Origin of the sequence: Microbulbifer donghaiensis (assembly GCF_900129095.1) — a bacterium.
Classification (GTDB): domain Bacteria; phylum Pseudomonadota; class Gammaproteobacteria; order Pseudomonadales; family Cellvibrionaceae; genus Microbulbifer; species Microbulbifer donghaiensis.
Map to the genome: position 1 here is coordinate 1,440,556 of NZ_FQVA01000001.1, position 115,343 is coordinate 1,555,898.

The 115,343-nt window shown below is 61.0% G+C and carries 106 protein-coding genes, 2 tRNA genes and 1 riboswitch (2 of these 109 only partly in view); of the genes, 41 read left to right on the forward strand and 67 right to left on the reverse strand.

Going from position 1 to position 115,343, the window contains the following annotated elements:
• Both BUC36_RS06090 and BUC36_RS06095 read right to left on the reverse strand, forming a co-directional pair.
• Window positions 1-30, reverse strand: the 5' portion of a protein-coding gene (locus BUC36_RS06090; RefSeq protein WP_073272741.1) for a DUF4212 domain-containing protein. Its footprint begins 288 nt before the window's first position; 30 of the gene's 318 nt are visible here — the first part of the coding sequence; its start codon is at window positions 28-30; its stop codon lies off the left edge, out of view.
• Between the two features lie 77 nt (window positions 31-107).
• A complete protein-coding gene (locus BUC36_RS06095; RefSeq protein WP_200797193.1) occupies window positions 108-1,424 on the reverse strand; it encodes a DcaP family trimeric outer membrane transporter in 1,317 nt (438 codons plus the stop codon).
• 219 nt (window positions 1,425-1,643) lie between these two features.
• Here BUC36_RS06095 and acs point away from each other — a divergent pair, with 219 nt between their 5' ends.
• Entirely contained in the window at window positions 1,644-3,602 is a 1,959-nt protein-coding gene (gene acs / locus BUC36_RS06100; RefSeq protein ID WP_073274607.1) for an acetate--CoA ligase, read from the forward strand.
• Window positions 3,603-4,026: 424 nt separating this feature from the next.
• A complete protein-coding gene (locus BUC36_RS06105; protein ID WP_073272743.1) occupies window positions 4,027-4,731 on the forward strand; it encodes a response regulator in 705 nt (234 codons plus the stop codon).
• A 233-nt stretch (window positions 4,732-4,964) separates the two neighbouring features.
• Here the strand turns inward: BUC36_RS06105 and BUC36_RS06110 are convergent, their stop codons facing one another.
• Both BUC36_RS06110 and BUC36_RS06115 read right to left on the reverse strand, forming a co-directional pair.
• On the reverse strand, window positions 4,965-8,480 hold the full coding sequence (locus BUC36_RS06110) for a hybrid sensor histidine kinase/response regulator (RefSeq protein ID WP_073272746.1): 3,516 nt from the start codon (window positions 8,478-8,480) through the stop codon (window positions 4,965-4,967).
• A 70-nt stretch (window positions 8,481-8,550) separates the two neighbouring features.
• Window positions 8,551-9,003, reverse strand: a complete 453-nt coding sequence (locus BUC36_RS06115; RefSeq protein WP_073272748.1) for a MarR family winged helix-turn-helix transcriptional regulator — start codon at window positions 9,001-9,003, stop codon at window positions 8,551-8,553.
• Between the two features lie 148 nt (window positions 9,004-9,151).
• On the opposite strand from BUC36_RS06115, the gene BUC36_RS06120 reads away from it, so the two are divergent.
• The 5 genes from BUC36_RS06120 (at window position 9,152) to BUC36_RS06140 (ending at window position 11,502) form a co-directional block, all read left to right on the forward strand.
• Window positions 9,152-9,796, forward strand: coding sequence for a class I SAM-dependent methyltransferase (locus BUC36_RS06120; RefSeq protein ID WP_073272750.1), 645 nt, complete (start codon window positions 9,152-9,154; stop codon window positions 9,794-9,796).
• Window positions 9,797-9,798: 2 nt separating this feature from the next.
• Window positions 9,799-10,188, forward strand: a complete 390-nt coding sequence (locus tag BUC36_RS06125) for a hypothetical protein (protein ID WP_073272752.1) — start codon at window positions 9,799-9,801, stop codon at window positions 10,186-10,188.
• A gap of 74 nt (window positions 10,189-10,262) precedes the next feature.
• Complete coding sequence (locus tag BUC36_RS06130; protein WP_159435990.1) at window positions 10,263-10,706, forward strand: GNAT family N-acetyltransferase; 444 nt, start codon at window positions 10,263-10,265, stop codon at window positions 10,704-10,706.
• A gap of 47 nt (window positions 10,707-10,753) precedes the next feature.
• Window positions 10,754-11,047, forward strand: a complete 294-nt coding sequence (locus BUC36_RS06135) for a DUF1540 domain-containing protein (protein WP_200797194.1) — start codon at window positions 10,754-10,756, stop codon at window positions 11,045-11,047.
• 161 nt (window positions 11,048-11,208) lie between these two features.
• Window positions 11,209-11,502 carry a DUF1540 domain-containing protein gene (locus BUC36_RS06140; RefSeq protein WP_143186892.1) on the forward strand — a complete coding sequence of 98 codons (294 nt, stop codon included), beginning with the start codon at window positions 11,209-11,211 and terminating at the stop codon, window positions 11,500-11,502.
• Window positions 11,503-11,578: 76 nt separating this feature from the next.
• Here BUC36_RS06140 and BUC36_RS06145 read toward each other — a convergent pair whose 3' ends face one another.
• The 14 genes from BUC36_RS06145 to BUC36_RS06210 all read right to left on the reverse strand — a co-directional run bounded on the left by BUC36_RS06145 (window position 11,579) and on the right by BUC36_RS06210 (window position 25,923).
• Window positions 11,579-13,276 carry an AMP-binding protein gene (locus BUC36_RS06145; RefSeq protein WP_084535646.1) on the reverse strand — a complete coding sequence of 566 codons (1,698 nt, stop codon included), beginning with the start codon at window positions 13,274-13,276 and terminating at the stop codon, window positions 11,579-11,581.
• A gap of 292 nt (window positions 13,277-13,568) precedes the next feature.
• The gene (gene lipA, locus BUC36_RS06150; RefSeq protein ID WP_073272759.1) at window positions 13,569-14,567 is read right to left on the reverse strand and encodes a lipoyl synthase; all 999 of its coding nucleotides are present in this window, start codon (window positions 14,565-14,567) and stop codon (window positions 13,569-13,571) included.
• Window positions 14,560-15,276, reverse strand: coding sequence for a lipoyl(octanoyl) transferase LipB (gene lipB, locus BUC36_RS06155; protein ID WP_073272763.1), 717 nt, complete (start codon window positions 15,274-15,276; stop codon window positions 14,560-14,562). Before lipB ends, lipA begins: the two co-directional genes overlap by 8 nt.
• A complete protein-coding gene (locus tag BUC36_RS06160; protein ID WP_073272766.1) occupies window positions 15,276-15,557 on the reverse strand; it encodes an HP0495 family protein in 282 nt (93 codons plus the stop codon). The genes lipB and BUC36_RS06160 overlap by 1 nt, the downstream gene beginning before the upstream one ends.
• A 255-nt stretch (window positions 15,558-15,812) precedes the next feature.
• Window positions 15,813-16,958, reverse strand: a complete 1,146-nt coding sequence (locus BUC36_RS06165; protein WP_143186894.1) for a D-alanyl-D-alanine carboxypeptidase family protein — start codon at window positions 16,956-16,958, stop codon at window positions 15,813-15,815.
• 108 nt (window positions 16,959-17,066) lie between these two features.
• Complete coding sequence (locus BUC36_RS06170; protein WP_327049687.1) at window positions 17,067-17,909, reverse strand: septal ring lytic transglycosylase RlpA family protein; 843 nt, start codon at window positions 17,907-17,909, stop codon at window positions 17,067-17,069.
• Between the two features lie 187 nt (window positions 17,910-18,096).
• Window positions 18,097-19,086 (reverse strand): lytic murein transglycosylase B, encoded by a 990-nt coding sequence (gene mltB, locus BUC36_RS06175; RefSeq protein ID WP_234994901.1) that lies wholly within the window; start codon window positions 19,084-19,086, stop codon window positions 18,097-18,099.
• 66 nt (window positions 19,087-19,152) lie between these two features.
• Window positions 19,153-20,298 carry a rod shape-determining protein RodA gene (gene rodA / locus BUC36_RS06180; protein ID WP_073272774.1) on the reverse strand — a complete coding sequence of 382 codons (1,146 nt, stop codon included), beginning with the start codon at window positions 20,296-20,298 and terminating at the stop codon, window positions 19,153-19,155.
• Window positions 20,291-22,183: a penicillin-binding protein 2 gene (mrdA, locus tag BUC36_RS06185; protein WP_073272776.1), complete on the reverse strand. Its 1,893-nt coding sequence runs from the start codon at window positions 22,181-22,183 to the stop codon at window positions 20,291-20,293. The genes rodA and mrdA overlap by 8 nt, the downstream gene beginning before the upstream one ends.
• 129 nt (window positions 22,184-22,312) lie before the next feature.
• Window positions 22,313-22,789, reverse strand: a complete 477-nt coding sequence (rlmH, locus tag BUC36_RS06190) for a 23S rRNA (pseudouridine(1915)-N(3))-methyltransferase RlmH (protein ID WP_073272778.1) — start codon at window positions 22,787-22,789, stop codon at window positions 22,313-22,315.
• A gap of 49 nt (window positions 22,790-22,838) precedes the next feature.
• On the reverse strand, window positions 22,839-23,201 hold the full coding sequence (gene rsfS, locus BUC36_RS06195; protein ID WP_073272780.1) for a ribosome silencing factor: 363 nt from the start codon (window positions 23,199-23,201) through the stop codon (window positions 22,839-22,841).
• 9 nt (window positions 23,202-23,210) lie between these two features.
• Window positions 23,211-23,894, reverse strand: a complete 684-nt coding sequence (nadD, locus tag BUC36_RS06200; protein ID WP_073272782.1) for a nicotinate-nucleotide adenylyltransferase — start codon at window positions 23,892-23,894, stop codon at window positions 23,211-23,213.
• Between the two features lie 97 nt (window positions 23,895-23,991).
• Entirely contained in the window at window positions 23,992-25,281 is a 1,290-nt protein-coding gene (locus tag BUC36_RS06205) for a glutamate-5-semialdehyde dehydrogenase (RefSeq protein WP_073272784.1), read from the reverse strand.
• 66 nt (window positions 25,282-25,347) lie between these two features.
• A complete protein-coding gene (locus tag BUC36_RS06210) occupies window positions 25,348-25,923 on the reverse strand; it encodes an LON peptidase substrate-binding domain-containing protein (RefSeq protein ID WP_073272786.1) in 576 nt (191 codons plus the stop codon).
• Window positions 25,924-26,055: 132 nt separating this feature from the next.
• Here BUC36_RS06210 and ypfJ point away from each other — a divergent pair, with 132 nt between their 5' ends.
• The 4 genes from ypfJ to BUC36_RS06230 all read left to right on the forward strand — a co-directional run bounded on the left by ypfJ (window position 26,056) and on the right by BUC36_RS06230 (window position 32,228).
• A complete protein-coding gene (gene ypfJ, locus BUC36_RS06215; protein WP_073272788.1) occupies window positions 26,056-26,976 on the forward strand; it encodes a KPN_02809 family neutral zinc metallopeptidase in 921 nt (306 codons plus the stop codon).
• Window positions 26,977-27,039: 63 nt separating this feature from the next.
• Window positions 27,040-27,321: a peptidylprolyl isomerase gene (locus BUC36_RS06220; RefSeq protein WP_073272791.1), complete on the forward strand. Its 282-nt coding sequence runs from the start codon at window positions 27,040-27,042 to the stop codon at window positions 27,319-27,321.
• Window positions 27,322-27,436: 115 nt separating this feature from the next.
• Entirely contained in the window at window positions 27,437-29,221 is a 1,785-nt protein-coding gene (locus BUC36_RS06225; protein ID WP_073272793.1) for a collagenase, read from the forward strand.
• Window positions 29,222-29,387: 166 nt separating this feature from the next.
• A complete protein-coding gene (locus BUC36_RS06230; RefSeq protein WP_073272795.1) occupies window positions 29,388-32,228 on the forward strand; it encodes a TonB-dependent receptor plug domain-containing protein in 2,841 nt (946 codons plus the stop codon).
• Window positions 32,229-32,361: 133 nt separating this feature from the next.
• Here the strand turns inward: BUC36_RS06230 and BUC36_RS06235 are convergent, their stop codons facing one another.
• From BUC36_RS06235 to mpl, 4 genes are all read right to left on the reverse strand, one after another.
• Window positions 32,362-34,944 (reverse strand): efflux RND transporter permease subunit, encoded by a 2,583-nt coding sequence (locus BUC36_RS06235; protein ID WP_073272797.1) that lies wholly within the window; start codon window positions 34,942-34,944, stop codon window positions 32,362-32,364.
• A gap of 115 nt (window positions 34,945-35,059) precedes the next feature.
• A complete protein-coding gene (locus BUC36_RS06240; RefSeq protein WP_073272799.1) occupies window positions 35,060-35,335 on the reverse strand; it encodes an Rdx family protein in 276 nt (91 codons plus the stop codon).
• Window positions 35,336-35,360: 25 nt separating this feature from the next.
• Entirely contained in the window at window positions 35,361-35,942 is a 582-nt protein-coding gene (locus BUC36_RS06245) for a flavin prenyltransferase UbiX (RefSeq protein ID WP_234994954.1), read from the reverse strand.
• Between the two features lie 59 nt (window positions 35,943-36,001).
• Window positions 36,002-37,390: a UDP-N-acetylmuramate:L-alanyl-gamma-D-glutamyl-meso-diaminopimelate ligase gene (mpl, locus tag BUC36_RS06250; protein WP_073272803.1), complete on the reverse strand. Its 1,389-nt coding sequence runs from the start codon at window positions 37,388-37,390 to the stop codon at window positions 36,002-36,004.
• 361 nt (window positions 37,391-37,751) lie between these two features.
• Between mpl and BUC36_RS06255 the strand changes: the two genes are divergently transcribed.
• Together BUC36_RS06255 and BUC36_RS06260 are read left to right on the forward strand one after the other, a co-directional pair.
• Window positions 37,752-39,014: a 6-phosphofructokinase gene (locus BUC36_RS06255; protein WP_073274615.1), complete on the forward strand. Its 1,263-nt coding sequence runs from the start codon at window positions 37,752-37,754 to the stop codon at window positions 39,012-39,014.
• A gap of 181 nt (window positions 39,015-39,195) precedes the next feature.
• The gene (locus BUC36_RS06260; RefSeq protein ID WP_073272805.1) at window positions 39,196-40,671 is read left to right on the forward strand and encodes a M20 family peptidase; all 1,476 of its coding nucleotides are present in this window, start codon (window positions 39,196-39,198) and stop codon (window positions 40,669-40,671) included.
• A gap of 147 nt (window positions 40,672-40,818) precedes the next feature.
• On the opposite strand, the gene BUC36_RS06265 is transcribed toward BUC36_RS06260, so the two are convergent.
• The 6 genes from BUC36_RS06265 to BUC36_RS06290 form a co-directional block, all read right to left on the reverse strand.
• Window positions 40,819-41,178 carry a VOC family protein gene (locus BUC36_RS06265; protein WP_073272807.1) on the reverse strand — a complete coding sequence of 120 codons (360 nt, stop codon included), beginning with the start codon at window positions 41,176-41,178 and terminating at the stop codon, window positions 40,819-40,821.
• Window positions 41,179-41,344: 166 nt separating this feature from the next.
• The gene (locus BUC36_RS06270) at window positions 41,345-41,737 is read right to left on the reverse strand and encodes a hypothetical protein (RefSeq protein ID WP_234994902.1); all 393 of its coding nucleotides are present in this window, start codon (window positions 41,735-41,737) and stop codon (window positions 41,345-41,347) included.
• Between the two features lie 18 nt (window positions 41,738-41,755).
• On the reverse strand, window positions 41,756-42,349 hold the full coding sequence (msrA, locus tag BUC36_RS06275; RefSeq protein WP_073272809.1) for a peptide-methionine (S)-S-oxide reductase MsrA: 594 nt from the start codon (window positions 42,347-42,349) through the stop codon (window positions 41,756-41,758).
• A 57-nt stretch (window positions 42,350-42,406) separates the two neighbouring features.
• A complete protein-coding gene (locus BUC36_RS06280; protein ID WP_234994903.1) occupies window positions 42,407-43,561 on the reverse strand; it encodes an iron-containing alcohol dehydrogenase in 1,155 nt (384 codons plus the stop codon).
• Window positions 43,562-43,578: 17 nt separating this feature from the next.
• Window positions 43,579-44,967 carry an aldehyde dehydrogenase family protein gene (locus tag BUC36_RS06285; protein WP_073272813.1) on the reverse strand — a complete coding sequence of 463 codons (1,389 nt, stop codon included), beginning with the start codon at window positions 44,965-44,967 and terminating at the stop codon, window positions 43,579-43,581.
• Window positions 44,968-45,035: 68 nt separating this feature from the next.
• The gene (locus tag BUC36_RS06290) at window positions 45,036-46,409 is read right to left on the reverse strand and encodes a glutamine synthetase family protein (RefSeq protein ID WP_084535648.1); all 1,374 of its coding nucleotides are present in this window, start codon (window positions 46,407-46,409) and stop codon (window positions 45,036-45,038) included.
• A 203-nt stretch (window positions 46,410-46,612) separates the two neighbouring features.
• Between BUC36_RS06290 and ppa the strand changes: the two genes are divergently transcribed.
• A complete protein-coding gene (ppa, locus tag BUC36_RS06295) occupies window positions 46,613-47,149 on the forward strand; it encodes an inorganic diphosphatase (protein ID WP_073272815.1) in 537 nt (178 codons plus the stop codon).
• Between the two features lie 115 nt (window positions 47,150-47,264).
• Here ppa and BUC36_RS06300 read toward each other — a convergent pair whose 3' ends face one another.
• From BUC36_RS06300 to BUC36_RS06310, 3 genes are read right to left on the reverse strand one after another with little or no spacing between them, the layout of a single operon-like run.
• Window positions 47,265-47,756, reverse strand: a complete 492-nt coding sequence (locus tag BUC36_RS06300; protein WP_073272817.1) for a hypothetical protein — start codon at window positions 47,754-47,756, stop codon at window positions 47,265-47,267.
• Window positions 47,757-47,772: 16 nt separating this feature from the next.
• Window positions 47,773-48,531: a serine O-acetyltransferase gene (gene cysE / locus BUC36_RS06305; RefSeq protein WP_073274621.1), complete on the reverse strand. Its 759-nt coding sequence runs from the start codon at window positions 48,529-48,531 to the stop codon at window positions 47,773-47,775.
• A 53-nt stretch (window positions 48,532-48,584) separates the two neighbouring features.
• The gene (locus BUC36_RS06310; RefSeq protein WP_234994904.1) at window positions 48,585-49,295 is read right to left on the reverse strand and encodes a M15 family metallopeptidase; all 711 of its coding nucleotides are present in this window, start codon (window positions 49,293-49,295) and stop codon (window positions 48,585-48,587) included.
• 253 nt (window positions 49,296-49,548) lie between these two features.
• Between BUC36_RS06310 and BUC36_RS06315 the strand changes: the two genes are divergently transcribed.
• The 4 genes from BUC36_RS06315 to BUC36_RS06330 all read left to right on the forward strand — a co-directional run bounded on the left by BUC36_RS06315 (window position 49,549) and on the right by BUC36_RS06330 (window position 52,494).
• The gene (locus tag BUC36_RS06315; RefSeq protein WP_073272819.1) at window positions 49,549-49,833 is read left to right on the forward strand and encodes a TfoX/Sxy family protein; all 285 of its coding nucleotides are present in this window, start codon (window positions 49,549-49,551) and stop codon (window positions 49,831-49,833) included.
• A 104-nt stretch (window positions 49,834-49,937) separates the two neighbouring features.
• Window positions 49,938-50,822: a protease HtpX gene (gene htpX, locus BUC36_RS06320; protein WP_073272821.1), complete on the forward strand. Its 885-nt coding sequence runs from the start codon at window positions 49,938-49,940 to the stop codon at window positions 50,820-50,822.
• Between the two features lie 254 nt (window positions 50,823-51,076).
• The gene (locus tag BUC36_RS06325) at window positions 51,077-52,132 is read left to right on the forward strand and encodes a S1C family serine protease (RefSeq protein ID WP_073272823.1); all 1,056 of its coding nucleotides are present in this window, start codon (window positions 51,077-51,079) and stop codon (window positions 52,130-52,132) included.
• A gap of 17 nt (window positions 52,133-52,149) precedes the next feature.
• Complete coding sequence (locus BUC36_RS06330; protein WP_073272825.1) at window positions 52,150-52,494, forward strand: Rieske (2Fe-2S) protein; 345 nt, start codon at window positions 52,150-52,152, stop codon at window positions 52,492-52,494.
• 54 nt (window positions 52,495-52,548) lie between these two features.
• Here the strand turns inward: BUC36_RS06330 and sfsA are convergent, their stop codons facing one another.
• Complete coding sequence (sfsA, locus tag BUC36_RS06335; RefSeq protein ID WP_073272827.1) at window positions 52,549-53,247, reverse strand: DNA/RNA nuclease SfsA; 699 nt, start codon at window positions 53,245-53,247, stop codon at window positions 52,549-52,551.
• Window positions 53,248-53,801: 554 nt separating this feature from the next.
• Here sfsA and dksA point away from each other — a divergent pair.
• From dksA to BUC36_RS06380, 10 genes are all read left to right on the forward strand, one after another.
• A complete protein-coding gene (gene dksA / locus BUC36_RS06340; RefSeq protein ID WP_073272829.1) occupies window positions 53,802-54,239 on the forward strand; it encodes an RNA polymerase-binding protein DksA in 438 nt (145 codons plus the stop codon).
• A gap of 78 nt (window positions 54,240-54,317) precedes the next feature.
• Complete coding sequence (gene gluQRS / locus BUC36_RS06345) at window positions 54,318-55,190, forward strand: tRNA glutamyl-Q(34) synthetase GluQRS (RefSeq protein WP_073272831.1); 873 nt, start codon at window positions 54,318-54,320, stop codon at window positions 55,188-55,190.
• 187 nt (window positions 55,191-55,377) lie between these two features.
• Window positions 55,378-55,554 (forward strand): hypothetical protein, encoded by a 177-nt coding sequence (locus BUC36_RS19030; RefSeq protein ID WP_200797195.1) that lies wholly within the window; start codon window positions 55,378-55,380, stop codon window positions 55,552-55,554.
• The gene (locus BUC36_RS06350) at window positions 55,544-58,504 is read left to right on the forward strand and encodes an ATP-binding protein (RefSeq protein WP_073272833.1); all 2,961 of its coding nucleotides are present in this window, start codon (window positions 55,544-55,546) and stop codon (window positions 58,502-58,504) included. Before BUC36_RS19030 ends, BUC36_RS06350 begins: the two co-directional genes overlap by 11 nt.
• A 130-nt stretch (window positions 58,505-58,634) precedes the next feature.
• A complete protein-coding gene (locus tag BUC36_RS06355) occupies window positions 58,635-60,026 on the forward strand; it encodes a sigma-54-dependent transcriptional regulator (protein ID WP_073272836.1) in 1,392 nt (463 codons plus the stop codon).
• A 1,003-nt stretch (window positions 60,027-61,029) separates the two neighbouring features.
• Window positions 61,030-62,388, forward strand: a complete 1,359-nt coding sequence (gene pcnB, locus BUC36_RS06360; RefSeq protein WP_073272838.1) for a polynucleotide adenylyltransferase PcnB — start codon at window positions 61,030-61,032, stop codon at window positions 62,386-62,388.
• A 3-nt stretch (window positions 62,389-62,391) separates the two neighbouring features.
• Window positions 62,392-62,868, forward strand: coding sequence for a 2-amino-4-hydroxy-6-hydroxymethyldihydropteridine diphosphokinase (gene folK, locus BUC36_RS06365; RefSeq protein ID WP_073272841.1), 477 nt, complete (start codon window positions 62,392-62,394; stop codon window positions 62,866-62,868).
• 103 nt (window positions 62,869-62,971) lie between these two features.
• Window positions 62,972-63,658 (forward strand): deoxynucleoside kinase, encoded by a 687-nt coding sequence (locus BUC36_RS06370; RefSeq protein WP_073272843.1) that lies wholly within the window; start codon window positions 62,972-62,974, stop codon window positions 63,656-63,658.
• Between the two features lie 5 nt (window positions 63,659-63,663).
• A complete protein-coding gene (panB, locus tag BUC36_RS06375) occupies window positions 63,664-64,476 on the forward strand; it encodes a 3-methyl-2-oxobutanoate hydroxymethyltransferase (RefSeq protein ID WP_073272845.1) in 813 nt (270 codons plus the stop codon).
• Between the two features lie 6 nt (window positions 64,477-64,482).
• Window positions 64,483-65,274: an acyl-CoA thioesterase gene (locus BUC36_RS06380; RefSeq protein WP_073272847.1), complete on the forward strand. Its 792-nt coding sequence runs from the start codon at window positions 64,483-64,485 to the stop codon at window positions 65,272-65,274.
• Window positions 65,275-65,295: 21 nt separating this feature from the next.
• Here BUC36_RS06380 and BUC36_RS06385 read toward each other — a convergent pair whose 3' ends face one another.
• The 15 genes from BUC36_RS06385 to BUC36_RS06455 form a co-directional block, all read right to left on the reverse strand.
• Window positions 65,296-65,742, reverse strand: a complete 447-nt coding sequence (locus tag BUC36_RS06385; RefSeq protein ID WP_073272848.1) for a YqhA family protein — start codon at window positions 65,740-65,742, stop codon at window positions 65,296-65,298.
• 103 nt (window positions 65,743-65,845) lie between these two features.
• On the reverse strand, window positions 65,846-66,310 hold the full coding sequence (locus BUC36_RS06390) for a DUF3291 domain-containing protein (RefSeq protein ID WP_073272850.1): 465 nt from the start codon (window positions 66,308-66,310) through the stop codon (window positions 65,846-65,848).
• A gap of 10 nt (window positions 66,311-66,320) precedes the next feature.
• Window positions 66,321-67,325 carry a zinc transporter ZntB gene (zntB, locus tag BUC36_RS06395; RefSeq protein ID WP_073272854.1) on the reverse strand — a complete coding sequence of 335 codons (1,005 nt, stop codon included), beginning with the start codon at window positions 67,323-67,325 and terminating at the stop codon, window positions 66,321-66,323.
• An 18-nt stretch (window positions 67,326-67,343) separates the two neighbouring features.
• Complete coding sequence (locus tag BUC36_RS06400) at window positions 67,344-68,216, reverse strand: D-hexose-6-phosphate mutarotase (RefSeq protein WP_159435991.1); 873 nt, start codon at window positions 68,214-68,216, stop codon at window positions 67,344-67,346.
• 29 nt (window positions 68,217-68,245) lie between these two features.
• The gene (locus BUC36_RS06405) at window positions 68,246-68,659 is read right to left on the reverse strand and encodes a GFA family protein (RefSeq protein WP_073272856.1); all 414 of its coding nucleotides are present in this window, start codon (window positions 68,657-68,659) and stop codon (window positions 68,246-68,248) included.
• A complete protein-coding gene (locus BUC36_RS06410; protein WP_073272858.1) occupies window positions 68,652-69,302 on the reverse strand; it encodes a hypothetical protein in 651 nt (216 codons plus the stop codon). Before BUC36_RS06410 ends, BUC36_RS06405 begins: the two co-directional genes overlap by 8 nt.
• A 134-nt stretch (window positions 69,303-69,436) precedes the next feature.
• Window positions 69,437-71,563: a polyribonucleotide nucleotidyltransferase gene (gene pnp / locus BUC36_RS06415; RefSeq protein WP_073272860.1), complete on the reverse strand. Its 2,127-nt coding sequence runs from the start codon at window positions 71,561-71,563 to the stop codon at window positions 69,437-69,439.
• A gap of 530 nt (window positions 71,564-72,093) precedes the next feature.
• Window positions 72,094-72,363, reverse strand: a complete 270-nt coding sequence (gene rpsO, locus BUC36_RS06420; protein ID WP_020412406.1) for a 30S ribosomal protein S15 — start codon at window positions 72,361-72,363, stop codon at window positions 72,094-72,096.
• Window positions 72,364-72,605: 242 nt separating this feature from the next.
• Window positions 72,606-73,547 carry a tRNA pseudouridine(55) synthase TruB gene (gene truB / locus BUC36_RS06425; protein WP_073272862.1) on the reverse strand — a complete coding sequence of 314 codons (942 nt, stop codon included), beginning with the start codon at window positions 73,545-73,547 and terminating at the stop codon, window positions 72,606-72,608.
• Between the two features lie 3 nt (window positions 73,548-73,550).
• Complete coding sequence (gene rbfA / locus BUC36_RS06430; protein ID WP_073272866.1) at window positions 73,551-73,940, reverse strand: 30S ribosome-binding factor RbfA; 390 nt, start codon at window positions 73,938-73,940, stop codon at window positions 73,551-73,553.
• A 98-nt stretch (window positions 73,941-74,038) separates the two neighbouring features.
• On the reverse strand, window positions 74,039-76,777 hold the full coding sequence (gene infB / locus BUC36_RS06435; RefSeq protein ID WP_073272868.1) for a translation initiation factor IF-2: 2,739 nt from the start codon (window positions 76,775-76,777) through the stop codon (window positions 74,039-74,041).
• 58 nt (window positions 76,778-76,835) lie between these two features.
• Window positions 76,836-78,338, reverse strand: coding sequence for a transcription termination factor NusA (gene nusA, locus BUC36_RS06440; RefSeq protein WP_073272870.1), 1,503 nt, complete (start codon window positions 78,336-78,338; stop codon window positions 76,836-76,838).
• Between the two features lie 56 nt (window positions 78,339-78,394).
• Entirely contained in the window at window positions 78,395-78,859 is a 465-nt protein-coding gene (gene rimP, locus BUC36_RS06445) for a ribosome maturation factor RimP (protein WP_073272872.1), read from the reverse strand.
• A gap of 323 nt (window positions 78,860-79,182) precedes the next feature.
• Window positions 79,183-79,259 (reverse strand) — tRNA-Met (locus BUC36_RS06450).
• 11 nt (window positions 79,260-79,270) lie between these two features.
• Window positions 79,271-79,347: transfer RNA gene (locus BUC36_RS06455), tRNA-Met, on the reverse strand.
• A gap of 362 nt (window positions 79,348-79,709) precedes the next feature.
• Between BUC36_RS06455 and BUC36_RS06460 the strand changes: the two genes are divergently transcribed.
• Together BUC36_RS06460 and BUC36_RS06465 are read left to right on the forward strand one after the other, a co-directional pair.
• Entirely contained in the window at window positions 79,710-81,806 is a 2,097-nt protein-coding gene (locus BUC36_RS06460; protein ID WP_073272874.1) for a TonB-dependent receptor, read from the forward strand.
• Between the two features lie 81 nt (window positions 81,807-81,887).
• On the forward strand, window positions 81,888-83,039 hold the full coding sequence (locus tag BUC36_RS06465; RefSeq protein WP_073272878.1) for a PepSY-associated TM helix domain-containing protein: 1,152 nt from the start codon (window positions 81,888-81,890) through the stop codon (window positions 83,037-83,039).
• Window positions 83,040-83,209: 170 nt separating this feature from the next.
• On the opposite strand, the gene BUC36_RS06470 is transcribed toward BUC36_RS06465, so the two are convergent.
• The 12 genes from BUC36_RS06470 to BUC36_RS06525 all read right to left on the reverse strand — a co-directional run bounded on the left by BUC36_RS06470 (window position 83,210) and on the right by BUC36_RS06525 (window position 94,506).
• Complete coding sequence (locus BUC36_RS06470; protein ID WP_073272880.1) at window positions 83,210-84,868, reverse strand: phosphoethanolamine transferase; 1,659 nt, start codon at window positions 84,866-84,868, stop codon at window positions 83,210-83,212.
• A gap of 632 nt (window positions 84,869-85,500) precedes the next feature.
• Window positions 85,501-86,622 carry an ATP-binding cassette domain-containing protein gene (locus tag BUC36_RS06475; protein ID WP_073272882.1) on the reverse strand — a complete coding sequence of 374 codons (1,122 nt, stop codon included), beginning with the start codon at window positions 86,620-86,622 and terminating at the stop codon, window positions 85,501-85,503.
• Window positions 86,622-87,341: a molybdate ABC transporter permease subunit gene (modB, locus tag BUC36_RS06480; RefSeq protein ID WP_327049682.1), complete on the reverse strand. Its 720-nt coding sequence runs from the start codon at window positions 87,339-87,341 to the stop codon at window positions 86,622-86,624. Before modB ends, BUC36_RS06475 begins: the two co-directional genes overlap by 1 nt.
• Complete coding sequence (gene modA / locus BUC36_RS06485) at window positions 87,338-88,090, reverse strand: molybdate ABC transporter substrate-binding protein (RefSeq protein ID WP_073272884.1); 753 nt, start codon at window positions 88,088-88,090, stop codon at window positions 87,338-87,340. Before modA ends, modB begins: the two co-directional genes overlap by 4 nt.
• The gene (moaE, locus tag BUC36_RS06490; protein ID WP_073272886.1) at window positions 88,081-88,533 is read right to left on the reverse strand and encodes a molybdopterin synthase catalytic subunit MoaE; all 453 of its coding nucleotides are present in this window, start codon (window positions 88,531-88,533) and stop codon (window positions 88,081-88,083) included. Before moaE ends, modA begins: the two co-directional genes overlap by 10 nt.
• A 6-nt stretch (window positions 88,534-88,539) precedes the next feature.
• Window positions 88,540-88,785 carry a MoaD/ThiS family protein gene (locus BUC36_RS06495; protein ID WP_073272889.1) on the reverse strand — a complete coding sequence of 82 codons (246 nt, stop codon included), beginning with the start codon at window positions 88,783-88,785 and terminating at the stop codon, window positions 88,540-88,542.
• Window positions 88,778-89,269: a cyclic pyranopterin monophosphate synthase MoaC gene (gene moaC, locus BUC36_RS06500; RefSeq protein WP_073272892.1), complete on the reverse strand. Its 492-nt coding sequence runs from the start codon at window positions 89,267-89,269 to the stop codon at window positions 88,778-88,780. Before moaC ends, BUC36_RS06495 begins: the two co-directional genes overlap by 8 nt.
• A gap of 4 nt (window positions 89,270-89,273) precedes the next feature.
• On the reverse strand, window positions 89,274-89,816 hold the full coding sequence (moaB, locus tag BUC36_RS06505) for a molybdenum cofactor biosynthesis protein B (RefSeq protein WP_073272894.1): 543 nt from the start codon (window positions 89,814-89,816) through the stop codon (window positions 89,274-89,276).
• 15 nt (window positions 89,817-89,831) lie between these two features.
• On the reverse strand, window positions 89,832-90,407 hold the full coding sequence (mobA, locus tag BUC36_RS06510) for a molybdenum cofactor guanylyltransferase (RefSeq protein ID WP_084535657.1): 576 nt from the start codon (window positions 90,405-90,407) through the stop codon (window positions 89,832-89,834).
• Window positions 90,408-90,410: 3 nt separating this feature from the next.
• Window positions 90,411-91,388 (reverse strand): GTP 3',8-cyclase MoaA, encoded by a 978-nt coding sequence (moaA, locus tag BUC36_RS06515; RefSeq protein ID WP_073272896.1) that lies wholly within the window; start codon window positions 91,386-91,388, stop codon window positions 90,411-90,413.
• Window positions 91,377-91,521: riboswitch (molybdenum cofactor riboswitch) on the reverse strand. Its footprint overlaps the gene before it by 12 nt.
• Before the next feature lie 80 nt (window positions 91,522-91,601).
• On the reverse strand, window positions 91,602-92,813 hold the full coding sequence (locus tag BUC36_RS06520; protein ID WP_073272898.1) for an alginate export family protein: 1,212 nt from the start codon (window positions 92,811-92,813) through the stop codon (window positions 91,602-91,604).
• A gap of 421 nt (window positions 92,814-93,234) precedes the next feature.
• The gene (locus tag BUC36_RS06525) at window positions 93,235-94,506 is read right to left on the reverse strand and encodes an MFS transporter (protein WP_073272900.1); all 1,272 of its coding nucleotides are present in this window, start codon (window positions 94,504-94,506) and stop codon (window positions 93,235-93,237) included.
• A 336-nt stretch (window positions 94,507-94,842) separates the two neighbouring features.
• Here BUC36_RS06525 and BUC36_RS06530 point away from each other — a divergent pair, with 336 nt between their 5' ends.
• From BUC36_RS06530 to BUC36_RS06540, 3 genes are all read left to right on the forward strand, one after another.
• Window positions 94,843-96,318 (forward strand): NarK family nitrate/nitrite MFS transporter, encoded by a 1,476-nt coding sequence (locus BUC36_RS06530; protein WP_073272903.1) that lies wholly within the window; start codon window positions 94,843-94,845, stop codon window positions 96,316-96,318.
• Between the two features lie 180 nt (window positions 96,319-96,498).
• On the forward strand, window positions 96,499-98,292 hold the full coding sequence (locus BUC36_RS06535) for a bifunctional protein-serine/threonine kinase/phosphatase (protein WP_234994905.1): 1,794 nt from the start codon (window positions 96,499-96,501) through the stop codon (window positions 98,290-98,292).
• 70 nt (window positions 98,293-98,362) lie between these two features.
• Window positions 98,363-99,232 (forward strand): universal stress protein, encoded by an 870-nt coding sequence (locus BUC36_RS06540; RefSeq protein WP_073272905.1) that lies wholly within the window; start codon window positions 98,363-98,365, stop codon window positions 99,230-99,232.
• 179 nt (window positions 99,233-99,411) lie between these two features.
• On the opposite strand, the gene BUC36_RS06545 is transcribed toward BUC36_RS06540, so the two are convergent.
• Genes BUC36_RS06545 through BUC36_RS06555 form a run of 3 tightly spaced genes read right to left on the reverse strand, consistent with a single transcriptional unit; the run spans window position 99,412 to window position 103,886 of the window.
• On the reverse strand, window positions 99,412-101,070 hold the full coding sequence (locus BUC36_RS06545) for an acetolactate synthase large subunit (RefSeq protein WP_073272907.1): 1,659 nt from the start codon (window positions 101,068-101,070) through the stop codon (window positions 99,412-99,414).
• A 39-nt stretch (window positions 101,071-101,109) separates the two neighbouring features.
• The gene (locus BUC36_RS06550; RefSeq protein ID WP_200797196.1) at window positions 101,110-102,267 is read right to left on the reverse strand and encodes an L-lactate dehydrogenase; all 1,158 of its coding nucleotides are present in this window, start codon (window positions 102,265-102,267) and stop codon (window positions 101,110-101,112) included.
• The gene (locus tag BUC36_RS06555) at window positions 102,264-103,886 is read right to left on the reverse strand and encodes an FAD-dependent oxidoreductase (RefSeq protein WP_073272909.1); all 1,623 of its coding nucleotides are present in this window, start codon (window positions 103,884-103,886) and stop codon (window positions 102,264-102,266) included. Before BUC36_RS06555 ends, BUC36_RS06550 begins: the two co-directional genes overlap by 4 nt.
• 217 nt (window positions 103,887-104,103) lie before the next feature.
• Between BUC36_RS06555 and BUC36_RS06560 the strand changes: the two genes are divergently transcribed.
• The 8 genes from BUC36_RS06560 to BUC36_RS18750 all read left to right on the forward strand — a co-directional run bounded on the left by BUC36_RS06560 (window position 104,104) and on the right by BUC36_RS18750 (window position 110,987).
• Window positions 104,104-105,090 (forward strand): AraC family transcriptional regulator, encoded by a 987-nt coding sequence (locus tag BUC36_RS06560; RefSeq protein WP_200797197.1) that lies wholly within the window; start codon window positions 104,104-104,106, stop codon window positions 105,088-105,090.
• A gap of 404 nt (window positions 105,091-105,494) precedes the next feature.
• On the forward strand, window positions 105,495-107,627 hold the full coding sequence (locus tag BUC36_RS06565; protein ID WP_073272914.1) for a ribonucleoside triphosphate reductase: 2,133 nt from the start codon (window positions 105,495-105,497) through the stop codon (window positions 107,625-107,627).
• Window positions 107,617-107,787 carry an anaerobic ribonucleoside-triphosphate reductase gene (gene nrdD, locus BUC36_RS18740; RefSeq protein WP_073272916.1) on the forward strand — a complete coding sequence of 57 codons (171 nt, stop codon included), beginning with the start codon at window positions 107,617-107,619 and terminating at the stop codon, window positions 107,785-107,787. Before BUC36_RS06565 ends, nrdD begins: the two co-directional genes overlap by 11 nt.
• Window positions 107,788-107,850: 63 nt before the next feature.
• Window positions 107,851-108,468, forward strand: coding sequence for an anaerobic ribonucleoside-triphosphate reductase activating protein (locus tag BUC36_RS06575; protein WP_073272918.1), 618 nt, complete (start codon window positions 107,851-107,853; stop codon window positions 108,466-108,468).
• A 191-nt stretch (window positions 108,469-108,659) separates the two neighbouring features.
• On the forward strand, window positions 108,660-108,968 hold the full coding sequence (locus BUC36_RS06580) for a hypothetical protein (protein WP_073272920.1): 309 nt from the start codon (window positions 108,660-108,662) through the stop codon (window positions 108,966-108,968).
• A gap of 104 nt (window positions 108,969-109,072) precedes the next feature.
• Window positions 109,073-109,396, forward strand: a complete 324-nt coding sequence (locus BUC36_RS18745) for a hypothetical protein (protein ID WP_143186897.1) — start codon at window positions 109,073-109,075, stop codon at window positions 109,394-109,396.
• 56 nt (window positions 109,397-109,452) lie between these two features.
• Entirely contained in the window at window positions 109,453-109,764 is a 312-nt protein-coding gene (locus tag BUC36_RS06585) for a hypothetical protein (protein ID WP_143186898.1), read from the forward strand.
• A 440-nt stretch (window positions 109,765-110,204) separates the two neighbouring features.
• Complete coding sequence (locus tag BUC36_RS18750) at window positions 110,205-110,987, forward strand: AbiU2 domain-containing protein (protein WP_073272927.1); 783 nt, start codon at window positions 110,205-110,207, stop codon at window positions 110,985-110,987.
• 140 nt (window positions 110,988-111,127) lie between these two features.
• Here BUC36_RS18750 and BUC36_RS06600 read toward each other — a convergent pair whose 3' ends face one another.
• The 5 genes from BUC36_RS06600 to ubiM form a co-directional block, all read right to left on the reverse strand.
• Window positions 111,128-112,018, reverse strand: a complete 891-nt coding sequence (locus BUC36_RS06600) for a U32 family peptidase (protein ID WP_073272929.1) — start codon at window positions 112,016-112,018, stop codon at window positions 111,128-111,130.
• A 10-nt stretch (window positions 112,019-112,028) separates the two neighbouring features.
• Window positions 112,029-113,024 carry a ubiquinone anaerobic biosynthesis protein UbiU gene (gene ubiU / locus BUC36_RS06605; RefSeq protein WP_073272931.1) on the reverse strand — a complete coding sequence of 332 codons (996 nt, stop codon included), beginning with the start codon at window positions 113,022-113,024 and terminating at the stop codon, window positions 112,029-112,031.
• 26 nt (window positions 113,025-113,050) lie between these two features.
• Window positions 113,051-113,536: a ubiquinone anaerobic biosynthesis accessory factor UbiT gene (gene ubiT / locus BUC36_RS06610; protein WP_073272933.1), complete on the reverse strand. Its 486-nt coding sequence runs from the start codon at window positions 113,534-113,536 to the stop codon at window positions 113,051-113,053.
• Window positions 113,537-113,768: 232 nt separating this feature from the next.
• Window positions 113,769-114,152, reverse strand: coding sequence for a putative zinc-binding protein (locus BUC36_RS06615; RefSeq protein ID WP_073272937.1), 384 nt, complete (start codon window positions 114,150-114,152; stop codon window positions 113,769-113,771).
• A 47-nt stretch (window positions 114,153-114,199) separates the two neighbouring features.
• Window positions 114,200-115,343, reverse strand: the 3' portion of a protein-coding gene (ubiM, locus tag BUC36_RS06620) for a 5-demethoxyubiquinol-8 5-hydroxylase UbiM (RefSeq protein WP_073272939.1). Its footprint extends 14 nt past the window's final position; the window shows 1,144 of its 1,158 coding nt (coding positions 15-1,158); its start codon lies off the right edge, out of view — the gene reads right to left on this strand; the stop codon is at window positions 114,200-114,202.

Sequence of the window (115,343 nt, forward strand, 5' to 3'; positions counted from 1 at the left end):
GTCCGCGTGTTGTTCGCTTTCGAAACTCATCTTTCTATCTCCCAAGAAAATTATTAAGAGTTATTATCGATTTATCTGGAGCGCCCAGACGGGCACTCCGGGAGTCGCTAGAACACATACTTTACCGAAAACTGCAGGCGCTGCAGCTCTCCCTCATCATCGGTCAAAGTACCAGTGGTATTTTCAATCTCCTTACTGGCGATAATATATTCGCCACCCAGTGTCATTTTCGGAATCGGCGAATAGAGCAAATTCAGGTGCATGCTCTGGTAAGCCGAAGCGGTAGTATCGGAGACGCTGTCCGGGTTATCCGCTTTGGAAGCAGACAGCACCAGGTTGCTGCGCCACTCATCGCTCCAGAAATGGCGCAGGGCGACAAAGCCCCCACTCTGCTCGATCAGCTCGATATCACCATCCGCCTCGATAATGCCGGCGCGATAGCCGTTGAGGCCCATATAGCGACCGAGCGCGTTGCCGGAGCTCAGCATAAAGCGAATATCGTCGCGTCCCAGCTGGTACTTGCCGGACACACTGATCGCATAACCGCGTGCCGATTCATTATCGGCGCCACTGTCGTAGGACAGCTCGCGGCTCATGGAAGCCACCGAGTAGCTGAAGTCGCCGGCACTGTTGTTGTAGCGCAGCACCAGGTCCGGCGTACTGCTGTCGTCGTAGGGATTTTCAGTGCCGTTGTATAGCGTGGTAGCCGGGTTCTCCGCGGCCAGTTGCAGGCTGCCGCCGCCGACCTTGCGCGTGTAGCGCAGCTGCGGCTGGCGCTCGAAAATGGTGCCCACCGGGCCGACGAAGTCCATGCCCTCCGGCAGCGCGCCGACATTGAAGAAAGTGGACCAGGTCTGGCCCGCCAGCAGGCTGTTGCGATCGTCCATCTGCCAGTCGACATAGGCGTGGCGCAGGCGCTGGGCATAGGAGTTGCTGATGCGCTCGTCGCCCTGGCCGCTGGCCATCGCATCGATTTCCAGGTGGGTATTGACCTGCCCGCCCGCCACCGCGGTGTGGCTCTTGATAAACAGGCGCGAAGACTTGGCGTGAGAGTGGAACTTGGTATCGCCGCCCTCGCCGCCGATCGGGATGGTCGACGGCACCAGGAAGTCCTCGCCGATGCCGGCGGTCGCGGCGTTGCCATCGGAATAGTCACTGAACACGCTGTCCAGCTTCATAAAGCCACCGATCTCGATCTGCGTGCCCTGCGGTTGCTGCGGCGGCTCCGGGTTGTCCACCACAGCGCGGCGCTGCTGCGCCGCCTCGGCGGCCAACTTGTCCACCTGCGCCTGCAGCTCCTCGATGCGCAGCTGCAGCTCCTCGGTATCGGTTTGCGCCACCCCGGATAGCGGCACCAGGCTGGTCATCATCACCGAAAACAGGCCCGCGGCGGTGCGGGCGGATTTTATTCTTGTAAGCGACATAAGCTCCCTCCGAGCGCTAATTGTCGAAATACTGCTTTGCCGCTGACGATAAAAGCCTGTTGGAGGCGAGTTGGGTATTAACCATTGGTCTAAATTCGCCGCTCTTTCGACCAATGTCTAAGTCCCCATTTCTTCTATTTCGACTTTTGTCTAATACGCGCAGCCGCGGTGGGGTAGCAGAATGCAATTAACAAGAATGGCAAGATGATGAGGCCCACCGTGTCTGAGCAACCCCTCTACCCAGTACCGCAGCACTACGCCGACAAGTCCCTGCTGAACGAAGCGGACTATTTCGAGCTGTACAACCGATCCATCACGGACAACGAGGGCTTCTGGCGCGAACAGGGCCAGCGGCTCGACTGGATCAAGCCCTATACCCAGGTCAAGGACGTCTCCTTCGCCAGGGACGACCTGCATATCCGCTGGTACGCAGACGGCAGCCTCAACGTCGCCGCCAACTGTCTCGACCGCCACCTGGCCGAGCACGCTGACAGCACCGCCATCCTGTGGGTCGGCGACGAGCCGGGGGTGTCGCGGGAGATCAGCTACCGCGAGCTGCACGCCGACGTGTGCCGCTTCGCCAACGGCCTCAAGTCGCTCGGCGTGCAGAAGGGCGATGTGGTCACCATCTACATGCCGATGATTCCGGAAGCGGCGGTGGCCATGCTGGCCTGTGCGCGCATCGGCGCCGTGCACTCGGTAGTATTCGCCGGCTTCTCGCCGGAAGCCCTGGCCGGGCGCATGGATGACGGCAAATCGCGTCTGCTGATCACCGCCAATGCCGGCGTGCGCGGTGGCCGCTCGGTGGTACTGAAAGAGAACGTCGACAAGGCGGTCGAGCTGTGCCGCGAAACCTCCGTGGACAAGGTGGTCGTGGTGAATTACACCAGCGATAAGGTCGCCTGGCACCCGGAGCGCGACTGCGACTACGGCGAACTGGTGGCACAGCAGAGCGACGACTGCCCCGCAGAGGAAATGAACGCGGAGGATCCGCTGTTTATCCTGTATACCTCCGGCTCCACCGGCAAACCCAAGGGGGTGCTGCACACCAGCGGCGGCTATCTGACCTACGCCTCCCTGACCCACGAATACGTGTTCGATTACCGTCGCGGCGAGCGCTACTGGTGCGCCGCCGATATCGGCTGGATCACCGGTCACTCGTATATCCTCTACGGCCCGCTGGCCAATGGCGCCACCACCGTGATGTACGAGGGCGTGCCGAATTACCCCGACGTGACCCGCGTGGCGCAGATCATCGACGAGCATCAGATCGAGATTCTGTACATCGCGCCGACTGCGATTCGCGCGCTGATGGCCGAGGGCGACAAGCCTGTGGCGGGGGCCGATCTGTCCAGCCTGCGCCTGCTCGGCACCGTCGGCGAGCCGATCAATCCCGAGGCGTGGAAGTGGTATCACCGCACCTTCGGCCGCGGCCGCTGCCCCATTGTCGACACCTGGTGGCAGACCGAAACCGGCGCCGCCATGCTGACGCCGCTGCCCGGTGCCACCGCGCTCAAACCCGGCTCCGCCACCCGCCCCTTCTTCGGCGTGCAGCCGGCGCTGGTGGACAATGACGGCAACATTATCGAAGGCGCCGCGGAGGGCAACCTGGTGCTGCTGGACAGCTGGCCGGGACAGATGCGCACCGTATTCGGCGATCACCAGCGCTTTATCGACACCTACTTCAGCACCTTCGACGGTATGTACTTCACCGGCGACGGTGCGCGCCGCGACGCCGACGGCTACTACTGGATCACCGGGCGCGTGGACGACGTGCTCAATGTATCCGGCCACCGCATGGGCACCGCCGAACTGGAGAGTGCGCTGGTCGCCCACGAGGCCGTAGCCGAGGCCGCGGTGGTGGGTTATCCCCACGACATCAAGGGCCAGGGCATCTACGTCTACGTGACCCTGAACAGCGGACTGGAACCCAGCGAGGAGATGCGCCAGCAACTGCGCAGCTGGCTGCGCAGCGAAATTGGCCCGATCGCCACGCCGGACGTTATCCAGTGGGCACCCGGCCTGCCCAAGACCCGTTCCGGCAAGATCATGCGTCGCATCCTGCGCAAGATCGCCGCCGACGAGTGCGACCAGCTGGGCGATATCTCCACCCTGGCGGACCCGTCAGTAGTGCGGCAACTGATCGACAATCACGCCGAGCTGGCACAGACGGCGTAGGGACAGGCAACACCCCAGAGGAAGTCCCCCGGGCGATGACCAATTGCCAAGGTCTACGGAGCTATTCGCCTGGCTCGATCCAGGGCTCTGCTGCCGGTAGCTGTCCGGGAAATATTTGCCGATCAGGCTTTTTCCCGGGCAGCTACCGGCAGCAGGGCCGACCGGAGCCATTTACCGAGAGGCGTGCGGGGCCGGCACTGGTGGAGAAGATATCCTCGGCCAAGTGCCGCTAGCGGAATAGAGCGAGCGGAAAAGCGGCACCCCCACCCGGGAAATGCCGCTTTGCCGTATTCGATAGCGAGAAACAATAAGAACAGCTCACAGTATCGGCGTACACTGATAAAAATATAATGTGTGTACGCACTCACTCTCGCCGGCAGATCAGCGCGCGGCGGGAACCATTGATGATGAGGGAGCGATAACCATGCACGCCAATTCCAATAATGCGGTGCACAAGTTCATTATCGCCGATGACCACCCGCTGTTTCGCAGCGCCTTGCGCCAGTCCATCACCCAGGCATTCCCGGATGCCGAGTTGTACGAGGCGGAGGACATGGAAAGCCTGCAGCGCTGCGTGGCCCGACACGGCGATTGCGACCTGCTGTTACTGGATCTGCATATGCCCGGTGCGCGGGGGTTTAGCGGCCTGATCTTTCTCAGCGGCCAGTACCCGGAGCTGCCGGTGATGGTGGTTTCCGCGAACGAAAAACCGGAAGTCATGTGCCGCGCGATCGACTACGGCGCCTGCGGCTTCCTGCCCAAATCGGCACCGGTGGAAACGATCACCACAGCCCTGCAGCAGGCGCTGGCCGGCGAAATCTGGCTGCCACAGGGCGTGGCGGAACAGTGTGCTGCGGAGTCCTCCGACCTGGTGGTGGCCGATGTGGTCGCCTCGCTGACACCACAGCAATTCCGCGTCGCCACAATGCTCGCCGAAGGCCTGCTGAACAAGCAGATCGCCTATGAAATGAATGTCACCGAGGCGACGGTCAAGGCACACCTGACGGCGCTGTTCCGCAAGCTGGACGTCAACTCGCGCACCCAGGCGGTGCTGGCGCTAGGCAGCCTGGACGTCGAACCGCCCGGACAGTTCACGCCACCACCGAAACACGCGCCGGCGCACGCCTGATTTGCCGGGGCGAACCTGGTGTTCGCCGGTTTTTCTTACAGAGCCGCACACTCGGAATCGAAGGCAAAGTGCTGGGGACTGTATTTCGAAACCGTCTGCGCCAGGGACGGCGCAGACGGAGCTACATGGACGTATTTATGCGTTTTCGAAATACAGTCCCCAGTGCATTGCCGCCACCGGGCCACGCCAGAACACCACTCGCCTTCCGATCTGTCTACAGAGCGAAAACGCCCCTACGATTCCACGGCCACTGCAGTCCGCCGCGCCAACCGCCGCACCAGATTGCGCAGCGCCGCGGGTTTGACCGGTTTGGACAGATAGAAACAGCCGCGCGCGGCGGCCGCATCGCGCACCTGCTCGGAAATATCCGCGCTGATCAGGATGCCCGGCAGGGGCTGCCCCCAGCGTTGATTCAATCCGTCCAGCGCGGCGATACCCGTCTCATTGCAGTCGAGGTGGTAATCGACGATCACCAGTTGCGGTGGCTGTTCGCTGGGCCAGGTGGCCAGCGCCTCGCGCAGTGACCGCGCCGCGGTTACCCGACACCCCCAGCCGCTCAGCAGGCTCTGCATACCCCGCAGAATCGATTCCTCGTTGTCGATACACAGCACCCGGATTCCCGACAGATCCGCACCTGCGACCTGGGGCTGTGGCCGGGGACGTTCGCTCCCGACCGGCACACCCAGGGGTATGCGGATAGAGAACATGGCACCGCGCCCCGGTGACGACCGCACCGCGATCGGGTGCTGCAACAGATCAGCACTGCGCTTGGCAATCGCAAGCCCCAGCCCCAGACCCTTGTCGGACGGACGCTCCATCGACGTCAGCCGCACGAACTCGTCGAAAATCTGCGCCTGTGCCTCGGGCGCGATGCCGGGACCGGTATCCCAGACCTGGATCTCCAGCTCCTTGCCAAATTCCCCGCCGCGCCGCCGTGCGCCAAGAAGCACCTTGCCGCGGCTGGTGTAGTGCAATGCGTTACTGAGGAAATTCTGCAGGATGCGGCGCAGCAGGTGACGGTCGCTGTGCACCCAGAGGCTGCTGGGCCGATAGCGCAATTGCAGGCCGCGGCTGGCCGCAATCGCCTGGAATTCCACCGTCAGCCCGTCGAGCAGTTCGCCCACCGGGAAGTGTTCGCGCCGCGGTGTCAGGTTGCCGCCGTCCAGCCGGCTGATCTCACGCAGCGCCCCGATCAGGTGTTCGGCGGTATTCAGCGCACTGTCGATATGGCCGATATCCTCCAGGGTTTCCTCCCAGTCGCTGCGCGCCGCCTTCTGCTGTGCCGAGGCGATAAACAGGCGCGCGGCATTGATCGGCTGTAGCAGGTCGTGACTGGTGTGGGCGAGGAAGCGGGTCTTGGCCGCGTGCAGTTCGCGCATCTGCCCCTCCACCTCGGCGCGGCGGCGGTTCTCTGCCTGCAATGCCTCATTGCTCTGCCGCAGTTCCGCCGTGCGCTGCTCCACCCGCTCCTCCAGGGTGCGCTGGTTTTCCTCCAGCGCGTCCACCGCCGCGCGGTAGTCGCTGATATCGGTAAAGGTGGTGACAAAGCCGCCGCCGGGCATCGGCGTGCCGCGCACCTCGACAATGCTGCCATTCGGCAGCCGGCGCTCGAAGCGGTGCGCGCTGCCGTGGCGCAGCAGCTCCAAGCGCCGCTGGACTTCGGCCTCCAGGTCGGCGTTGTCGCCGTAGAGACCGCGCTCGGCATTGTGGCGGTACAGCTTTTCCACCGGGCAGCCGATATAGAGCAGCCGTTGCGGGTAATCGAACAACTCGATGTAGTGCTGGTTCCAGGCCACCAGGCGCAGGTCCGCGTCCACTACACTGATGCCCTGGCTGATGGTCTCCACCGTGGTCTGCAACAGCTCCTGGGAGAAACGCAGCTTCTGCGAAGTGCCGTCCACCAGCCGCGCGATATCCTCCAGCTGAAACGGCCGGTTGACCCGCAACAGGTCCATGACCTGATGGGCAGTGGCCGAGCCGATAATGCCGGCGAGAATGCTTTCCGCCTCCTGCACGGCGAAGCGCGGTGCCGCGTCGTCGGCCAGCAGGCGCTGCTGGCTGCGCCGCTCGAATCCGTTCCAGATCTGCTCCGATCGTTTGCGCCCGACAAACGGCTGCATCAGGCTCTTCAGCTGGCCGACCTGAATCGAGGTCAGCTCCAGGTCGACAGCGGTATCCAGGTCCGACAGTTCGACAAAGGCGTGCGCCTGGCGGCGATCGCGCTCCCGGGTACGACACAGCAAGGACGCGGACACAAACAACAACATATTGACCAACAGGCTCCAGAAGACCCCGTGGCTGAGCGGATCCAGCCCGCCGAGACCGAACAGCTGCTCCGGCCGCAGCCAGGAAAGCCCGAACAATCCCTCGGCGAGCACCGCATGCTGCGGATAGACCGCCGGCAGCACCAGACAGTAGAACCAGAGACCGTAGCCGGCCACCAGCCCGGCGAGCACACCGAGGCGGTGGGCGCGGCGCCAGTAGAGAGCGCCGACCAGCGCCGGTGCCAGCTGCGCGGCGGCAGCGAAGGACAGCAGGCCGATGGATGCCAGCGGTGCCACCCCGGTAATCGCCTTGTGCATGCCCCAGCTCAGCATTAACAACAGCAGGATGCTGAGGCGGCGAATCAGGCGCAGGTGGTTGCCCAGCGAAGCCGCCGACAACGGTGTAAAGCGGCTCAGGAACAGCCACAGCGGCGCCACCAGTTCATTGGAGATCATCACCGCCAGTGTTACCGCAGCGACAATCACCATCCCGGTGGCTGCAGAGAAACCACCGATATAGGCGAGCAGAGTCAGGGCGTCGCTGCCACTGGCCATCGGCAGTGTCAGTACCAGGCTGTCCGGGTCCAGCAGCCCCTGGGCCAGCAGCGGCTGCCCGGCCAGGGCGATGGGCAAAATCAGCAGCGAGAAGAGCCCCAGATACAAAGGCAGCAACCAGCGCGCGGTGCGCAGGTCGCGCTGATCCTGGAATTCCACCACCGCCATATGGAACTGCCGCGGCAGGCAGATGATGGCCGCCGTGGCCAGCAGGGTCTGGGTCAGGAAATTGGCGTCGGGGATCAGCGGATCCAGGCGGAGTTCAGCGACGGCGTAGCGCTCGCCGCCGACCAGCAGCCACGCAGCCAGCGCCGCCACGGCGGCAAAGGCCAGCAGTTTGACCACCGATTCCAGCGCAATGGCGGCCACCACGCCGCGGTTGCGCTCGCGCCCCTCCAGGTGGCGGGTCCCGAACAGCATCGCAAACACGCCCATCAGCAGCGCCGTGGCGAAGGCGGTATCGAGACTGATAATGCCGCCGGATTCCGGCCCCGGGCCGATGGCATCCCAGGCCATTGTGACCGCCCGCAGCTGCAACGCGATATACGGCAGGCTGCCGACGATCGCCAGCAGCGTCACCAGCGCCGACAGCCCCTGGCTCTTGCCGTAGCGGGAGCCGATAAAGTCGGCGATGGAGGTGACTTTCTGCCGCTCGCTGACCAGCATCAACTTGCGCAGGAATGCGCTGCCGAACAGGAACAGTAGCATGGGCCCGAGATAGATCGGCAGGTAGCTCCAGGTGCTGTTAACCGCCTGGCCGACAGCGCCGAAGAAGGTCCAGGAACTGCAGTAGACCGCCAGGGTCAGCGCGTAGATCAGCGGGCGGTAGCGCAGCAGCCACTGCTTGCGGTGCTCGGCACGCCAGGCCACCGCGAACAGCAGGGCCACGTACACCAGGGCAAAAAACAGCAGGTAGGGCTTACCGATCATCGAGTCACTCCGCGCATTGGTTGACGCGTAAGTATTCTTTATACCCGACAGGAGCCTTCTCAGCTATTAGCTATTGGTCGGCACAGACCTTGTCCAGTATCTGCTCCAGAGTGCGGTACTCGTCCGGTTCAAGCCGCTCTGCGATGGAGCTTGCTAGCGTTGAATAGACGGATTCCCGCGTGCGCAGAAACAGCTCCCTACCCCGTTCGGTCAGCAGGATATGCTGCGCCCTGGCATCGAAGCGGCAGGTAACCCGCTCGATTAGCCCACGCTTCTCGAGCTTGTTGACCATCACACTGGCGGACGACTTCTGTACCTGCATTTCCGCGGCCAGGGCCGACAAGTGGCTACTATCGTCGTGTTCCGCGCTATCTGGATCCGAGCCTTTCTCGGCGAGATAGACACACAGCAGATAATCGAATTCATTGCTGCTCAGGACTTCGTACCTGTCGTCGCCATCCGCACGATTCCAGGCCTGGGACAGGACTCGTTGTAGACTCATCAGGGATCTGTCCAGGCTCATTAGGAAAGGTACTCCGACTATCTAGTTAGAAAGGCTAACGAGTATAGAGCCAAGCCCTTGTGGGTCAATGTCTCGCCAACAAACTAGTTTGACAAACTAACTATTTGAACATAAAGTTAGAAACACTAACTAAGTGCTGGAGACTGTTATGAGTAAGCCCGACTTAAAACACAGCAGCTGCAAAAACGGGATCTGGGACAGAAAGACGGCCGACTGGTATGTGGCGCGCTGGGGCAAACAGCCGCTTCACCGCGCAGTCCCCGAGCTGTGCCAACTTGCGAGCACCGAGCGGGTGTTGGATATCGGCTGTGGCAGCGGCACAGTGGTGCGCGAAATCGCCGCACGACTGTCCACTGGCGAGGTGCTCGGCGTAGATCCAACGCCGCGTATGATCGAGTTAGCCCTGGAGATTAGCGACGGTCATGAATTATCAGTGCCAGTCCGCTTTATCGAGGCCTCCGCAGAGCGGCTGCCCTGCCCCGACCAGAGCTGTGACTTGGTACTGGCAATCAACTCCCTGCACCACTGGGAGGATGTGGAAGCCGGCTTGGCTGAGGTACGGCGGGTGTTGAAACCAAATGGCCGCTTCGTCCTTATCGACGACCTGTGGGAAGAAATCCAGCGGCATAGCGGCCATCACCACTCGGAGGCACAGCAGGAAAGTCACTCGCACTGGATATCGCCAGAAACCATCGCCGAAAGCCTGACGACCGCCGGTTTCTCCTCCACCTCGTGCGAATACCGCGCGCCGGAGATCGCCGTCTCCACCATTACCGCACAACCAAGGAGGTAAGCATGAACATCACACTTGCGCTGATGGGCCTGTCGACCTATATCCTGATCTGGGAAAAGCTGCCGTACTGGGGCAACTGGTTTAACCGCATAGTCGCAGCCCTGCCCGCCCCTCTCGCCTACTTGTACCAGGCCTGGCGCTGCCCTTTCTGCTTCGGTTTCTGGATTGCACTGGCACTGCACGCAGTTACCGGCATCTGGTCAGTGGAAGCACTCGCGAGCATGCCCACTTATGCCGGCGGCGCCGGCCCGGCCGTGGCCTGGTTTCTGGATGCACTGGCGACGGCGACACTAATCCTGTTTGGCAAGTTGTGCTTCGACGCTATCGGCGGCCCGGCTATCCGCGGCTACCAGATGACGATGCAATTTCGCCAAGGCAGCACTGGGGAGTGATTTATCCGATGGCGCAAAACCAGTGGTCAATTCGCAAAGCGGCGTTATCGGACGCTGAGGGCCTGAAAAACTGCATGCTGAGGGCTTACTCCATCTACCGACACAGACTCCACGGCAGGCGACTGCCGCCGATGGATGCCGATTACCGGGAAGAGATCGCCTCATTCCCAACCTGGGTAGCGGAAATAGACGACGAAATTGTTGGCGGAATCACCCTGGTTGCCGAGCGAGGGTATCTGACCCTGGCCAATATAGCGGTGAGCCCCGAGCACCAGAACATCGGCCTGGGAAAAGGCCTGCTGGCATTTGCCGAAGCGGAAGCAAAGCGACGCGGCTTTTCGCAGATGCGTCTGGCAACCCACCGCTTGCTCAGTGAGAACGTCGCCTTTTACCAGCACTTGGGCTGGACAGAATGCGGACGCGATGCCGACAGGATCTATATGCAGAAAGCCATTCCGGTGTCAGACCACACCAGTCAGCAAGACGGCGACACCTCGATTGACAAGTCTGCGAGCTGAACTAGGCTCGAACGTAAAAGATCCCCACCACCCGAGAGAACTCCACCATGATCATCGCGACCGATATGCCGGAAGTCGCCAAATGCATTGTCAGTCAATGTGCCTACAATGCCGATGACTCCTGCCACGCACGCGCCATTACCATCGGCGAGGGCGCGGCTCCGGACTGCGACACTTTCTTCGACAATGCCAAACACACCAAGAGCAGCCGCACGGCCGGTGTGGGCGCCTGCAAGATAGAGGACTGCACCCACAACCAGGACTTCGAGTGCAATGCCGACAGTATTCAGGTTGGATCCGGTGGTGGCTCGGTGAATTGCCAGACCTATACCAAGCACTGAGTCGCGCAGTCTTTCCCTGAATCCGCCCCCTGGTGGGCAACTGATTCCACAGAACCATGCGGAGCCGGTATTTCCGGCTCTCGCACTGGCGGCGCCTCAATTGACAAGCGACTTTGCTGAACTAGTCTCCTAGAAGCCGGAAGTTTTTTGCGAGGTCCGCGATGATTATTGCCACCGACATGCCGGAAGTCGCCGAGTGCACCGTCTCCAAGTGCGCCTACAACACCGACAACAGTTGCCACGCCCGCGCCATCACCATTGGCGACGGTGACAACCCCGGTTGCGACACCTACTTCGCCAATTCCACCCACACCCGCAGCCATCGCTCCGCCGGCGTCGGCGCCTGCAAGGTCGAGGCCTGCGATTTCAATGACGACTTCGAATGCTCGGCCGACAGCATTCAAGTCGGCAGGCAGGGCAAGGGCGTGAAGTGCCAGACCTGCACCTGTCACTAGCGCTGGTCAAGAATTGACGACGGGGCGAACACCGGTTCGCCCACAGAGGCACTGGCATCGAGCCGTATAAATCCGCTCAGGTGCTGGCGACCGCTGCCCAATTCACTTCACCCCGCTCCCAGAAAACACCGGTCTGTTGCTGGTAGCGTTCTACCCACGGCCGGTAGCGAGCCTCCACCAGCTTGCGCTTGATCTTCAGGGTCGGTGTAGCCAGGTCGTTCTGCGGCGTCCAGTCGTGACTGGTGATAAACATCGCGCGCAGCCGCTCATGGGGCGGCAGCTCGGCGTTAACGGTTGCGAGTGCCCGCTCCAGTTCGGCGGCTACGCTTTCCGGTTCCAGACTGCGGGCCATCTCCGACAGGTTCGCCAGCATGACCGGCTGATCCATGCCGTGGCCCAGCACACAGACCTGTCCGAGCAACGCCACTTCGCCGAATTTATTTTCCAGCGCTGCCGGCTGCACAAACTTGCCCTTGCTGGTCTTGAAGGTATCGGACAGGCGCCCGGTGACATGCAGGAGGCCGTCGTCGTCGATAAAGCCGGCATCTCCGGTGTGATAAAAGCCATCGCGAAGCACTTCCGCGGTTTTTTCCGGCTCCAGGTAATACCCTTTCATTAGCGCCTCGCTCTTGAAAAGGATCTCGCCCTGCGCGGAGATTTTTACCTGGCAATCCCAGAACGGCTTGCCCACTGTACCGGGCACCGGTGTGTCGCCCATATGGGTGTTGCAACCGTAGATAAAATTTTCCGTCATGCCGTAGCCGTCCGCCACCATCATGCCCATGCGGTGATACCACTTCTGCAGGTCCACGGAAATTGGCGACGCGCCGGTAACCAGCATGCGTGCCTGATCCAGCCCCAGTCCCTGTGCCACCTTGCGTTTGAACCAGCGATTGACCCCGGGAATTCGCTGCAGTGTGCGCTGCAGCGAAGGCGAGATCTTCGCGTCTATGCCCTCTTTGAACTTGGCCCACAAGCGCGGCACCGAGAAAAACATCGTCGGGCGGGCGCGCTGGAGGTCGTCGAGAAATGTCTCCAACGACTCGGGGAAATACACCGGTGTACCGGAATACAAGCTGTGAAACTCAACGACGATGCGTTCGGCCGCGTGAGCCAGCGGCAGGTAGGAAAAGAAACGATCCGTTTCGTCGTAACCGTAACCGCGGACCATATTCGGCACGGCAAAGGTGATTGCCGACCAGGTATGCATGACGCCCTTCGGGTTACCGGTGGTACCCGAGGTGTACATGATGGTGAACACCTTCTCCAGGTCGTAGAGCGGTGATTCTGCCATTGGGGAATACTCGCCGACGATCTGCTCGAGAGTGTAGTCACACTCGATTTCGCAGCGCTGGATAGCGATAGTCGGCAGGGTCGCCGCCACTTCGCGTAGCGCATCGTTGTCATCGCTGGCACCGCAGAACAGCAGCTTGCTCTCAGAATGTTCGAGCACATACTGCATCGACGCCGCGGATTGGCCGGTGTAAAGCGGCACACTCACCATGCCGGCGAGCATGATGGCGTAGTCGACGATAATCCAGTCGGCACAGTTCTTGGCGTGAATGGCAATGCGGTCGCCCGGCTCACAGCGGCTGCACAGAAAACTGGCGATACGCCGCACCCGGTCCATCACTTCGCCCCAGCTGTACTCGCGCCATTCGCGCTGCACCATCTGACGCAGATAGATGGATTCGGCGCAATCGCGCTCGCGCATATAGAGGATTTCCAGGGGTTGCTTGCCCCTGACGCGCTCGTATTTCTGCTCTGGAGTCATCACCGCACCTCTTCTTATGAAGTTGTTGTCGTGCTTTCCCTGACCGCTGCCCGGATCCGGACGGACACAATCCCGCGGATCATCGACCATTTATACCCAATAAAGCAGTGGCTGAGAAATAGCGGCGTAATGGAAGAAGTGGCCGTCCGCGAGTCCGCGGGCTAGACGCGCTGAAGCAAAGCACCGGCAAAGCGCAAGCCGGCCATTAAATTGAATGGAATATAGAGGTGATACTTAAGGGAAAGGAGAGGCTGAGCCCGGTATCGCGCGATACCGGACTCGCGGCGCGATGTCAGCTGACCTTCTCGCCGTGGGCCTGTTTGTCGGCGTGGTAGGAGGAGCGCACCAGCGGGCCGCAGGCGGCGTGCTTGAAGCCGATCTGCTCGGCGTAGCGGCGGTACTCTTCGAACTCATCCGGGTGCACGTAGCGCTGCACCGGCAGGTGCTCCTTGCTCGGCTGCAGGTACTGGCCGATGGTGAGCATATCGATATCGTGCGCACGCATATCGTCCATGACGGCGAAGATCTCTTCCTTCTCCTCGCCGAGCCCCACCATCAGACCCGACTTGGTCAGCACGTCCGGACGGCGCTTCTTGTATTCCTGCAGCAGTTTCAGCGACCACTTGTAATTGGCGCCGGGGCGCGACTCGCGGTACAGGCGCGGCACCGTCTCCAGGTTATGGTTGAACACGTCCGGTGCCTCGGCCTCGAGGATATCGAGCGCCACGTCCATGCGGCCGCGGAAGTCCGGCGTCAGAATCTCTACCTGCAAATTCGGCGACAGTTCGCGCGACCGCTTGATGCAGTCGGCGAAATGCTGGGCGCCGCCGTCGCGCAGGTCGTCGCGATCGACCGAGGTGATCACCACATAGCGCAAACCCATCGCGGCGATGGCTTCGGCCAGGTGTTGCGGTTCCTGCGGATCGAGCGGGTTCGGTTTGCCGTGGCCCACGTCGCAGAAGGGGCAGCGGCGAGTGCAGATCTCGCCCATGATCATGAAAGTGGCGGTGCCGCCGCTGAAGCACTCGCCCAGGTTCGGGCAACTGGCCTCTTCGCAGACAGTGGCCAGTTTCTGCGAACGCAGGATGCTCTTGATACGGTCCACCTCCTTGGAGGCCGGCACCTTGACACGGATCCAGTCCGGCTTGCGCAGTACCTGGTCGCTGGCGATGACCTTGACCGGGATGCGCTCCACTTTTTCGCCGTCGCGAAGTTTTTCGCCCTGCTGCAGGCGGCGGGTGCGTTTTACCGGTACCAGATCGGGCTTGTCCTGAGTGGGATTGTCAGCCATTAGTCGTTTCCTGCTCCTCTTTGCCCTGCACGGGGCCGCGCAAGCGCGCAAATTCGTGTTCATCCAGCGGCTGCCAATTCGCCTCGGGCAGCCTGAGTGTGCGCAGCAATTCGCGCACGAAGATTTCCGCAACTTCATTCCAGTCCGACACTGGCTGTATCAGCTCGGCCATCTGCACCATCTGCATGCCCGCGTAGCCACAGGGGTTGATGCGCAGGAACGGCGCCAGGTCCATATCGATATTGATAGCGATACCGTGAAAGCTGCAGCCGCGGCGTACCCGCAGGCCGATGGAGGCGATCTTGTTGCCGGCGCGCGGGCCCTCGGTCAGATAGACGCCGGGGGCGTCGGCGCGGGGCGCCGCGGCGATGCCGAACGCCTGCAGCATGGCGACGGTGGCACTCTCCAGCGCCGTCACCAGATCGCGGACCCCGACCTTGGAGCGGCGCAGGTCCAGGAGCGGGTAGACCACCAGCTGCCCGGGGCCGTGGTAGGTGACCTGGCCGCCGCGGTCCACCTGTACCACCGGGATGTCACCGGTATTCAGCAGGTGCTCCGCTTTGCCCGCCTGCCCCTGGGTAAACACCGGCTCGTGCTCCACGCACCAGATCTCATCCGCGCTGTTTTCGTCGCGGGTATCGGTGTAGTAGGACATGGCACGCCATACGGACTCATAGTCTCGGCGACCCAGATTTCTCACCAAGGTCATCAAAGCACCATATGCACCGACGGGTGCTCTTTGAGTTCTTCGAACAGGGCCTTCAACTGCTCCTCGCCGGTGGCGACGATAAAGAAGGTCATCGAGGTGAAATTTCCGCTCTTGCTGTCGCGCAGGGTAATACGCTCTTCGTCGAGACCCGGAGCGTGGCGGCGCATCACCTCGAGTACGAACTCGTGGGTCGCGTCATCGGCGTCGCGGACAACCTTGACCATATAGTCTTCACAGGGAAACTCGATCTTGGGGGGCTGCTGATTGGGATCTTGGCTCATACCACTCTCCAGGGCCGCACAGACAGAAATGGGAGAAACCTTGGGCGCGACCGGGCGGCGATTATACAGCGGTGAGTGAATAGTGGACAGGGAGGGGGATGCGGAATGCGGAATAGTGTCCACGTGCCGCAGGGGTGTCGACCACAACCAATACCCTAGTCACCTCAGAGATTGGCCGCGGCTGCAGGCGGCTGCGGCGGCACTATGTCAGGCCGCGCATTCCGCATTCATCATTCATCATTCATCATTCCGCATTCAACTGAAGAAGCCCATAACGAAGCGCTTGATCGCATCCCACAGGCGCTTGAAGAAACCGGCCTCCTCGACATCCTCGGCGACGACGGCCTTGACGTCAGCGACGGTCTCACCGTCCAGGGTCACGACCACTTTGCCGACCGGCTGCCCCTTCTCCAACGGCGCCTCAAGTTCGCCATCGATGATCAGGTCCGCCTTGATGCTCTCTTCACCGCCGCGCGGGATGGTAACGAACACATCCTTCTCCACGGCGATGCCCACTTCCGGCTTCTTGCCGCCCCAGACACGCTCGGTCTGCAGCACGTCATTTTTGCCATAGACTTTGTGGGTCTGGTAGTAGCGGAAACCGTAGGCCAGCAGTTTCTGCGTCTCGCCGGCGCGTTTCTCATCACTATCGGTACCGACAACCACGGCAATCAGGCGCATGCCACGCTTCACCGCCGAGGCCACCAGGCAATAGCCGGCCTCTTCGGTGTGACCGGTCTTGATACCGTCCACGGCCGGATCGCGCCACAGCAGGCGGTTGCGGTTGGGCTGGTTGATACCGGCCCAGCTGAAATACTTTTCCGAGTAGATGCTGTAATGATGCGGGTGGTCGGCAATCAGCGCTCGGGCGAGGACGCCCAGGTCGCGGGCGGTGGTCAGGTGCCCATCGGCCGGCCAGCCAGTGGCGTTGACGAAATGGGTATCCTGCATACCCAGCAGTTCCGCCTGCTGGTTCATTACTTCGGCAAACACCTCTTCGCTGCCGGATACGTGTTCGGCGAGCGCGATACTGGCGTCGTTGCCGGACTGGATAATGACACCGCGCAGCAGGTCGATCACCGGCACCATATCGCCGACCTTGACGAACATTTTCGAGCCACCCTTGCGCCAGGCCTTCTCGGAAATGCGCACCTTGTCCTGTTCTTTGACGCTGCCCTTCTCGATTTCCTCGGACACTATGTAAGCCGTCATCATCTTGGTGAGACTGGCGGGGGGAATCTTCTTGTCCGCATTCTGCTCTACCAGCACCTGACCGGTGTGCGCGTCCAGCAGCAGATAGGCTGTGGCTGCCAGCTGCGGCGGTGCGGGAATCAGTGACTGGGCCTGGGCCAGGCCGGCACAGAGCAACAGGAAAGAGCAGGCAATTAGGCGATTGATCATGGGTGAGTGTCTCATTATTCCTCGTGTTCGTTGATTTCTGGTCATTTGGGTCATGCCGGCCCCCCTCCCTACGGGCGCTATTTGATTGTGCGAAAAGGCCTAATACCTTCAGTCGTAAACAACCTGCGGCTGTCCCAAGCGGTTTTGCTCCACCGTATCGCGCGCCGCTACCAGTGCGCGCTGCTGCGCCAGCGGCCCGATGCGCACGCGATACAGCCTTCTGCCATCGCGTTCGACCGGACTGACCGATACAGGATAGTCGACCACGGCGGACACCCGCACGCGCATGCTGTCGGCCTGATTGGCACTGCTATAGGCGCCCACCTGCAGATAGGTGTTGTCCGGCAATTTGAAACTGGCGTCCCGGGCCAGGCTCTCACGGGCGGAGACATCCTTCTCTACGGCAAGGGTTTGCCCTGCTGTCGGCAGCGAATTCGGGTCCAGCGCCTGCACTTCCACTCGGGCCACACCCTTGTTCACATAGCCCAGTTTCTGTGCCGCGGTGTAGCTCAAATCGATGATGCGGCCCGGAACAAACGGACCGCGATCGTTGACCCTTACTATCACGCTGCGGCCATTCTCCAGATTGGTGACTTTGGCGTAACTGGGCAGCGGCAATGTCTTGTGGGCCGCCGACATGGCGTACATATTGTAGACCTCGCCGTTGGCGGTGCGGCGGCCGTGAAACTTGGTCCCGTACCAGGACGCGTGCCCCTGCTCCTTGTAGCCCTTGACGTCATTCCGCACTTTATAGGTGACGCCGTTCACTTTATAGGGGGATTTATTGCCGGCAGTGCCGATAGGTTCGCGTACCGGAGTCGGTTCAGGCGTTGCCATCATGTCCACCGGTACGGGGGGGCCACTGTCCTTGACCGAATCGAAGTCGGGTTTGGGTGTGGGTTTGGTCGGTTGCCCGCTACAGGCCGCCAGTAGCAGAGCGGCCAATGCCACTCCGAGTCGCGCTTTGCACTGAAACATAATCCCCCCGGCGTGCGGCTAAAAAATGCCGCCCCCAAGCCGTTGTTATTTGTAACTGCTTATTAATTGAATCGATTGCGTTGGATTATCGATAACGTATTAGGTTCCACAAGTCTGTGGAACCCTTCCGTTTTTCTATTTCTTGCCCGCTATGCGCGGATCAGGACCTGCCCCCGCGCGCCTTGACGATCTCTTGTGCCAGGTCGTAGGCCGCCATGGCGTAAAGACGACTGCGATTGTAACGGGTAATCACGGAAAAGTTGTTGAGCCCGATCCAATACTGCTTGCCGTGCTCGGTTTCCAGCGAAAATACACTGGCCGCGAGGTCCGGCGCCACTTGCGCAGTAGTGGTGAACCCCTTTTCCGCAAGCTGGCCGACAGTCCAGTTGGCATCCAGGGAATCGTTGACGATGGTCATGTCCGCATTGGGACGCGCGTTGGCAAGCACTACCACCGGCTCCAGCGGCAACCAACCATGGCGGGCAAAATAATTGGCCACGCTGCCGATGGCATCTTCGGTATCGGTCCAGATATCCACATGGCCGTCGCCATTAAAATCCACCGCGTAGGCGCGGTAGCTGGACGGCATAAACTGGCCAAAACCCATGGCGCCGGCATAGGAACCCTTCAGTTCGATAGGGTTCATACCCTGATCGCGGGTTAGCAGCAGGAAGTTTTCCAGTTCCTTGGTAAAAAACGCAGAGCGGCGCGGATAGTTAAATGCCAGTGTGGCGAGCGCATCGAGAACACGGTAGCCGCCCATGTTACCGCCGTAGCGGGTTTCGATACCGATGATGGCGACGATCATCTCCGCCGGCACGCCATATTTCTTCTCGGCCTCGGTCAGCGCCTTGGCATTCTTGTCCCAGAAATCGACACCGCCGGCGATGCTCTGCGGTGTCAGGAAAATCTTGCGGTACTCGTACCAGGGTTTGGCCTTTTCCGCGGGGCGCTTGATCGCCTTGAGAATGGAATCCTTGCGCTTGGCCTCGCGCATCAGCCCGTTGAGTTGGTCGCGGTCGAAGTCGTGCTTTTCCACCATGTATTCGACAAACGCCTGCGCATCGGGATTGTCGCCATGGCCGGGCTCCTGGGCGCAGGCAGCGAGCACCAGCCCCATCCCTGCCAATAATCCTGTGGTCCACTTCAAAACAACCGCTCCTATTCTCATAGTGCCTCTCTACATCCAAGTTTCTTATTTTTCAGGCACTAGGCTTTAAAAGGTTACCCGGCGCCGCTCCGTTCCTATAGCCATCAGGATACCGAAACCCGCCATCAAGGTAATGAGCGAGGTTCCGCCGTAGCTCACCATCGGCAGTGGGACGCCCACCACCGGCAGCAGTCCAGTGACCATACCGATATTTACAAACACATAGACAAAGAAAGTGAGCGTAATACTCCCCGCCAATAGGCGACCGAATACGTGCTGGGCCATAAAACTAATATAGATGCCGCGTGCAATGATCAATACATACAGTAATAACAGCAACAGCGCACCCCGCATGCCCCACTCTTCCGACAGCACGGCGATGATAAAGTCCGTGTGGCTTTCCGGCAAAAAATCCAGCTGCGACTGGGTGCCCTGCATATAGCCCTTGCCGTACAGACCGCCGGAACCGATCGCCGCTTTCGACTGGAAAATGTTCCAGCCGGCACCGAGCCGGTCCGCATCCGGATCCAGCAACGTCAGGATTCGCTGGCGCTGGTAGTCGCGCAGCCCCCACTGCCAGATTGGCCAGGCGGAAACCACCAGCGCCATGGCTGCGGCACCAATCATGTTCCAGCTGAGACCGGCGAGATAGAGTGCAAACAGGCCGGAGGCGGCAATCAGGATGGAGGTGCCGAGATCCGGTTGGCGCACGATCAGTGCGGCCGGCACGACCACGATGGCCAGTGCGCCCAGCACGGTGATGAATGACGGCGGCAAATTACGCTTGTGCAGAAAGGCAGCCACGGACATCGGCACGGCCAGTTTCATCACTTCCGAGGGCTGAAAGCGAAAGCCGCCCACCTCCAGCCAGCGCTGCGCCCCTTTGGCGCCCACACCGATAAACAGCACCGCCACCAGCAGCGCACAGCCCCCGACATAAGCCCAGGGCGACCAGCGCCGATACACGTCCAGCGGTATCTGCGCGACGAAAAACATGCCGACAAACGCCAGCACCATAAAAACTGCCTGTCGCTTCACATAGTGAACATCACCGCCGGCAGCGCTATAGAGCACGCCCAGCCCCACTGCCGCCAGTACCAGCAGCAGCACCAGCAGCGGCACATCGATATGCCAGCGGCGCGACAGGCTCACGGGACGGCTGAGGCTGCTGTGGGAGTCCGGCAGCCTGTGCATGTAGTCGCGGCTAGCCATGCTCCACCTCCGCGCCAATATCTTCGCTGTGCGCCGTTTCTTCCTCTTCCAACGGTCGCGACATCCAATCGAAAAACACTTCTCGCGCCACCGGCGCCGCCACCTTGCCGCCGCCCTCACCATTTTCAACCAGCACGGCCACGGCTATCTGCGGGTCGTCCACCGGCGCAAAGGCAACAAACAGCGCGTGATCCCGGTGGCGCTCCTTCAATGCCTCCGAATCGTATTGCTCGCCCTGGGCAATACCTACCACCTGGGCGGTGCCCGATTTGCCGGCCACACGGAAATCCAAATCGGCACCGGCCTTTTTGCCGGTACCCTTGGCGCTGTAAACCACTGACTCCATCCCCTCGAACACCAGGTCCCAATGCTCGGGTTTGGCTTCCACATGGTGCAGGACTTCCGGCGGCTGCTCGACGTTGTCCACCGCCATCACCACCTGCGGCCTGTAGTGGGTGCCCCGGTTAGCAATGGTCGCGGTCATCACCGCCAGCTGCAGCGGCGTCGCCAGTACGAAGCCCTGCCCCAGTACCGCGTTCAGACTGTCGCCGGGGAACCAGGGCATTCCGCGGGCTCCGCGCTTCCAGTCGCGGGACGGAAACAATCCCGGCCGCTCTACCGGCAGATCGATGCCGGTTTTGGTGCCGAGGCCAAAACGGCTGGCGATTTCGTGCATGCCGTCGATATTCCAGCGCGCCGCCATATCGTAGAAATACACATCGCAGCTCTCGGTCAGGGCCTGAATCAGATCGACATGCGTGCCGTGGCCCCACCGTTTCCAGTCGCGGTACTGACGCGTATCGTTGGGCAGGCGGTAGAAACCCGGATCCTTCACCTTGTACTGGGCGTCGATGACACCGTCGGCAAGCCCGCCGAGCCCCATCATCGGTTTCAGCGTGGAGCCCGGCGGATACTGTCCCTGCAGGGCGCGGTTGAACAGCGGCACGTCGAGGGAATCGCTCAGCGCACGGTAGTCGTTGAAACTGATGCCGGTAACAAACAGGTTGGGATCGAAGGATGGTTTGCTGACGAATGCGAGCACACCGCCGGTTTTCACGTCGATGGCGACAACGGCGCCGCGCCGATCGCCGAGGGCTGCCGATGCCGCGCGCTGCAGGCGCGCGTCCAGGTTGAGGGTCAGTTCGGCACCAGGTTTGGGATCGTGGCGTTCGAGCACCCGCAGCACGCGGCCGCGGGCATTGGTCTCGACATTCTCATAACCCACCTCGCCCAGCAGCAGGTCCTCGTAAGAGCGCTCCAGGCCCGCCTTACCGATACTCTGGGTGCCGCGATAGCGGCGCACGTCTTCCTCGGTAAAAGTTCCCAGATCGCGCTCGCTGATACGGCCCACATAGCCGACGCTGTGGGCGAACAGATCCGTCAACGGGTAATAGCGCACCAGCTCCGCCTCTACCGACACACCGGACAGGCGGAATTCATTCACGCTGATACGGGCAATTTCCTCTTCGCTGAGACGGAATCGCAGCGGTACCGGCTCGAACGGCCGCCGCCGCTGCATACGCTGCCGAAACTTTTCCACATCGGTATCGTCGAGGCGGATCAGCCGGCCAATCAACTCGAGGGTGGCGTCCAGGTCCGCAACCCGCTCGCGCACGATCGCCAGGTTGAAACTCGGCCGGTTATCCGCCAACAGCACGCCATTGCGGTCGTAGATTAGGCCGCGGGTCGGTGCGACCGGGCGCACCTGGATACGGTTCTGGTCCGACTGGGTGCGGTAATCGTCGTAGTTGACCACCTGCAGGTTGTAGAAACGCACCACCAGGACCCCCAGCAGCAGCGCCACGGCGGCGAGCGCCACCAGCATACGGTTGCGAAACAGCCGCTGCTCAGTGTGTGGATCCTTTAAATGGAGGTCATAGGACATCGGGGATGTGTATGGCTAGCTCAGTGGATGGCGCAAGAATTGTCTAATTTGCGTACATTATCACAAGTGGCCACCGGTGAGTGGTTTGTGGTTGGCAATTCACAGGTACAACTGGCCGCAAACCGCGCCTTACTTGTGGTACGGGTGCCCGGCAAGCAGCGTCCAGGCACGGTAGATCTGCTCCGCCAGCAGCACCCGCACCAGTGGGTGCGGCAGGGTCAGCGGCGACAGCGACCAGCGCTGCCGGGCGCGACTCAGGCTGTCGGCGGACAGACCGTCCGGTCCACCGATCAGCAGGCTGACATTCTCGCCGAGCATCTGCCAGTTCTGCAGCTGCTGGGACAGCTGCTCGGTGCTCCAGGGCTTGCCCTTCACGTCCAGCGCGACCACGTGGTCCCGGGGCCCCAGGGCCGCCAGCATGGCCTCCCCCTCCTTCTGGCGCGCCTTTTCGATGAGCGCCGGGGAGCTCTTTTGACCGCGCTGGCCCAGGGGAATCTCTACCATTTCCAGCGCGATTTCCCGCGGCAGCCGCTTGGCGTACTCGGCGTAGCCTTCCTGTACCCAACCCGGCATCCTGCCGCCGGCAGCCACTATTCGTATTTTCATCGGCGAATCTTCATCGGCGGCGTTTCACTACAGCAGGGTCAGCGCAGAATCAGTCCCGGTGCGGATCGCTGCCGTCGGCCCCTTCGCGGGTGTTCGGCGTCATCGACCAGAGCTTCTCCAGGTCGTAGAAGCTGCGCACATCGGCCAGCATGACATGCACCACCAGGTCACCGTAGTCCACCAGCACCCAATCGCCCTGGTCCATGCCCTCTACACCGATGGGGCGCACACCGGCCTTCTTGCCTTCCTCCACCACATTGTCGGCGAGGGATTTGACCTGACGACTGGAAGTACCGGTGCAGATCACCAGGCTGTCCATCACATCGGAGAGTTCGGATACATCCAGGGACACGATGTCCTTGCCCTTGAGGTCTTCCAGCGCCGCCACGGCGATATCTTTGATTTTCGTCATAACACCTTTTTACTGGCCGCCTGTCGCGGCTGTTCGATAAAGTTGATTGTCTTCTATGTATTGCAGTACCGCCGCCGGCAACAGGAAGCGCGGGGACTGACCGCTGCCGATCAGGTAGCGGATATGGGTGGAGGAAATCGGCAACAGCGTCTGCTCCCGCACCACCAGGCGCCCGCACGGCTGCGCGTGCAGGTCCGCAATGCCGCCGGCGTGTTTTTCCAGCAGCGCCGCCACTGCCCCGTGGCTCCCATCGACATCCTGCCGTGGCAACTTCCAGCCGGGGCGAATCACCACTACCAGATGCGCCAACTGCAGCAATCGCTCCCAGCGGTGCCAACTCGGCAGTGTCAGCAGGGAGTCCAGCCCCATACAGAAGCTGATCGAAACCTCTTCGCCCAGCTCCGCCCGCAACTCTTCCAGGGTATCCACCGTATAGGTAGGTCCCGGGCGGTTGAGTTCGCGTTCGTCGAGCTGCAGTTCGTCGCAGCCGTCCAGTGCCAGTGCCAGCATCTGCCGCCGCTGTTCGGCCGACACGCCCGGCGTCTGCCGATGGCGCGGCTGGTGGCTTGGCACCAGTCGCATTTCGTCAACCTTCAGCGCCTGGCTCAGTTCAAGCGCCATGCGCAGGTGGCCGAAATGCACCGGGTCGAAGGTGCCGCCAAACAGCGCAATGGTGTACCGATTGCTGCTCATAGCTCAGAGTTTTTGCCGCAGGCGATTGTTGAAGGTGCCCGAGGCCCCCGAATCGCCTGCAGGGCAGGCTCCCACAGAATGTAGTTCCCCTGGCCATTCACTGGCGAATGTGCCCATCTCCGAGCACTATCCACTTCTGCGACGTCAGCCCCTCCAGACCCACCGGGCCGCGGGCGTGGATCTTGTCGGTGCTAATTCCGATTTCCGCGCCCAGGCCGTACTCGAAACCATCCGCAAAGCGGGTCGATGCATTCACCATCACCGAACTGGCATCCACTTCGGCCAGGAAACGCCGCGCGCGGCTGTAGTCCCCGGTGACGATGGACTCGGTATGGCCGGAACCGTACCGGGCAATATGGTCCAAAGCGTCGTCCATATCCGCCACCACGCGGATCGACAGGATCGGCGCCAGGTATTCCTCACTCCAGTCGCTGTCGCTGGCGACATGGCAGTCCGGCAGAATCTTCCGCGTCTGCTCGCAGCCGCGCAGCTCGACGTCCTTCTCGCGGTAGGCCGCAGCCAGCCGCGGCAGAATATCAGCCGCCACCGCCTCCGCCACCAGCAGGCTCTCCATCGCATTGCAGACCCCGTAGCGATGAGTCTTCGCGTTCAGCGCGATATTGAAGGCCTTGTCGAGGTCGGCGCGATCATCGATATACACGTGGCAGACGCCGTGCAGGTGCTTGATCACCGGCACCCGCGCCTCGCGGCTGACCCGCTCGATCAGCCCGGTACCGCCACGCGGCACTATCACGTCCACATATTCCGGCATGCTGATCAGTGCCCCCACCGCCGCGCGATCGGTCGTGTCCACCACCTGTACCGCGGTTTCCGGCAGGCCCTCTTCCTTCAAGCCGGCGGCGATGCAGGCGGCGATGGCGCCGTTGGAATGCAGTGCTTCGCTGCCGCCGCGCAAAATGGTCGCATTGCCGGATTTCAGGCACAGGCTGGCGGCGTCGATCGTTACATTGGGGCGCGACTCATAAATGATGCCGATCACCCCCAGGGGAACGCGCATCTTGCCGACCTGAATGCCACTGGGGCGGTATTTGAGATCCTCAATTTCACCCACCGGATCCGGCAGCTCGGCGATCTGGTGCAAGCCCTCGATCATGCCGTCGATACGCTCGTCGTTGAGCTCCAGTCGGTCGAGCAGCGCCGCGTCCAGGCCATTGTCGCGCCCGGCCTGCATATCCCGGGCATTGGCCGCGACCACCTCGTCGCGCCGGGCATCCAGCTGTGCGGCAATCGCCTTGAGGGCGCTATTCTTGGTCGCGGTATCGGCGCGGGCCATCAGCCGGGCCGCCGCACGCGCAGCGTGCCCCATTTCCTCGAGTTTCTCGCGGGTGGCTTGTTGGTCGGCGGAATCGGCGACTGAGCTGTTCACTGTGGCTCTCCGTGCGGTGTTCGATCGGCCGCGCAGTATACGCCAAATTCACGGCGATTCAGATGCTTACTCCTGCGCCCAGCGGTCGAGGCTCGCGGCGATATCGGCCAGACGCACCAGCGGATCCTCGATGGCGAGCAGCTCCACTCGCACCTTGTCGTCCAGCGGCAGCAGCTGGGCCAGCTGCCACGACAGTGCGTCGGCGGAGTCAACCGGGTCAAACTTGAGGGAGAGCATCGAGGCGTGCTGCTTCAACTCCTCGAGTACGGCCAGCAGGCCGTCGCACTCGGCCGGTATCGGCTGCGGCTCCTCTTCGGGCAGCCACTCCACTTCGCCGAGCAGCAGGCCATCCTCGGCGCGGTTGGTGCTGACGATGCGAAAGCGGCGCTGACCGGACACCAGCACGTGCAGCAGCCCCTCTTCCCCCTGACTCCAGTCGACGATTTTCACGTAGACCCCGAGCGGCCACACGGAGGCGCGCCCCACCTCACCACCCGAGCGGATCAGCACCACACCGAAACCCGAATCGGTTTTCAGGGTTTCACTGACCAGGTGCAGGTAGCGCTGTTCGAAGATGCGCAATGGCAGGGTCACACCGGGATACAGCGCCACGTTGAGTGGGAACAGGGGAATCTGTGGCAAAACTTGCCCTCGGTTATCGTCGCTTGTTCTTTTAAAGATACCATCTGTGCCTGGTGCTTCGAGCGGCCACAAAAAAGAATTTTATGCCAACTCGTCTAGACTCATTGGAAAGAACGTCTTGGAGTAGTCCCCATGCGTTGGCGCAAGGGTCGCAGAAGTAGCAATGTTGAAGACCGTCGTGGAGAGTCGACTCCCGGCATGGGAGGCGGTGCGGGCGGGCTCGGCAACCTGCTGGCGCTGGCGCCGCTGCTGCTGCGCAGCAAGACCGGCTGGGTAATCCTGGGGTTGCTGGCCGCATTTTATTTCTTTGGCGGCGACCGCCTGTTCGACAGCGCGCCGCGGGAGACGCAACCGCCGGCCCTTGGGCCAGACCAGCAGGGGCAGACCGGTACGCAGGCGGCACCCGGCGATGAAGTCGCCGACTTTGTGTCGGTGGTGCTGGCGGACACAGAGGACACCTGGGGCAAGCTGTTCCAGACCGCCGGCTCCCAGTATGTTCCCCCCAAACTCGTCCTGTACGACGACGCCGTCCGTTCCGCCTGCGGCCTCAACACCGCCGCGGTAGGTCCCTTCTACTGCCCCGGCGATAACCGGGTATATCTGGATCTCAGCTTTCTCGGCGACCTGAGGCAACTCGGCGCGCCGGGAGACTTCGCCTTCGCCTATGTGATCGCCCACGAAATCGGTCACCACGTGCAGAACCTGCTCGGCACATCGCAGAAAGTTCAGCAGGCGCGTATGCAGTCCGACGAGGTAACGGCCAATCGCCTGTCGGTGATGCTGGAGCTGCAGGCGGACTGCTTCGCCGGCGTCTGGGCTTTCTATGCACACCGTGACCGGCAGATGCTCGAACCCGGGGATATCGAGGAGGGCCTGGCCGCAGCCGCCGCCGTGGGCGACGACCGTCTGCAACGGCGCTCGGGGCGCGCGGTGTCCCCGGATGCCTTTACCCACGGCAGCGCCGAACAGCGGGTTTACTGGTTCAAGCGCGGTTTTACGACCGGCGACGTCAACCAGTGCAACACCTTTGCCGCTCTCGCCGGGCGGCAGTGAGTGGCAGTCGCCGCCCGCAGGCACTAAGCTGCTGCGCGTGAATTCAATTTATGGAGAATCCTCATGCCGAAAGCCACAGCGCGCCACATACTGGTCGACAGCGAAGAGAAATGTCTGGACCTGAAGAAGCAACTGGAAAGCGGCGCCGACTTCGGCGCACTCGCCCAGCAGCACTCCAATTGCCCGTCCGGCCGCTCCGGCGGCGACCTCGGGCAGTTCAGCCAGGGGCAGATGGTGCCGGAGTTCGACAAGGTGGTCTTTTCCGGTGAATTGAACAAGGTGCACGGCCCGATCAAGACCCAGTTCGGCTACCACCTGTTGGAGATCACCAGCCGCAGCGACTGATCGCCCACTTCGCCCACGCAAAAAAGCCGCGTACCGCCGCGGCTTTTTTGTTGCCTCCCGCGCTTCCGATTATTTATGCTATTGCATGCAAAATAAATAAAATCGGGAGACCGCCATGTATGGATACCGCCAACTTACGCTGCTTTCTACACATATTTGCCTCGCCCTGGCCCTCGTCGCCCTGAGCGCCTGCGCGCAGAAATCGGACCGCAGTCCCGAAATCACGGCACTATTGAACCCACAAAGTGATTTCTGGCAGGCGGGCCAGCTCCACAGCCCGGCGCATTTCCGCGCCGCGGTGAGCGAATTGAACAGGCTGCTGGCAGATCCCGGAGCCGAGCCACAGGCGCTGGACCGCCTGCTGTATTACCTGCGCGCCTACAGCTACTTTGGCCCGCTGGAGCCGCTGGACGATCTGCACTGGCTGGCCCTGGATCGCGCAATGCAGGAACTCTCCGCACATCCGGCATTCAGCGCCCACGGTGATTTCGCCGCGCGGCTGCAAGAGCACTTTGCGGTGACGCTGTACCGCTATTACGATCGCGACGTGCTGGCCGGCCGGGTGGCCGCGCACCTGCCAACAGTCGCCGCGATTCTGCAACGCTACCGTTCCGGCGATTTGAGTCGCGCAGAACAGTTCAGCCTGTGGGAGAACTTTCGCGCACTCGGCTTTCTCGCTTACAACGCCAAAAGCCTGCCGGCAATAAAACATGCACTGACCGAAGAATTTCCGCTGACAGCAGCCCTGCTCGCTTTTGTGCGCAGCGAAAATGCCGATCGATTCGGTGACGCCTGGCCGCTGCGCCACAGTCTGTGGGTACTGGGCAACCTGCATGCGTTGCTGGAGCAGGAGAAAGCCGGGCAACTGGACGAACAAGTCTGGGCGACCCTGTCGCGAGACCTGCACCGTCTCGACGATATTGCGCGTCGCGAGCTGTTTACCACGCCCTATCTGGTGAGTTCATACCGGGGCAAGAGCGCCTGTGACGAAAATTTCCCCGAGCGCTGCGTCTTCCCCGAAGAACATGCGGCACTGCCAATTACCCACAGCTGTTCCGCTTCGCTGATCATTCGCGCCAACAGCATCAGCGACACGGAACTGGAACAGACCTGCCGGCAACTGCTTTCCCGCGAGGACAGTTTCCACCGCCAACTGGCCAGCGATCGCAAGCCGGTGGCGGACGACCACAATCGCGCGCTGGAAGTGGTGGTGTTCGATAACTACAGCCAGTACAACCGCTATGGCCAGTTGCTGTTCGATATCCGCACCGACAACGGCGGCATGTTCCTGGAGGGCGAACCGGACCAGGAGGAAAACCAGGCGCGCTTTATCGCCTTCGAGACATTCTGGAAAGAGCCCGAATTCGGTATCTGGAATCTACAGCACGAATACGTGCACTACCTGGACGGCCGCTTCAACAAGTACGGCGCTTTTGGCCACTTCCCCAGCCATCTCGTCTGGTGGTCCGAGGGCCTCGCCAACTACATTGCCCACGGCGACGACTACGATGGCGCCGCCCGCGATCTGGCCGGCAGCCGCCCGTCAACATGGCCGACCTTGGGCGAAATCTTCACCACCGAATACGCCGACGGTACCGCGCGCGTCTATTCCTGGAGTTACCTGGCGATTCGATTCCTGCAGGAGAGCGATACCACCGCCCTGCCCCGCCTGGCCGCGCAACTGCGCACAGACAACTTCGAAGGCTACCGCCAGACACTGGATCACATGGCCGCGGATCTGCAGCCGCAGTTCCATCAATGGTTGCAGCACCAGTCGGAGCAGCTGGCCAGCGATGAACAGACAGAACAGCTGCCGCGACAGCTGTATCGCTACCTGTACCGCGACTATCTGCAGCCGGTAAACCTGGCACTCGACGAACAGCACCGGCACCGGGGCTGATTCATCGGGCAGCGCGGCACCGCCGCGCTGTCGCTTCTTTCATCGTATTCATACCCACCCCACCGCCGCCCCAGGAATTGCTTATTGCACACAAAGTAAAACAACGCTAACCTCGATTTTGCTTCTGCACACAAAAATAATATTCACCTTCAAAGAGGAAAGTGTCATGCAACCAAGTAGGAAGCTTCTGGCCCTGGCGATAGCCGCCGCCGTGACCCAGTCAGCGCTCGCAGATACCGCACAGGAAACTGACGATGCCGCGCTGGAAGAAGTGGTGGTGACCGGCTCGCGTATTCAGCGCTCCACATTCGAAACACCTTCGCCGACTTCCGTGATCGATTCGGAATCGATCAAGATGAGCGGCGAGCTGAACCTGAACGAAGTGCTGTCCACCATGCCGCAGTTCGGCGAGGGCTTCGATTCCACCAGTGGCAGCTACTCTTTCGGCAACTCCGGCCTGAACGCGCTGAACCTGCGCGACCTCGGTGTCGAGCGCACACTGGCGCTGGTCAACGGCCACCGGCCGGTGCAGATCACCGCCGACGACAACACCATGATCAGTGAGATCGGGATGATCCCGAGCGAGCTGGTCGAGCGGGTCGAGGTGCTGACTGGCGGCGCATCGGCCGTATACGGCGCGGACGCCGTTGCCGGCGTGGTGAACTTTATTCTGAAGGACGACTACGAGGGCATTTCCCTGCGCAGCCAGTTCGGCGACTCCGAAGCCGGCGGCGGTGCCAACAAGGCCATCACCCTGACCCTCGGTGAAAACTTTGCCGACGGCCGCGGCAACTTCGCCGCGTCAATCGATTACTTCGAAGAAGACCCGCTCTATTTCCGCGACCGCAAGGATTCCGCCGGCCGCGTGCGCTATGTCACCAACCCGGAAAACACCGGGCCGGACGATGGCATTCCGGATCAGGTGATCGTCAGGGGCGTCACCTACCCGGATTTCAATATCGTCGGCAGCACCTTCGGCGTATGGAACGGCGATGTCGGCGGGCTCGACTGGTACCAGCTGGAAGGGGATGACGCGAACCTGCGTACGCCCGCGGCCAGTGTCGCCGACGGCTGGAAAGCCATCGATGGCTCCGGCCACGATCCCAATGCCTACAACATGGCCCGCGGGCCCTATGAGCGCCTGAACGGCTACAGCCGCGTGCACTTCGATCTCACCGACAGCACCCGACTGAGCGCGGACCTGATGTTTTCCAAGACAGAGTCCTACGACGAAATCGATCCGGATTTCATCTGGGGCGAATGGACTACCGTGGAAAGCCTGCAGGCGGCCGGTATGACGGTGCCGGATTCCGTTCTGGGTGTACTCGACAGCTACGGCGACAACTGGCTGAACATACCCTACACCTTCGACGAGGCCGGGCCCCGCTGGCATACCAATGAGCGCGAATACCTGGCCGCCAGTGTCAGCCTGCAGGGAGAATTCGGTAACGGCTGGAACTGGGACACTTACCTGACCAGTGGTTACACCAAGGCGGATCTGGTGCAGGGTGCCAAGCTTCGCTACGACCGCCTCAACATCGACTTTGCCAATGGCAACTTCGAAACCATTGGTCCCTGTGAGGCGGCGGGCAACTGTCCGGAGTTTTCGTTCTTCGAGCCGGCCTCCCAGGAACTGATCGACTATGTGATGACAAGCCATACCACCACCACGGATGTCGAGCAGCACGGCCTCTACGCCAATGTCAGCGGCGATCTGTTCAAACTGCCCGCTGGCGACGTGATGTTCAGTGCCGGTGCCGAGGCCCGCTACGAAAGCCTCGATTACCAGCCATCAGAACTCTGGCAGTCCGGCCTGCTGAGCTCCCAGCAGACGTCCATCGACGATGAGGGCCGCAGCATCAAGGAAGTTTACGGCGAGCTGCTGGTGCCACTGCTGGCGGACGTGCCGCTGGTCAAGAAGCTGGAATTGGAAACCGCAGTGCGCGGTGCCGAGTACTCCACCGAATCCGCCAATTTCACCAGTTGGAAGGCGGGCCTGAACTGGGCGCTCAACGACAGCTTCCGTATCCGCAGTGTCTACTCCAAGGCGGTGCGCGCGCCGCAACTCGGCGAGATGTTCCTCGGCACCAGCGTCGGCTATGCGGGCCTGACAGACCCCTGTGACGTTGACCAGATCGACGGCGGTCCGGCCGACGGGCGGCGCAAGGCCAACTGTCAGGCACTGGGTATCGAAGACGGCTGGGACTCCAACCTGAAGGGGCGTCGCGGCCAGGTAATTTCCGAAGGCAACGAGGACCTCAATGAAGAAGAGGCGACCACGCTGACACTCGGCTTCGTCTTCACGCCCGGTTTTGTCGATGGGCTGAACATGTCCGTCGATTACTACGATATCGACCTGACCGACATGATTGTGCGCTTCGGAGCCAACTCCAATCTCTCCTACTGTGTGGATCTGGAGAGTATCAACAACGATTTCTGTGCTCAGGTACAGCGAGCCGCGGACGGTGATGTGCTGTCGGTGCGCGACACCTATGTCAATGCCGACGGCTCCCGCCGCCGCGGCGTGGACCTGGAGGCCGACTATCTGTTCAGCCTCGCCGATACCATCGGGGTGCCCGGGGACCTGCGCCTGAACCTGATCGCCACCCGCCAGCTGGAAAGCTCCTACACCTCACTGAACATCGTCACCGGCCAGGAGGAGACCACCGACTACGCCGGCAACTACAGCACGCCGGAGTGGAAGGGGGATTTCACCACCACCTACAGCCTCGATGACCTGACGGTGCGCCTGGCCACCAAGTACACCCAGGGCGGGCCCATCTCACTGAACGGCAATCCGGAGCGTTTCGAGGACCCGGAAACCCCGGACTCCCTCTATTTCAATCTGTGGACCGGTTATCGCTTCACCGAAAGTACCGAGGGCTACCTGGGTATCAACAACCTCACCGACGAGCGCTGGACCGACCACCCCTACACGTCCTACGGCTCTGCCAACTACTCACTGCTCGGCCGCTACCTGTACGCGGGCGTGACAGTGAACTTCTAACCCTCCGCTCTCCACTTTGTGCGCCGCATCCGCGGCGCTTTTTTATTTCGGGAGGCAACCGCCGGAAACAAAAAAGCCGGATGCCCTGCGGGCACCCGGCTATTAAAATTGCTTTGTTACTAGGCGGCGCAGATTAGGAGCTAACCAGGCCCTCCCCGACCGCCAGCGGCTTTCCCGGCGACTTGTCCCGCGGCTCGGGCGCCGGCAGCGGCTTGAACAGCAGCAGCAACAGCGGCAACAGGGTCAGCGAACCGAGCAGCGCCGCAGTCATGGCCAGCGCAGTGAGCAGACCGAAGTAGATGGACGGCACAAACTTGGACAGCGCCAGAATCGAGAAACCGGCGATGATGGTAATCGCGGTGTAGAACATGGCACGACCAATCGTCGCGTGGCTGCGATGCATGGTCGCCAGGTAGTCGCCGTCCTTCGCAAATTCATCGCGGAAGCGATACAGATAGTGAATCGCGTGATCCACACCAATACCGACGGTGATCGCCGCAATGGTGATCGTCATCATGTCCAGCGGAATCCCGGCCAGTCCCATGCCACCGAGCACCACACAGGCCGCGAGCATATTCGGGATCAGCGCAATGATCGCGAGCGACATGGAGCGGAACAGAACCAGGAACATCAGCAGGATGCCGACAAATACTGCCCCGAGAGTCAGGATCTGCGATTTGAACAGGCTCTGCAGCATATTGTTGTAGAGCACCAGCAGTCCCGTCTGGTGAACATTGTCCGGCGCTATGCCCATCTCGTCGTGCGCGTAATTGTAAATACGCTGGATCAGTTCATCGCGGCGCAGGTTCGGATCGGTCTCCATGGCGCGCAGCGTAATACGTGCCTGGCTGTGCTCGACCGACAGGTAGGGATCCACCAGTACATCGGTGATCTCCTGCGGCAGGCTGGTGCGCGCCACGGCCAGCTCGAAATCATTCAACGGACCGCCGTTCAGATCCCGCGCAACTTTGTAGAAAGTCGCCAGGGACTGCACCTTGCCGATTTCCGGCTGCTGCTCCAGATAGTCGTGCAGCTGCTCGATCTTCGCCAGACCGCCCACGGTAAACCAGTAGCTCTGCTCCGCGGTATCGTCGGCACCGCCGAACGGATCGTCACTGGCAAACGGATCCTCCTCGGCGAACTCCTCGTCGCCACCCACGGCAAAAGGATCTTCCTCCCCTTCGAAAGCAGCCTCTTCCTCGGCAGGTTTGTCGAGGATGATATCGAGTGTCACGGTGCCGCCGAGCCGGCGATCGATGACCAGCATGCCCTGGTAAATTTCGGTGGAGTCATCGAAGTAGTCGATAAAGCGGTTTTCCACCTTCAATTGCGAAATGCCGACGGCACTGGCAACGGCGGCCACCAGGGAAACACCCAGCACCACACCGCGGTGCCTCTCGGCAAAGCGCGAGAACAGCAGCGTAAACGCGTGGGAATTATCCTCGCTCATTCCGCCGGTGCGCTTCGGTAATACCATCAGCAGGGCCGGGATCATCAGGAAGGACAGCACCAGTGCCAGGGCCACGCCCATGGTCATCATCCAGCCGAAATCGATCACCGGGCGGATACCGCTCACCACCAGCGAAGCGAAGGCGACGATGGTAGTCAGCGCCGTATACAGGCACGGCTTGGCCATAAAGCGTACCGCGGCCAGCGCCAGCTGTTCGCGATCCCACTCCGGGTGCTGCGCGGCATACTCGCGGTAACGCACCGCCAGGTGAATCGTGATTGCCAGGGTAATGATCAGCAGCAGCGCAACAAAGTTGGCGGAGATCACCGTCAGGCGCCAGTCGAGCCAGCTGAGCAGCCCCAGCATCATCACCGCGGTTGTCACGCAGGTCGCCAGCGGCAGTAACACCCAGCGCACCTGGCGGAAGATGATCAGCAGCGTGGCGATGATAAACAGCAGGATACCCGTACCGAACACCACCAGGTCGCTCTGAATAAAGGAGATCATATCCGCGGTGATCATGGATACACCGCCGAGGAACAGTTCTGCCTCGCCCTTGTAACCGGCGAGGATTTCCCGCACTTCCTCCACCCGCGCGCGCGACTCATGCTCCTGCGCTGTGCGGTGCTCGAGGTAAACCTGACTCACTTCTTCCAGCCGCGCAGATTCCGCTTCCGTCAGCCCCTCGCCGTTGCGCTTGCGACGCAGAGCATCGCGCTCGCGCACCAACTCGATACCGCGGCTGTCCAGCTTCAGGTTTACCAGTAGCGCCGTGGTCTGGCCGTCGGGGCTCAGGATCAACTCGCGATAGATTGGACTGGACAGATACTCCTGGCGCGCCAGCTTTCTGTCAGTACCCGGGGTGGACAGGGTGCGGATGCCGTCGTTGATATCCGTGATCGACAGTTTGGGACTGTACAGCAGCGGCACATCGAGAATGCTCTGCACGCTGGTCACGCCGCCCACTTGCGCCAGGTCATCGCGCAGGCGGCCCAGGGTATCTAGGGATGCATCGGTGAAGAGATCGCCGTCCCGATAGCGGTAGGTCACCACCAGGAAATCACCGCTCGCATAGCGCTCGGAGATTTCGCGGAAGTAATCGATGGACTTGTCCGCTTCCAGCGTGAGAGAGTCCGCCGAGGCATCCAGCTTGAACCGCGGCAACCCCAGCGCTGCCGCCAGCACCAACAGGAGAACGAACAGCAGTACGGTTTTCGGTCGCCGGATTACCAGGTTTTCGTAACAGGTCTTGAAAGCTGACAGCATAAATCTTCGCTTAAATTATGAATATAGTTGGCGGCCTGCCGACAAAATTTTGTTCGCACAGACCGCAGGGAGACCAACAAAAAGTTCTCCCTTTTCTCGATTTCTAAAAAAGTTTTTACGGTGCGTCGATATGACCCAAATCGCGCTCGGGGAATAACAGATCCCGCACCCGCCTTTTAAGTTCCTTGGGCCCCGGAAATCCGCCGTCGCGCTTGCGCTCCCAGATCAGGTTTTCACCCACGGCTATTGCAAATACGCCGCCGCTACCCGGCTTCAGTGCCACCTGCTCCAGGTCGTCGGCAAAGGTGTACAGCAGCTCCTGGGCCATCCAGGTGGCCCGCAGCATCCAGTTGCACTGTACACAGTAGTGAATGGTGATCGTCGGCTTCACGGCTGCTTAACTTCCCTTGATTGGACTACTCGCCCCAGTTGGGCAGCAGTTCCTGCTCCACACCCAGCTGATCCAGCAGCCGCGCCACCACGAAGTCCACCAGATCCTGCAGCGACTGCGGCCTCTGATAAAAACCGGGGCTGGCGGGCAGAATCATTGCGCCCATGCGAGTCAGCTTGAGCATATTTTCCAAATGAATTTCCGAGTAGGGGGCCTCCCGCGGAACCAGGATCAGCTGGCGGCGCTCCTTCAGGGCCACATCCGCAGCGCGCTCGATCAGGTTATTGGAGGCCCCACAGGCAATCGCCGACAGGGTGCCGCCACTGGCCGGGCAGATCACCATGCTGGCCGGAGCCCCGGTGCCCGACGCCACCGGCGAGAACCAGTCGCGCTTGCCGAACACTTTCAGCTGCCCCGCTGCCGCACCGAAGCGATCATCGAGGAAGCGCTGCAGCTCGTCCTCGTCGCCCTCGGGCAGCTGGCAGTCGGTCTCGGTATCGATCACCACCCGCGCCGCATCGGACAGCAGCAGCCACACCCGCACATTGGCGGCGAGCAGGCACTGCAGCAGCCGCAGGCCGTACTGGGCGCCGGACGCGCCGGTCATCGCCAGGGTGACGGTCTTGTCGAATTCAGGTTGGCCCAAAGCAGATCCCCTGTGGCTGGTCAGGACGAGCGACCGTACTTCTGTTCCAGCGCACCGATCAGGCGCTGGTGAATACCGCCGAAGCCGCCGTTACTCATGACGACGATATGCGTGCCCGGCTCGGCCAGGTTGACCGCGGATTCTACGCCAGCCTCGATATTGTCAAAAATCTTCGCCGGTACGGTGGAGTGGTGCACCACGTCCCCCAGCGACCAGTTCATCCCCTCGGGCTGATACCAGAGCACCAGATCGGCGCCGGAGCAGGACTGCGCCAGCTTCTGCTGGTGGATACCCATACGCATGGTATTGGAGCGCGGTTCAATCAGGGCGATGATCTTGTCATCGCCCACTTTCGCGCGCAGTCCATTCAAAGTGGATTCGATCGCCGTCGGGTGGTGGGCGAAGTCGTCGTAGACGCGGATACCGGCCACCTCACCCAGGCATTCCATACGGCGCTTGACGCCCTCGAAGCTGCCCAGCGCCTGCGCCGCCAGCTTCGGCTCCACGCCTACGTGACGCGCCGCGGCCATGGCGGCGAGACCGTTGCGCACATTGTGCAGACCGGTCAGGTCCCACTCCACGCGGGCCACCTCCGCATCGCGGAAATTGACCGCAAAACTGCCGCCGTCCGCGGCGATATCCACCGCACACCAGTCGCCCAGGCGCACGCCCTCTTCCGCCTCGGTGGCGAAGCGCTGCACCTCACTCCAGCAGCCCAGCTGCAGCACTTCCTCTACCGTGTCATCGGCAGATGCCACGATCAGGCCGTTGCCGGGCACGGTGCGCACCAGATGGTGGAACTGGCGCTGGATCGCCGCCAGGTCGTCGAAGATATCCGCGTGATCGAACTCCAGATTGTTGATGATCAGCGTGCGCGGGCGGTAGTGGACGAACTTGGAACGCTTATCGAAGAAGGCGGTGTCGTATTCGTCCGCCTCCACCACAAAGAAGGGGCTCTCACCGAGGCGTGCGGATACGCCGAAGTTACTCGGCACGCCGCCGATCAGGAAGCCCGGCTGCATATCCGCCTTTTCCAGGATCCAGGCCAGCATGCTCGACGTGGTGGTCTTGCCGTGGGTACCGGACACCGCCAGCACCCAGCGCCCGCCGAGGAAGTGATCACACAGCCACTGGGCACCGGACGTATAGGGCAGGCCCTTCTCCAGTACCGCCTCTACCGCCGGGTTACCGCGGGACAGGGCATTGCCAATGATCACCAGATCCGGCGCCGGTTCCAGCTGGGCGGGGTCGTAGCCCTCGGTAAGCTGAATGCCCGCCTGCTGCAGCTGCGTACTCATGGGCGGGTAGACGTTGGCGTCGCTGCCGGTCACTTTATGCCCTTCGGCTACGGCCAGTTGTGCCAGACTGCCCATGAAGGTGCCGCAGATACCGAGAATATGGATATGCATGGCGGAAATTTGTACTCCTGCTGGTTGCCGCGCAAGCTTAACACGGCGAATCGCGGCAGTAATTGCCAAATACCCCAGTTTCAATGCAATTTCATCGCCATTCCATTAGACTCCGCCCCCGAATTTGCCAGCCTCAACCCCCGAGCGGTAGTAGGACCTACCGCCATTGGCCGGCGGCCAATGCGAGCGCCACAACTGCCAGCAAGTCCGCGGAGTTGCGGAGTCCATCCTTGGACTCCGCCCTGCGGGGCAGCGTAAAGCTGCCCAAAATCGTTCCTACGATTTTGTGCGCCAGTGGTTGGAGCGCGAAGGTTTAAGGGGGCAGGACGCCCCCGTAAACCGTAGAGTAAACAGGATGACCATGTCGAAAAAGAACGCCTTTTATGCTCAATCTGGCGGTGTAACTGCCGTGATCAATGCTTCCGCCTGCGGAGTTATCGAAGCCGCGCGCGAGTATCAGGACCATATTGGCAATGTCTACGCGGGGCTGAACGGCATCCTCGGTGCGCTGCACGAAGAACTGATCGATGTGAGCCAGGAGAGTGTCGACACCATCTCTGCCCTGCGCCATACCCCGTCCGGCGCCTTTGGCTCCTGCCGCTATAAGCTGAAAAGCCTGGAGCAGAACCAGGCCGAGTACGAGCGCCTGATCGAGGTGTTCAAGGCCCACGATATCGGCTACTTCTTCTATAACGGCGGCGGCGACTCCGCCGACACCTGCCTGAAGGTATCCCAGCTGTCCGAGACCATGGGCTACCCGATCCAGGCCATCCATATCCCCAAGACCGTCGACAACGACCTGCCGCTGACCGACAACTGCCCGGGTTTTGGCTCCGTGGCCAAGTACGTGGCTGTGTCCACCAAGGAAGCGGCGATGGACGTGGCCTCCATGTGTGCCACCTCCACCAAGGTCTTCATCCTCGAGGTAATGGGCCGCCACGCCGGCTGGATCGCCGCCGCCGGCGCCCTGGCGCAGGAAGAGGAAGGCGACGCGCCCCATATCATCCTGTTCCCTGAAGTGGCCTTCGACAAAGAGAAGTTCCTGGCCAAGGTGCAGAAGACCGTCGAGGAGAAGGGCTTCTGCGTGATCGTCGCCTCCGAGGGCGCCCAGTACGCCGACGGCACCTTCCTCGCCGACGCCGGCACCACCGACGCCTTCGGCCACAAGCAGCTCGGCGGTGTAGCGCCGACCCTGGCCACCATGGTCAAGGACGAGCTGGGCCTGAAATACCACTGGGCCCTGGCCGACTACCTGCAGCGCGCCGCGCGCCATATCGCCTCCGCCACCGACGTGGCCCAGGCCTACGCTGTCGGCCGCGCCGCGGTGGAGATGGCCGTCGCCGGCAAGAACGCCATCATGCCGGCCATCGTCCGCGACGCCGGCCCCGAATACGGCTGGTCCATCGGCGAGGCGCCGCTGGCCGAAGTGGCCAATGTGGAAAAAATGATGCCCAAGGAGTACATCAGCGAGGACGGCTTCGGCATCACCCAGGCCGGCCGCGACTATCTGTTGCCGCTGATCCAGGGCGAAGACTACCCGCCCTACAAGAACGGCGTACCGCAACACGCGAAGCTGAAGAAACAGCTGGTGGAAAAGAAGTTGGATAAAGGCTTCAAGGTGTAAGCCACTGTTCACACCGTATCCCGAAAGCCCTGGCGCTCACGCCGGGGCTTTTTTGTTTGTGCAAGCGGCGAGACCGATTGATCTGAATGGCCACTAAAGTCCGGCCGCCCTGCCAATGCGGTGGGCGCGATGTTATCGATAAGATAGCCATCTGGAAGTGCTACCGACTACGGAAATAACAATGAAAAAACTCCTGCTGGGAATTGCCACCACGTTCCTGTTGCTCGCGGCGCTGCTGCTGGTGCGAACTGCCACCTACACCGCCCCGCCACTTGCCGAGGTGGCGATACAGAAACGCACTATCGACGGCCGGCCAATCGCGCAACACCTGTCGGAGGCCATTCAATTCCGCACCGTTTCCTCCCAGCTGCCAGAGCCACAGACTCAATCACAGTTCGAAGCCTTTATCGGCTGGCTGGCAAAAACCTACCCCGAAGTGCACAGCGCCATGGCGCCCGCACGGCTGGGCATTGACCCGGAACACCGCTACACACTGCTGTTCACCTGGCCGGGCAAGCGCGCAGACCTGGCACCGATACTGCTCTCCGCCCACTACGATGTGGTGCCGGTGATTCCCGGCACCGAGCGCGATTGGCAGCACCCCCCTTACGAGGGCGCGATAGACGACACCCATATCTGGGGCCGCGGCGCCCTAGACGATAAAAGCGCGGCCATCGCGCTGATGGAAGCCACCACCCTGCTGCTGGCCCAGGGCTTCCAGCCGGAGCGCACCGTCTACCTGAGTCTGACCAGCGACGAAGAGACCGGCGGCGACAGTGGCACCGCGGCCGTGGTGGAGAAACTCAAACAGGACGGCGTGCAGCTGGCCTGGAGCCTGGACGAGGGCTCCTTTCTGCTGCGCGGATTTATTCCCGGTGTCGATGCAACCGTGGCCAGTATCAATGTTGCCGAGAAGGGATATATGACCGTCGACCTGGTGGCGCGCGGCCAGGGTGGCCACTCGTCGATGCCGCCGCAGGAAACCGCTGTCGACATACTCGCGAAGGCACTGACCAACTTGCGACAGTCGCCACTGCCCAGTGGACTCGAGGGACTCAGTGGTGACATGTTCGATTCCATAGCGCCGTACATGCCGTTCGGCAAAAAGATGCTGTTTGCCAATCGCTGGCTGTTCGGCAGCCTGATCGATTCGGCCCTGAGCACGCAACCGGGCACTGCCGCCATGTTGCACACCACCATCGCACCGACCATGCTCTCCGGCAGCGTAAAGGACAATGTCTTGCCCATCGAAGCCGTAGCCACAATCAACCTGCGCGTGCACCCGCGGGACAGTATCGAGGGAATCGTCAAACACCTTAATGCGGCCATCGACGACGAGCGGGTGGAAGTGAAGGTGCGCCGCGCCGATACCGCCTCGCGCGTCTCCAGCACAGAATCTGTGGGTTTCAATAACATCGCCGAGGCGGCGCAACAAACCTACGGCCCGCTGGTGATCGCCCCGGGACTGACCGTCGCCGGCACCGACAGCCGCCGCTACGAGACCGTCGCCGACGACAGCTACCGCTTCAACCCGATGGTGGTCACCAAAGAGGACACCCACGGCTTTCACGGTACCAACGAGCGCATCAGTATCGAGAATATGGTCCACGCGACCAACTTTTACAGCCTGCTGATCGAAAAAAGCAGTCGAGAATAAGACGCTATCAGACCCGGTATCTGCGGCTGTGCCCATGAAGAGAGAAAGACTAAGCCCGCGATCTTCCGGCAACCAGCTTCACTGCAAACCGATGCTTTAAACGGAAGACCCGGGCTCTGCTACTGCGGCTAAATGCCAACCGGCTTTTCAGGCGTCGATATCTGACCAGACGGCAAACTCATTGCCGCTGGGCTCGGTAAAATGGAAGCGCCGGCCGCCGGGGAAAGAAAAAATCGGCTTGATCACGGCTCCACCAGCCTCCTCCACCTTCTGCTGCGTCTCTTCCAGATCGGCACTGTAGAACACCACCAGGGCGGCCCCCTGCTCCGTTGTCGAGCAGGTATCGGCCTGAAAAAAGCCTCCATCCAGTCCCTGGCCAGAAAAGGCGGTGTACTCGGGGCCGTAGTCGACAAATACCCAGCCAAAAGCCTTCTCGAAAAAACCTTTGGTATTACTGAGATTCTTCGAGGGGAATTCGACGTAATTGATTTTTTCGTGTTCGTTCATTCCGAAATTATTCCTTTGATTAGCCCGGCAATAAACATTTCCGGGATAACGGGGCAAAAGGGTGTATCAGCACCGGCCTTCGAATTACAAGCACATCCACGCAACTGCATCAGCGTTTCGCGCGCGATGATTAAACAGATCAGCACTGACTTATTTGATCACTGGATTAATCGTTGCCTGATGCGCTGGGCCTTAACTGCGTCTGCACGACACGAAAGGTGCCGTTGGCCACCGCAAAGGGTTCGCCGTCGGCGACTATCACGGCGCGGTCCGTCGCATTCTCAAAATCCAGCATCGCATAAAGTACCACTCCGCGAAGCCCCCGGTAGACCTCCGGACGGTAAATTACGATCGCCATCCGCGAATCGAGGCGTTTATAGGAATAGAGGGCTTCGCCGACCCGTTTACCGCCGGCCGTTACATAGCATTCGCGCTCGGTTTCGTAGGAGACGATATGGGTGGAGAGTTCGGAGAAATCACCGCTCTCCGAGTGATGGACACCGGTCCACTCGAGACTCAGTCCCGCCAGGCTGTCGAAGGCATTGCCCATTGCAATCATCCCTGTTTGCGCTCGATATCATTCGGCCGAGGCTCTACCCCAAACTTCTTCGAGACGCTGGTCGCGCCCGCAGCGATAACGGTAGTACTTGTAGCGCACCGGATTGCGCTGGTAGTAGTCCTGGTGATAGCGCTCGGCGGGATAAAAAATACTGGCCGGTTTAATCTGCGTCACGACTTTCTTGCCCAGCTTCGCAGCCACCTGCTTTTTACTGGCCTCGGCGAGTTTCTTTTCTTCCTCGGTGCCGTAGAAAATTTCGCTGCGATACTGGTCACCGCGATCGCAGAACTGGCCGCCCTTATCGACAGGATCCACGTTGCGCCAGAAGACATCCAGCAGCTTCGCGTAACTGACCTTGTCGGCATCGTAGGTGACCTGCACCACTTCCGCGTGCCCGGTACCACCGGCGGAAACCTGCTCGTAACTTGGATTTTTTACATGGCCGCCGCTGTAGCCGGATGTGGTCTGCAGCACACCATCGAGCTGGTCGAACGGCGGTTCCATACACCAGAAGCAGCCGCCGGCGAAGATGGCGGTGCGGATATTCTTCGACTCTTCGGCGCTGCCCGCAACAGCGACCAGCAGTAACAAGACGGCGATCAGTCCACGCACAATCGACTCCTCAAAATTTCAGGCTCTGTCACTTTGTCGGCAGAGCGAGCCGATATCTTACAGTGCCAAGCTGCCTTCGCACGCCCGCACAAAGAGTTCCCGGTAGCCCGCCGCGTCGAAGGATAGCGGGTTGGTGCCGGCAGAGGGATCCACCTCCGCCATAGCGCCGACCTTTTCAGCCTGTGCGGTATCTATGCCAATTTCCCCCAGCGTATGGGGAATACCGATCTGTTCGCGCAGTGCCAATACCCAGTTCAATACGTTATCGAAACCCGCACCGGGCAGATCCAGGTAGCGCGCCAGCCGCGCCATCGGCTGTTCGACGGCCGCGCGATTGGCCTGCAGTACGTAGGGCATCAATATCGCATTGAGCAGTCCGTGGTGCGCATCGTAGAGTGCACCGAGCGGATGGGCCAGCGCGTGCATGGCGCCGAGACCGCGCTGGAAGGCCGTCGCCCCCATGCACGAGGCCACCAGCATCTGCTGGCGCGCGTCCAGATCCGTGCCATCGCTCACTGCACGCGGTAAAAACTCCTTTACCAGCCGAATGCCTTCCAGCGCGATACCCTCGGCCATCGGGTGGAACAGCGGTGAGCAGAAGGCCTCCAGGTTGTGGGACAGCGCATCCATGCCGGTGGCCGCGGTGATTTTCTGCGGCAGCTCCAGCGTCAACTCCGGATCCAGTATCACAATCGCCGGCAGCATGCGCGGATGGAAAATAATGCGTTTTATCTGCGCTTCTTCATCGGTAATCACCGATGAGCGACCCACCTCCGAGCCGGTGCCCGCGGTGGTGGGCACGGCCACCACCGGCACCATGCCATCCACATCCACGCGCAGGTAGTTATCGCCGATATCCTCGAAGTCCCAGATTGGGCGCCGCTGCCCGGCCATCAACGCTATCGCCTTGCCGGCATCCAGTGCCGAGCCGCCGCCGAACGCAATCACGCCGTCGTGCCAGCCCTCGCGCAGCACTTCCACACCATTGGCGACATTCTGCCCGTTCGGATTGCCCTTGATCTGCGAATACACGGTAACTTCCAGCCCCGCATCGCGACAGATCTGCACGGCGCGCTCGAGCAACGGCAGTTGTGCCAGGCCGGGGTCGGTGACCAGCAGGGGTTTGTGCATATTGAGTTCGCGACAGGCACTGGCGAGGTCGGCGATGCGCCCCGGGCCGACGCGCACGGCCGTAGGGTAATTCCAGTTCATATGAAATTTATCCGCACTCATAGCTGAACCCTGAAATGGAAAGATTTGGGCCGGGTCAGGTGTTCGAAGCCGACACCGGAAAGTGTGCAGCCGCGACCGGAATGTTTGACGCCGGTCCAGGCCAGCGCCGGGTCGAGATAGTCGCAGCGATTCAGGAATACGGTGCCGGTTTCCAGGCGCTCGCCGAGCGCCAGCGCCGCCTGCTCATCGCGGCTGAAGATGGCCGCAGTGAGACCAAATTCGCTGTCGTTCATCAGCTCCAGCGCCTCGCTGTCGTCGCGCACTTTCTGCACCCCCACCACGGGGCCGAATGACTCTTCCCGCATCACCCGCATACCGCTGTGCACACCGGTCAACAACTGCGGCGCCAGGTACTGGGTGCCGCGCCTGTCCATGGCAAATGCCTGCGGGTCGATATGTGCCGTGGCACCCTCGGCCAGTGCCTCGTCGATCTGCGCACGCACAAAGTCGGCGGCTTCGGCGCGCACCAGCGGCCCCAGCGTCGTGTCCGGGTCATCGGGTCTGCCGAGCCGGTAGGCACGCACCAGCTCGGCGGCGCGTGCGACAAACTCGTCAAACCGCTGCTCGTGCACATAGATACGCTCGATGCCGCAGCAGGACTGACCGGAATTGAAAAAGGCCCCGTCGACCACGGTTTCCACGGCGTGGTCCAAATCGGCATCGGCGCGGATATAGGCCGGGTCCTTGCCGCCGAGTTCGAGACCGACGCTGATAAAGCGCCCGGCCGCGGCGCGCTCGACCATCTCGCCGCCGGCAACCGAACCGGTGAAGGCGACGTGGTTGATCTCTGGCGCGCGAATCAGCCTCTCGGTATCGCCGTGCCCCAGGTGCAGAAACTGAAAAACACCCGGGGGCAGGCCCGCCTCGATAAACGCCTCCACCATATGCTCGGCGCACAGCGGTGTCTGCGCCGAGTGCTTCAGCAGCACGGCATTGCCTGCGAGCAGCGAGGGCACCACCGCGTTGACTGCGGTGAGATAGGGGTAATTCCACGGCGCTATCACCAGTGAGAGCCCCAGTGGCTCGCGGCGGATAAAACGGATGAAGCCGGGTTTTTCCGCTAATCGGATATCGGCCAGGGCCTCTTCGGCGATCTCCGCCATAGCGTTCGCGCGCTCGGCATAACCGAGAATCTCTCCGGCGGCAAAGCGGATCGGCCGCCCCATCATCCAACAGAGCTCCTCACCCAGCCGCTCCTTGCGCTCGGAAAAAATGGCGACCGCCTGGCGCACGATCGCGATTCGTTCGGCGAGCGGCGCGCAGCGCCAGGCGCGCTGGGCGCCAATAGCGCTATCGAGAGCGCACTGAATGTCCGCGTCGCCGGCGAGCGCGCGTTCGACGTAGAGTGAATTGTCGACCGGGGAAATACACTGCAATTTGTTCATGGTGACTCGGGCATACGGGAATTGAGTCGGGCAAACTCTGGGCTTACCCGACACCGCTGAAACGGCGATCAGATAATTTCAAAGTAGCGGTCGAGCTCCCAGTCGCTCACGTGGCGCCGGTACTCGCGCTCCTCCCACTCGCGGCTGATGGCAAAATGTTCGACGAAGTCGCTGCCGAACAGCTCCCGTGCCGCCTCGGATGCCTTCAGCCGCTGCGCCGATTCCCACAGAGTGCGCGGCAGCGCCAGTTCCTCGGGCTGCTGCAAGGCATAGGCATTGCCCGCCACGGCTTCGCTCGGCTCCCACCGCTGCATCACGCCATAGAGGCCGGAGCCCAGTGCCGCGGCCAGCGCCAGGTAGGGGTTGGCATCGGCGGCGCCCAGGCGGTATTCCGTGCGCTGGGACTTGTCGCTGCCGGGGATCACCCGCAGGGCGGCGGTGCGGTTCTCCACCCCCCAGGTCGCATCGGTGGGCGCCCAGAAGCCGGGTACCAGACGGCGGTAGCTGTTGACCGTCGGCGCCATCATGGCGAGAAATTCCGGCATCAGCCGCTGTTGGCCGGCGAGGAAATGGCGCTGCACGGCGCTCATGGACTGTGGCTGCTCCGGGTCGTAGAAGGCGGACTTGCCGCTGTCCCGCTCGCGCAGGGACAGGTGGATATGGCCGCTCTGCCCAGGGTAGTCACCGGACCACTTGGCCATAAAGGTGGCCATCAGGCCGAGCCGCTGCGCCAGTACCTTCATAAAGGTCTTGAACAGCGCCGCCTTGTCCCCCGCGGCCTCGGCTGTGTCCACCGTAATCGCCGCCTCGAGCACGCCGGGGCCGGTCTCGGTGTGCAGGCCCTCGAGAGGGAAGTCCATACGCTGACCAAGGTCGAGAATCTCCCGATGCAGCTCCGCGTGTACCGAGTTGCGCAGCATCGAATAGCCGAACCAGTCCGGGGTGAACGGCTTCAAGTTGCGGAAACCCTTCTCGCGGGCCGAGTCCGGGGTCTCATCGAACAGGAAGAACTCGTATTCCAGTGCCGCCAGCGGCTCGAATCCGAGCGCCTGGCAGCGCTCGATCACCCGGCGCAGGGTGGCGCGCGGGCACACCGCCTGCGCCGGGCCGTCGAACTCGGCCAGAAACAGCAGCATGTCCTCTTCGAAAGGCAGCTCGCGGCAGCTGTGGGGGAGGATGCGCACCGGTGCGTCCGGATAGCCGGTGTGCCAGCCGGTGTAGCGGGCGTTGTCGTACAGCTGGTCCTTGACATCCCAGCCAAGGACCACATCACAGAAAGAGAAACCGTGCGCGAGGGAGGAGAAGAACTTGTCGCGGCTCATATACTTGCCGCGCATGACGCCGTCGTTGTCGAACAGCCCCACCTTGACGTGACTGAGATTGCGCTCCTCGACGATGGCGCGCGCCTCCTCCGGGGTCCTGATTTCCCTGGGTTTCAACATGGGTTCAGCCTCCTTGTTGTTATGGCTGACTGTGATGGCTGTGTTACAGGATAGACCCGCCACCGGCGTCTATACCCCTATATACCCCTAACCAATGAGTCTAAGGGCGCCGCTTTCAGCAAAGGGGCTCAGGAGATATAATCCGCGCTCCCAAATTTTCGATCACCCCTTTCCGATCACTATTGAAAGAGTCAGGAACAGCAATGAGCTTCGACAAGGTTTCCGCAGGTAAAGACCTGCCCAACGATATCAACGTTATCATCGAGATCCCGGCCAACCACGACCCGATCAAATACGAAGTGGACAAGGACGCGGACGCGGTATTCGTAGACCGTTTCGTAGCCACCCCGATGTTCTACCCGGCCAACTATGGCTACGTGCCCCAGACCCTGTCCGAAGACGGCGACCCCCTGGACGTGCTGGTTGTGGCTCCTTACCCGGTAATGGTCGGCTCCGTGATCCGCTCCCGCGTGATCGGTGTGCTGAACATGACCGATGAGTCTGGCGTAGACGCCAAGCTGCTGGCGGTACCGCACACCAAGCTGACCAAACTGTACGACCACGTTCAGGAAATCGGCGACCTGCCGGAGCTGCTGCTCAAGCAGATCGAGCACTACTTCGAGAACTACAAGGCGCTGGAAGCCGGTAAGTGGGTAAAAGTAGACGGCTGGGCCGACGCCGAAGCGGCGCGCAAGGAAGTAATGGCCTCCCGCGAGCGCTACCTGAAAGAAGAAGGCTGAGCCGCCGCGCCAGGAATGGCGTGCAACGAGCTTATAGCCTCGAAAAAACCGGCCATGGGCCGGTTTTTTTGTGTCTGTTTGCCGTGCAAGGCGCCCCGTTACGGCGCCCGTGGAATCAGTCGAGCTTCCAGTCGGGCACCTCGACAGTCACCGCCTGAGTGTGCGAGCGCTCACCCTCCTCGATCAGATTGCCCTGCGCCGGCTTCAGGCTGAGGTGATCCACGGAAACCTGCACCGCCTGTTTTTTCTCCCGCTCGTGCTCCTTGACCAGATTGCCCTCCATTGGCGCGAGACTCCAGTCGGCGCCGGCAGATACCGGCGATGACACCGCTTCATCAGCCTGCGGCGCCGGTGCGGGCGGCGCATCTACTTCGCCCTCGGCCTTGAGCACCACCTGGGCGCCCAGTTTCGCCAGTGTGGCCTGCAGCTGCTCGGCCTGCGCTTTCGCCAACCCTTTCTTGATTGCCAGCGGACGGCCGTTGAACAGCTTGTCGATAGTTTCCGGACCGGCCTTAAACAACCGCGCCAGGTGTGCTTTTACATCGGCGGCGGTGAATCCGGGCACCAGGTCGCCGCGAAAGATCAGGCTGTAAGTGGGTTGTGACATGGGCTTGCCTCTGTTGTTATTCGTCCGGACTCAGCGTCTGGTCCATTGTATAGGCCGGGGCCGCGGCGGTGGTACCGCCGACCTGGCGCGCAGGCACCCCGGCAACGGTGGTGTGCTCAGGCACATCGCTCAACACCAGACTGCCCGCGGCAATTTTCACACTCTCACCAATCCTCACCGGACCGAGAATTTTCGCGCCCGCACCGATCATTACCCCGCGGCCGATTTTCGGGTGCCGGTCACCGCCACCACTGCCACTACCGCCAAGTGTCACCGAATGCAGAATAGAAACGTCGTCCTCGACCACGGTGGTCTCCCCCACCACCAGACCGGTGGCATGGTCGATCATGATGCCGCAGCCAAACTTGGCCGCCGGATGGATATCCACCGCGAACTGCTCCGACACCCGGCTCTGGAAATAGAGCGCCAGCGTGTGCCGCCCCTGCTGCCACAGCCAGTGGGCCACGCGGTGCGACTGCAGGGCGTGAAAACCCTTGAAATAGAGGAAGGGCGTCAGGTACTGATCGCAGGCGGGATCGCGGTCGTACCAGGCGCTGATATCCGCGCGCATACAGCGGGGGATGGACGCATCCGCCTGCAGTGCCGCAGCGATAACCTCCTGCAGCGCCGTCGCGGTCAGCGCGTTGTGATCCAGCACCGATGCCAGTTGATAGGCGAGCGCATCGTCGAGGGATTTGTGCCGCAGCACGGTATTGTGGAAGTAACTCGCCAGTACCGGTTCGCCGACGGCCGCTTCCGACGCCTCGGCGCGCATCGCCTGCCAGATATCCCGTTGTCCAGTCTCAACGTCGATGATCAGATCCTCACTCAACCTAAATCCGGATAACAGTGATCCGGCACGCACACAAAGCGCGTATAAATCTCATCCATTTGTGCGCACACAGTGTCGCACAGTTCCAACTCGCAGCTCTGCAGTTGTTCACAGAGTCGCTCCGGAGACAATAAATGTTGCAGCTCAAAAGCCCGCGGTGCGTAACTCAGGTGCCAGCGCTCCGGCGCCACCCCGCCGCGGTCCTTGGCATAGGGACGGAACAGGCCGTAGCTTTTCCCTGCGGCAATGCGCGCATCCAGCCAGCAGTGAAATGGCCCGAAAATGCCTTCGTCGGCCACTTCCTGCGGCGTCAGCTGCGGGCGGTAATCGTCGGGCATCGCCGCGACATCCACCACATCGAAATCCGTGCCCCAATGGTGCCGCGAAGCACCCGGCAATGCGGACCAGCGCAATATCGCGAATGCGGTCTGTACCGCCGACAGTTGCGCCACATCCAGCGCCACCCCGCTACTGTCGAGCACCGGGCGCAGGCCCGCCGCCTTGTTGTTCCAGATGGTACGCTGGCGCTCGAAGCTGCGGAACCCGGAGACTACCAGCGGATCGAAGCCCGCTGCACGCGCATCGGCACACAAGCGCTCAAAGGCGACCAGCGCTTCAGGATGAAGCAACTGTCCCGAGCGCGGATCGACAATCACATGCTCGTCGCTGAGACCAAACAACATGCGTTTTAGCGGTGCAGCCAGCATAACCCTCTCACGGACAGGAAATCTGAACAGAGCGAACTAAAGTGAAGAAACTTCATATCGCACTCTACCAAAAACGGAGACGCCACCACGCATTAAGCAAAATTTATTTGATAGCAATTTCGATTCGCCTTCCGTTCTTAGTACCAATATTAATGAATGTTTGGCCCTTTATCGTTTTATGCTATTTTCAGTCGCGCGGCAAAAGGACTTTGCCAAGCAAAAACGGACGCCAACTTAGTTAGGGAAGACCCACATGCACCCGAGTCAATCAGAGCTGTTAAAACTGAAAAACCTGGGCCTCGCCTCTGTCAATATCCTCCATTCCATCGGTATTCGCTCCTGCGATGATCTGCGCCGGGTAGGCCCGGTAGATGCCTTTATCAGCATTCGCAACCGCGGTATCAATGCCTCCCGGGTAATGCTCTACGCCCTGCAGGGTGCACTGCTCGATGTGCACTGGAACGACCTGGATCCAGACGTGAAAGCGCACCTGGCCAGCGAGGCCGACCGGCTCCTGTCGGCACAGGACTCAGAGTAAGCAACGCCGGAAAATTCGCGAAGTGGGGGCGCCGGGGATCTTGAAAGCGCCGCCGCCGCCCCTATCTACACTTCCTCCTAAGACATCTTGATTGGAGTACACCGATGTTGCGCATTGGTCTGTTTCTTTTGACCAACTTTGCCGTTCTGGTCTTGGTCGGCATTATATTCAACCTTCTCGGCATTCAGGGCATTCTCGATGCCAATGGCGTCAACCTGAACCTCGGCGCCCTGCTGACGATGTGTGCCATCTTTGGCTTCGGCGGCGCACTGATCTCGCTGCTGATGTCCAAGACCATCGCGCGCATGTCCACCCGCACCCAGGTTATCGACCAGCCGCGCACCGCCGACGAGCAGTGGCTGGTGGAAACTGTGCGCGAGCTGGCACAGAAAGCCGGTATCGGTATGCCGGACGTGGGTATTTTCCCGATGCCACAGGCCAACGCCTTCGCAACCGGCTGGAACCGTAACAGCGCCCTGGTGGCCGTTAGCTCGGGCTTGCTGGAACGCTTCAACCGCGACGAAGCCCGGGCAGTCATCGGCCATGAAATCGGCCACGTCGCCAATGGCGATATGGTCACCCTGGCCCTGATTCAGGGTGTGGTGAACACCTTCGTGATGTTCTTCGCCCGTTTAGTCGGCTTCTTCGTCGACCGGGTGCTGATGCGCAACGAACAGGGACTGGGTATTGGCTACTTCGTGACGTCCATCATCATGGACATCGTATTCGGTGTCTTCGCGATGATGGTCGTGGCCTGGTTTAGTCGCCGCCGCGAGTACCGTGCCGACGCCGCCGGCGCCAGCCTCGCCAGCCCCCAATCCATGATTGCCGCGCTGCAGCGGATCAAGGCGGAATCCGAGGCAGGCCGCGAGCAGCCCCTGCCGAGCAACATGAAGGCCTTCGGCATCTACGGCAACATGGGCGCGCTGCTGGCCAGCCACCCGCCGCTGGAGGATCGCATCCTGGCGCTGCAGAGCCCTCAGCGCTAGGACAAGAGCCCTCAGCGCTAGGACAAGAGCCCTCAGCGCTAGGACAAGAGCCCTCAGCGCTAGGACGAGAGCCCTCAGCGTTAAGAAATAGCCCTCAGCGCCAACAGCCGAAAGGCCACAGCGCCAGCAAAACAGGAGAGAGCCCGAACACGGATAGAAAAGGCCTCTTTACCATCAAAACTTCAGTTGTTAACCCGGCTTCCGGCCGGGTTAACATGTCCCCTTTCGAATCCAGACACCGCACAACGCTGACCATGAACAAGTTCAAAGCCTTGCTGCTGGCCGCGCCACTGCTGTTGCTTACCAGTCTCGCCAATGCAACGACTCCGGTGCCGGTCTTTGCCACCGACGACGAACAGAACACCATGCAGGTGTTCAATTTCGCCAGTCCTTCGGTAGTCTACGTCACCAATGAAACCCTGGTCCGCGACCGCTGGACCCTGCGGCTGCACACCGTGCCCAAGGGCGCCGGCAGCGGCTTTATCTGGGACGACCTCGGCCATGTGGTGACCAACTTCCACGTCATCGAGGGCGCGCGCAAGGTTACCATCACCCTGCAGGACCGCAGCGAGTGGCCGGCTCAGCTGGTCGGCTCGGCACCGGAAAAAGACCTGGCGGTGCTGAAGATCGACGCCCCACCGGAACTGCTTAAGCCGCTGGAGGCCGGCACTTCCAACAACCTGGCCGTGGGCCGCAAGGTTCTCGCCATCGGCAATCCGTTCGGCCTCGATACCACGTTGACCACCGGCGTGGTCAGTGCACTGGGACGCGAGATTCAGGCCGCCAACAACCGCACCATTCGCAATGTGATCCAGACGGACGCTGCGATTAACCCCGGCAACTCCGGCGGCCCCCTGCTCGACAGCAGCGGCCGCCTGATTGGTGTCAACACCGCGATCTACAGCCCCAGCGGCGCCAGCGTCGGTATCGGCTTTGCGATTCCGGTCGATACGGTGAAGAAGATAGTGCCGGAGCTGATCGCCCACGGCCGCCTCGTCCGCCCGGTACTGGGTATCGAATCGGCACCGGACCAGTGGGCCAGCCAGTACGGATACGAGGGCGTCGCCGTTTTGCGCACAGCGCCCGGCATGCCTGCAGAGCGGGCCGGGCTGCGCGGAATTTACCGCACCCGGCGCGGCGGCTGGCAGCTGGGCGACGTTATCGTGGAGGTGGACAGCCAGCCGGTGAACACCTATGACGACCTGATGAACGTGCTGGAGAATCACCGCGCCGGTGACGAGGTTAGCCTGGGCGTCGTGCGCGACGGGAAAAGACGCCAAACATCGATTACACTCGCCGCTCCCGAATAACCGATAAAAGAATTGCTGTGCAGAAATATTTTCTTTGCCGTTACGAAGAACTGACCGAAGGCCAGTCGAAGGGGTTTTCTCTCGGTGACACTGCCGCCGGCACCGACAATGTATTTGCCGTGATGAAAGACGGCGAGGTTTACGCCTACAAAAACAGCTGCCCGCACCGGGGCATCAATCTGAATTGGCAGGAAGACCAGTTCCTCGATCCCGACGGCGCCCTGATTCAATGTGCGTCACACGGCGCCCTGTTCCTGATCGAGACCGGCGAGTGTATCGCCGGCCCCTGCACCGGCGATGCGCTGACACCGGTGCCGGTCGAGCACACGGCGGAAGGCCTTTACGTATTGCTGGCAGAATGAGCCGGATATCGCAAAAAAGACCGACTAACGCGTAGTCGTTCCTGCAAAAGCCTGTCAGCGAAAAGGGATCGCTTCGTAAAGCGCAATCTCCACCGCGTTGATGCGCGCCCGATAGGCGAGCACTTCAACGCCCGCAGCCACTGCCGCATCCAGTGCCTCGGCGTAAGCGGGATCAATTTCCCGCGCGGCCTGCACAGTTTCGATACCCGTGTGCTGCACGCAGTAAAACAAGACCGCACGCACGCCGTTTTCGGCCAGCTTCTGCAACTCGCGCAGGTGCTTGGCGCCGCGGCTACTGACCGCGTCGGGAAAGAGACCGCGATTGCCTTCAGCCAGGGTCACATTTTTGACTTCAACGTAACAATCACCGTCGCCCCCCGACAGCAGCAGATCGATTCGGCTGTTCTCGTCGCCGTAGCGCACCTCGCGTCGCAGGCTTTCATAGCCCTGCAATTCCGACACCACACCGCTTGTAATCGCCTCCTCGACCAGCGCGTTGGCACGGCCGGTATTGACCCCGGCCAGAGCCCCCTCCGGCGTGGTGGTCACTTCCAGTGTGTGGCGATACTTGCGCTTGGGGTTGCCGGAATCTGAATACCAGCAAGGCGTGTTCTCAGCCCAGCAGTTTTTCATCGAGCCGGTATTGGGACAGTGAATGGTGAAAATTTCACCTTCCGGGGTTTCGATATCGGCGAGGAAACGCTTGTAGCGGCGCAACAGGTTGGCCCGCTGCAGGGGAGGATTAAGCTTCACGTGACGACCATAACTGACTTTTTAAGCGCCACAAAATACTAGGGAACCTATGCGCAAGTCCATGGCCTCTCTGGCTTCCAGAGCGGCTCACAATCAAGGCGCGACTTTGCAGGAATGCCGAGGCCTTTCAAAAAGTTGCAACGCGGAGTGTGAGTCGCTCTGGAAGTCGGGATGCCGCACCACCCGATGGGCGCGCCCTGAAGCGAACATCTGCTGCGTTGCAGTGCTTGTAAAGGGCTGGCCATTCACTGCGCACTGCGCCTAACAGCTGCACGCTTCAGGGCCCGCAGAGAGGCTATGGACTTGCGCATAGGTTCCCCGATCAACATTTTGTGGCGCGAACCGAAGAGATTTGGTAGCTTCTTCGCCCTCGGTCGCCAGGGCCATCGATGTATCAGGGTTGGGGGCGCCGGAAGAAGGAATCGCCTGCCATCATGTCCAAATTGATCGGGTTAAAAATGCACCAGCCCGAACAATTCCGGACTAGGCTAGATTGAATTTGGTGGTATTGCCCCCATAAATGGGGGCCCGTAAAGAATAGAGAGGCAACGACTATGCCCAAAACTGCTGCGAGCACCGAATCTCTGCACGGCTTTGAGCCCTACAAAGAGAAGAAGGGCGAAGAGTACATGAATGAGAAGCAGCAGGAGCACTTCCGCAACCTGCTGCGGGCCTGGAAGGCCGAGCTGATGGCGGAGGTGGACCGCACCGTTTCCCATATGAAAGACGAGGCAGCCAATTTCCCGGATCCGGCCGACCGCGCCAGCCAGGAAGAAGAGTTCAGCCTCGAGCTGCGCACCCGCGATCGCGAGCGCAAGCTCATCAAGAAAATCGATGCCACTCTCGAACTGATCGACCAGGACGACTACGGCTTCTGCGAAGCCTGTGGCGTGGAAATCGGCATTCGCCGCCTGGAAGCACGTCCCACCGCAACCCTGTGCGTGGACTGCAAGACCCTGGCGGAGATCAAGGAAAAGCAGATTTCCGGCTGATCTCATCTTTGGCGAAGTGGCGGTCCCCATGATCGCCCACCTCTCGAGGGCGGCCTTTGGGGTCGCCCCTGCACAACCTTGAAAACCTCCACTCCCTATATCGGCCGCTTTGCGCCCTCACCCACCGGACCGCTGCACTTCGGCTCACTGGTCTGCGCCCTGGGCAGCTACCTCGACGCCACCGCCCACGGTGGACACTGGCTGGTGCGCATGGAAGACCTGGATCCACCGCGGGAAGAGCCGGGCGCGGCAGATCGCATTGTCAGATCTCTCGAGGCCCACGGCCTGCACTGGCACGGCCCGCTGGAGTGGCAGAGCCGGCGCCACTCGCTGTATGAGGACACCCTCGCCGAACTCGCGGTACGGCAACTGGTATATCCCTGCCACTGTTCGCGCAGCCAGATCCGGCGCAATGGCGGTCACGACAACGACAGCTGCCGAACAGCCGGCGAGGAACAGGGCCCCTGTGCATTGCGGCTAAAGTGCGCCGGCGGCGAGGAGCATTTTCACGATCTCTGGCGCGGTGAGCAGCGCCAGCTGATCGGCGAGGACACCATTCTCAAACGGCGTGACGGCCTCTACGCCTATCAGTTGGCCGTTGTCGTCGACGATATCGACCAGGGCGTGAGTCACATTGTCCGCGGCGCCGACCTCCTCGACACCACCGGTGCGCAACAGGTGTTGTTTCGCATGCTCGGCGCAACACCGCCACAATTCGGCCACCTACCCCTGGTAATGGGCCCCGACGGCCACCAGAAACTGAGCAAGCAGAATCACGCGCCGGCCATAGATAACCACAACGCCTCCGCCAACCTGTGTACTGCGCTCGACTTTCTCGGCTTTCACGTGCCAGCGGAATTGGCGCACGAAAAGCCAGAACATATTCTCAAATGGGCCGCGGCGCGCTGGCAGCGCCACCAGGTCGATATGCGCGACCGGCAATTGCACTGAGACGGTGCGGCAATTAACATTTTTCCGCCAATCGCAGGGCGTTGCGCAGATTCTGCTGTAATGCCCCAATACCGAATTCGATTTCCGTGGCTCGAATCACCCGATCGCAAACAGCGGCCGCTCCCGCAGCAATCGGTGGCCAAGGTTTGACTGCAGCCACCTTAGAGCAGATATCACTTAGCAATCTATGAGCAACCGCACCCTGTTAATCCTGCTGGTACTGGCGGGTTACGTTTTCTCACCGACCATCTTTACCTGGATGATCAATCCGGCCGGCGCCTGGTACCGCCCTTTTATCCTCTGGTTCGTACTGATCCTGCTGGCGGTGTTCGTGCAGATGAGGCGCAAGTCCGATGAACTTTGAAATTGCGCACATTGCCCTGATCGGCGTGGCCTACATCGCCACGCTGTTTTTTGTTGCCTTCGCGACCTCCAAGGGCTGGCTGCCGTCGCGCTGGGTGCGCCATCCGCTGGTCTACGTGCTGTCACTGGGCGTTTCGCTGTCCGCCTGGACCTTCTACGGTATCGTCGACCTGGCCTGGCAGTATGGTTACGGCGTGCTCGCCTATTATCTGGGCACCGGCGCCATGTTCCTGTTCGCGCCGGTGGCGCTGGAACCGCTGGCGCGACTGGCGCAGCGCTACCAGTTGACATCGCCAGCCGACCTGATGGTTTTCCGCTATCACAGCCGCGAGGCCGGTACCCTCGCCACACTATTCATGCTGCTGGCACTGCTGCCGTTAATCGCGCTGCAGATTCAGGCGGTCTCCGAAACCCTGGCGCTGTTGTCGCGCGACAGCGTTGCCGCGCTGGCGCTGCCGGAGAGTGGTGTCACCAGCAAGAACCTGATCGCGTTTTTCTACTGCGTGCTGCTGGCGGTCTTTACCAGCATGTACGGTGCCACCCGCGAGCGGCGCGCGGGCCTGGTCAGCGCCATGGCGGTGGAATCCGTGGTCAAACTGGTGGCGCTGCTGGCGGTGGGCGCCTATGCCGTCTACGGCGTTTTCGGCGGATTCACCGGCCTGGACCAGTGGCTGGCGCAGAACAGCGATATGCAGCAATTGCTGTACACCCCGATCAAGCAGGGGTCGTCGCACACGCTGCTGCTGGTATTTATTGCCACTGCCGTGGCGATGCCGCATATCTTCTACCTGAGTGTGGCGGAACGCCCTGCAACCCAGACCCTGCGTATCGCCAGCTGGGGCTTTCCGCTGTTCCTGCTGCTGATGGCACTGCCGATATTCCCGATCATGTGGGCGGGTTTCGCACTGGATGTATCAGAGCCGGTGCAGTACTTTGCCCTGGCGGTGCCGCGGGCCAGTGGTTCGGCACTGCTGACAATTCTCGCCTTTGTTGGCGGCCTGTCCGCCGCCACCGGCGCGCTGGTGATGATTACCCTGGCACTGTCCACCATGGTCATGAACCACTGGCTGCTACCCGGCACCCGCTGGCATTCCGAGGACAACATGTACCGCCAGCTGGTGTGGCTGCGCCGCGCTTTGGTAGCGGCACTCTTTCTGGCCGGCTTCGCCTTCTACCTGCTGTTGAACAACCGCCTGTCCCTGTCGGACCTGGCGCTGCTCGCGTTTATCGCCTCACTGCAGTTCCTGCCCGGCATCTTCGCCGTCATCCACTGGCCGCGCGGCAATCGCCGCGGTTTTATCGGCGGCCTGCTCGCGGGCATGCTGATCTGGGCCGGCGGCCTGTTGCTGCCGGCCGTGTTCGGCATGAGCGGCATCACCCTGCCCGGCACCGATATACAGATTCCGCTGGGCATGACCATCTGGACCCAGATCACCACCCTGTCGCTGGCGGTAAACGTGTTGTTGTTTATCGGCCTGTCGGTATTTACCCGCAGCAGCAGTCTGGAACAGTATGCCGCGGACCTGTGTAGTGACGACACATTGAGCCAGGCACTGCGCCTGGAACTGGATGTCGAATCGGCTGCAGATTTCCGCGTGCGGCTGGCGGAGAGCCTCGGCGCAGCCACCGCCAACCTGGAAGTCAATCGTGCCCTGCGCCAGTTGAACCTGCCCGACAGCGAACGCCGCCCCTACGCGCTGCGCCAGCTGCGCAACAAGCTGGAGGCCAACCTGTCCGGCTTGCTGGGGCGGGTACTGGCGGGACAGATCATCGATCGCCATTTCCCATTCAAGGACAGCGACCAGCCGGCCAACAAGGACATTCATCTGATCGAGACGCGGCTCAGCCGTTACAAAAACCAGTTGACCGGTCTCGCCGCGGAACTGAACAACCTGCGCCTGTACCACCGGCAGATGCTGGAAGAGCTGCCTCTGGCCGCCTGCTCCCTGGGGCGCGACGGCGAGATTCTGCTGTGGAACTACGCGATGCAGGACCTGACCGGAATTGCCGCCGGCGACGTGATTGGCTCCAAGCTGGAATACCTGGTGGAGCCGTGGCGCACCCTGTTGACCGAGTTTGCCGATTCCGCCGACGCCAGCCGTTTCAAGCAGCAGGTCAGCCTGGGGGGCAACAGCCACTGGCTGAATCTGCACAAGACGCGGCAGAAGAGCAGCCGCAGTGGGCGCGCGCGCCGCGACCGCGGCGACGGCTTGATGTTACTGCTGGAGGATATTACCGAGACACAGATTCTCGAGCAGGAGCTCATCCACAGCGAGCGCCTGGCATCCGTGGGTCGCCTGGCGGCTGGCGTCGCCCACGAAGTCGGCAACCCCGTGACCGGTATCGCCTGCCTCGCCCAGAACCTGCATTTTGAGTCCGATAATTCCGAAGTGCGGGACACCGCCGACCAGATCCTCAGTCAGACCCAGCGCATCAGCCGCATCGTCCACTCACTGGTCAACTATTCCCACAGCGGCAGCCAGGAGAGCCAGCGGGCACCGGTGGACCTGTACGCCTGCGTGCAGGAGGCGGTACAGCTCTTGTCACTCCAGCGTGACAAGACCCAGGTGACATTTGCCAACGCCGTGCCAGAAGACCTGATCGCCCCCGGTGACAATCAGCGCCTGATCCAGGTGTTCATCAACCTGCTCAGTAACGCCCGCGACGCCAGTCCCGATGGCGGCCATATCCAGATCGACGGTTACGCCGCGGACGGCAGCGCCTGTGTTTCGGTCACCGACGATGGCCCCGGCATCTCGCCCGAGCACCGCGATCGTATCCTCGAGCCCTTTTTCACCACCAAGGAACCCGGCGAGGGCACCGGTCTCGGCCTGGCGATGGTGTACAGCATTGTTGAAGAGCACGACGGCCAGCTGGAACTGATCAGCCCCGCCAACCCGGAGACCAACCGCGGAGCAAAATTCATCGTGCAACTGCCCCTGGCAAGATAACTGTCACCAAGTGCATAGATTGCGCAAGATTCGTGCAAATTTTGTTCAATTGGACCCGTCTGAGTTGCATCGAAACGCCGGGCGGGTAAAACTAGGCGTTCACTGAGCATTTTGTAACCAGGCGTAACACATGAGCCACATCCTGATCGTCGAAGATGAAGCCATTATTCGAACGGCACTGCGCAAGTTGCTGGAGCGGCACCGCTACAAGGTCAGTGAAGCCGGATCCGTGCGCGAGGCGACCACCAAGTACCGCCTCAACGACTTCGACCTGATCATCTCCGATCTGCGCCTGCCCGGGGCCCCGGGCACGGATCTGCTCAAACTCGCCGGCGACGTGCCGGTACTGATCATGACCAGTTACGCCAGCCTCAGGTCCGCCGTGGACTCGATGCGCATGGGCGCGGCGGACTATATCGCCAAACCCTTCGACCACGACGAAATGATCGCCACCGTGCGCCGCGTGATCGGCAAGGCCGAGCAGAGTCGCGCCCAGGCACCTGCGGCCAGGGAGCAGGGCCGCACCATCGCCGGCATGATCGGTGACAGCCCGGTCATGCGCGACCTCTACAGCCGCATTCACAAGGTGGCCCCCACCGACGCCACTGTGCTGGTGCACGGCGAGACAGGTACCGGTAAGGAGCTGGTGGCGCGCGCGATTCACGAAGAGAGCCGCCGCGCCGGCAAGCCGCTGATTTCCGTCAACTGCGCGGCGATTCCGGAAACCCTGATCGAAGCCGAACTGTTCGGTCACGAGAAAGGCGCCTTTACCGGCGCGCAGACTGCCCGCGAGGGCCTGGTCGCCGCCGCCGATGGCGGCACCCTGTTCCTGGATGAGATCGGTGAGCTCCCCCTGGAGGCCCAGGCGCGCCTGCTGCGGGTGCTGCAGGAAGGGGAAGTGCGGCCGATCGGCGCGGTGGAATCCCGCAAGGTGGACGTGCGACTGGTGGCGGCAACGCACCGCAACCTGCGCCAGCTGGCCGCAGAGCGCAAGTTTCGCGAAGACCTCTACTACCGTATCAACGTGGTACAGATGACCCTGGCACCGCTGCGCGAGCGCGGCAAGGACGTGCTGGCAATTGCCGAGCACTTGCTGGAGAAGTTCTGCGCCAAGGTAGAGCGCCCGACCCTCAAGCTGTCCCCGGAGGCCGTACAGGCCGTCACTACCTATACCTGGCCCGGTAATGTGCGCGAACTGGAGAATGCAATTCAGCGCGCGGTGATTCTCACCGACGATGACAGCAGGGAAATCGACTACAACACACTGGATATCGACCTGGACCTGGTGCCCATCGAAGAAGCGGACCCCGAGCGACTCCCGCGTAGCCGCCACACGGACCCGCGCGAAGACTTGTCGCTGGAAGACTATTTCGCCCGCTTCGTCATTGAACACCAGGACACCATGAGCGAAACCGAACTGGCAAAGAAACTGGGCGTGAGCCGCAAGTGCCTGTGGGAGCGCCGCCAGAAACTGGGGATTCCGCGCAAGAAGTCCCGCCGCGCTGCCACTGCCGAGGCCTAGCCCGGATATTGCACCAGGCCGCTTGAGATTTCACTTAAGTCTTTGTTTGTAAAAATTTTTTTGAGTTTTCACTCGGGTACAAAATGTTACCAAGCACCGCTGGCCGCGCCCTCGCTTGATCTCTGTGCGCTCAGCACATTTTTGCGGCTAATACGTGCAATAAGCATGCATGTACGCCGCAAAAATGCACTGAACGCACAGATCTCGGCGCGATCATCGCGGCCCCTGGTGCAATATCCGGGCTAGTCCGTCACAGAATACCGCCAGGGGTGATCCCGGGGTCGCCCCTTACCGCACGGCGCTGATCGCGCCGCCACCCGCACGCCGCGTTACCCGGCACGCCCCTCAGCAGTAACAGCAAAAAGTGTTACCCCTGTCTCACCGGGAGTAACAACTGCCGCGACATCCGTAACGTGCAGGCCTGTTACAACCCATCAAAAAACCGCCAAATATTTATAAGTTATTGATTTATAACGATTTTAAAAAGTTGGCACACTAAATGCTTTGTATCTAGTACAAACAACAAGAACAGCCAAGAATAAAAATAAATGACTGTTTAAGCCCTAATAACAACTCACAATAAGCGGGCGAAACACAATAAGAATAATGGGGCGGTCGACAATAAAAGCAAACAGAGACCAAAACCGACAGAACAATAAAAACAACAAACAATAACAATAAATAATAAAAATAAAGCAGAAGACAACAAAAAAAACGACAAGCGCGTTACAAACTGACTGATTGTACCTGGGAGAGGGTGTTTGCTAGACAGCAAATTGATAGCGCAAGGAAGCCGCTGCCTTCATAGTCAATAAGAATAATTCCCATCTTTCCTTTCTTTTCCCCCTGCTCGCGACGCAATCTGCCCGGATTGCGGGCGTATGTCTTTGCCTGTGGTAGAATCCGCCTCGCAACAGGACCTGTCAGTATCAGTTCGAATGAGCAATTGTGACGGGACCTTCCAAGCCAGATCCCGTTGGCAGCAGTCAAGACAGACAGCCGTATGCTCAATTCCCTGATCAGTAGTATCAAACGCTGGCGCAAGCCGGCCAACCCGGGTCCCAGGGTCATCGCCCGTAGCGACCACAGTATTTCCCGCCGCGATATCAGCCGCGCCGCCCTGACGGTGATGAAGCGCCTGCAGGAGGCCGGCTTCCAGGCCTATATCGTCGGCGGTGGTGTGCGCGACCTGCTATTGGGTGGCCACCCCAAGGATTTCGATGTCGCCACCGACGCCACCCCGGAGCAAGCCAAGCAGCTGTTCCGCGGCTCGCGCATTGTCGGGCGCCGCTTCCGCATACTGCATGCGCGCATCGGGCGCGAAGTTATCGAAGTCACCACATTCCGCGGCCATCACAGCGACGGCGAGGAACACGAGGCGCAGCAGTCGGAGCACGGCATGCTGCTGCGCGACAATGTCTACGGCGACCTGCAAAGTGACGCCGTCCGCCGCGACTTCACGGTCAATGCCCTCTATTACACCACCAACGGTTTTGCGATCCACGACTACACCGGCGGTGTACGCGATATCGAGCAGCGCCTGATCCGCATGATCGGCGATCCCGTCACCCGCTATAAGGAAGATCCGGTGCGCATGCTGCGTGCGGTCCGTTTCGCCGCCAAGCTGGACTTCAACATCGAGGACAAAACCGCGGCACCGCTGACCGAACTGGCGCCACTGCTACGCAACATAGCGCCGGCGCGCCTGTTCGATGAGGTGCTCAAATTGCTGATGAGCGGGCACGGTGAGCGGACTTTCGAACTGCTGCGCCAGTATCGCCTCTGGCACCACCTGTTCCCGGACAATGCCGCCCGACTGGACGACCCGGCAGCCCTGGAACTCACCCGCCTGGCCCTGCGCAATACCGACCAGCGCATTCGCGAAGAGATGCGCGTGACGCCCGCGTTCCTGTACGCGGCCCTCCTGTGGCCGGCGGTGAATGCAGAGCAGCAGAAGCTGGTGGACCGGGGCACACCACCGGTACCCGCTTTGGCACAGGCCGCACAAAAGATCACCAGTTCCCAACTGGCGCATACTGCCATCCCCAAGCGCTTCTCGATCCCCATGCGTGAAATCTGGGACCTGCAATCGCGCCTGTCGCAACGTGGCGGCAACCGCGCCCAGCGCCAGAGCGAACACCCGCGTTTCCGCGCTGCCTACGACTTCCTGCTGCTGCGCGAACAGTGTGGCGAACTGGAGCCGGGACTCGGCCAGTGGTGGACCGAGTTCCAGCAGGCCGATGACGAACAGCGCCAGCAGATGGTCCGCAAGCTACAGCGCAGCGGCAGCGGTAGCGGCAACCGCCGCGGGCGCGGTTCGCGCGGCGGACGTCGCCGCCGCCCCCCAAAGGCAGCCGAATAGCCAATGGAGAAGGTGTATATCGGTCTCGGCAGCAATCTGGCGAAACCGCAGCAGCAGCTGTGCAGTGCGCTGGAAGCAATGGCCGCACTACCCGGCACGCGCCTGCTCCGCTGTTCCAGCTTTTATCGCAGTGCGCCCGTAGGCCCGGGAGACCAGCCGGACTACATCAACGCAGTCGCAGAGCTGCAGACCGAACTAGCACCGCTGGAACTGCTGGACCAACTCCAGGCGATCGAAGCGTCGCACGGGCGCGAACGCACCATTCGCTGGGGCGCTCGCACCCTCGATTTAGATATACTGCTGTTCGGCGACGAGCTGATCGATGTACCGCGCCTGCAGGTTCCGCACCCGCGCATGGCCGAGCGGAATTTTGTGTTACTGCCGCTGGCAGAGCTGGAACCGCAGCTGCGGCTACCCACGGGGGAGTCCATCGAGACACTGCTGCAGGCATGCCCGCACAATCGCCTGGATAAAATCTGACGCCTCGTTAAAGTAGCCACATCAGCCGTGGCGGCGAACACCATGTTCGCCTCTGCAGCCCCGGAAGGGACAGCGGCGAGGACAAAAAAAAGGAGTAAATTCAGTGGTCAACGATACCGGCGAATCCCAACTTCAAGAACTCGACCTGTCCGGCAGGACGCTGCCACGATTTATCGCCGTGGAGGGCAATATCGGCGTGGGCAAGACCACGCTGGCAAAAAAACTCGCAGCCACGTTTAACTACGACACGCTGCTGGAATTGCCGGAAGACAATCCCTTTCTCGAGCGCTTTTACCAGGACCCCAAGAGCACAGCACTGCCCACCCAATTACATTTTCTGTTGCAGCGCTCACAGCAAATACAGGCGTTGCGCCAGGACGACCTGTTCAAACCCGTTCGTGTATCCGACTTCCTGATCGAAAAAGACCAGCTGTTTGCCGAAGTCACACTCGATGCGGACGAACTGGCTCTGTATCAGCAGGTTTACCAGCACCTGACCCTGCAGGCGCCCAAGCCCGACCTGGTCGTCTACCTGCAGGCGCCGCTGGATGTGCTGCAGGGGCGCATACGCACACGCGGCATTGCCGCCGAGCGCTCGATCAGCAACGAGTATCTGGCAACGCTGAATGAAGCCTATACCAACTTTTTCCATTACTACGATGAAGCGCCGCTATTGATCGTCAACAGCGAGGACATCGATATCGTCGATCGTCCACAGGACTACCAGCAGCTGGTGGAATACATGCTCACCATCACCAGCGGCCGCCACTATTACAATCCGGGGAATTGATTGTTATGTACGCACCCACTGAACTGGAAAAACCGGTCACCGTGCAGACGCTGCGCAAGATGAAGGCAGACGGGGAGAAATTTATCACCGTCGCGCTCTACGACGCCCCGATGGCGGCGATGGCACAGAAAACCGGCGTGGAAGCGGTACTGGTGGGCGACTCCCTCGGCATGACCGTGCTCGGCTATGACAGCACTATTCCGGTCACCATGGAGCAGATGATCTACCACGTGGAAGCCGTGGCACGGGGCAACAAGAAGTCCCTGATTATGGGCGACATGCCTTTTATGACTTATGCCACTCCGGAGCTGGCGCTCACCAACGCCACTCGTATCATGCAGGCCGGTGCGCACATGGTAAAAATCGAGGGCGGCGCCTGGCTGGCGGAAACCGTAAGAATGCTTACCGATCGCGGTATTCCGGTGTGTGCCCACCTGGGCCTGACGCCGCAATCCGTGCATAAACTGGGCGGTTACCGGGTGCAGGGGCGGGACGAGGATCGGGCCGGCGAAATTCTCGACGACGCCGCGCAGCTCGACGAGGCCGGCGCCGACCTACTGGTCCTGGAATGTGTCCCCGCTGCCCTGGCCAAGCGCATTACCGATGCGGTGTCCTTGCCGACCATCGGCATTGGCGCTGGCCGCGAAACCGACGCCCAGGTACTGGTGATCAACGATATTCTCGGTCTCACCGAACAGCCGCCCAAGTTCTCAAAGAACTTCCTGCAGGAAGCAGGCAACATTCCCGGCGCGCTGCGCAAATACGCCGAAGACGTCAAGAATGGCGTTTTTCCCGAAGACAGCCACACCTTTTACTGATCGCCTATGACCTTCGATCAACTACTCGCGGAGTGGCGCTCTTACGAAAGTGCGCAACAGGTTCCCGCCGGCTGGACCCAGGGTCGCGCCACCTTCGGCGGCCTGGTAGCCGCCATGCTTTACGAGAAAATGGCTGCGCATGTCGATGCCGATGCCAGTCTGCGCTCACTGACCATTTCCTTTGTCGGCCCGGTGGGTGCCGGTCCGATCGAAATTTCTTCGAACACCTTGCGGGCCGGCCGCTCGGTAACCCAGGTGGAAGGACATATCCGCCAGGGTGATTCGGTATTGCTCGCCGGGCTCGCCAGCTTCGGCAAGGGCCGCGAGTCGAATATCGGCGTGGCTACCGATCGCGCACCCGCGTTCAAGCTACCGGATGAGTGCGAAGCCCTGCCCTACATTCCCGGCGTTGTGCCGGAATTCACGCAGAAGTTCGACTATCGGATAGCGCGCGGACAGCTGCCCTTTAGCGGCAGCAGTGATACTCACCTGGGAGGCTGGGTACGCTTCAAGGATGGCAGTGACAGCGAGGTCACCGTGGCCCACCTGCTGGCGCTGATCGATGCCTGGCCGCCCGCGATACTGCCGATGCTGACAGTGCCGGCACCGGCCAGCTCGCTGACCTGGACAGTGGAGTTCATCGAGCCGCTGCCACAGTTCGGCGGCGACAGCTGGTGGCAGTATCTGGCGGAAGTGGAACAGGCCGCGGATGGCTACGGCGTGATACAGGCGCGACTGTGGGATGTAGAGGGGACTCTGGTCGCCTTTACCAGGCAGACAGTCACCGTGTTCGACTGACCAAGAAGAGATTGCCCTACGCTAGCGTTTTCTTCGAGCAATATAACTCAGCACCAAAAGGACGCTAGCCACTACGGCAATGGAAACGCCTTCATAGAGCAGCTGCTGCGGTGGCGCTTCACCCATGACATCCTCGACAAACTGTATCGCCAATACCATGATAATCACGCCACTGAGCTGCCCTTTCATTTCGCCCAGGTCCTTCGCTACCGGCAATGCCAGACCGCCGATAAAGAGCTGGTAAATACTCACGGCAAACAGATAGAGCACTATCGAGATCAGAAAGGCGTCCACCACCCGAATCAGGTAGACCTCGATATCGTGGCTTTCCCCCCTGCTACTGACAATTAACGCGATGGCCTGAACCGCCTTGGCGCCGCCCCAGAGCATGGCAAAAAAAGCCACGATCAACAGCGCCAGTGTTGCTCCGGTCATGATATGTCGGGTGGCTTCGATCAGAGCTTTCACTTGTCGCAAATTCCCTCATGCCGGCATTTGGTGGCGCAACTTCTGTATAGCACACCAAGTATTCTTGCCGGAGCGCGGCGGAGTTCGCGCAGTCAGCCCCCTGTCATGCCGGTAGCATTTGCGGCGCGGGAAAGGGCCGGGCAAAGGAAAAGGCAGCTGTGGAAGGGCCGCGGACACTCAGGGTCTGCAGTGCCTGCCTGGCATCATCGACAGTAGGCAGGGTGCCGGCGGGAATCCACCACAAGGCCAGTATCGGCCCCGGCATTTTCTCGAACCAGCGCTTTTTATCCTTCAGTATTTCCAGGTGCTCCCCGGAATAGACATAGTCTTTCAGCGCCTCTATCGAGGCCCACACCGACAAATTCACAATAATGCGCTCGTCTTCGAAAACCTGCAGCGCGGTCGCGTCGCCCTCTTCCGTCTGCAGCCGCCAGACAAAACCCGGACTGCGGTCCGCCAGCGCATTGATTCGATCCAGCTGCTCCACAAAACCCCGCATCACGGGGCTGTCCATCGGACCTTTGGCCCGCGCTATATTGACCTGCGCCAGGTGAAATTGTGCCGACATATCCGTGTCCTCAAAGCCATTTTTTCCAGCGGAAAATTACGATTTGCAGCAACACGGCAAGCACCAGCAAGCCGCAGAAAACCATAAATGCCCCGGGTGATTCAGCACCGGGAATACCGCCGACATTAATACCCAGCAAACCGGTGAGGAAACCCAGCGGCAGGAAGATAGCCGCCACTACGGAGAGTACATACATGCGGCTGTTAAGCTGTTCCGAATTGCGGCTCAGCAGCTCTTCCTGGGTGACCGCCGCGCGCTCGCGCACCGCATCAATGTCCTCGATATGGCGCAGCAGGCGATCGCTCACCTCGCGCAGCTGGATACGACTGCCCTCATCGAACCAGGTTACCTTCTCCTGCAACATACGCGACAGCGCCTCGCGCTCAGGGGCCAGATAGCGGCGCAGGGTGATAGTCTGCTTGCGCAACCGCGCCAGGTCCGCGCGCAACGCCGCACTGCTGGCATCGAGCACACAGTCTTCCAGCTCGTCGATCTTGTCCTCGAAGGCCTCTACCGTATCACTCATGCGCCACACGAGCAGGTCCGTCAGTGAAACCACCAGATCCGCCGAATTGACAGGGCCCCGCCCGGCGCGCAGGCGCTCTAATAGATCGTTGACGGAAAGCAGGCGTCGCCTGCGGGTACTGATAATACGGTTTTCTTCCACCCACAGCCGGATGGACACCATATCCTCGGGTTGCGATTCAGGATTCAGATTGACCCCCCGCAACGCGATCAGCAGGGCGTCGCCCAGTGCAGTGGTGCGCGGGCGGGTCTCCTCGGTAAGTAGCGCATCGACCACCAGTGGCTCCAGGCCACTCTGCTCGCGCAGCCACTGCTGCACCTCGGCGTCGGTGTAGTCGAAATGCAGCCAGAGCAGTCCGTGCTGCGGCTGCCAGTCCCGGACTTCGCTCCAGTCCAGGTCCCTGCCGCCCCCCTCGCGATCGAGCAGAAAGGCATGAATCAGGCCGGCGTCCACGCTCAACTGTTTAGTAAGGTCTCCAGTGCTGTCCATGCGCGCCTCCAAATTTGCCTAACGCTGTATAGTCAGCGCCGCCTCGGCCACCTCGCCGGCAGCCAGCTGCCAGCTATCGGCAAAAGCATTGCCGTGCTCGACGCAGACAAACTCGCCGCAGTGCTCGCCGACGTCCGCCAGTGTCGCGGCCAGTTCGGCGCCCGGATTCCAGGTGATCACGCTGTGGCAGTTGTCACTGTGGGTAGTGATCGGATTGCGAGTCAGGATCTTCTGGTGCGCTGGGGCGTTTTCAAAAACCCGGTCCACCTCCCCGGGAAAAGTCAGCGAGCCTTCCTGCCGGAATCGCGCCAGTTCGCGGGTATTGTCCAGGTACTCGGCATGTTCCAGCCCGTGCACTTCGATTTCGCGCACGCTCTCCACCGGGAAATAGGTATGCCAGGCCCAGCTGTACTCGACAGCCGCTTCCGCCAGGTTTTCCAGTCGCAGAAGCAACCGCAGTTCGCGGCCCAGCCGCATGGTGAACTCGCAGAAGAAAGGTGCCGCGAATAGCTCGTCGCCGTTGTGCCGGAAAGTAAACACCAACTCCACGTCGCCGCCAGCCAATTCCTTCGCTGCCGCCAGCTCCCAGGTTTGGGTGCGCACCAGCCCGTGCTTTGGCTTGGCCGGATCGACGCGGTTGATACCGAACCAGGGCAGGCACAGAGGAATCCCGCCGCGCACGGCCTTACCCGGTTCAAATTGTGCCTTCGGGCTGAGCCAGAGCAGCGGCTCCCGGTCTGTAGCCTGGAACTCCAGTAACTGGGCACCCTGCCGGGCGATAACTGCACGGCACAGCGGTGTCTGCACCAGCAGCAGGTCGAGCCCCGGCTTGTTGTAGAGGGCGCCGCTATCGGTATGTTCGATGAAATTAGTGTGTATCTGCTCGCTCACGCTTGCACTCGATCCTGTTCTGATGGTTGCTATTGGTTCGCTTTGCTGAGGTGCGCCAGATCGCCGGCGTGCTGTTCCCAGTTCTGGCCGTCGAAAGGTTCTATCACGATGCCCTCCGGCACAGCGTCCAGGCAGCGCAGGTTGACACTGTAGCCATCGGGATTGGAGCGCGGCACATAGAAAGATTTCACGCCGCAATGCCGGCAGAAATAGTGCTTGGCCACGCCGGTATTGAAGGTGTAACAGCTGAGGTCATCCTTCCCCTGCAGCAGCTGAAAGTCCGCCGCCGGTACGATCAGGTGTTGGAACCCCACCATCTGGCACATCGAACAGTTGCAGGCGTGCGCCACCAGGGGTTCTCCGTCCTCGTGACTGACGGTTGCGCGGAATCGTACGGCACCGCAGTGACAGCCCCCTTCCAACACGCAAGGGACCTTACCCATGACTGCTGTCCTCTGAATCGAATAATGGGCGGGCACACAGCAACGTCAGGGCCCCCGCGGCCAGCATAAAGTGGAACCAGTTTATCCGCGCCAGTCCCAACACCCGAGTCGCGCCGGCGCCGACCACCAGACCCGCGAAAATGACCAACACAGCGCCAGCTGCCAGCAGTAGCGCCAGCGGACGCGACAGGGTGCGCGCTGAAATCAATTCCAGCAGGGCAATCGCCAGCCACAGCAGCAGCCCGAGTGTGGAATAGAGGCTGCTGACGGCCTCGGGGGACAGGGCAGCGGTTTCCGCCGCACCCAGCGCCGAACCGATCACCAGGACCATGGTGACATAGGCTGGTGCGCGGCTGTCACGCCCCAGCCCCAGCCCCAGGCGTGCCCACAGCAGGGCAATGCCGATCAGCACAAAGGAAATGGTCGCCGACAGGCGCGACAGCGCGCGATGCAATTCGGTAACGCCTGGATCGATGCCGTAGCGATAGGCGCCAGCCGCGGCAGCCAGGGCGAGACAGAGCGAGGCAGCAACGATCAGCAGGGCCGGGGACTGGCAGCGGCTGCGGGCGATATACCAGTATTGATTGGCCACCAGTAGAGCGGCCAGGGCGAGCAGAATTTCCGCGAGCCAGAAGTTGTGCAAGGTTGTTCCCCTTTATTCTTTGAACCGGATTCTAACCGAAAGCATATGGTGCTGCGCCATAGCCCTCAGCGCCCGAGGAAAACTGCAGGCATAAAAAAACCCGGCGGCTGCCGGGTTTTTTGCGCTCAGGAGACTCAGCCTTCGTCAGAGGCCTGATTCGCCTCAGCGGATTCCTCCGCCTGGTCTGCCTTGGCTTCCTTGATGGACAGCTTGATGCGGCCGCGCTGGTCGACGTCCAGTACCTTCACGAACACCTTCTGGCCTTCGCTCAGGTAGTCGGTCACCGCATTGACGCGCTCTTCGGCGATCTGGGAGATATGCACCAGACCGTCTTTGCCCGGCAGGAAGTTCACGAATGCACCGAAGTCGACGATGCGCACTACGGTACCTTCATAGATGGCGCCGATTTCGGCCTCCGCGGTGATTTCCTCGATGCGGGTTACCGCCGCTTCCAGGCTCTCACCGTCCTCACCGAATACCTTCACGGTACCGTCGTCTTCGATATCGATAGACGCACCGGTTTCTTCGGTGATGGAGCGGATGGTCGCGCCGCCCTTGCCGATCACGTCGCGGATCTTGTCCGGATGGATCTTCAGGGTCGCGTAGCGCGGCGCGTTCTCGTTCACGGTTTCGCGAGACTTGCCGATCACCTTGTTCATTTCCGCCAGGATGTGCAGACGGGCCTGCAGGGCCTGCTCCAGTGCGGTTTCCATGATCTCTTCGGTGATACCTTCGATCTTGATGTCCATCTGCAGCGCAGTCACACCAGAGGCGGTACCGGCTACTTTGAAGTCCATGTCGCCGAGGTGGTCTTCGTCACCGAGGATATCGGTCAGAACCGCGTAACCTTCGTCTTCCTTCACCAGGCCCATGGCGATACCGGCTACCGGAGCCTTCAGCGGCACACCGGCGTCCATCAGCGCCAGGCTGGAGCCACACACGGAAGCCATGGAGCTGGAACCGTTGGATTCGGTGATCTCGGAGACCACGCGAATGGTGTACGGGAAGCTCTCCGGATCCGGCAGTACTGCGGCAATACCGCGGCGCGCCAGGCGGCCGTGGCCGATTTCGCGGCGACCGGTAGCGCCCACACGACCCGCTTCACCTACCGAGTAGGGCGGGAAGTTGTAGTGCAGCATGAAGTAGTCTTTGCGCTCACCTTCGAGGGCGTCGATGATCTGCGCATCGCGGGTGGCACCGAGGGTAGCCACAACCAGAGCCTGGGTTTCACCGCGGGTGAACAGGGTGGAGCCGTGGCCCTTCGGCAGGACACCGACTTCCACACTGATCGGGCGCACGGTCTTGGTGTCACGACCATCGATACGCGGCTCGCCGCGCACGACTGCGCCGCGCACGATTTTCTTCTCCAGCTTGCCGAAGTAGCTCTTCACCTGCTCTGCGGCGATCTCTTCGGTAGCCAGGGCCTCGGCAGCTTCATTGCGCAGCTCAGACAGACGGGTGGTACGCTGCTGCTTGTCGGTGATGCGGTAGGCTTCTGCCACCTGCTCGCCGAACTGACCTTCCAGCGCGGCCTTCAGTACACCGTCTTCCGCTTCCGGCTGCCAGTCCCAGACCGGCTTGCCAGCCTCGGCTTTCAGCTCTTCACAGACCTTGACCACAGCCTGCATTTCCTGGTGCGCGAACAGAACCGCACCCAGCATGATGTCTTCCGGCAGCTCTTGCGCTTCGGATTCAACCATCAGCACGGCGTCTTTGGTACCGGCAACGACCATGTCCAGCTCGGAGGCCTTCAGGGCCTTGTAGCCCGGGTTCAGCAGGTAGCCATCTTCCTGGGTGTAGCCCACGCGCGCGGCGCCAATCGGACCGCCGAACGGGATACCGGAGACGGACAGCGCCGCGGAAGTACCGATCATGCCGGCGATATCCGGATCCATGTCTTTTTCCGCCGACAGCACGGTGATCATCACCTGCACTTCATTCATGAAGCCCTTCGGGAACAGCGGGCGGATCGGACGGTCGATCAGGCGGGAGGTCAGAGTTTCTTTCTCGGACGGGCGGCCTTCGCGCTTGAAGAAGCCACCGGGAATCTTGCCGGCCGCGTAGGCCTTCTCCTGATAGTGTACGGACAGCGGGAAGAAGCCCTGATCCGGCTTGGCTTCCTTGGCGCCTACAACGGTACACAGAACCACGGTTTCGCCCATGGTAACCAGCGCCGCACCGGTAGCCTGGCGCGCAACGCGGCCGGTCTCGATGGTGACCTGGTGTTGTCCGTACTGGAAAGTTTTGCTTACTGGATTCACTAGTTTTTTTCCTATTTCCTTACGGTTACTGGCCCATTCCAGTAACCCCTACAGGTGGCCCGAATAATTCCTAGGGGCCGCGGACATAACGGTACAGGATGTACCGCCACCGGCCAAAGGCCGGTGCGAGCGCCGAAAAACCAGCAGAATGACACTTCTGCGCCAGCTTTTTCGGCGCGACTGTTGAAAAGTGACAGGGATGTCACTCTTCAACAAGTAGGTTACGGTACAGGATGTACCGCCACCGGCCGATGGCCGGTGCGAGCGCCGATAAACCAGCAGAACGACAATTCTGCGCCAGCTTTTTCGGCGCGACTGTTGGAAAGTGACAGGGATGTCACTTTCCAGCAAGTAGGTTGCGGTGCAGGAAGCACCGCCGCCGGCAGCGCCGGCGCGAGCGGCCAAAAGCCAGCAGATTCACACATCTGCGCCAGCCTTTTGGCCGCGACCGTTGAAAAGTGACAGGGAAGTCACTGTTCAACAAGTAGGTAAAAAGAAGAATGCCCGCCAGTGGCGGGCATTCCAGGGTCTTAGCGACGCAGGCCGAGCTTGGCGATCAGCTGTGCGTAGCGATTCAGATCCTTGCGCTTCAGGTAGTCCAGCAGCTTGCGACGCTGGTTTACCATGCGGATCAGGCCACGACGGGAGTGGTGATCCTGCTTGTGCGCAGAGAAGTGACCCTGCAGTTTGTTGATGTTGGCGGTCAGCAGGGCTACCTGGACTTCCGGGGAACCGGTATCGCCTTCGGATTGGCCGTGCTCTTTCAGGATGGCTGCTTTTTCAACTGCAGTCAGTGCCATAACGAATTACCTCGTCGTAATATGCTTTGAAGATTCGGCTGGCCCGTGCATATTTACAGACCAGCTAATGCCTAGTGATTTAAATAAGCCGTCCCGGCTGATTTAAATCGTCGCCCTGCCCGGAGCGGCGCAGGTGCGCGGACCTGCTTGCCCCGGGCGGGCTCGCGCCGGCAGATGCCGGCGGGCGGCACCTCCCTGCGCCGCCTCCCATCGATCAACATTAGTTGACCGGGAAGTCAATTTCAGTTGCTGCTTACCAGACGCCGCGGTGCCACGCACCCGTCATCGGTAATCTCTCCCACGCCCAGAAAATCACCATTTTCCAGGAAGAGGCGCACCATATCACCTTCTTCACCTATACGGTAGACCTGCAGATCCATTACCGGCTGCCCCTGACGCACATAATAACCGGAGTCATCCGGCAAGATCAGTTTGGGCAGTGCGGCGGCGGGTGAATCCATCGGCAGCAGGTGGTGATCGAGCACTTCCGCCCGGTCTTCGCCACGCTCTTCGGTCAGCTCCTCGAGGGTAATCGCGTCCGCCTCATCGAAGGGCCCGGCGGCGCTGCGGTGCAACTGTTCCACATAGGCACCCACGCCCAGGGCCTGCCCGAGATCTTCCGCCAGACTACGTATATAGGTGCCCTTGGAGCAGTGCACTTCCACCTCCGCGCGCGGCTGGGCGCCGGGGGTAAAGCTCAACAGCTCAAACTCGAAGATCTCGACTTCGCGCGCTTCGCGCTCCACTTCCACACCCTGGCGCGCCAGCTTGTACAGCGGCTGGCCCTTGTGTTTCAGCGCCGAGTACATGGACGGCACCTGGCTGATACGGCCGCGGAACGGCTCCATGGCCTTCAATACCGCCTTTTCGGTCAGGCCGGAGGCATCGCGGGTCTCGAGCACATCGCCGTCGGCGTCACCGCTGGCGGTGGTCATACCGAAGCAGAAGGTACTGCGATAGCGCTTGTCGGCGTCGAGCAGGTACTGGGAAAACTTGGTCGCCTCGCCAAAACAGATCGGCAGCACGCCGGTGGCGAGCGGATCCAGCGCACCGGTGTGGCCGGCGCGATTGGCAAAAAACAGGCGTTTGGCTTTCTGCAGGGCGTCGTTGGCGGTGATACCGGTGGGTTTGTTCAGCAACAGCACACCATTTACCGGCCGGCCCCATTTAGGTCTGCGGCCCATAAATTACTCTTTTTCGTCGTCCTGGTGATGCTCGCGGTCCGCCTTCACCGCCTTGTCGATCAGCGCGGAAAGCTCCTGACCGCGTACGGAAGTCTCATCGTAGCGGAACTGCAGGCGCGGAATGGTGCGTATCTGGATGGAGCGCGCCAGCTGCGTGCGCAGGAAACCGGCCGCCTTGTTCAGCACTTCCATAGAGGTGTTGATCTTGGCGCGGTCGTCCTCACCAACGAAGGTGACGAACACCTTCGCGACGGTCAGGTCGCGGCTAACCTCCACGTCGTTGACATTGACCATGCCCAGACGCGGGTCGCGCACTTCCTGCTGGATAAGTTGCGCCAGTTCGCGGCGCATGGCATCCGCGACACGGTCGGCGCGGTGGAATTCTCTTGCCATTGTTTACCTATACTGAATGGCTTGGTTATCGCCTGCAGGGCAGGCTCCCACAAATTTCGGCCGGGGCCTCTGTGGGAGCCTGCCCTGCAGGCGATCTATTACAGCTCGCGGGCAACCTTAACGATATCGTAGACCTCGATCTGGTCGCCGGGCTTGACGTCGTTGTAGTCCTTCACGCCAATACCACACTCCATACCGTTGCGCACTTCCTGCACGTCGTCTTTGAAGCGGCGCAGGGATTCCAGCTCGCCCTGATAGATCACGACGTTGTCACGCAGTACACGGATCGGCTTGTTGCGGTGCACAGTGCCCTCGGTGACCATACAGCCGGCGATGGCGCCAAACTTCGGCGAGCGGAATACATCGCGTACTTCGGCAATACCGACGATCTCTTCGCGAACTTCCGGCTCCAGCATACCCGACAGAGCCTGCTTCACTTCGTCCAGCAGGTTGTAGATCACGCTGTAGTAACGGATCTCAACATTCTCGGTCTCGGCCAGCTTGCGGGCGGCGACGTCGGCACGGGTATTGAAACCCATCACGATAGCGCCGGACGTCAGGGCCAGGTTGATATCGTTCTCGGCGATACCACCCACGCCGCTGGACACCACATTGACGGAAACTTCCTCGTTGCCGATATCCGCCAACGCACCCAGGATAGCTTCCAGGGAGCCGCGCACATCCGCCTTGATAACCACCGGCAGTACTTTGCGCTCGCCGGCAGCCATGTCCGCAAACATGTTTTCCAGCTTGGCGGCCTGCTGACGCTGCTGGCGCTCACTGCGCTCTTTCTCGGCGCGCTGCTCGGCCACTTCGCGGGCCTTGCGCTCGTCCGCCACTACCAGGAACTCATCACCGGCATTGGGCGTGGTATCCAGACCCAGCAGCTCCACCGGGGTAGAGGGGCCAGCTTCTTTCACCTGCTTGCCCAGCTCGTTGGTCATGGCGCGCACGCGACCGTAGCTCTGGCCGGCCAGCACGATATCACCGCGATTGAGTTCACCGTTCTGCACCAGCAGGGTGGCAACCACACCGCGGCCCTTTTCCAGGCGCGATTCGATCACGACACCGGTAGCCGGCACGCCGACCTTGGCCTTCAGCTCGAGCATTTCTGCCTGCAGTGAAACGGCCTCCAGCAGCTCGTCGATACCCTGGCCTGTGTGCGCAGATACGTTGATGAACTGCGTATCGCCGCCCCAGTCTTCAGGAATTACGTCTTTCGCCGCCAGTTCGTTCTTGACGCGATCCGGGTCTGCCGCTTCCTTGTCGCACTTGTTGATGGCGACAACCAGCGGCACGCCGGCAGCGCGGGCGTGGTTGATAGCCTCTTCGGTCTGCGGCATCACGCCGTCGTCCGCGGCCACCACCAGGATCACCACGTCGGTCGCCTGGGCACCGCGCGCACGCATCGCGGTAAAGGCGGCGTGGCCCGGGGTATCCAGGAAGGCAATCTCGCCCTGGCTGGTTTTGACCCGGTAGGCACCGATGTGCTGGGTGATACCACCGGCCTCGCCGGAGGCGACCTTGGTCTCGCGAATGTAGTCCAGCAGCGAGGTCTTGCCGTGGTCGACGTGACCCATAACGGTCACCACCGGCGCGCGGGAAACTTCTTCGCCCTCGACTGCCTGGGCCTGGGCCACCAGGCTCTCCTCCAGCTCGCTCTCGGAGCGGAACACCACCGTGTGCCCCATTTCCTCGGCAATCAACTGTGCGGTCTCACGATCCAGGCTCTGGTTGATGGTGACCATCTCGCCCATCTTCATCAGGCGCTTGATCAGCTCACCGGCCTTGACGTTCATTTGCTTGGCCAGTTCGCCAACAGTGATGGTTTCGCCCAACTGCACTTCATACACCTGTTTTGCCGTGGGCCGCTTAAAGCCATGAGTGGGTTTAATCTTCAGCGTAGGACGGGACAACGAGCGAGTACTGCGTTTCTCCGCCTCATCGTCTTCAAATACCTCGAGCGCCTGATCGTACAGTGCAGTCCGGCTGGATTTCTTCGGACCGGCCTTGGCGCCGCGGCGACCACGGCGTTTGCGCGGCTCATCCTCGTCGCGATCCGCTTCGACGGTCGTCTCAAGCTTGCGGCGCAGGGACGGCTTGGCAGCTTCTGCCTGGGCCTTCTCTTTCTTTTCCTGTTCCGAGCGCTGACGCTCGGCCTCGAGACGCGCCTTTTTCTCTTCCAGCTCGCGCTCTGCCTGCTCGTCCTGCTGCTTGCGGCGTTCCATAGCGGCGATACGCATCGCCTCTATATCGTCCACATAGCTGGTGCGAACCGGTGCCGGCTGGGGCTGCTCTTCCGCTTTTTCCTCGGCAGCTTGCGGCTCGGCCTGTTCAGGCTCGGCCACTGCCTGCTGTGCGGCGGCTGCCTCGGCTTCCGCGGCTTTGCGCGCGGCCTCGGCTTCCGCTTCGGCGCGGGCGCGCTCGGCTGCCAGCTGCTCAGCACGGGCCTGTTCCTGCGCGGCCTGCTCGGCCAGCGCCTCGTCCAGTTCCGCCTTGGCAACCACATCTTTGGCCGCCTCAGCCTCGAGCTCTTCCTGCGGGCGCTTCACATAGGTGCGTTTCTTGCGCACCTCCACATTCACGGTTTTACGGCCGGTGCCAGAGCCGGTTTTCAGCGTGGTGGTGGTCTTGCGCTTCAGGGTGATCTTGCGAGGGCTCTCGCCCTGCTCCCCATGACTGCTTTTCAGGAAATTGAGCAGGACCTGTTTTTCCTCGTCCGACACCACCGCGTCCGCGGCTGTGTGGGGCAAACCCGCTTCCTTCATCTGCTTGAGCAGACGATCCTCGGTGGCACCAACCGATTTGGCGAGTTCGCTAACTGTTACTTCGGCCATTCTCTCTCCTAAAAGTCACTTGGTCGGAGGGGGTTACTTATTCGTTTCGAACAAATACTTATGCTTCTTCGCCGCTGTCGTCGGCAAACCAGGGCTCACGCGCTTTCATGATCAGCGCTGCAGCACGCGCCTGGTCGACACCGTCGATATCGAGCAGGTCATCCACTGCCTGCTCCGCCAGGTCTTCCATGGTGGCGATGCCGCGGCTGGCCAGCACGAAGGCCAGATGACGATCCATGCCCTCCATGTTCAGCAGGTCTTCCTGGGGCTCAGACGCATCCAGCTGCTCTTCAGAAGCCAGCGCCTGGGTCAGCAGTGCGTCCTTAGCGCGGGCACGCAGCTCCTCGGCGATCTCCTCGTCGAAGCCTTCGATCCCGAGCATCTCTTCGATGGGCACATAGGCCACTTCTTCCAGGGTGGTGAAACCCTCGTCCACCAGCACACCAGCGACGTCTTCGTCGATATCCAGGCGCGCCATAAAGGTTTCCATGATGCCGCTCGATTCAGCTTCCTGCTTGCTCTGCCACTCATCAACGCTCATCACGTTGATCTGCCACTGGGTCAGCTCGGACGCCAGGCGCACGTTCTGGCCGCTGCGGCCAATGGCCATCGCCAGGTTTTCCTCGGCGACTGCAACATCCATGGATCCGGCGTCTTCATCGACGACGATGGATTCAATTTCCGCCGGCGCCATGGCATTGATGACAAACTGCGCCGGGTTCTCGTCCCACAACACGATATCCACGCGCTCGCCGGACAGCTCATTGGAAACTGCCTGCACACGCGCACCGCGCATACCGACACAAGCGCCGACCGGGTCGATACGGCCATCATTGGTGGTGACGGCGATCTTGGCGCGCAGGCCCGGATCGCGGGCGGCACCCTTGATTTCGATGACCTGCTCGGCGATCTCCGGCACTTCAATGCGGAACAGCTCAACGATCATTTCCGGGCAGGAGCGGCTCAGCTTCAGCTGCGGACCGCGGGCCTCCGGCTCTATCTCCAGCAGGATGGCGCGCACGCGATCGCCCAGGCGGAAGATTTCGCGGCCAACCAGCTGGTCGCGCGGCAGACGCGCTTCGGCGTTGCCACCCAGGTCGACGGCGATAAAGTCGCGTGTAACCTTTTTCACGGTGCCGCTGACCAGCTCGCCAACGCGATCGCGGTACTCATCCACGACCTTGGCGCGTTCAGCTTCACGCACTTTCTGTACGATGACCTGCTTGGCAGTCTGCGCAGCGATACGACCGAATTCGACGTTCTCTACCTGCTCGCGGAAGACATCACCGGCCTTCAATTCCGGATCCTTCTCGTGAGCCTCCTCCAGCGTGAACTGGGTTCCCAGCTCCGCCAGGGTGTCGTCATCCACGACTTCCCAGCTGCGGAAGGTATCGTAGTCACCGGTCTTGCGATCAATAATGACTTCGACGGTGGAATCCTCGTCGTAGCGTTTCTTGGTGGCCGTTGCCAGTGCCGCCTCGATGGCCTGGAAAATAATTTCCCGGTCCACGCCCTTCTCGTTGGATACCGCCTCGGCTACCAGCAAGATCTCTTTGTTCATGCAGCTGTGCCTCTAAATCGCCTGACTTCAGGCTCCTGTACAGGTTACTAAAAAGGTTACTTGGTAAATTGGGGAACGATGTTTGCCTTATCGATGCTGTCGATCGGCAACAGGTATTCGTTCTCGCTGTCGACGCGCAGTACCACTTCATCGCCCTCGACACCGGCAAGCAGTCCGCGCCACTTGCGCTGACCATCCAGCGGCATCCGCAGGCGCACCTCGATCTGGGCACCCACAAAACGCTGGTACTGATCCAGCTTGTACAGCGGACGGTCGAGTCCGGGAGAGGAAACTTCCAGCGTGTACTTGCTACTGATGGGATCTTCCACATCCAGTACGGCGCTCGCCTGGCGACTGACCTTTTCGCAGTCTTCCACGCTGATACCGTCTTCGGAGTCGATGTAGATACGCAGCAGCGCGTTGCGGCCGTGGGTCTGGTATTCGATACCCCAGAGCTCACAGCCCAGCGATGCCACCACCGGCGCCAGAAGTTCTTCCAGCAGTTCGCGTTTGCTCGCCATTCACGTCACCACAAACTAATCGGCAGGACTGCCGATTTGCACAGCCATCGGCTGCCCCGAAGGGGTGAAGTGCAAGGATGCACTTCGTAAAACAAAAAATGGGCCCACGGCCCACTTCGAATAAGCACCTGCCACATTTCCAGCAGATACGAAAAAGCCCCTGACGGGGCTTTGACCGCACATCCGCACAGTCAGTATGCGCGGACGCAAAATTTGACAGCGCGGACAGGACCTGAACCTAGGACCTTCGTCCGGCTATGCCGGCCAGCGGTAGATAAGGGAGCCCGTCGGGCGTCGACCTGAAAACCACTGGCACTTCAATTTGGTAGCGGGGGCAGGATTTGAACCTACGACCTTCGGGTTATGAGCCCGACGAGCTACCAGGCTGCTCCACCCCGCAACAACTCTGAGTGGTAGCGGGGGCAGGATTTGAACCTACGACCTTCGGGTTATGAGCCCGACGAGCTACCAGGCTGCTCCACCCCGCAACAACTTTGAGAAACGAAACCTGGTTGATTCGTTTCCCTGCGATGGGTCACCCCAACCGCTCAAGAGGCTGCGCATTCTAGGGGCGAGCCCCCGGTGAGTCAAGTCACATCTGGCATTAATTTTCACTTAGCCGTGAGGCGCCTCGATGAACAGTATAGATAGAGGCAGGAAATTCTCCCTCTTTTTATTTCGCGCCCTACTTGCCCCCCCACTCAGCGCGCAAGCCCCCCAGAAAAACTGCAAATCTAATTGATACAGATTCTCATTTAATCTAGTATCGCCAACCATTCGACAGCATCTCGAAACCGGTCCCGCTCCGGGTCACCGCCCTGCACAGAATAAACTTTTCAGGAGTTCCAGCATGCGCTACACAAAAACCACCCTGGCGCTGGCCATTTCACTCGTTTCTTCCGCCGTCCTCGCCGCCGACGAGCGCATCGAAGAGGAAGTGGTGGTAACGGCCAGCCGTACCGAAAAGCCGCTGAGCAGTATCCCCAATACGGTGACCCTGATTGATGAAGCGGAGCTCACCCAGCAGATGGCCGCCACCAGCGACCTCTCCACCATCCTCGGCAACCTGATCCCGAGCTTCTCGCCCAGCCGCCAGAAGATGACCAGTTCCGGCGAAAGCCTGCGCGGCCGCAAGCCCCTGTACCTGATCGACGGAGTACCCCAGTCCAACCCGCTGCGCGACGGCGGCCGCGACGGCCACACCATCGACCCGCTGATGCTGGAGCGAGTCGAAGTGATTCACGGCGCCAATGCCATCCACGGCATGGGCGCTTCCGGCGGTATCATCAACCTGGTGACCCGCACTCCCGGCGAAGATTTCCAGCAGAGCGTTCGCATTGAATCCGCGTTGCAGCCGGACGAGCCGAGCGACACCTTCGGTTACAACGGCAGCTATAGCATTTCCGGCAAGGTGGACGCCGTAGATGTACTCGCCAGCGTCAGCTACCGCAGCAGCGGTATCAACTACGACGCCAACGGCGACATCGTCGGCTTCGACAACACCCAGGGCGACACCATGGACAGCGACTCCATCAACGCCTTTATCAAGACCGGTTACAGCTGGGACGACCAGCGCGTGCAACTGACCGTCAACCACTACCTGATCGAAGGCAACAACAACTGGCTGAGCGTCGACGGCGATATCGATGCCGGCATTCCCACCACCGCCATCGAAGCGGATGTGCCGGGCAAGTCCCCCTCCAACGAAGTGACCACCATCAACCTGCAGTACACCAATGAGGAAATCCTCGGCCAGAAGCTGCGCGTACAGGTTTTCTCGCAGGATTTTGCCGGCACTTACGGCGGCACCCCGAGCGGTACCTTCCAGGATCCAGCCTACGGTGCAGTGGTATTTGACCAGTCCCAGAACAACTCGGAAAAACGCGGCGTGAAACTGACCCTGATCAAGGATCAGATCGCCGGTGCGCCGGTCAGCCTCGCCTACGGTGTCGACCTGCTGGAAGATGAAACCTGGCAACAGCTGATCCTCACCGGCCGCGCCTGGGTACCGCCCACCCAGTACAAGAACATCGCCCCCTACGCGCAGGCGGAGTTCACCGGTATCGACCGCCTCACCGTCACCGCCGGTGTGCGCCACGAGATTTCCGAACTCAAGGTGGACGACTTCACCACCCTCTACTCCTACAACGGTGGCCAGTTCGTCAAAGGCGGCAACCCGGAATTCAGCGAAACCCTGGGCAATATCGGCGCTACCTATACGATCAGTAACGCCTGGCGGGTCTACGCCAACTACTCCGAAGGTTTCTCGATGCCGGACGTTGGCCGGGTGCTGCGCGGCATCAACCAGCCGGACCAGGATGTGGAAAGCTTTCTCGACCTGCAACCGATCCTGACCAAGAACCGGGAACTGGGTGTGGACTTCAGCGCGGAGAAATTTGCCGCCCAGCTGGCCTACTACACTTCCGATTCCGACTTCGGCCAGCGACTGGCCCTGGGCAGTGACGGCATTTACAGCGTCAGCCGCGAACAGACCGAAATCGACGGCGTGGAACTGCGCGGACAGTGGTTTGCCTCAGACAGCGACACCCTGGAAGCGCGCTACGCCTACACCAAGGGCCGCTATGACTCCGACGATGACGGCAAAGTGGATACCGACCTGGACGGCCGCAATATCGCCCCCAACCGCTTCAATCTGAGCTGGGTGCGCAATTGGACCGATGCGTTCAGCACCCGACTGCAGGCCAACTGGTTGCTGGACCGCGACTTTGAGAACAGCGCCGGCGAGGTAACTACGGAATTCGACGGATACACCATCATCGACGCCAGCGCGCAACTGCAAGCGCTGGGTGGCGAATTTGCACTGGGCATCCAGAACCTGACCAACGAAGACTACTTCACCTACTATTCCCAGACCGCGGGCAACGACACCCGCAACTTCAAGGGACTGGGCCGCAATGTGAACCTGTCCTATTCTCGCCTGTTCTAACCTCATTCGCCTGCAAGCAGGCTCCTACAGGGTACTTTGTAGGAGCCTGCTTGCAGGCGAACCTGCTTGCGGAAAACTCAATTGCGTCGCACGTTATTTATCCTGCACAAGTACGCGGGCCTGACACTGGGCCTGCTGCTTTCCCTGATCGGCATTACCGGCAGCCTGCTGGTGTTTGATCACGCCCTGGATGAAAAGCTCGCGCCGGAAACCGTCACCTTCAAGCCGTCCGAACGCCCGGCCACCTACAGGGAAATCTTTGCCGCGGCGCAGGCGGCGGTACCCGGCAATCCAGAGCCCACCCGCCTGATGACACCGCGCCAGCCGGGCAGCCCGTTTGTCGTACGCTTCCCTAAACCCGAAGGTGCCCCCGGCCCTGTTGAAGTCAGTGTTTCCCCTACCGACGCAGAAGTACTGGCGGTGCGCGGCTGGGGCACACCCGACCACACCATGAGCTGGCTTTACCGCCTGCACTACACCCTGCTGGCGGGGAATAGCGGCAAAACCCTGGTGGGCTTTATGGGCCTGCTGCTGATGCTGTTCTGTATTACCGGCGCCCTACTCTGGTGGCCGAAAAAAAGCAGAAGCGGTAAAAAAAATTGGCGGCGCGCTTTTGCGATTTCCCGCAGCGGCAATCGCTTTCGCTTTTACTTTGACGTGCACAGGGTGTTCGGGATTTACTTTCTGCCACTGCTATTGATGACCAGCTTCTCCGGCGTCACCCTGGTATTTCCGCAGCAAGTGCGCGCAGTCGTCGGCACCTTCTTCACCACCGAACCACTGGCGCCCCTGCCGGGCTCGCTCGCAGACCAGGGGAACAGAATTTCCGCCGAGCAGGCGGTGGCCATCGGGCAGGCGGCCTTCCCCGGCGGCGAGTTGAAACGAATCTATCTGCCCTCCAGCGCCGCGGACAGCTACGGCATCACCTTTCGCGCGGCGGGCGAGGCCTGGAGCAACTACGGCGCCAGCTTCGTGCGCCTGGATCAGTATTCCGGGGAAATCCTGCTCACACAAAACGTCACCGAGATTCCGCTGGGCAACAAAATCCTGCGCTGGCAGTTTCCGCTGCACAACGGCGATGCGCTGGGATTGATCGGGCGCTGGCTGGTATTACTCGCCGGATTGACCCCGGGTCTATTGTTCGGCACGGGTGTCTATCTATGGTGGAAAAAGCGCGAGAAGAAAAGCTTCAAACGGCGCACGGTTCTTTCACCGGACACGCCGACCGCCTGAATCCTCTGGACTGGTAGCGAATGCCGGGGCAACTCCGATATCGGACCCTGTAGCACTAGGACAGGATAGAGCCGTAAAGGCCTGGCCAACAGAAGCCACCTGCGGCAATGGATGACGCAACGTTAGAGGATAATACGCAGGACGCGTTATTGACCCACTCCAAAATGATTCTAATCAGGCCGGTAAGATACGCCATTTCGAGTCGCAGGTGATTCGAAATAGCGTATCTTACCGTTCAAGCGAAAAGGTCTCCGATCTGTGGCCTTGAAGTCCGAACCAGCCCAGCTTCGCGCCGCATCGAGGCCCGTCACCTGGATACCGGCGATGTCTAACAGGCTGTGGGCAAGGTGCGCGGTGCTAACAGGCAAGTTTGCATTGGATTGAATCAAGGCCCAACGTTCCGGGTGGCGCTCGCGCCAGCTGTGCGAGGCCCAGAAAAACTGTGTTGTTCGCACGTCCTGCTCGGTACCGATATTGTGCCCAAAAAGCCCGCGCTCATCGTCCAGGAGATTCTCACCGTGATCGGAAACATAGAGAAGCACTGCCGGCTTTTCCATACTTTCGATTAACTCGATGGTGTCGGCGAGGATGCTGTCGGTATATCGCAATGAGTTATCGTAGCTGTTGACGAGAAAATCGCGTCTCGATTGGTTGCCGAGGTTGTCATCCCAGATGGCAAACTCACGTGGATAGCGATTGCGAAATGTAAAGTGGCTGCCGCGGCCGTGCATAATTACAAGACCGCCATTCGACGCAGGACCGGCGAGCAGCCGCTTTATCTCGTTGAACAACGCAGCATCGAGCTGTCGCTCAAAGTACTTGCGCGTGGTTGCCTCCTCAGCCAGAACATGAATATGACCACCAAACTGGCTAACTTCCTGAGTGGATAGCCACCAGCTTTTTAGTCCCACTTCCGAGAACGCGCGCAGTATCGAAGCTTCACTCAGTATCCGATCAAACTCTGTTATCGGCGCAAGGCTCAACATGGCCGGCACTGACACACGGGTCAGCGCTGATTGTGTCGTTGCGTCTGGAAACCATATGACGGCGTCATTCGCCGCGATTCTTGGAGTGGTATCCCTTCTGTACCCCTGTAGGGTCCAGTGGTCCGGGCGCGCTGACTCTCCGATGACCAGAACATAAATGGTGTCTTTCGGATCATCGGTTTGTGCATCGAAACGAAAAGATTTCCGCGTTGCCAGAAATTCACGCGCCTGCCGATATTGTTTCCAGGCGATATAGCCCTGCGGCAGAATTCCAGCAGGAGCACTGCGGTCATGCACCAGAATATCGTAAGCCGCGAGTTCAACACCGTAGTCATAGGTATGCATCTGCCGGGCAGCGGCCACACCATAAGCGCAGATCAACAGCAGCGCCAAAGCCAATCTCGTCCTGTGGGATATCCGCCAATGCAGGTCGACAATTCCGTACAAGCCACCCAGCCATATTGCAGACACCCCCAACACGGAGAGAATAATCGGCGTCGTAAAGCTCGATAAAAGCTCTGGCAGCTCTGCTATCTCGCCCGACAAAATCAGCAGGTAGCTCGCACTCAAACGGCTTTGATAGAAAACCACGAGGAACAGATCAATTGCCGTGGTGATATAGAACGGCAGCAGAAGGATATGCAGTAAGAAGGGCTTTTCCACCAGACTGTGAATCAGCAACAAACCGATCACCGAGGCGGCTAAATTAAACAGCAGCAGTGGCTCCAGGTTCATCTCCAGTCCAGGCAGCAGACCGGCATCGAAGAGCAGTAACGGGGAAAGTAAATAGCCGTTGAGCAACAGCAGAACCCACAATCCTCGCACATTTATTATCTGCAACATCGAATTCTTATTCTATTTTCAAATCCGTTATTTTTAGGGCCAATCAATTGCTGTTGGCGTTTTCTTCACTAGCGAGTCAAGAGTGTTTACATCATTAGTCACGCAGACGACTGACAATATCAGCCAGCATTTATTGCCCAGACTGGTTTGCCTGCACGCGAACGACCCACAACTTAAGATGACTAGAGGACAGATTGTAGACCAGTGAAATGTGCTGTTTGATAACGTGACTGCGTTGCGCGCCAGAATTAGCGCTCAATACTGGTCGCACGCCAATCTCAAAGATTCTTTTCCGCCGAAGACAAGAAATGGCAGCCGCGTGCGACCAGGTTCCCAGTCACAACTGGATCCCTTTTTTAAGAGCCGGCTCCCGCCCCTATCGACGTGCATACGGACTAGTGTCCCACCTGGAAAAAAGCAGAGACAGATTCTGCCGCGATGCGCCGGGCATCGTCGGGCGCTGGTTGATTCTGATCGCCGTGCTGATGCCGGCGCGGCTGTTTTGTAGCGGCAATTACCCGAGGAGGAAGAAGAAACGGCTGGCAGAGAAAGCGCAGCGTGCAGTGTGCCCAAAGCACACAGACGCGGCCGTTTGGCAGAATTGATCGCGCGAATCGCGCTGGCGGAAGGCGTTATAAGCCAGCCAGGCTGCTGGCCTTGAACTGCGCGTAATAGCGCTCCCCCTCACGCAACTGCAGGCGCTCGCGGGACAACCGGGAAATATCCGCGCTGAATTCCTGCTCGCCGGCGGCGAGGCGCAAACGCACCCGCCCGCCCTCGAGCGGCACTATCTCGCGCAACTCCACCGGCAGGCAATTGAGGATACTGGAGAGACCGGGCTGCTCCAGGCACAGACCTATGTCGCCCGAGCCGAGCAGGAAGGCGATGGACTGGCCGGCCCGGTAGCGACCGGCGACGCGATCCGCATACAGGGTCGCATCGCCCAGTGACAATGTCAGCAAGCCCTCCTCCTGGCACAGCACGCGCGCCTCGAGGCGGCTGAAGCAGGATTCGCGCTCCAGCGAGTCCAACTGCAGTCGGCGGGTGACCTCCCGCAGCGGCAGCGGTCCAGTCAAGGCGCCGCGTTCCATCCACAGGCACTGGGTCGCCAGTAACTGTATCTCGTCGAAGTCGTGGCTGGTCCAGATCACCAGCGCCGGGTGGCGGGCCCAGAAGTCGCGCAAGCGCGGCAGCAGCTTGCGGATCACCTGCAGGCGGTCGACGGCCGCCAGCGGTTCGTCGTACAGCTGTACCGCGGCATTGCTGAACAGCTGGCGCAATACCGCCACCCGCTGCGCCTCGCCGCCGGACAGCAGTTCCACCGGCTGGCGCAGCAGCGGCGTTATACCGAAGCACTCGATCAACTCGGCCCGCTCTTCCGGCGACAGCGGCCGGCGGCTGTAACGGTGCGCCAGCGCCAAGTTGTCGGCCACGGTCTGGCCGCCAAACAGGCTGCTGTCCTGGAAGCCGAGGGAGAGATCGCGCCTATGGGTCGCGAGACCGCTCTTGCCGCTCTGCCAGGTAACGTTGCCGAAACCGATCTTGCCGGTACAACCGCGCAATCCGGCCAGCGCCGCCAGCAGCGTGCTCTTGCCACCGCCGGACGGTCCGGTGAACCCGAAAACACCCTGCGCCGGCAGCGCCAGCTGCCAGGGCGTGTCCGTATTCAGCGACGTCACCAGCCCCTGAACAGACAGTCCGTCGCCGTCCAGCGACTGTACCGCGCGTCGGAACAATGGCAGTGTCAGTTCCATCAGCCCGGCACTCCCATAAATCGCTCTTCGCGCGATGTCGCGGAAACCGCGCGCCCGAGCCAGCGGGCCAGCAGCAACAGCGCCGTGGTCACTACCAGCAGCACCAGCGCCAGTCGGTGGGCAGCACCGTATTCCAGCGCCTCCACGTGCTGGAACAGGGCGATGGAGACCACCTGGGTTTCACCGGGAATGGCGCCGCCGATCATCAGCACCACGCCGAACTCGCCGAGGGTATGGGCGAAGGTCAGCGCGCAGGCACTGACGATGGCCGGGCGGCTGGCCGGCAGCAGTACCTTCAGCAGAGCGGCGTGGGGTGGCATGCCCAGCGCCGCTGCGGCGCGGGTCAGGCGCTTGCCGTTCTGGCTGAACGAGGCCAGCAGCGGCTGCACCATAAACGGCAGGGAATAAATGACCGAGGCGATCACCAGCCCGGTGAACGAGAATACCAGCGGTTCGCCCCAGAGAGCCGCCAGCCACTGGCCGCTCGCATGGTTGGGGGAAAACAGCAGCAGCAGGTAGAAACCCAGCACCGTCGGCGGCAACACCAGCGGCAGTGTGATCAACACCTCGACACCGTGGCGCCAGCGGCTCTGCCAGTGGCTCAGTTTCCACGCCAGCGGTACGCCGATGGCGAGCAGCAGCAGTGTCGTCACCGCGGCGAGGCGCAGGGTCAGCCACAGGGCTTCGAGGTCGGCCGCGCCTATATTCACTGGATTCACAGGCCCTCCCCGGCCGCGCGGCCGTAACCGAGTTCCGCCAGCCGCGCGCGCACCGCGCCGGATAGCAGGTAATCCGCCAGAGCCTGTGCCCTGTCCGCGTTGCGGCTCTGCCGCAGCACGACCAGTTGCTGCTCTATCGGTTGATAGAGATCCTGCGGCAGCAGCCAGTAATTGTCCCGCCCGGCCGCCACCATCTGGCTAGCCGCGACAAATCCGAGCTGCCCGTGACCGGCGTCCAGCATCAGGTAGGCCTGGCCGGCATTGTGCGCGCGCGCCAGCTGTGCCCGCTTACCGTCCCACAGGCCCAGGCTCTGCAGCACCTGCCGGGCGGCGACGCCGAACGGCGCCACTTTCGGGTCGGCGATGACAATGGTGTCCGACCAACCCCGTATCGTTTCGCTTGTTTTTTCTGCGGAGTCCGGCAGCCACAGCGCCAGCAACCCGAGTGCGTAGGTTCGCCGGCTGCCCGGCACTATTTTGTCTTGGCGCTCCAGCAATTCCGGCCGTTCGCGATCGGCGGACAGGAACAGGTCAAACGGCGCGCCGTGCAGTGCCTGCTGGTACAACACACCGGAACTGCCACTGTTGATCTGCACCTTGCACTGGGCCGTCGCCTCGAATTCCGGCAACAGCGCCTCCAGCGCCGGGCGGAAACTCGCCGCCGCCGCCACGCGCAACTGGCAGTCGGTGGCCTGCGCCACTGGTACAAACGCGAGGCACGCCAGCAGCAGGGCGCGTATCAGGCCCACTTTTCCAGTTCCCGCTGGTCGCTGTCCCTGGCCTCCACCCAGCTGTCGCCGGCCTCACCGGATTCCAGCTTCCAGAAGGGCGCCTCTGTCTTGAGGCGATCCATGATGTACTGGCAGGCGGCGAACGCCGCCTGGCGGTGGGGGCTGGTCACCCCCACGAAAACGATATCCTCCTCGACCGCCATGGCGCCGACGCGGTGCAGCAGGCGCACCCGGCCCAGCTCCCAGCGCGCGCGCGCATCCTCGACGATGCGTTGCAGGCTTTTTTCGGTCATGCCCGGATAGTGTTCCAGCGCCAGTCCGCTGACGCCGGCGCCGGCATTGAAGTCGCGCACCGAGCCGACAAACATGGCGCTGGCACCGTCGCTGCGGTTGCCCGCACGCAGTGCCGCATACTCATCGGCCACCGCAAAGGGTGCCGTGCGTACTTCAATGAAATCCATCGTCTCTCAACCTCCGGTGACCGGCGGAAAAAACGCGACTTCGTCACCATCGCCAATCTGGGTGGTCGCCGCGGCCATCTCCTGATTGACCGCCGCCTGAATATCGACGGCCTGCAGCGGCGCCTGCCAGTCCGGGAACAGCTCACCGAGGCGGTTGCGCAGCTCGGCCACACTGCCGGAGAAATTTTCCAGCCGGTGCTCGGCCGTGCCCAGGCGCGCGCGCAGGCTGGCAAAAAACAGAACTTTAACCATGAGTCACCTCTTCGGGGCGCCAGTGCCCCCGCTTGCCACCGGATTTTTCCAGCAGGCGGGTGGGGCCGATTACCATGGCCGGATCCACCGCCTTGCACATGTCGTAAATGGTCAGCGCGGCCACCGCCGCGGCAGTCAGCGCTTCCATCTCCACGCCGGTGCGCCCGGCCAGACGGCAGTAACTGCGCACCTGTACCGTGTTGTCTTCGGGCAGCAGCTCAAACTCCACTTCCACTTTGGTCAGCGCCAGCGGGTGGCACAGCGGAATCAGGTCGGCGGTTTTTTTCGCTGCCTGGATACCGGCGATACGCGCCACCGCCAGCGCATCGCCTTTCTTGTTGCTGCCGGCAACCAGCAGCTCGAAAGCCTCGGCGCTCATGCGTACGGCGCTTTCGGCGCGGGCACTGCGTTCGCTCACGGATTTGTCCGTGACGTCCACCATGTTCGCTTCGCCGCGCTCATTGAGATGGGTCAACCGGCTCATCACATCACCCCCGGGATTCGCAGGCTGGCTGCGCCGGGCGGATATGCGGTATGAAATTGCAGGGCCGGTGGCGCGAGTCCAGCTGCTCCAGCAGGATACCTTCCCAAGCGGTGCGACAGGCGCCGGTGGAACCGGGCATGCAGCAGATCAGGGTGTGATTGGCCAACCCGGCGAGCGCGCGCGACTGCACGGTGGAGCTGCCGATGTCGGTGAAGGAAATCTGCCGGAACAGTTCGCCGAATCCCTCCACGGTCTTGTCGAACAGCGGCTGCAGCGCCTCCGGGGTGGAGTCGCGATCGGTAAAGCCGGTACCGCCGGTGACCAGTACTGCCTGGATGCTTTCGTCGGCAATCCACTGCGACACCGCCGCCCGCATCAGATAGATGTCATCGGGCACGATGCGTTTGTCCGCCAGCTTGTGGCCGGCGGCCCGCAGCGCTTCGGCCAGGTACTGGCCGGAAGTGTCGTTCTCTTCGGTGCGGGTGTCGGATACGGTCAACACTGCGATATTCAGAGGCTCGAAAGTTTTTGCTGCATGTCCAGCCATAGTGCGTTCGTCCGTTCAGTCTGATTCAGGGAAAAGTTGTTGCGGGTAGTTCGCCGCGTATTCGGCGGGGGTATTGATATTGCTGAAGCTCTGCGCGCGCGCGGGCATCGCCAGCTGGCGCGCGCCGGCGTGGCGCAGCAGTGCGCCGATAGAATTTGGCCCGCGCCCTTCTACTGCGGCGCGCAGGAATTCGCGTACGGAGGAAGTCAATGGCAGCCACAGCGGAAAGTAAAAGTCGCCGAAATAACAGGCGCGGCCGCTGCGCTCACCCTCTGCCAGCAGCAGCGCCAGCAGCTCGCCGCGCAGTAGTGGCATGTCCACCGGCATCACCAGCAGCGCGTCGGCCTCGACTGCGCGCGCCACACCGTGGAGGCCGCCGAGCGGACCCATACCGGGAATCGGATCGGCAATGCCGCCGGGGCGGTCGCCGCTGACCAGAACCTGTGCCAGCGGCAGCTCGCGCATCAGGCCGACGGCGTGCTCGAGAAACCGTTCGCCACCGGGCAGCGGCAGCTGCGCCTTGTCGCGGCCCATGCGGCTGGAGCGGCCACCCGCCAGCACCACGCCACAGCCTTGCCACTGTCGGGACACGGCTCAGCCCCCCAGCATTGCCAGGTTGCGGGTGGCGCCGGTGAAGCCGCTGGCCAGCTGGTGGCTGGCATCCTTGCCGCACACCGCCGCACGGATCTGCTCCGCCAGTGCTTCGTGATCGCCATCGGCGATGGTGTCGCGCAGGTCGATGCCCTGCTCGGCAAACAGGCACAGGTGCAGCGCGCCCTGGGCAGACATGCGCAGGCGGTTGCAGCTGGCACAGAAGTCCTTGCTGTAGGGCATGATCAGGCCGATGCGGCCGGCGTAGTCTGGATGGGCAAATTCTTTCGCCGGCCCCGCATCGCGGGAGCGCACCACCTGCTCCCAGCCGCTGCGCAGCAGCAGATTCTCGATATCGCTGCCGGCCACATGGTTGCTGGCAAAGAAGTCGCGGTTGTCGCCGGTGCGCATCAGTTCGATAAAGCGCAGGCTCACCGGCGTGACCTTGACCCAGTCGAGGAAATGATTGAACTCGGCGAGATTGTGCTCGCGCAGCAGCACCGCGTTGACCTTGGTGGGAATATCCAATTCCAGTGCGCGGTCGATACCGCGCAGGATTTTCTCCAGCTTGTCGTGGCCGGTAATCGCCTGGAATTGCTGCGGGTCGAGGCTGTCGATGCTGACGTTGAGTTGATCCAGTCCGGCGCGTTGCCAGGCGTCGATTTCAGAGTGGAGTTTGTAGCCGTTGGTGGTGATGGCGACACGGCGGATGCCGTCGGCATGTTTGGCGGTTTCGATCAGCTGCACCAAATCCTTGCGCAGCGAGGGTTCACCACCGGTAAGGCGCACCTTTTCGGTGCCGAGTGAAGCGAAGGCGCGTACGACCGTGTCCACCTCGGCAACGCTGAGCGGATTCTCACGCGCAATCGACTCGCCGCACTGATAGCCGTCCGGCAGGCAGTAATTGCAGCGGAAGTTGCAGATGTCGGTCACGGACAGGCGCAGGTAATAAAACCTGCGCCCAAAATTGTCTTGTAACATTAAACGCCTTTCCAAAGCCGGGAGGCCGGCCGATTTCTCGGGCGACCCTGGTAGCGGGAAAACCTATTCCTGCCACGGTTCCCGCGCCATACGCGTCGCGCTTAGGCTTGGGAACTCGGTGTTTAAACTCAGAGCAGTGTAACAGCAGGGGAGATCTTTGCTTGGGGCAAAGGTGGTACCCCCCCTGGATTCAGCGTGTGAATCCGCCTGTACTTAGAACTTGGCGGTCAGTTGCAGCCATACCTTGTCGGTATCGACGCCGTGCTCGTCGGCGCTGTAGGCCGCATATTTCACCAGCGCGGACAGATTCTCGGTGATCGGGCGGCCGTAGCTGAGATCCCACTCGTCACCCCAGTTGGCGGAGCCCTCCGCGGCGGCGAACTTGTGATAGGTCACCCCCAGGTTGCCACCGAGCACCTTGGTAGAGGCGCCCACATAGGCGTCCTCGACACCGTCCGCCGGCGTTGCCAGGAACTGGTCGGCGAAGCCCTGGAACTTGTGCAGGGTCGCCAGCGGAGTGGCGAAGCCCACGCCGTTGTCGCTGCCCAGCACTTCGTAACCCAGCTTGGTATTGACCGGGCCCAGTGCGCCGGACACCTCAGCCAGGTAGTAGGGCGCGCTGTAGTTCAAGGTGCTGTCGCCGCTCTCACCCTGCTGGGCGTAGCTCAGACGCGCCTTGACCGGACCGAAATCGCCGGTATAGGCAACGCCGAGGGTACGGCTGGACGTGTTTACCGCCTTCACCAGATCAAGATCAAGCAAGAACAGGGCCACTTCGTGCCCCTTGGCCACCGGGTAGCTGGCATTGAACAGCTGGATATCGCCCTCGAGGTCGCCCTTGTCGCTGTCCTCACCGAAGATGCGATTGACGTTGTAGACGTAGCTGTAATCGAGGCGCAGGGATTCGGCACCGCCATACTGGAAGCGATAGCCGTCGTAGGTCTGCTCGTTCTGGCGCCAGCCGACGCCACCGACGAAGCGCTGGTCACCCAGGTTGATACGCTGGCGCCCGGCGGTGGCGGTGTAGTCGCCGGCAGAGTATTTCAGGTAGGCCTGATTGACCTCGGTACCGACCGGATCGGCGACCACCGGGTAGGCGGCGTTGCCATTGACGGTGGAGTTGTAGTCGTCATCGCCGATGGCAGTGACGTTATCCATCTCGATGCCGGCACTGAAGCCGCGATAGGTGCCGCTGTCCCAGCTCAGGCGGCTCTTCAGCGTGGACGCGTTGGCATCCTCATCGAGGTTGTCCTGATCGACGTTTTCCAATCGATAGCGCAGGGTTACTCCGGCCTTGCCGTTCTGCAATGCATCGATCAACGTCGGCGCACTGTTGTCATCGGCAGCCTGTGCCTGCAACGCCACTGCACTGACAGCCCCCAACAGTGTCGCACATACCATATTGGGAAGTTTACGGGTGTTCATTCGCTTTTCCTCGGCGACTGTTATGAAGTTGTTGTGCGCAACTTACACCCCTTCCCTGTTCACAAAAATTACCCAAATGGCGTAACGCTCCGGCACTGCTACCACCCGCCGTCACGCCACAATAATCCCTAATTGGTAGTGTGAGGCAGGCCCTGCAGGCTGCTGAAAAAGACCGTCCCTGGCCTTTTCAGCTCGGGTTTGCGGCGCGTGTCCGCAACCTCTCCAAGACAGCAGACAGTTGATAAACCCACATTCTGTTCTGAGCTGGTGCGGTGGCGGCAAAGCACGAGGACGGGTATTTCGAAACGCTGTGAATACATCCCTGTAAGCTCCGGCGGCGACGTCGTGTCGCCGACGGTTCGAAATACCCGTCCTAGCACTTTCCCTTATATTCTGACTACAGGACTTCGTCAGCAGTCTGCTAGTCGTCGAGCAAAAAATTGTGCTGCCGAGCAAACGTCACTCTCTGCTGCACACGCTCGCGCTGCACGGTCAGGTACATGACCAGCATGCACGCCGCCAGCACGCCGTACAGCAGCATAAAGGCCGCACTGTGGATACCCACAATATCCTGAGCCATACCAAACAAGACGGGTAGACTGAAGCCACCGAGCGCGCCGAGGGTGGCGACCGCGCCGCCGACACTGCCCATATGCTGCGGATATTTGTCGTAAACGATCTTGTAAACGGAAGCGCGGCCGAAGCCCTGGGCGATACCGATGACCAGGATCAGCAGCGTGAACAGTTCGATACCCACCTCGATATTGAGATGCACATCCCGGTCCACGCCGTGGATGGTCATGCTGGTGGGCGGGTAGCTGAGGAAGAACAGGCACACCAGGCAGGTCCAGAAGACACTCCAGTTGACCGCGCGTGCGCCGTAGCGGTCGGCGAACCAGCCGCCCAGGGCGCGCACACTGCTGGACACGGCCACGAACAGCAGCGTCAGGGCCATGGCCTTCTGCGTGGAAACTCCGTAGACATTGAGGTAGTACTGCGGCAGCCACAACAGCAGTGCGAGAAAGCTGCCAAACACGAAATAGTAATAGAGCCCGAATCGCCACACGCGCAGCTCGGCCAGCGGGCGCAGGTGAAAATCGAAATCCGTGCGGCGCCGGCTGCGCATGTAGCGCGTCTCCTCCGGCGCCCACAGCGCAAACAGTATCGCCATGGCAAACAGGCCCGCGCCATAGAGCGGGCCTATCATGTCCTGCCCCAGCCAGCTTTCAATTGCCGGCGCCAGCGCCAGCGTAATTGCCGCGCCGGCATTGCCGGCACCGAAGATACCCATCGCCGTGCCCTGCTGCCGCCCCTCGAACCAGGGGCTGATATAGCGGATACCGGCCACGAACGAAGTGCCGGAAATACCCAGCCACAATCCCGCCAGCAAATAACCGCGGTAACTGTGAATGTGCGGCAGCAACACCAGTATTGGTACCACCAGCAACATCTGCAGCACGATCAGTTTTTTCGCTGAGAATCTCTCTACCAGCAGCCCCAGCGGAAATCGCAGCAGGGCGCCACTCAGCATCGGTGCCGCCAGCAGCACGCCGAACTCGGTGGCGGAAAGCCCAAGCTGGTCACCGATGGAGACCCCGAGCACCGCGTACAGGGTCCAGACGGAGAAGTTGGCCGCGAACATTGCGGTGGCAGCCATCAACGCGCGGCTGGCGAGTTGATCAGTGTATTGCATGGTCTCTTCCTGTTTAACCGACCCTGTTTGCCCGACCCACTATTGTACGCAGCCACTGCTGCTGCCGGCGATGCGCCGCAGTGTCTACCCCCAATAAATTCACCGTGTCAGCCGCGCAACTCGCCCTACCACCTCGGAGGTAGGACCTACATGCGACCCCCAACAAATGCGTGACTTCGCCATTCACAAACGGCTAACCAATCGGAGTAGAAAAGCGGTAGGGGCAAGAAAATTTGACCGCAACTACCACTATTGTCCGCTTTTCTATTAGTAGGGCCCTTTTAACATGTGCTGCAACCAACATTGTTACGCAACCACTCACTTCGAGGATTTGCCATGAGCACACCAAGCGGCCTCAATCTTTTCAATTGGGGTGATCCGAAAATAAAAACCCTGCACATCACCTGGTTCGCTTTCTTCCTGTCGTTCGTGGTTTGGTTCAGCCACGCTCCACTGATGGTATTTATCAAGGAAGCGTTCGATCTCAGCAGCCAGCAGGTCAAGGCGCTGCTGATTCTCAACGTGGCACTGACGATACCCGCGCGAATCATCATCGGCATGATGGTGGACAAGTTCGGACCGCGCTCGGTGTACAGTGCGTTGCTAATCATCTCCTCGGGGATCTGTATCGGCTTCGCCACCGCCGACAGCTATGAAGCACTGGCACTGTTCCGCTTCCTGCTCGGCTTTGTCGGCGCCGGCTTCGTGATCGGCATCCGCATGGTCGGCGAGTGGTTCCCGGCGAAACAGGTCGGCCTCGCCGAGGGCATCTACGGCGGCTGGGGTAACTTCGGTTCCGCTGCCGGCGCCATGACCCTGCCCACCATCGCACTGATGTTCGGCGGCGAAGACGGCTGGCGCTACGCCCTGGGCCTGACCGGTGTCATCGCCGGCCTGTACGGCATCTTCTTCTATCGCGTCGCGCGCAACACTCCCAAAGGCTCCACCTACTTCAAGCCGAAAAAAACCGGCGGCCTTGAAGTCACTAGCATGAAGGACCTGTACTTCTACCTGCTGACAAATATCCCGATGTTCCTGGCACTGGCGGCACTGGCTTACAAACTGTCACCGGCCGGTGTGGAGTTGCTGACCTGGGAGACCACCTACGTGCTGTGGGGAGTGCTGGTGGTGCTGTTCGCAGTGCAGACCCGCCAGATCTGGCACGTCAACAAGGAACACCTTGAACAGGGTGTACCGGAACTGGAGAAATACAACTTCAAGCAGGTGGCCATCCTCAACGTGGCCTACTTCGTCACCTTCGGTTCCGAGCTGGCTGTGGTTTCCATGCTGCCGCTGTTCTTCCTCGACACCTTCGAGGGGCTGAGTGCGGTGCAGGCCGGTCTGCTGGCATCCGGCTTTGCCTTCATGAACCTGGTTGCGCGGCCTACCGGCGGCCACTTCAGTGACAAGATGGGTCGTCGCCGCAGCTTGATGTTCCTGGTCGGCGGCCTGGCAGTGGGCTACCTGGTACTGAGCCAGATCAACAGTGGCTGGTGGATCCCGGCGGCGGTTCTCGCCACCATGGCCTGTTCCTTCTTCGTACAGGCGGGTGAAGGTGCGGTATTCGCCATTGTCCCGCTGGTCAAGCGCCGCATGACCGGCCAGATCGCCGGTATGGCCGGTGCCTACGGCAACGTGGGTGCGGTGACCTTCCTGACCGCGCTGTCCTATGTCGACTACAGCACCTTCTTCCTGATCATCGCCGGCTCTGCCGCACTGGTGTTCTTGGCCTGCGCCTTCCTCGATGAACCCAAGGGTCAGATCGCGGAAGTGCTGCCCGACGGTACCGTGCAGCTGATCAGCGTGGAATAACGCCCGCAGAATGCACAGGGCAAAAAGACAACGAGCACATCAAATCTGGCGGCCCGCAAGGGCCGCCACTTTCGTTTGCGGCCTCGCCGCCGGACCGGCTTCGAGCCACATCCACACACAGCTGAAACTGGCGCGAGCTGACAGCGCGCGATTTCCAGCTGCACAAAAAAGCGGATAACCTTGGAAACTGTTTCAACATCGGTGGCCGACACCATGCACAGTGAGACTGCGACAGCCCCGGACCGCTCCCAGCAGCTCGAATTGCGGGCGGGTAGCTGCACTCGCGCGGGTATCAAACCGCAGAACGAGGACGCAGCCGTTTTCCACTGGCCGGCAGATCCGCACCTGCAGGAATATCTCGGTGCGGTCGCCGCGGTCGCCGATGGAGTCAGCTCCGCAGAAGCCGGCGCGCTCGCCAGCAGTACGGCCACCGAGCAGTTTGTCAGCGATTATTACCGCGCACCGGATACCTGGTCCGCGGCTCGCGCCGGACAGAAAGTGCTGGCGTCGATCAACAGCAAGCTGTACCGCAAGAGCCACGAATTCGCGCAGGAAGAAAAAGGCTACCTGTGTACCTTCTCCGCGCTGGTGTTCAAATCCCGCACCGGACATTTTTTCCACGTCGGTGACAGCCGCATTCAGCTGCTGCGCGACGACAAACTGGAATGCCTGACCCGCGATCACACCGTCACCCTGGGCCACCGCCGGCGCATACTGTCGCGCGCGCTGGGCATGGATACCGGACTGCAGGTGGATTACGGCCGCGTGGATCTGGAACTGGGCGACCAGTTCCTGTTGACCAGCGACGGCGTGCACGACTTCGTGCCGAAGATGACCGCCATGGAAGTCCTGCGGCGCGACGACCTCGACGCACAGCAAAAGGCCGAGACGCTGGTGCGCTACGCCGAGGAAAACGGCAGCGACGACAACCTGACCGCGGTCGTGGTGGAAGTGGCCGCACTGCCCGCCACCACCCTCGATGAATACAGCCACCAGCTCACGCGCCTGCCGTTCCCGCCGCCGCTGGAGCCGGGCATGGTGCTGGATGGCTATGCGGTGGAGCGCGAGCTGTTTTCCTCCCAGCGCAGCCAGCTGTATCTGGTGCGCGATACCGAGAGCGGCAATACGCTGGTGATGAAAACCCCCTCCATCAATTACGAAGACGATATTCACTACATCGACCGCTTCGTGCAGGAGGAGTGGATCGGTCTGCGTATCCAGAGCGAGCGCGTGGTGCGCATCTGCCGGCAGAACCGCCAGCGCACCGCGCTCTACTACCTGATGGAATACGTCGAGGGCTGCACGCTGGAATCCTGGATCGCCCGCAACCGCTTTCCGAAACCCGCCGAGGCGTTCCGCATCGTGCGCGAGATCGCCGACGGGCTGACGGCGTTCCACGAACAGGAAACGATTCACCAGGACCTGAAGCCGGCCAACATCATGCTCGACACTGCCGGCCACGTGAAAATCATCGACTTCGGCTCTGTCTATGTCGCCGGCTCGGCCGAAGTGTTCCGGCCACTGCAGCACCCGGGCGCACTGGGCACCGCCTCCTATTCCGACCCCCACTATATCCTCGGCCACAACACCGGCATCCAGGGGGATATCTATGCGCTGGCCACCATCGCCTATGAAATCTTTACCGGCGAACTGCCCTACGGCGAAGAGATCAATGAGTGCCGATCGCGCGCCGATTACGAACAGCTGAGCTACCGCGCCGCCAGCCAGTTCAACCCGGTGATCCCGATCTGGTTTGACCGAACGCTGGAGAGGGGCTGCGCGATCGACCTCGGCAGGCGCTACCACACCATTGCCGGATTCATCACCGACCTCGGCAACCCCAACCCCGAATACCTGCGCGATGACCCGTCGGAGTACAAGAGCCAGAACGCATCGCTGTTCTGGAAAATCCTCTCCGGCCTGTGGATCGTCACGCTGCTGGCGGTTATTGCACTGTTCTCCGCCGGAAGCTGATCTGGATCAATACCGCGCAAACGGTTAGGGTTAGGCTAAAGAAAAAACGGCTGTGTAAAAGGACGACCGCGTGAAAAACATTCTCGTAATTCTCGACAAGCCCAAGCACGAACAGATCGCGCTGCAGCGCGCAGTGGAGCTGGCCAAGGCAGCGGGCGCGCGCCTGCACCTGGTCAGTTTCGCCTACGATCCGCGGGCCACCCTGCCCGGCGTACACGAGACACCGGATGATGTAGTGAAGGCGATGGTAAGCGCGCGCCAACCCTGGCTCGAGGAGCTGTGCAAGCAGCACCAGCTTTCCGCGGACACGACAACCGAGGCCGTGTGGCACTACAGCATCGCCAACTGGACCATCGAGACGCTGGTAAAGGATTCCTTCGACCTGGTGATTAAAACGGCGCAGAAACAGTTTGGCCACGGCGGCTACGGCTCCATCGACTGGCAGCTGATCGAGCGCTCTTCGGTGCCGCTGTGGCTCGCGGTCACTACCCCCTGGCTCAAGCACGAGCGCCTCGTGGCGGCACTGGATCCCTCCGTGGACAACCTGCTGCACAAGGAACTCAACCTGCGGGTGCTGACCGCGGGCGATCGGCTGGCGAAGATACTGGGCGCACAACTGGAAGTGGTCGCCTGCCTGCCCGGCGCCGGCGTGCTGGAGGAACTGGGGCTGACGCCCAGGCACGACACCTCCGCGGAACAGCAGCGTACGCTGCGCGAGTATCTGGAAGTGGCGATCCGTGACAGCGGCGCCAACTGCAGTGAAGTGCACCTGGTATCCGGCAAGCCGGCGCGGGAAGTCAATCGGATAGTCGACCGCAACAAGGCGCGGCTGATGCTGGTCGGGCGCGGCGTGCGCAAGGGCGCCACCGGTTTGCTGCTCGGCAACACCGCAGAGCGGATACTGTCCAAGTGCAACACCGACGTGCTGATCGTGCCCTGAGCGGCTCGTCCTCTTTTCATCAACCCGGTAACGAATTACCCGGTAACCCTTCACCCGGAAACCCTGTCGCTCCAATAAACGGATCGTTAATTGGGGCGACAGACCAATCCCCTCTGAATTGATAAATAACTCGACATTTCGGCGCGATCACCGCGTTCGGGACCCTGTTGCCGCAGCTCCTATGGCGCGATCTTTTGCTTCAGCGCTTTCGCCAGCGCCGGCGGCAGGCTGGGCAGTGAACGCAGCAGCCAGGGCAGCACTCTGCGTTTGACGCCGTTCAGCGACTCCGGCACCACCACCTCAATGAGATGCGGCCCCGGCATCGCCAGTGCGTATTCCAGCGCCTTGACGAAATCCTCGGTGGTCGTTGCGCGCACGGTGTGCACACCCATGCCTTGCGCCAGTTGGGCGAAGTTCAGCACCGGCCCGCGCAGATCCAGTTGCGATTTCGCTTTCGGCCCGACTTCGTCGGCGCCGACCCGTTCCAGCTCGACATTCAGCACCGAATAAGAGGCGTTGTTGAAAATGATCGATGTGACGTTCAGTTGTTCGCGCGCCATCGTCCACAGCGCCTGGATCGTGTACATCGCAGTGCCATCCCCTACCAGAGCCAGCACCGGTCGGTCCGGGCAGGCGATGGCGGCGCCAATCGCATTCGGCAGCCCCTGACCGATCGCGCCGCCGGTCAGCGTAATCAGGTCATGGCGAGGTGCGCCGGCGGTCATCGCCGACAGCATCAGCCCCGAAGTGATCGCCTCGTCGATCACGATGGCGTTCTCCGGCAGCAGATGGCCGACCGCCTTGCAGACCTTCTCCGCGGTCAGTTTGCCGCGCGGCCGGCCCGGCCGCTGACCCGGCTGCAGCGCCGGCGCGGTGCTCTCGGCACCGAGGGCCAGCACCAGTTTCTGCAAACTCGCCGCGGCGTCCTCGGCCGGGGTTGCCAGCGTCTGCACGGTGCAGCTCTCCGGCACCAGGTAACTTTTCTTACCGGGATAGGCGAAGAACGACACCGGCGCCTTGGCGTCGACCAGAATCAACTGTTCGATCTCGGCGAGCTGTACGCCGGCCAATTCGGCCAGATAGGCAATGCGTTCGACGAAAGGCAAGCCGGCACCGCGTTCGAGCCGGGTCGGAAACACCTCGCCCAGCAGTTTCACGCCGTTGTGCGCGGCGATGCGAGCGGCCGCCAGCAGCGCCGGCTCGCGCAGCGCGCGGCCGCCCAGCAGCAGCGCGGTTTTCTTGCCGGAGCCGATCGCGTCGGCAATCGCGGCGACAGTGGCGTCGTCTGCCGCAACGGCAACCGGTGGTGGCGGTGGCGGGCTGGGCACACCGCCTTCGCCCCACGAGGCATCGGCCGGCAGGATCAGTGTCGCCACCTGGCCGGGCAACCCGCGCGCCGCGGCAATGGCATCGGCTGCGTCTTTGCACAAATCCGCCGTGCTTGTCGCGGTGCGCACAAAGCCGGGCGATACATTGCGCGCGACGGTTTCGATATCCGATTGCAGCTGCGCATCGAACGGCACGTGATAGCTCGCGTGATCGCCGACGATGTTGACCACCGGCACCTTGCCTTTGCGGGCATTGTGCAGATTGGCCAGGCCGTTGCCGAGGCCGCAACCGAGGTGCAGCAGCGTCGCTGCCGGTTTGTCGGCCATCCGCGCGTAACCGTCGGCAGCGCCGGTCGCGACACCTTCGAATAGCGCCAGCACCGCGCGCATTTTCGGTTCGCTGTCCAGCGCCGCGACGAAATGCATTTCGCTGGTACCGGGATTGGTGAAGCACACCTCGATGCCGGCATCGACCAGCGTTTTCATCAGGGCTTGGGCGCCGTTGGTCATTGTTATTCTCCTGCGGACGAAAAACTCGAAAAGGAATAATTAAAGGGAGTCCAGTTGGGCGATACCGATATCGGCAATACGGGTGACACCGGTCAGGGTCATGGCCAGGCGCAGTTCCTGCTGCCAGCCGGCAAGCATGTGGCTGACGCCCTGCTGGCCCGCACCTGCGAGAGCCCAGGCCCAGGGGCGGCCAATCATCACCCCCTGGGCACCGAGCGCCAGGGCGCGGAAGACATCCACGCCGCTGCGTATGCCGCCATCCACCAGTACCGTGGTTTGCGCGCCCACCGCTGCCGCTATGGCCGGCAGGCGTGACGCGGTGGAAGCGACACCATCCAGCTGCCGGCCGCCGTGATTGGACACCACGATACCCTCGGCGCCCACCTGCACGGCGGCCCTGGCATCCTCCACATCGAGAATACCCTTGAGCATCAGCCTGCCCGGCCACTGGCTGCGCAGCCATTCGATATCGGCCCAGGTCACGGTGGGATCAAACTGGCTCTCCACCCAGGCCTTGAATGCATCCGGATTGCGGGCGCCGGGAACGGCCTCGCTCAGATTGCCGAACGTCAGCGGTGTGCCGCGCAGGGCCACGTCCCAGACCCAGCCCGGTCGCGCCAGCAACTGACTCGCCTTCAGGGCTGCCGAACGGAGTCCGCCGCTGGACAGGCCGTTGCGGGTATCGCGATGGCGCATGCCGGGTAACGGCAGATCGACCGTGAACACCAGGGTGCGGCAACCGGCGGCCCAGGCTTCGGCCAGCAGTGACTGGATCAGGGCGCGGTCGCGGATCATGTATAACTGGAACCAGAACGGCTCACTGGCCGCCGCCTGCACTTCCTGCAGCGGGCAGATGCCTACAGTTGACAGCACAAAGGGAACACCGGCGCCGTTGGCAGCACGCACCGCCTGCACCTCGCCCCGTCGCGCCATCATGCCCGCCAGACCCACCGGCGCCAGCACCACCGGCATGCGGCAGGACTGGCCCGCCAGCACGGTGCCGGTGTCGATATTGTCCACGTTCACCAACACCCGCTGGCGCAGTCTCACCCTGCCCCAGTCCGCCACATTCACTGCCATGGTCTGCTCATCGGTGGCGCCGCCATCCAGGAAGTCAAACAGGAACCGGGGCAGGCGGGCGCGGGCCAGTGTGCGGTAATCGTCGGAGGTGGCGGGATAGCCGAGGCTCAGGCTCATGGCGCCGTCCCCCCGGCTATGATCGATCGCGCGGCCGCTTTCGCGGTCAGGATGCAGCCGGGCAGGAAGGTACCCTCGAGCGAGCGTTTGCCGCTCGCGCCGCCACCGCCGAAACCGGCGGCCTCACCGACACAATAGAGCCCGCGAATCGGCGTACCCTGCCCATCGAGCACACGGCTTTGCAGATCCGTGCACAGGCCACCGAGGCTCTTGCGCGTAACCAGCTGCATCTGGATGGCGATGTAGGGACCGGCGCCCGGTTGTTGCAGCGGTGCCGGTTTGCAGGTGCGCAATCTGTCCGGGCCCCACTGGCGGGCATGCTGGATGCGGCGAATCTGATCGTCGTTCACCAGTTTGTTGCCGCTGGTGAAGTTGCTATCGAAGGCGTCGGCCGTCGCCTGCAGCACAGCGGGGTCGACGTCGTGGGAACAGGTCAGCGCATTCATCTGGCCGGCCAACTCCGCCAACGTATCGGCGACCAGAAAATGCCGGCTCTCCCGCTGCATCTGTCCCACCAGACGGTGGTTGCCGAGCAGTGTTTCTTTCACAAAGGTGAGGAACTGTTTGTCGCGAATACGCTGGTTGTGCTCAGCGCCGGAAATGGCGAATTCCCTGGCGGCGATGCGCCAGTTCAGCAGATTCCAGGTCCACGGTTTTTCCTGCGCGGCGACACGCTGGCACAGCCAGTGCGTATCAAACCCGGTGACGAGCGGTTCGGGGCCGATGCGTTCGCCTCTGTGATTCAGCCACAGCGCCGACTTGCATGGAATCGTCGACAGGCCATGGCCGGCGAAATGCGGATAGGGATGCGGAAAACCCGCGGCGTAATTCCACATTTCGCCGACATGGCGGAGCTGGCCGCCGTGCGCATCGGCGACCTGGTGATGCAGGCGGCCATCGGCAAACGGATGGGCGCCGTTCAGCATCGCCGTCGGCAGTGGCCGATCTTTCGGCCAGTTGGCGCGGCATTCGGCGTGATCGCCGTTGATGCCGCCCATTGCCAGTACGGTGGCAGCGGCGCGCACCCGGACCTCTTCACCGGTGATTTCGTCGATGGCAAGCGCGCCGCTGATGTTGCCGGCGGACACGTCGAATGTCGTGATCCGGTGCTGGTGCAAAAGGGTCAGCCGGCCGTTGCCGCCGGCACGTCGCAGCGCGGCAATCAGGCAGTGGATCAGTTCGCGCGAGGTGCCCCAGATGACGTGATAACGCGGCAGGCTGTTGCCCTCGCCAGTGCGGCCGCGCTCGACCCAATTGACCGCCGGCAGGAATTTCAGCCCTTCCGCGATCAGCCAGTCGTAAACCTCCCGGCGCGAATGCTCGACGTAGTAGCGCGCCCAGCGCTGCGGCCACTCGTCATGCGGATCGAGTTCGCCAAAGCGCAGCCAGTCGCGCAGCGCGATCTCCGGCGTATCCGGGATTTTCATTTTCGCCTGCAGCGGCGTGCCTACCAGCGCCATGCCGCCGAAGGCCCACCGCGCCAGTCCGCCGAAGCGCTCCGGCGTGTCGCGATCGACCAGCGTCACCGACCGGCCGGCTCGCAGCAGTTCCAGCGCCGTGACAATGCCGGCCAGGCCGCCGCCGGCAATCAGCACATCCGAAGTCAGCGATTGGCTCACGGCAGTTCCTCAACGATTTTCAATCGAATGCCTTACGAACAAGCCCGTTTCCCATTGAAGGAGAGGGGCGCGGGAGCGGAGACATACCGTCAGCAACCTGGAATGAAAGTGAGATGGTCTGCCCGCCTTGTCTTTCGCCGACAAAAATAGCCGGCTAAGATATCGGCATGATTGACTTCACAGGCCAGCCAATTTGACCTTGCAGGCCACTGTCTCGATGAGCTGGGTCAACACCGTTATCGCTGCCGCCGAGCGGCTGGGCGTCGAATCGCCGCAGCTTCTGGCCGCCGCCGGTATCGCCGCGGACGAGCTGGCGCGCGAGCGTTGGCCGATCGACCATATCACCCGGCTGTGGCGGGCCGCCGAGCGTTGTACCGGCGACTCCGGCTTTGGCCTGAAGGCCGGCACGCTGGTCGGCCCCGCCAGCCTGAACGTCGTCAGCTTCCTGTTGCAGTCATCGGCGACGCTGCGTGAGGCGCTGGCGCAACTGCAGAAATACCAGCGCCTGATTTCCGATGGCGTCCGTTTCCAGATACTGGCCGGCGAGAACGCCAGCTGGTTGGTCTATCACCCGCGCCAGGGTGAACTGGCGTTCAGCCCACACCAGATCGAAGCCGTGCTGGCCGCTGTCGTCAGCTTCGCGCGCTGGGTCGCTGGCACGCCGGTTCAGCCGCACAAAGTGCAGTGCAGCCACGCCCAGCTCGGCCCGCTGCGGGGTTATCGCCAGATTTTTGGCTGCCCGATTGAATTCGAGCAGGCCTTCAACGGCCTGCTGCTCGACAACACACTGCTCGATCAACCGCTGCCACAGGCCGATGCCCAGCTTACGCAACTGCATGAGCTCCATGCGACGACGCAGCTTGCTGCACTCTGCGATTCGGCCACCGCACCTTACCTGCGCGCATGGCTGAAAGCGCATCTGGGCCCGAACTTGCCGGCCCGGGCCCAGGCTGCCCGCGCGCTGAACCTGAGCGAACGCACACTGGCCCGCCGACTGCACGCACAGGGTTGTCACTACGACGGCCTGCTCGATGAGGTGCGCCGTGACGCGGCGCTGCATGCGGTGGCGCACACCGCGCGCCCCCTGGCCGAGATCGCCCATTCGCTTGGCTTCGCCGAAGTCAGCACTTTTTACCGGGCCTTCCGCCGTTGGACCGGCCTGCCACCGGCGCGCTGGCGCAAACAACAGGCCGCCGTTGAGTAACCCGCAGCAACGGCTGCGACTTTCTCGGAAATTTTTTCGGAAACTTTCTCGGCAACTTTCTCGGCAACACTCTCAAAAACTGTCGCGGAAAATGCCGCAGGCGGCGGGCAGCGCATAGGTGGTAGTTGGCCCCTCGCGACTGCCAGCCACTCTGTAACCAGCCTGTCGCCCCATTACTCAAGCCGATGAATTAAACGACGAGTCAATCCCTATTCGGGGGTAGGAGTAGCGACTCTTTGTGGGTAGGGAATGCGCTCCGCTCGCCGTGCGCCCGGGTTGCCCGAGCGCCAACGCAACTATATGTTGTGCCAAGAATTACAAATCACACCATATATAGTTATCTGGATGAATCTCGCCGACGGCCGCTCGCACCGCACCGGCAGATGCATCAGCCTGGAGGCCCAATGTCCGACTCTTCTCCAACCGACGCCCCAACCGCTTCCCCCGCCGCCGGCCAGCCCCAGGCTCCGGTGAGCGCCATTACCGATCTGCTCGTGCGCAAACGCGACGGCCGCACCGTGGCCTTCGATCGCGGCCGTATCCGCAGCGCCATCCTGCGCGCGGGACGCGCCGCCGAGGCCTTCGGCGAACAGGAGGCGGACCTGCTCACCGCCCAGGTAAGCAAGGTCATCGATCACCGCTACGACGGCAGTGTGCCACTGGATATCGAAGAGATTCAGAATATTGTCGAGCAGGTACTGATCAGCAATAACCATCTGGATACGGCGCGCGGCTATATCGCCTACCGCAGCCGTCACCAGCAGTTGCGCCAGGACCGCCACACCCTGGTGGACGTCACCGCGTCCATCGACGAGTACCTGCAGCGCGAAGACTGGCGCGTGGCCGCCAACGCCAACCAGGGCTATTCGCTCGGCGGGCTGATCCTGAACAGCGCCGGCAAGATGATCGCCAACTACTGGCTCAACCATGTCTATGTACCGGAAATCGGCGCCGCCCACCGCGAGGGCGACCTGCATATTCACGACCTCGACATGCTGTCCGGCTACTGCGCCGGCTGGTCGCTGCGCACGCTGCTGCAGGAGGGCCTGAACGGCATACCGGGCAAGGTCGAATCGGCACCGCCCGCGCACCTGTCCAGCGCCATCGGCCAGATCGTGAATTTCCTCGGCACGCTGCAGAACGAGTGGGCCGGCGCGCAGGCCTTCAGCTCCTTCGATACCTACATGGCACCGTTTATCCGCAAGGACGGGCTCGGCTACCGCGAGGTGCGCCAGTGTATCCAGGAGCTGATCTTCAACTTGAATGTGCCGTCCCGCTGGGGCACACAGACGCCGTTTACCAATCTCACCTTTGACTGGGTGTGCCCGGAAGACCTGCGCGAACAGGTACCGGTGATCGCCGGCAAGGAAATGCCTTTTACCTACGGCGAACTGCAGGAAGAAATGGACCTGATCAACCGCGCCTATATCGAGGTGATGACCGAAGGGGATGCGCGCGGCCGCGTGTTTACCTTCCCGATCCCCACCTACAACATCACGCCGGATTTCCCCTGGCACAGCGAGAATGCGGAACGCCTGTTCGCGATGACCGCCCGCTACGGCCTGCCATATTTCCAGAATTTCATCAATTCGGACATGAGCCCCAACATGGTCCGCTCCATGTGCTGCCGCCTGCAGCTAGACCTGCGCGAACTGTTGAAGCGCGGCAATGGCCTGTTCGGTTCCGCCGAACAGACCGGCTCGCTGGGCGTGGTAACCGTGAACTGTGCGCGCCTCGGCTACCTGCACCGCGGCGACGAAGCCGCGCTGATGGCGAGCCTCGACCGCCTGCTGGAACTCGCGCGCGACTCCCTCGAAGTGAAGCGCAAGGTCATCCAGCGGCATATGGATACCGGGCTTTTCCCCTATACCAAACGCTACCTGGGCACGCTGCGCAATCACTTCTCCACGATCGGCGTCAACGGCATCAACGAGATGATCCGCAACTTCACCGACGGCCGCGAAGACATCACCAGCGAAAGCGGCCACCAGATGGCCGAGCGGCTGCTGCAGCATATTCGCGCGCGCATGACCGAGTTCCAGGAGGAGACCGGCCACCTCTACAACCTCGAAGCCACACCGGCCGAAGGCACCACCTACCGCTTCGCCCGCGAGGACCGCAAGCGCTTCCCGGACATCCTGCAGGCCGGCAGCGACGAAGCGCCCTACTACACCAACTCGTCACAGCTGCCGGTCGGCTTTACCGACGACCCGTTCGAAGCGCTGTCGCGGCAGGAATCGCTGCAATCCCTGTATACCGGCGGCACGGTGCTGCACCTCTACCTGGGCGAACAGCTGCCCGATGCGGATTCCTGCCGCCAGCTGGTGCACCGCGCGCTGGAAAACTTCCGCCTGCCGTACATCACCGTTACCCCGACCTTCTCCATATGCCCGACGCACGGTTACCTGAGCGGGGAACACCAATTCTGCCCGCGCTGCGACGAGGAATTGATCGCGCGCAAGCGCGCCTGCAGCGACAGGAGCAGCAAAGAAGCAAACATGGAAAACCAACAACAGGAGAACTGCCATGCAAACTGAAACCGCAGTATTAAAAGACGAGGAACGCACCCCCTGCGAAGTCTGGAGCCGCGTGATGGGCTACCACCGCCCGGTGACCTTCTGGAATCCCGGCAAGCAATCGGAGCACCGCGATCGACGCTTCTTTGTCGCCGAGGAATCCGCCGCGAAACAAAACTAACCCGGCTGCGGCGCCGCTGACCCGCGGCGGCGCCGCCACTACCCGTGCAACACTCGACACACCATGGATAAAACACTGCGCGTCGGCGGCTTTACCCCATTTACCGCCATCGACTTTCCCGGCGCCCTGTCGGCGGTTGTCTTCTGCCAGGGCTGCCCCTGGCGCTGCCGCTACTGCCACAATGGCGGACTGCTGCCAGCACAGGCGGAATCCAAATACGACTGGCAACAGCTGCTGCAGCACCTGCACACACGCCGCGGGCTGCTCGACGCCGTGGTGTTCTCCGGCGGCGAGCCCACCGCGCAGAGCGCGCTGGAAGACGCCGTCCACGACGTGAAGGCGCTGGGATTCAAAGTCGGCCTGCACACCGCCGGCATGTATCCACGGCGGCTCGCCCGGCTGCTGCCCGCGCTCGACTGGGTCGGGCTGGATATCAAGGCGCTGCCGCAAAACTACGATGCCATCACCCGCGTACCCGGCAGCGGCACCGCACCCTGGCAGAGCGCCGCAATACTGGCCGAGGCCGGTATCCCCCTGCAGGTACGCCTAACCCGCCACCCGCAGCTCACCAGCGACAGTGAGCTAGCGGAAATACGCGAGAGACTGGCCGACCTCGGCATCCCCGAGCTCATTGTGCAAAAGTGCAACACCGACAACGCACTGGACCCCGAACTTCAGTAACAACAAGAGTTACAGAACCCAGATGCTCACCAACTCTGGCGCAAATTCCATCGTATGCGGAATTAACAGCTGAGTTAATGAAGGAAATCTGTAGGATCAGCAGAGGTCTCGTTCTGAGTTCTACGGCAATGTGTTATAACGATGCATCATTTGAACTAACTGTTATGTAAATATTGGAGTTATTCTTGAGTATGAAAATTAGTACTGAAGATCAAAGAATTGCACTTGACCATGTCAAGTTTCAAGTTAGCTGTGCGATTGAGGCACTAGTTGAAAAAAAGAATGAAATAGAAGCTCAATCTAATAACCAAGAGCAACTTGACGTACTAATGATAAGACTCGACGCGTTGGCGAAGCTCTCTAAATATTTAATAGAGCCACTTTCTCAAGCATATCTCTATATAGAAAATGGCTCCGAAGTCAGGCAGATTGGTGATCTTGGAGCTATCACAGAAGACATAAAGAGCAACTTTACAAAATCCATTATCCAGGGGTTATGAACCACATAACAAGGGCTATCAAGCTGCTCCTACCCTTCTGGCTTCCGCGGCACACCCAAAGCTATTGCGGTCGTTACGCGCCACAATTAACGAAAGGAACATAGATGGATCCAATTAAAAATTTACACGATAAAGGAATTATTCAAGGGTGGTTCTCCTGGCTAGGAGCAGTAACACTAACCGCACTCTTCTTCTCCCTTGGGGATAATAGTGGATTTCCTTCACTAACACTTTTGGGCTTTGTATCATTCATCCTTGTATGGTCTTGGGCATACTTATCCACAAATGACATAGCTCAAAAATATATCCTAAACAAACTTCCAAATTGGCTAGGGCTTTTAATACTATTTTTAGTTGCAGGCGCCTTTTCAATAGCACTCCTATATGTTTTAGGTAACGCATTAGATGCAATCATTTTGCACGCATAGGTAGCGAACACAAAAAGCTACGCTTCTGTGGTCCACAGCTAAGGATGCTATACGTCATGAAAGACAGCACTAAGGGGCGGTTCCTCCGGCGCTACACCGAGCTGCCATTCCTGATCGATTACCTCGAAACCAAAGAGATAGCCCTACTGAACCCGAAGTCTTGGGATGATCGAAACGACTCCTACTATCTACAGCAATACGGTGTCACTACTAAGCAAAGCTCGCTCTACTCTTTGTGCCTGACCGAGACGAACGAGACCTACCATCACTGGAGGATCTTTTCGCATGGGGCCAGCGGCGTCTGTATCGAGTTCCACATAGGCATGTTCATTGACCGTGTAAGTAACATCGATGGCCTTAGAGCATAACCAGTTATCTATCGAACACTGGATGAGATGCGATCCAAGCCACCAGAGACAGAAGAACTACCGTTTTTGAAGCGTTACGCATTTGGCGACGAAATGGAGTTTCGGCTCTTCGTGGCCAGAAAGAACGAGAAACCCCCGACCTTTAGAGTTCCCGTTGGCTTAGATGCAATCAGTCGAATTGTGCTGAGCCCTTGGCTCCCGAAGGAAGTGGTAAAACAAGCCAAGTCAGCGCTTCGATCCATCCGCGGCTGCAGTAAGCTTAAGATCTACCGGTCTACTCTCGTTGAGAATGAATCCTGGAAGAAATTTGCGAAAAACGACATATAACAACACGCTGTAAGTGACGATTAACCTGCCACCGGATTTTCCACTGAAAAGTATTCGCCACCTCAAACTCCGCTGATCGTGGGCGTTAGGATTTTAAGGTCACGGGAGAAAAAATGTCTAAACCAAGACTCTCAGAATTAATTATTCAAGTTGAAGGATATGCAAACAACCTTGTTAATTCTGTAAAAATTTTAGATGAACGTAGATATATTTTAGAGCCTCTAGTTAACTGTGAAGAGATCAAGACGGCATTATCACATAAACTTAAAGGAACTTTCGGGTCGCGCGCATACAATCATTTAGTGCCACTACTATCACAGGACCTAGTCCGCGATATATCTAGAGTTTTTCTTGATGAGGCTAGAAGATCTGGCAGCCTCATCAACCTTTACAGGAAATGTGAAGATAGACGGGTATATGAGAAGTTAAAAGATAATTTTCGTAGCATTCCTGACCGATGGCATGAAAACCCCAAAATTCCCGGGCTACCAAAAGAAATCGCTAAGGAAGTAATTCATGATTGGAGAAATCAAGATAGAAATGATTTTGAAAGCTCATTTAATGAAGGGTGGGATTCTGTTAGCTGCGCAATAGATCAAATTAAGTCTGATGCTGTCGCGGTAAAAATTAAAACCTTCAGAGACAAATATCACGCACATCTAGAGATGACACCGCTGGGTCACGAACCGGGTCCCTTCGATGTAGGATCATTGGACTTAACAATCAACAATTTGTTTGAGTTTGTTGATCGGTATACATCCCCCGCTTTCGAGCTTGTACGGCTTATAACCGGATGTGTCCATGATGTAGAGAGTTTTAGTGAAATACACAAGAAATATGGTCTTGATATGTGGTCTATCCTTTCAGGTGCAAATAATGACTCAGAATCTAGCTAGTCCATACAAGTGCAAGCAAGTAGCTTCGTCCCTTCGGGGCCCTGCGGACCCCCAAAGCTAAGGACAAGTCAGGAGTAAAAGCCTTCACCGAAGACCTGCTGTAAAGGCTTCCCATCTGATCTGCAATCGGCACACTTGCATCAGGCCTGCGCGCCGCTGCCACTGCGGGCGATCAGTTCCAGGCCCGGGCGGCCGCACCAGTAGCCGTCGACACCGGGCGGCAATAGTTCCGGATCCAAATCGTCGCGGCGGGCGCGGTCGAAGGCGTCGATAATCTGCTCCATCTGCTGCCACTGCGGCGACAGACGCAGGATATCGATGCCGAGCTCGCACAGCTGCTTGTAGTGGCGCAGCAGATTGGTGGGTTCCCCGGACAGTGTCTGGATGCCGTTAATCACGAACAGCTCCTCACCCTCCTGGGATTCCAGCGGCAGGCCGTGCGGGTATTCCATGCAGCGGTAATCGCAGTTGTCCTTGTCGAGTCCGAGATGACGGGCGGTGAAGCAGCGCGCCGAATATGCCAGCGGCATATGGCCGTAGGCAAATACTTCGACTTCGGGCTTCTTGTCACAGGCGTTCAGCACCTCCTCCAGTTGCCGCGCACTCATTTCCACCGGCGCCGTCCAGCGCGTCATACCTAACGACATCAGCTGCGCCAGCGTGTGCTGATTGTAGATATTGACCGCCGGACCGCAGGTAAACGGCAGGCCGGCCTCCGCCAGCAGCTGTACCGCCGACAGATCGTTGGCCTCGACCAACAGCTGGCCGTTGTCACAGATCTTCCGCACCCAGTTGAAGTCGGCATTCGATTCCAGCAGTGTCAGCGTCGACAGGACTATCTGCTTGTCGGAAACCTCGGCCAGCTGCTGCGCGAGTTCCAGCCAGTCGGCCGCGCGCAACTGGTGGCGCTTGCCGCACACCAATTCACCCAGATAGAGGATATCCAGCGGCGTGGACAGCATTTGTTCGTAGAATTGATTGATATCGGTGCGCGGCCAATAGTACTGCGCCGGTCCCAGAGCGAGCTGCATCTTGTGTCCTCTACTGCCAGGGGCGATCGTAAGCGCCCAGAGTGGTTTGCTTGCCTTCGGAGTTCTTCGATAGTGTCTCGCGCCAGCTTTCTTTTACCGCAAAATCCGCCCCGCGCCGCAGTACCTCGTCGATCGCCTCGCGCCAGGTGCGCACTATTTGTGCGACATAGGCGGGGCTGCGCTGGCGGCCCTCCAGCTTGATCGCCTGGATACCGGCCGCCTTGAGTTCGGGCAGCAGCGCCATGCTGTTCAGGCTGGTCGGCTCTTCGAGCGCGTGCTGCCGCTTGCCGTCCACCATAAAGCGGCCCTTGCATAGGGTCGGGTAGCCGGCGTTTTCATCTTCGGCGAAGCGGTCGATCAGCACACCGTTCAGCCGCGTCTCCAGCCCGCTCGCCGCGTTGCGCCATTCCACCGCCTTGGCCGGGGAACAGACACCGTTCTGGTTGGGCGACTCGCCGGTGACATAGGAACTCAGGTGGCAGCGCCCCTCGGCCATGATGCACAGGCTGCCGAAGCCGAATACCTCCAGCTCCACTTTGCTCGCGGCCGCCAGTTGCTGCACCTGTTTCAGTGACAGCACCCGCGGCAGTACCGCGCGGCGGATACCGAATTGCTGGCGATAGAATTCCAGCGCCGGTGCGCTGGTGGCCGAAGCCTGCACCGACAGGTGCAGGGAAAGGTCTGGGTGCTTATCCCGCGCGTAACCCATCAGGCCGATATCCGCCAGAATCACGGCGTCGGCGTTGAGACCGGCCGCGCGGTCCACCGCCGCCTGCCAGCGCGAGAAGCTGTCCGGCTTGGCATAGGTATTGATGGCAACGAACAGTTTCCTGCCGCGGTTGCGTATCCGCTCCAGCGCGCGCAGCGCATTCTTATCGTTGAAGTTGAGGCCGCCGAAGTTGCGCGCGTTGGTCTCATCGTTAAAGCCGATATAAACGGCGTCCGCACCGTTATCGACGGCGGCCTCCAGTGCCGGGAGGCTGCCAGCCGGGCATACGAGTTCCATAGTTACTCCTAAACAGTTACTTCGAGTCAGTTGGCAACCACTGTCGCCAGTTCGGCGGCGATCACTTCCAGCCCGCGCTGGGCCCATTGCGGTATGCGACTGCGATCGAGTGCATCCAGGCGGTTCTTCACCGTCAGGCCGATCTCCGTCTGCCCGCCGAGACACAGCCGGCGCTGGAAGAACAGCGTGTCCGGGTCCTCGCGGCCGCTGGCAATGGCGAGAAAGTCGGCGCTGTTGGCGGAGATGGTCGAGTCCGCCGGCACGCCCGCCGGCGCGCGCACGAAATGCTCGCCGCGCTTGCTGACGCGAAGCTGGATACCCAGGTCCGTTATGGTGACTTCCAGTATCTGCTCGTCGAGAAAATCGAACAGGCCGTCGTCCAGCTCTTCCGACAGTTGTCTATTCAGCAATTTGATGAATGCGACTTCGCCCGGCCACTGGGGCAACAGCGGCAAGATCTTGCAGCCGAACCGGTAACCGATACGCGAAATTGATTGTCTGACCGCTAGCATTTCCCCTCCATGCCCGCCGGTTAAATGGTGATGGCGCAGCTCCGCTCCCTCCACACGGTGGAAAGATACGAAGCGAGCCAAATGATCATGCGGAAGAGCTGTATTTCCGCTGTTCGTCAAAAGCAGATTTTTGTCAGCAAATTATTTTTGTAGCCATTGCCCGATACGCCGGGACTGCATCGCTGACAGGAAAAAGTCTGGAAACCCGAGAGCAGACGACAGCCCTGCGAGCTCACCGCGATGTCAGCGCTGCCACCCGCGGCACAAGCACCGTGTTCCAGATACGCTTCTCTTCCGCCGCCGAGGTATCGGCGTGCATCACTTTGCGCACGCCCTCCCGGGACAGATCCAGGTGCAAATCCGGCTCTACGCCGTGGCGTTTCAGGCAGTTCAGTGCGCAGTGCAGCGGGCAGCCATCCAGGACGATCTTGCGGCGCTCGGACTTGGCTACCTTGACTAGCGCCTTCACATCGCCGCCCACTCCGGCCACGCAGGACATCTCCGCCAGCTCTTCGCGATCGAGTCGTACCGCCAGCGTATTGGCCAGCTGCGCGGCGCTGGAACATCCGGAGCAGGCGTAAACCAGCGGCAATTGCCGGTAGCTCTTGTTATTCATCCGCGACCTTCCTTTCTTTGCCGTTGCCCGATAACTTGCGCCGACCGTCAGCGGGTCAGTTGGTATGTGATGGCCCTGCGGATCGGTGAAAAATTGTTGCTCACCCGCAGCACCGCCTTGCGCAGGAATTTGGCCGGCCAGCGGTCGTCGGTAAACAGGCCGACAACGCGGTTGGTGCCCTGGTAAATCGGCAGTGATTCCAGCCGGTGAATAAACTGATACTTTGCCAGCGCCCTGCCCTGCGCGGAGTTCTTGCGCAGGCTGGCGGGACGTTGCAGCTGGTGCGCCAGCGAGTCCGCGCTGGCCAGGCCCAGGTTGAATCCGTGTGCGGTCACCGGGTGCATGCCCACGGCCGCATCGCCGATCAGCGCCATGCGCTCGGTGCAAAAATTCTTCGCATAGACCGCCACCAGCGGATAGCTGTGGCGTTTGCCCACACAGGTTACGGAGCCGGGCGCGTCGCCGCTTTCCCGCGCCACGTGCCCGGCGAAATCATCGTCGGACAGCGCCATCATTTCACTGCCGCGGCTGGCAGGCACCGTCACTACCGCCGAGGACAGCTGCGCATCCGCCAGCGGCAACAGCGCGAGCGTGGAACCGTAGCGGAAGCACTCCCGCGCAATATTTTCATGGGGCTTGTCGGTGCGCACGCGCCCGACAATGGCGACGCGGCCGAAATCGCGCATGTCGGCGCCGATACCGGCCACTCTGCGCGTGTCGGAAAAGCGGCTGTCCGCGGCCACCACCAGCGCGGCTGCCAGTTGCTCGCCATTGTCGAACCTCAGCAGGCGACAATCCTCGTTCACTGTGGTGCCGACTACCGCGGTGTTATCCAGGAACTGCACATTCTGTTGGGTTGACACCACTTCATGGAGGACGCGGCGAATCGCCGCGTTCGGCACTATGTAACCGAGCGGGCCGCGGTCGTCGAACTGGAGACAATAGGGGGAGCGGCCGTTCACGACCTGTGCCGATGCCAGTTCACTGACTTCGTCGGCCTGCAGTCGCTGCCAGGCGCCGAGACTCTTCAGCAGGCGCACCGATTTGTGGGTCAGCGCGATCTCGCGCCCGTCATCCTGCGGAGCCGCCAGTTCCTCGCGGGACTGCCGATCCACCAGCGTGATCCGGTAGCCGCGGTTGGCAAGAAAGGCGGTAAAGGCGAGCCCGGCCGGGCCCGCACCGATAACGGCG

Coding starts and splice junctions, on each gene's coding strand:
- BUC36_RS06095 (WP_200797193.1), bottom strand. CDS start 1,424: ATGTCGCTTACAAGAATAAAATCCGCCCGCACCGCCGCGGGCCTGTTT.
- BUC36_RS06105 (WP_073272743.1), top strand. CDS start 4,027: ATGCACGCCAATTCCAATAATGCGGTGCACAAGTTCATTATCGCCGAT.
- BUC36_RS06110 (WP_073272746.1), bottom strand. CDS start 8,480: ATGATCGGTAAGCCCTACCTGCTGTTTTTTGCCCTGGTGTACGTGGCC.
- BUC36_RS06115 (WP_073272748.1), bottom strand. CDS start 9,003: ATGAGCCTGGACAGATCCCTGATGAGTCTACAACGAGTCCTGTCCCAG.
- BUC36_RS06120 (WP_073272750.1), top strand. CDS start 9,152: ATGAGTAAGCCCGACTTAAAACACAGCAGCTGCAAAAACGGGATCTGG.
- BUC36_RS06125 (WP_073272752.1), top strand. CDS start 9,799: ATGAACATCACACTTGCGCTGATGGGCCTGTCGACCTATATCCTGATC.
- BUC36_RS06130 (WP_159435990.1), top strand. CDS start 10,263: ATGCTGAGGGCTTACTCCATCTACCGACACAGACTCCACGGCAGGCGA.
- BUC36_RS06135 (WP_200797194.1), top strand. CDS start 10,754: ATGATCATCGCGACCGATATGCCGGAAGTCGCCAAATGCATTGTCAGT.
- BUC36_RS06140 (WP_143186892.1), top strand. CDS start 11,209: ATGATTATTGCCACCGACATGCCGGAAGTCGCCGAGTGCACCGTCTCC.
- BUC36_RS06145 (WP_084535646.1), bottom strand. CDS start 13,276: ATGACTCCAGAGCAGAAATACGAGCGCGTCAGGGGCAAGCAACCCCTG.
- lipA (WP_073272759.1), bottom strand. CDS start 14,567: ATGGCTGACAATCCCACTCAGGACAAGCCCGATCTGGTACCGGTAAAA.
- lipB (WP_073272763.1), bottom strand. CDS start 15,276: ATGACCTTGGTGAGAAATCTGGGTCGCCGAGACTATGAGTCCGTATGG.
- BUC36_RS06160 (WP_073272766.1), bottom strand. CDS start 15,557: ATGAGCCAAGATCCCAATCAGCAGCCCCCCAAGATCGAGTTTCCCTGT.
- BUC36_RS06165 (WP_143186894.1), bottom strand. CDS start 16,958: ATGATCAATCGCCTAATTGCCTGCTCTTTCCTGTTGCTCTGTGCCGGC.
- rodA (WP_073272774.1), bottom strand. CDS start 20,298: ATGGCTAGCCGCGACTACATGCACAGGCTGCCGGACTCCCACAGCAGC.
- mrdA (WP_073272776.1), bottom strand. CDS start 22,183: ATGTCCTATGACCTCCATTTAAAGGATCCACACACTGAGCAGCGGCTG.
- rlmH (WP_073272778.1), bottom strand. CDS start 22,789: ATGAAAATACGAATAGTGGCTGCCGGCGGCAGGATGCCGGGTTGGGTA.
- rsfS (WP_073272780.1), bottom strand. CDS start 23,201: ATGACGAAAATCAAAGATATCGCCGTGGCGGCGCTGGAAGACCTCAAG.
- nadD (WP_073272782.1), bottom strand. CDS start 23,894: ATGAGCAGCAATCGGTACACCATTGCGCTGTTTGGCGGCACCTTCGAC.
- ypfJ (WP_073272788.1), top strand. CDS start 26,056: ATGCGTTGGCGCAAGGGTCGCAGAAGTAGCAATGTTGAAGACCGTCGT.
- BUC36_RS06220 (WP_073272791.1), top strand. CDS start 27,040: ATGCCGAAAGCCACAGCGCGCCACATACTGGTCGACAGCGAAGAGAAA.
- BUC36_RS06225 (WP_073272793.1), top strand. CDS start 27,437: ATGTATGGATACCGCCAACTTACGCTGCTTTCTACACATATTTGCCTC.
- BUC36_RS06230 (WP_073272795.1), top strand. CDS start 29,388: ATGCAACCAAGTAGGAAGCTTCTGGCCCTGGCGATAGCCGCCGCCGTG.
- BUC36_RS06235 (WP_073272797.1), bottom strand. CDS start 34,944: ATGCTGTCAGCTTTCAAGACCTGTTACGAAAACCTGGTAATCCGGCGA.
- BUC36_RS06245 (WP_234994954.1), bottom strand. CDS start 35,942: ATGACCGGCGCGTCCGGCGCCCAGTACGGCCTGCGGCTGCTGCAGTGC.
- mpl (WP_073272803.1), bottom strand. CDS start 37,390: ATGCATATCCATATTCTCGGTATCTGCGGCACCTTCATGGGCAGTCTG.
- BUC36_RS06255 (WP_073274615.1), top strand. CDS start 37,752: ATGTCGAAAAAGAACGCCTTTTATGCTCAATCTGGCGGTGTAACTGCC.
- BUC36_RS06260 (WP_073272805.1), top strand. CDS start 39,196: ATGAAAAAACTCCTGCTGGGAATTGCCACCACGTTCCTGTTGCTCGCG.
- BUC36_RS06265 (WP_073272807.1), bottom strand. CDS start 41,178: ATGAACGAACACGAAAAAATCAATTACGTCGAATTCCCCTCGAAGAAT.
- BUC36_RS06270 (WP_234994902.1), bottom strand. CDS start 41,737: ATGATTGCAATGGGCAATGCCTTCGACAGCCTGGCGGGACTGAGTCTC.
- BUC36_RS06280 (WP_234994903.1), bottom strand. CDS start 43,561: ATGAACTGGAATTACCCTACGGCCGTGCGCGTCGGCCCGGGGCGCATC.
- BUC36_RS06285 (WP_073272813.1), bottom strand. CDS start 44,967: ATGAACAAATTGCAGTGTATTTCCCCGGTCGACAATTCACTCTACGTC.
- BUC36_RS06290 (WP_084535648.1), bottom strand. CDS start 46,409: ATGTTGAAACCCAGGGAAATCAGGACCCCGGAGGAGGCGCGCGCCATC.
- ppa (WP_073272815.1), top strand. CDS start 46,613: ATGAGCTTCGACAAGGTTTCCGCAGGTAAAGACCTGCCCAACGATATC.
- BUC36_RS06300 (WP_073272817.1), bottom strand. CDS start 47,756: ATGTCACAACCCACTTACAGCCTGATCTTTCGCGGCGACCTGGTGCCC.
- cysE (WP_073274621.1), bottom strand. CDS start 48,531: ATGCGCGCCGAGGCGTCGGAAGCGGCCGTCGGCGAACCGGTACTGGCG.
- BUC36_RS06310 (WP_234994904.1), bottom strand. CDS start 49,295: ATGCTGGCTGCACCGCTAAAACGCATGTTGTTTGGTCTCAGCGACGAG.
- BUC36_RS06315 (WP_073272819.1), top strand. CDS start 49,549: ATGCACCCGAGTCAATCAGAGCTGTTAAAACTGAAAAACCTGGGCCTC.
- htpX (WP_073272821.1), top strand. CDS start 49,938: ATGTTGCGCATTGGTCTGTTTCTTTTGACCAACTTTGCCGTTCTGGTC.
- BUC36_RS06325 (WP_073272823.1), top strand. CDS start 51,077: ATGAACAAGTTCAAAGCCTTGCTGCTGGCCGCGCCACTGCTGTTGCTT.
- dksA (WP_073272829.1), top strand. CDS start 53,802: ATGCCCAAAACTGCTGCGAGCACCGAATCTCTGCACGGCTTTGAGCCC.
- BUC36_RS19030 (WP_200797195.1), top strand. CDS start 55,378: ATGAGCAACCGCACCCTGTTAATCCTGCTGGTACTGGCGGGTTACGTT.
- BUC36_RS06350 (WP_073272833.1), top strand. CDS start 55,544: ATGAACTTTGAAATTGCGCACATTGCCCTGATCGGCGTGGCCTACATC.
- BUC36_RS06355 (WP_073272836.1), top strand. CDS start 58,635: ATGAGCCACATCCTGATCGTCGAAGATGAAGCCATTATTCGAACGGCA.
- pcnB (WP_073272838.1), top strand. CDS start 61,030: ATGCTCAATTCCCTGATCAGTAGTATCAAACGCTGGCGCAAGCCGGCC.
- folK (WP_073272841.1), top strand. CDS start 62,392: ATGGAGAAGGTGTATATCGGTCTCGGCAGCAATCTGGCGAAACCGCAG.
- panB (WP_073272845.1), top strand. CDS start 63,664: ATGTACGCACCCACTGAACTGGAAAAACCGGTCACCGTGCAGACGCTG.
- BUC36_RS06380 (WP_073272847.1), top strand. CDS start 64,483: ATGACCTTCGATCAACTACTCGCGGAGTGGCGCTCTTACGAAAGTGCG.
- BUC36_RS06390 (WP_073272850.1), bottom strand. CDS start 66,310: ATGTCGGCACAATTTCACCTGGCGCAGGTCAATATAGCGCGGGCCAAA.
- zntB (WP_073272854.1), bottom strand. CDS start 67,325: ATGGACAGCACTGGAGACCTTACTAAACAGTTGAGCGTGGACGCCGGC.
- BUC36_RS06405 (WP_073272856.1), bottom strand. CDS start 68,659: ATGGGTAAGGTCCCTTGCGTGTTGGAAGGGGGCTGTCACTGCGGTGCC.
- rpsO (WP_020412406.1), bottom strand. CDS start 72,363: ATGGCACTGACTGCAGTTGAAAAAGCAGCCATCCTGAAAGAGCACGGC.
- truB (WP_073272862.1), bottom strand. CDS start 73,547: ATGGGCCGCAGACCTAAATGGGGCCGGCCGGTAAATGGTGTGCTGTTG.
- rbfA (WP_073272866.1), bottom strand. CDS start 73,940: ATGGCAAGAGAATTCCACCGCGCCGACCGTGTCGCGGATGCCATGCGC.
- infB (WP_073272868.1), bottom strand. CDS start 76,777: ATGGCCGAAGTAACAGTTAGCGAACTCGCCAAATCGGTTGGTGCCACC.
- nusA (WP_073272870.1), bottom strand. CDS start 78,338: ATGAACAAAGAGATCTTGCTGGTAGCCGAGGCGGTATCCAACGAGAAG.
- rimP (WP_073272872.1), bottom strand. CDS start 78,859: ATGGCGAGCAAACGCGAACTGCTGGAAGAACTTCTGGCGCCGGTGGTG.
- BUC36_RS06460 (WP_073272874.1), top strand. CDS start 79,710: ATGCGCTACACAAAAACCACCCTGGCGCTGGCCATTTCACTCGTTTCT.
- BUC36_RS06470 (WP_073272880.1), bottom strand. CDS start 84,868: ATGTTGCAGATAATAAATGTGCGAGGATTGTGGGTTCTGCTGTTGCTC.
- BUC36_RS06475 (WP_073272882.1), bottom strand. CDS start 86,622: ATGGAACTGACACTGCCATTGTTCCGACGCGCGGTACAGTCGCTGGAC.
- moaE (WP_073272886.1), bottom strand. CDS start 88,533: ATGGATTTCATTGAAGTACGCACGGCACCCTTTGCGGTGGCCGATGAG.
- BUC36_RS06495 (WP_073272889.1), bottom strand. CDS start 88,785: ATGGTTAAAGTTCTGTTTTTTGCCAGCCTGCGCGCGCGCCTGGGCACG.
- moaC (WP_073272892.1), bottom strand. CDS start 89,269: ATGAGCCGGTTGACCCATCTCAATGAGCGCGGCGAAGCGAACATGGTG.
- moaB (WP_073272894.1), bottom strand. CDS start 89,816: ATGGCTGGACATGCAGCAAAAACTTTCGAGCCTCTGAATATCGCAGTG.
- moaA (WP_073272896.1), bottom strand. CDS start 91,388: ATGTTACAAGACAATTTTGGGCGCAGGTTTTATTACCTGCGCCTGTCC.
- BUC36_RS06520 (WP_073272898.1), bottom strand. CDS start 92,813: ATGAACACCCGTAAACTTCCCAATATGGTATGTGCGACACTGTTGGGG.
- BUC36_RS06525 (WP_073272900.1), bottom strand. CDS start 94,506: ATGCAATACACTGATCAACTCGCCAGCCGCGCGTTGATGGCTGCCACC.
- BUC36_RS06530 (WP_073272903.1), top strand. CDS start 94,843: ATGAGCACACCAAGCGGCCTCAATCTTTTCAATTGGGGTGATCCGAAA.
- BUC36_RS06545 (WP_073272907.1), bottom strand. CDS start 101,070: ATGACCAACGGCGCCCAAGCCCTGATGAAAACGCTGGTCGATGCCGGC.
- BUC36_RS06550 (WP_200797196.1), bottom strand. CDS start 102,267: ATGAGCCTGAGCCTCGGCTATCCCGCCACCTCCGACGATTACCGCACA.
- BUC36_RS06560 (WP_200797197.1), top strand. CDS start 104,104: ATGAGCTGGGTCAACACCGTTATCGCTGCCGCCGAGCGGCTGGGCGTC.
- BUC36_RS06565 (WP_073272914.1), top strand. CDS start 105,495: ATGTCCGACTCTTCTCCAACCGACGCCCCAACCGCTTCCCCCGCCGCC.
- nrdD (WP_073272916.1), top strand. CDS start 107,617: ATGCAAACTGAAACCGCAGTATTAAAAGACGAGGAACGCACCCCCTGC.
- BUC36_RS06575 (WP_073272918.1), top strand. CDS start 107,851: ATGGATAAAACACTGCGCGTCGGCGGCTTTACCCCATTTACCGCCATC.
- BUC36_RS06580 (WP_073272920.1), top strand. CDS start 108,660: ATGAAAATTAGTACTGAAGATCAAAGAATTGCACTTGACCATGTCAAG.
- BUC36_RS18745 (WP_143186897.1), top strand. CDS start 109,073: ATGGATCCAATTAAAAATTTACACGATAAAGGAATTATTCAAGGGTGG.
- BUC36_RS06585 (WP_143186898.1), top strand. CDS start 109,453: ATGAAAGACAGCACTAAGGGGCGGTTCCTCCGGCGCTACACCGAGCTG.
- BUC36_RS18750 (WP_073272927.1), top strand. CDS start 110,205: ATGTCTAAACCAAGACTCTCAGAATTAATTATTCAAGTTGAAGGATAT.
- BUC36_RS06600 (WP_073272929.1), bottom strand. CDS start 112,018: ATGCAGCTCGCTCTGGGACCGGCGCAGTACTATTGGCCGCGCACCGAT.
- ubiU (WP_073272931.1), bottom strand. CDS start 113,024: ATGGAACTCGTATGCCCGGCTGGCAGCCTCCCGGCACTGGAGGCCGCC.
- ubiT (WP_073272933.1), bottom strand. CDS start 113,536: ATGCTAGCGGTCAGACAATCAATTTCGCGTATCGGTTACCGGTTCGGC.
- BUC36_RS06615 (WP_073272937.1), bottom strand. CDS start 114,152: ATGAATAACAAGAGCTACCGGCAATTGCCGCTGGTTTACGCCTGCTCC.